Below are 114381 nucleotides of genomic sequence, written 5' to 3'. Positions count from 1 at the left end.
CCTCCTTTTTGGATCAGCGGCGGTTCCTTCTTTTCCGTGTGCCTTTCCGCGCACGTCCCGGAATCGCCGTCCGCTCGGAAGTTGTGACGTCAGCCGGTATAGAAGGGGCGTCGGCCCGCAGTCAAGGCACGCCCGCGAGGGCCTCGGCGATCGAATAGGCGTTTCCGCTGCATATCAAGGTACTTTGTATCAAGTAACTTGATACATACGCGCGAAACTTACATCCTGAAGATCGCACGGTATGGTCGTCCGGTGACCGCCCGCCGCACCCGTCCCAGCGCCCAGCCCGCCGCGCCCGCGGCACGCCTGAGCTACCTGGTGTTCCGCCTGGAACGCCGCATCCGCGCCCGCCTGGACGACGCGCTCGCCAGGCACGGCGTCACCACGACCGAATACATGGCGCTCAGCGAACTGCGCACACGCGACGGGGCGTCGTCGGCGGAGCTGGCCCGCATCGCCTTCGTCACGCCGCAGGCGATGAACCTCGTCATCCGCGACCTGGAACGGCGCGGCCTGATCCGCCGCGATCCGCACCCGGGCGGCGGCCGCACGCTGTGCGCCCGCCTCACTCCCGAGGGGGTGGCCGTGCTGCGGCGCTGCGACAGCTCGCTGGACGACATCGAAGCGGTCATGCTGGAGAAGGTCGACAACACCACGCGTGAGACCCTCAGAGACGGCCTCACCGTGTGCGCCCGGGCCCTTCGCTCCGACGCGTACTGACGACGTCGTCAGAGCGGCCTGGTCATGAACACGCTGTTCGGATCGGGCCGATAGTCGGCGAAGGGCTCGCAGCGCACGAACCCGAACTTCTCGTACAGCCGCCTGGCGGGCAGGAAGAAGTCGGCAGAGCCGGTCTCCAGGCTCAGCCGGATGAAGCCCATCCGCCGGGCCTCGGCGATGATGTGCTCCAGCAGCAGGGACGCGACCCCGCCGCGCTTGCGCGACGCCGCCGTACGCATCGACTTCAGCTCGGCGTGCGCCGGGTCGAGCCTCTTGATCGCCCCGCAGCCCACGACGGTGTCACCGTCCATCACCGACCAGAACGTGACCTCGGGCGTGCGCAGGGCGTCGAGATCGAGGGCGTGCTTGCTCTCCAGCGGCGTGATGGACCGCATCTCCCCGACGTGTTCCCGCAGGAACTCGGCGATCTGCGGGCCGGACAGGTCGTCCTCGACGATTCTCATCGCGCTCGTTCATCCCGGGATGCTCGTGACGTCGGTGGTCGGTGCCGGTGCTCGGTGCCGGTGGTCGGGGAACCACAGGCCGACGCCACTCTAGCCGCCGGGTCAGGCGAATCCGAAGCCGGGCGGCAGCGGCTCCCGCCGGAACAGGTGGGCCGGCACGGCGTCGGCGAGGGCCTGGTATCCCGCCGGGTTCAGGTGCAGGTGGTCGCCCACGTCGTACGCCGCGAGCAGACGGCGGGGCTCGGCCGGGTCACGGGCGGCGCGGTCGAAGTCGATCACCGCGTCGAACCGGCCGGCGGCGCGGATCCACTGGTTGACCGCCTGCCGGGCTCCCTCCCTGCAGCCCTGCGGGTCGTCGTAGGAGTCGTTGCCGCCGAACGGCGTCAGCGTCGCGCCGTACACGCGGATGCCCCGTGCGTGCGCCCGCGTGACGATCTGGTCGTAGGCGAAGATCAGGTCGTCGGCCACCTGCTTCTGCGCGGCCGGGCTCGCCTCGGCGGTGCCGATGTCGTTGACCCCCTCGAACAGGACCAGCCACGCCACGCCGCTGTGGGCGAGCACGTCGCGGTCCAGCCGGGCCAGCGCGTTGGGGCCAAGGCCGTCGTTGAGCACCCGGTTGCCGCCGGCCGCCTGGTTGAGCACCGCGACGCCGTCCATGCCGTGCCGGGACCGCAGGCGGTCGAGCAGCCGGTCGGGCCAGCGGTCGTTGCCGTTGGTGGTCGAGCCCCGGCCGTCGGACAGCGAGTCGCCCACCACCGCCACCGCGGCGACCGAGGGCCCGGCCCACACCTCCATCCCGCCGAGGAAGTACCAGTGGTCCACCGCGGTCGCGCCGGGCAGGTCGGCGGCGTCGGCGTGGTCGCCGGCCAGCAGATGGGAGGTGGTCCGCGACCCCGGATGCGAGGTGATGCTCAGCGAGCGCTGGCCCTCGGCCAGATAGACCGTCACGGTGAGGTTCGACCGGGGCGGCACCTCGACCTCCAGCGGGTCGGAGACGGCCTGCGCCCCGGCGGGGATCGTCACCGACGCGCGGCCGTGGAAGGTCACCGGCCGCACCGTCCCCGCCTGGACCGCGCTCACCCCCGCCCGCCCACCGGCCGGCAGCGCCAGGGTCGCCTTCGTGACGGGCAGCGCCGCACCGCCGAAGGCGTTCGTCACCCGCACCCGCAGCCGCCGCCCGCCCACCGAGACCTGGACCGTCTGCCGCACGGTGGTGTCGCAAAGAACAGCGGCGTCGCCGAGAACGGGATCGTCCCGGATGAACGGTGGAGGCGGCATGTTGTCCGGCTCGGTCAGCTGCGGCATCGCCGTCCAGGTGGGGACCCAGTGCCCGTCCGGCCGGGAAACAGGCGCCGTCATGGGATGCACCTCCCGTGCGCGTCGGGGACGCCCGACTTGCGGAAGAAGTAGGCGTTGATCTGGTCGCGCCACTCCTCCGCGCAGCGGACCTGCTCGTCGAGGAGGGCTTTCACCCGGTCGTGCAGGGACGGGTCGAACAGCCCGGCGGCCTCCTGCCATCGCCGCCTGGCCTCGGTCACCTGCTCGGCGCCCGCGAAGTGCGTGTCGTAGATGTGCTGGATGACGGTCGACCCGCTGCGCAGCACGTGCCCGTACGGGACGTGGTGGAAGAACAGCAGCAGTTCGTCGGGACAGTCGGCGAGCGACTCGTACACCTCCGACCACGGCGGCGGATACTGGCCGGTGAAGCCGGTGCCGGTGGCCCGGGTGCGGTCCACGCCGACGCCGTCCCGGTCGGCGAAGTGATAGGTGCCCCACGGCGTGTACTCGTATCCGTCCACGTCGGGCCCGTAGTGGTGGCCGGGACGGACCATGAACCCGACGCCCAGCGGAGCCGTGTACCGCTCGTAGGTGCGCCAGGAGTCGTCCATGATCTCGTGCAGGGTGCGCCGCAACCGCCCGGTTCCTCCGCTCGCCGCAGGCTCCGCGTCCCCCGTCGCCGCCGGCAGGAAGGTGAGGTCGATCCACTCGTCGAGGATCGCCGCCGGGTCCAGCCGCGGCTCCCAGGCCAGGCGGCCGAAGGCGTACAGATTGGCCTGGGCGAGCGGGTGACCGGTCCAGTAGGGGTCGTCCCCCACGTTGGAGACCCCCACCAGATCGCCGCCGCCGACGAGCTCCGCCACGTCGGCCCCGCCGTCTCCCCAGGGACGGAAGCCGAGCACCTCTCGCCACATCGGGGCGAGGTAGCAGACGTGCCGCTGCTGGCCGGTGTACTCCTGCGTCACCTGCAGTTCCACGGCCAGGCGGGTGGCGGGCATGGCCGCGACGACCGGCGACACCGGCTCGCGCGCCTGGAAGTCGATCGGGCCGTGCTTCACCTGGAGGATCACGTTGTCGCGGAACCGCCCGTCGAGCGGCGCGAAGTGGTCGTACGCGGCGCGGGCCCGGTCGGTGGACCGGTCGCGCCAGTCCTGCCGGTGGTTGTAGACGAAGGCCCGCCAGTGCACGACCCCACCGTACGGCGCCAGCGCCTCGGCCAGGAGGTTCGCGCCGTCGGCGTGGTCGCGCCCGTACGCGAACGGGCCGGGCTGCCCCTCCGAGTCGGCCTTCACCACATAGCCACCGAAGTCGGGAATCGTCTCGTAGACCCGTTCGGTGACGTCCGCCCACCACGTGCGCACGTCCTCGTCCAGCGGGTCGGCGGTTGGCCGCCCCCCGAGGACGACGGGCGAGGCGAAGTTCACCGACAGGTGGACCCTGATCCCGTACGGCCGGAACACGTCCGCGAGCGCGGCGACGTCGCCGAGCCGGTCCGTCAGTAGGCGGGCCTCGGTGGCGTGCACGTTGACGTTGTTCACGGAGATCGCGTTCACGCCGCAGGCAGCCAGCAGCCGCGCGTAGGCCCGCACCCGGGCCAGGTCGCCGCGGGGGGCTCCGTCGCGCCAGAAGACGGACCCGCCCGCGTAGCCGCGTTCGACCTGGCCCATCACGGGATGCACGTCGACGTTGTCCCAGTGGTCGAGCATGCGCCGCCGCGTCGCCGGCCGGTGGTGCTCGGCCGGTCGCTCCGCGGCGAACGCCCGCTCACCGAGCCGTACGACGTGGAACAGGCCGTAGAGCAGCCCGGCGGGCTCGTCGGCGAGCACGACCGTGGCGCCGTCCCTGCGGGCGAGCACGTACCCCTCGTCGCCGAGCGCGGAATCGGGGCGGACCTCGCCCGCGACGCCCGGGGGGACCTCGGCGGTGGTGAGCGCGAGCACGAGGTCGTACGGCTCGCTGCCGGCGTCGCGACGCACGCGTCCGCCGTATCGGGCGCAGGCCTGCGCCACCTCGTCGTGCACGGTCCCGGCGAGGAGCCCGTCGCCGAGCACGAGCGTGCGGCGCGCGCCGATCGCCCGGAACGCCTCCGACGGCAGCCACGCGGGGTGGACGGGATCGGGAATCGTCACGAGGTCGCCTCCGGGGAAACGCCCCGCGCGGCTTCGGCGTGCGCGGCATCGCCCTGCGCGGCGCCGCCTTGCAGGGTGAACTTCTCCGTGACCTCGGCGATCAGCGGCCGGCTGTTCAGCAGCAGCGCCGACGCGAACACCGAGCCGAGCAGCGTCAGCGCGGCCTCGGTGGCGACCAGCGTGACGCCGCCCGCGACGACGACGAGGCAGGCGTTGCCGAGCGCGACGCGGGGCGTGGAGAACAGGAAGTAGGCGGCCAGGCGGGCGACGTCCCTGGCGCGGAACGCGAACAGCGATGTGATCACGAGCGCGTTCGCGCCCCAGAGGGCCGACGCGAGCGCGACGACGACGAGCAGGGCCGCCCACCAGCCCGGCACCCCGGCGGCGCCGAAGTTGGCCAGCGTCGTCCCGAGGACGGTCAGCCACGCCAGCCACGGCACGTAGAGCGTGAGCACGCCCCGCACGTTCATCCGGTAGCCACGCCAGAACGCGGACGCCGGGTGGAGGTCGGTCAGGTCCAAACTGCGGCGGTGCAGCGCGTACAGCGCGGCCGACAGCGCCGGACCGGCCGGAAGCGCGCAGACCGCGGCCAGCGGGACGTTCGCGGCGTCGCGGTCGAGCAGGACGAGCCCGACGAGGCCGGGCAGAGTGGTGGCCAGGACCAGGAGCTCGACCACGAGCAGGGTGTAGACCAGCGCGGAGGCGCGCGAGAGCGGCCCCTGGCCGAACCGCCGGATCGTCGTCTCGGTCATGACGCGCCCTCCCCATCCGAGGCGAGCGCGTCCAGGCCGAGCAGGTGGCGCTCGTCCTGCCCATGCTCCCAGGGCGGGGTCTCGTCGGCCACGGGCGTGATCTCCAGCAGCGTGACCTCGTGGCGGTCGAGGGTGATGTCCAGGCGGACGCGCCCGTCCTCGATCGGCAGGCTGCGGTGGGCGCGGACCGGCTCGGCCGCCTCCCTGAGCGCGTCGAGCTGCCGGGGCCGGGGCGAGGCCGGCCGGCCCATCTCGCACCACGCCCTCCAGGCGTTGCCCTTCTCCTCGCTCACCGACGAGCGCAGCAGGAAGGCCCGGCCGGACGGGGAGCCGACCGGGATCGACAGCCGCAGGCTGTGCGCGTCGGCCGGCGCGCCCCCAGTGACGTCCACCGGCGCCCAGGCCAGCGCGGTGACCCGGCCGGTGTCGTCCCGGGTGACCAGGTGGTCCGGTCCGCGCGCCAGGATCTCCTCGCCCATGCGGGCCATGAAGGCGTACAGGTGATAGGTCGGCTTCTTGATCTGGCGGTGGGTCAGCAGGCCGAAGCCGCCGTGGAACAACGAGGGCGGCACTCCCACCTCCTCGAACATGTCGCTGAAGGTCCAGTAGGAGAAGGAGTCCGCCAGGTCTCCCCCGGCGGCCAGCACCGGCGCGAGGTACGCGGCGTGGAAGGCCGTGTCGTGGATCGGGTTGTCGGGCCGGTAGGAGGAGTTGAACTCGGTGATGTGCACGGGCAGGTCCGCGAGCGGGCCGCCCCGCAGCTGCCGCCGGGGCAAGGCGAACTGCTCCAGCAGCCGCGACGGCGGGGCCAGCGTCTGGCGCACGCCGAACGGCACGTGCCGGGCCGGGCCGGAGGTGTAGGCGTGCCTGCTGACGAAGTCGATCGGCAGGGACCGTTCGGCGACGAAGTCGGCGAAGCGCACCAGCCAGTCGTCGGAGCCGGGAGAGATGGCCGGCCCGCCCACCTGCAGCGAGGCGTCGACGTCCTTGATCGTGTTCGCGGTCACCTCGTAGAGCCGCTGGTAGGCGCCCTCGTCGGCGTCGAGCCAGAACTCCTTGAGGTTGGGCTCGTTCCACACCTCGATCGGCCAGGTGCGCACCTGGTCGAGCCCGTACCGGTCGACCAGGTGGGTCACCGTGGCCCGCACCAGCGCGGCCCACTCGTGCCAGTCGCGGGGCGGGGTGATGTTGCCCCGCCACCAGAACACGGTCTGGTCGCCGGACGCGAGCCCGGAGGGCATGAAACCCAGCTCGACGAACGGCGCGATCCCGAGGTCGAGGTAGGCGTCGATCACCTGGTCCACGTAGGTGAACACGTGCCGCACGTGCCGTCTCCCCCCGTGGTCGTACGGCCGGTGGACGCCCACCCCGTCGCTCAGCAGCCCGTGCCCCCGGATGTGCCGGAAGCCGATCTCCCGCTGCACCAGCGCCAGCGACTCCTGGTAGTCCCGGCGCAGGGCCAGGTCGAACCGGCCGGTGCCGACGCAGAACCGCCAGGCGTCCGTCAGCCTGCTCGGGCTCTCGTCCGGGACACCGGGGACAAGGTCGCGCATCATCGTCCTTCGCTCGCCGTTCGGAACAGCACGCGCCGGCCGTGGGTCGGGCACGGCCGGCACGGGCCGGTCAGCCGTGCTCCTTCTTGTAGCGCTCGTACGCGCCGTTGACGAGGTTGACGTAGGACGTCATGTTCTTCGCCTCGAGTTCCTTGACGTAGGCGTCCCACTCGTCGAAGCTCCGCTTGCCGAGGATGAACTCGAGCGTGTTCTGGGTGGCGTGGTCCTTCAGCGGGGTCTGCCACAGCGCGGCCTGCTCGCGCTCCTCGTCGCTGAGCGGGCTCGGCGGCTTCGGCGGCAGGGCCTGCCTGGCGTTCATCGTCTTCTGCCATTCGATCTCCTCCTCGGAGAAGGTCGACTGGAGCAGTTCGGTGCTGCCGCCGTAGGCGAACACGCCGTTGGAGAAGCCGAAGTCCTTCTGCAGATGCTTGGGCGCGCCGGCGTTGAGACCGACGAAGTCGACGTCCTTCGCCAGCTGATACTTGCCGGAGGCGTCCTTGGTGTAGGTGGTCCCCTCGACGCCCCACTTGGCGAACACCTGGCCCTCGTCGGAATACCAGAGCCAGTCGATGAACTGCATCATCGCGACGAAGTTCTTGCTGTCGCGGGCCTTCTTGGAGATCATGATGCCGTTCTCCAGCCGGCTGTCGTTGGCGTCGGCCTTGACCGGCCCCTGGGGCCCGATGGGCACCGGGATCTTGATGAGCTTCGCCTTCGGGTTGGCCTTCTCCAGCGGCGGGCGATACTCGTTCACCAGCGTCTGGGCGTTGCCGCTGATCACGAAGGACTTGCCGGACGCCAGCTTCTGGATCGCCTGGTCGTCCTGCTGCGTGAAGCTCTCCGGGTCGAGCAGCTTCTCCTCGACCAGCGTGTGGAGGAACTGCAGCATCTGCTTGTACTGGTCCATGGCGCCGGTGAAGGCGAACTTCTGCGCGTTGGGATCCCACGTGATGCCGGTCGTGAAGCCCCAGCCGCCGCGTGCGCCGCTGCCCAGGCCGAAGACCTGGTTCAGCATGGCGCCGCCCGGCGTGGGGATGCCCCATCGGTCGGAGTAGGGATAGGAGTCGGGATACTCCTTCTTCATCGCCTTGAGCATGTTGTGCACGTCGTCCCAGGTCTGCGGGATCTCCAGCCCGAGCTTGTCGAGGATGTCGCTGCGCACCACGAGCGTGTAGTCCGTCCAGTAGTCCTCGTGGAGGCCGGGGAGCAGGTAGAAGCGGCCGTCCGCCTGCCGGAGCGTGTCAAGGTCCGGCTGCAGGTTCCACTTGGCGATCTTCTCCTTGAAGTTCGGCATCAGGTCGAGATAGTCGCTGACCGGCAGGACGCTGCCCGAGGCGACGAAGGGGGTCTCCTGGCCGGGGTAGGTCTTCGGAATGATCATCGGGGCGTCGCCCGCGCCGATCATCAGGCTGCGCTTGTTCTCGTAGTCGCTCAGCGGCACCACGTTCGGCTGCAGCGTCACGTTGGTCCGCTTGGTCAGCTCGGACCAGAACAGCCAGTCGTTCTTGATCGGATAGAACGGGTGGTTGTTGTAGAGGATGCTGAACGTGAGCGGAGCGGCGGCCTTGAACGGCTTGCCGACGCCGTAGTCGGCCATCGCGCCGTCCCGGTTCGCCGCGAAGTCGTCACCGCTCTTCTTGGCGCCGGAGTCGCCGTCGGTGCTGCACGCGGCGAGCGCGAGGAAGGCTCCAACGGCGACCATCGCCTGACGCCGGTTGATCTCATGCATGAAAGGGGGGTCCTTTCCCTGGTGAAATGAGCTGGGGAAACGGGCTGAGCGAATGCGTAATGAGAGGTCCGGCGTGTTATCCCTTCACCGCGCCGAGCATGACGCCCTTGACGAAGTACCGCTGGACGAAGGGGTAGACCACCAGGATCGGGATGACCGTGAGCACCATCGTCACGGACTTGATGTTGGTGGCCACGGTCATGTCGGTGGCGTCGGCGCCGACGGACGTGCCCGTGGTGGCGCCGGCGATGAGGTTGCGCAGGTAGACGGTCACCGGGAACAGGTCGTTCTGGCTCATGTAGAGGAAGGCTGCGAACCACGAGTTCCAGAACGACACGGCGTAGAACAGCACCATCGTCGCGAGGACCGCCTTCGACAGCGGCAGCACGATCCGGAACAGGATGCCGTAGGTGTTCATGCCGTCGATCGCCGCGGCCTCCTCCAGCTCGACCGGAAGGCCTTCGAAGAACGCCTTCATCACCAGGAGGTTGAAGACGCTGATCGCGTTCGGCAGCACGATGGCCCAGATGCTGTCCTTCAGCCCGAGGCTGGAGATGAGGATGTAGTTGGGGATGAGCCCGCCGGTGAAGAACATCGTGAAGACCGCGATCCCGATGAGGAACGTCCGGCCCTTCAGGTGCTTCTTCGACAGCACGTACGCGTAGCACGTGGTCATGACCATCGCGATGGCCGTGGCGACGACCGTGTAGACCACCGTGTTGCGATAGTTGGTCCAGAACGTCGGGTCGGAGGCCACGAACTCGTACGTATGGAAGGTGAACCCGACGGGGACGAGGTTGACCTTGCCGGCGCGGATGGCGAACTCGTCGCTGAGCGACCGGGCGACGATGTTGACGAAGGGGTACAGGGTCACGACCACGACGGCGGTCAGGATGATCGTGTTGACGACCCGGAACACCCGGTAGCCCCGGGTCCTGTCGACGGTCACCACAGGCTCGTCCCCACCGTGCGCCGGGAGATCAGGTTCGCCGACATGACCAGGGCCAGCCCGATCACGGCCTCGAACAGGCCGATCGCCGCGGCGTAGCTGAAGCTGTTGGAGACGATGCCCATCCGGTAGAGGTACGTGGAGATCACGTCGGCGGTGGGATACGTCAGCGGGTTGTAGAGCAGCAGGATCTTCTCGAAGCCCACGGCCATGAACGTGCCGATGTTGAGGATCAGCAGCGTCATCGCGGTCGGCCGGATGCCGGGGAGGGTCACGTGCCAGATCTGCCGCCAGCGGCTCGCGCCGTCGATCCTGGCCGCCTCGTACAACTGCTCGTCGATGGTCGTGAGCGCGGCGAGGTAGATGATCGTCCCCCAGCCGACCGTCTGCCACATCTCGGAGGAGACGTAGATCGTCCGGAACCATCCCGCCTCCTGCATGAACGCGACGGGCTCGTTGCCGGCCGCGCGCAGGAGCTGGTTGACCGGTCCGTCCACCGACAGCATCTCCATGACCAGCCCGGCCACGATCACCATCGACAGGAAGTGCGGCAGGTAGGACACCGACTGGACGAACCGCTTGATCTTCCGGCCGCGCAGCTCGTTGATCAGCAGGGCGAGCACGATCGGCGTCGGGAAGCAGAACAGCAGGGTCAGCGCGCCGATGACCACGGTGTTGGTGAACACCTGCCAGAACGACGGGTCGTTCAGGAACATCTTCACGTAGCGCAGGCCGACCCATTCCTCGCCGAGCACGCTGCCGCCGGGCTGGAACTTCCGGAAGGCGATGACGTTCCCGATCATCGGCAGATACCGGAAGATCACGAAGAACAGCAGCGGAAGGATCGCCAGCGAGTAGAGCTGCCAATCACGGCGCAGCGCCTGGCGCCAGGTGCGGCGCGGCGGGCGCTGCGCCCGGGCGGGATCGGGCCTCGCCCGCCGGGGATCCCCGGTGTCCGGCGACGCGTCGATCGCCCTGGTGGTACTCATCCCGTGCCTCCGGTGCCATCGGAACGGATCCATGGCGGCGCGTGCGGCCGCCGATAGGGGCGGCTTCGCGCACTCCGTCCCGAAAAGTGGCACGGCAGCGCGAACCGAAAGTTTCGAAAGTTCTCGTTAATATTGCGGAAATATAGGACCCGGACATGGGTGCGTCAAGAGGGCAGTCAATCATTGACATTCTCCCCGAACACACCCCAATACCGCCAGGATCTCGGTGTATCTCTGCGCTTTCCGGTGGTAGAGTTTCGCGAAACTTTCGGAGAAACGACGAGCGGACAGATGACCAGCGCCTCCCCCGCCCGCGATCCACGCCCTGCCACGATCGCGTCCATCGCCGAAGAGCTCGGCGTCTCGGTGACCACGGTCTCCAAGGTCCTCAACGGACGGCCCGACGTCGCGCCCGACACACGGGAACGCGTCGAGGCCGGCCTCGCGCGGCACCAGTACCGCCGCCGTTCCAAGCGGCGCACGCTCAAGGGGCAGATCGACCTCGTCTTCCACGAGTTGAACTCCATGTGGTCGATGGAGATCATCCGGGGCGTCGACGCCGTCGCCGCCGCCGCGCGGATCGAGGTCGTCCTGTCCCAGCTGAACGGGGCGCACCTGCCACCGGATGAGTGGCTGGACGGCGTGCTCGACCATCGGCCACTCGGCGTGCTGTTCGTCATGTCCAGGCCGTCTCAGTCGCAGCAGCAGAAGCTGCGGCGGGCGCAGGTCCCGTTCGTCGTCGTCGACACCGACGGTGAGATCGCCGAGTCCGTGCCCGTGGTCGGCTCGAACAACTGGGACGGCGGCCTGCTCGCCACCCGTCATCTCCTGGAGCTGGGCCACCGCCGCATCGCGGTCGTCTCCGGCCCCAAGGACGTGATGTGCAGCAGGGCACGGGTCGCCGGCTTCCGGGTCGCCCACGACGAGGCGGGGCTCGCCGTCGACCCCGACCTCGTCAGGTACGGCAACTTCTACGTCGACGCCGGATACGAGCACTCGATGGACCTGCTGTCGCGCCCGGACCGGCCGACCGCGATCTTCGCCGGGTCGGACCTGCAGGCGCTCGGCGTCCTGCGCGCGGCCCGGCGGCTCGGCCTCGACGTCCCCGGGGACCTGTCGGTGGTCGGCTACGACAACGTGCCCGTCGCCGGCTGGGTCGAGCCCGCTCTGACCACGGTGGGCCAGCCGCTGCGCGACATGGCGACGGTCGCGACCCAGATGCTGCTCGACCTGGCCCGCGGCGTGGAGCCTGCCACGAGCCGGATCGACCTCGCGAACGAGCTCGTGGTCCGCGAGAGCACCGCGCCGCCGGGGAGCCGGGCCGCGGTCACGCCTGCCGCGTCCGGCGCACGACCGCGGCTCCGAGGGGAGGCACGGTGACCTCCCCCGACGCCGGGAGGCCGGTGAGAAGGTCCGTGCCGTCGCCCTCCACGGGTACGGCGACGGACGCCTCCGCGTCGTGGTTGAGGAGGAAGAGGTATTCGTGCCGCTCGTCCTCGCGGACCGTGCACTCCAGGTGGGCGGGGAGGCCGTCGAAGCGGTTCTCCACGCCCGCCGCCCTCAGCTCGCCGATCAGCACCCGGTCGAAGGCGTCCTGTTCCAGAAGGGTGGCGAAGTAGACGACCCGGCCGGCGCCGAATTCGTTGGCGACGACCGCGGCGCGTCCCTTGAGCAGGCCGTCCGCGTAGGTCGCCAGCGCCGTCCCGGTTTCGAGGTGGATGTCCTCGCGCCACCAGTCCGCCGTCGCCGTGTGCCCGTCGGCGAAATCGACGGTGAACCGCTCGCCGGGACGCGCCGGCCAGTATTCGTCGATCTTCGCGCCGATGAGGCGGCGGAACGCGCCCGGGTAACCGTCCGGGCGGACGCGGTTGCACGCGTCGACCACGCCTGAGAAGAAGGACATGACGACGGTCCCGCCGCCGCGGGCGAACTCGGTGACGGCGGCGGCGCCCTCGTCGTCGACGAGATACGCGTTGGGCACGACCAGCACCTTGTACGGCGACAGGTCGCTCCTGGTGGACACGACGTCGACCGCGTAATGGTGCTCCCACAGCGGCCGGTAGTGCCGCATGACGGTGTCCACGTAGCTGAAGTCGTTGCGGGGCAGGCCCCACAGCTCCTCCAGCCCCCACCAGTTGTTCCAGTCGAACAGGACCGCGACCTCGGCCCGCGTGGTCGTCCCCGCCACCGGCGCGAGCAACCCGGTTTCGCGGCCGAGCGCGGCGACCTCGCGGAAGGTGCGCGACCGCGGGCCGGAGTGCGGCAGCATCGCCGAGTGGAAGCGTTCGTGACCGCCGCGGCCGGCCCGCCACTGGAAGAACATGACGGAGTCGGCCCCGCGGGAGACCGCCTGGAGCGAGCCGAGCCGCATCCGGCCGGGCTCCTTGACCACGTTGAGCCTCCACTGGCTGACCGCGCTCGCCGCCTGCTCCATCAGCAGCCACGGCCGCCCGCCCTTGAGCGACCGGAACAAATCGAACTGGAAGGCCGACGACACGTGCGCGTCCGGGTCGGCGGGGTCGGGGTAGATGTCCAGGGCCGCCGCGTCCTCCTCCGGGGCCCAGCGCCAGTAGTCGGCGTGCCGGTAGAAGCGCATGAAGTTGGTGACGATCGGGATGTCGTCGCGGAAGGAGCGGACGATGTCGCGCTCGGCCACGAAACACTCCAGCAGGGCGTCCGAGGTGAAGCGCTTGAAGTCCAGGATGCGGCTGGGGTTCATCCAGGTACGCGGCACGGCCGGCGCCTCGACCTGGTCCCAGTCGGTGTAGACCTGCCCCCAGAAGCGGGTGGTCCACGCCTCGTTGAGGGTCTCCAGGTCGCCGTACCTGCGCCGGAGCCAGCGGCGGAAACCGGCCGAGGCGGCCTCGTTGTAGGCGGTCGGGCCGTACTCGTTGCTGATGTGCCACATCGCCAGGGCGGGGTGGAAGGAGTAGCGCTCCGCCAGTCGCCTGGTGATGTTCGCCGCGTGCTCCCGGTAGATCGGGGACGAGGGGTCGTAGTGCAGGCGGTTGCCGAAGCCGAACCGCTCGCCGTCGGCCATGACGGGGAGGACCTCGGGGTGGCGGTGGGTCAGCCACGCGGGCGGCGCGGCGGTGGGGGTGGCCAGGTTGACCGCGATGCCGTTCTCGTGGAGCAGGTCCATGACCTCGTCAAGCCAGCCGAACTCGTATTCTCCGGGCTCCGGTTCGAGCGACGCCCACGCGAAGACGCCGAGCGACACGAGGTTCACCCCCGCCTCGCGCATGAGCCGGACGTCCTCCCGCCACACGCCCGGGTCCCACTGCTCGGGGTTGTAGTCCCCGCCGTACGCCAGGCCGCCGAGGCGGTCCCGGAGGGCGCGCATGCGAGCGTCTGTCATCCGTCACTCCCGGGCTGAGAGGTCGTCGCGTCCCCGTCCGTTCCGTACGCCGTCGCGAGCCGCCACCAGAGCTAATCGGACGTACAGGGATGAGTCAATCGACGACCGGCGCACGAGCATACGCCGACGGCTTGCCCCGGATTATCCGGGGTCTTTCCGGTGGCCGCGACTGCCGTACAGAGCGGCCTATCCGGTTTTAGCCTGAAATCACCGCCGAGGCTGGTGGTACCGGGGATCTGTCGGGGGAGGACAGCGAAGGAGCCACGACATGGCGAACCCGCCCAGCGACCACGGCGACGGTATGCGGCTCTTCCTCGATTACCTGGTGGGGGCGCGGGCGGCGGCCTGGAACCCCTCGGCGCAGTGGCTGTCCCGCCACTCCGGTATCCCGAAGACCACGGTCGAGTCGCTCATCCACGGCACGCGTAAGCGGCTGCCGAGCTGGAGCGAACAGGTCGAGCGCCTGCTGGAGGCCTACCGCAAGAAGGTGACAGAGGACAAGCGCGGGGATCCCGACGCGGTGCTGGGCGACATGGCGGCGTGGAAGCAGGCCTATGACGACGCGCAGAACGGACGGCCGCCGGCCTGCCCTCTCCCGACAGCCGCCTTCCCCACCCCGCCCCCGGCCGCGGCGGAACCAGGCCGGCCGATCGGACAGTTCCGGCCGCTGGACCTGGAGGTCCATCCGGCGATTCGCGTGGACACCGCCGGTCAGGAGCTGGAGGAGTTGCCCGCCTACGTCCCTCGGGCGCATGACGAAGCCCTCGCACAGATGGTCCGCCAGGTACAGACAGGGGCGTCCCGGCTGGTCGTGCTGGTCGGCGACTCGTCGACGGGCAAGACCCGCACTTTGTGGGAAGCGGTCCGGACCCTGCCCGAACCGTGGCGGCTGTGGCACCCGATCGAGCCGAGCCGTCCGGCGGCGGTCCTCACCGAGCTGAGGTCGATCGGCCCGCACACCGTGGTGTGGCTGAACGAGACCCAGCACTATCTGCTCACCGCCGATCCAGCCGTCGGGGAGCGGATCGCCGGCGGGCTCCGGGAGTTGCTGCGTGCTCGGGAGCGAGGGCCGGTGCTGGTGCTGGGCACCCTGTGGCCCGCCTACTGGAAGACCCTCACCGCGATCCCGCACACCGGTCAGCCCGATCCGTACGCTCAGGCCCGCGAGCTGATCAAAAGCGCCAGCATCCGCCTTCCCGAGTCCTTTGCCGGCGCCGATCTCGATGCCGCAGGCCGGCAGGCGGCGAACACCGGCGATCTCCGTCTGGCCGAGGCGTTGCGCCGGGCCCCGGAGGGGCGGTTGACCCAGTATCTGGCGGGTGGTCCGGCTCTGCTGGAGCTCTACGACAACGCAGAACCCGGTGCCCGCGCCGTCCTGGACGCCGCGATCGACGCCCGCCGGCTCGATCACGGCCCAGCCCTGCCCCGTCTCCTGCTCGTGGAAGCCGCCCCCGGCTATCTCAGTGACGAGCAATGGCATCTGCTCGACGACGACTGGCTCGAACGCGCCTTCGCCTACCTGACCGATCACCGCCCGTGCCGGGGAGCCCGCCCACCGCTGGCCCTGATCAAACCCCGTCCCGGCACCGGTCACGCTCCCGCCGCACACAGTGGAGGCGAGCCGGCCTATCGCCTCGCCGACTATCTCGAACAACACGGCAGCCGCACACGCCGCTTCCTCTGTCCCCCCGCCACCTTCTGGAACGCCGCCACCCACCACGCCGCCTCCGTGAGCGACCACCGCGCTTTCGCTCGGGCCGCCCGCGACCGCGGGCGCCACCGTCACGCCTTCGCGCTGTACCGAGCAGTCGCCGACGCGGGCGACACCACCGCGCTGCGGGAGCTGACGCGGATCCGGGAGCAGGCCGGCGACCACGAAGGCGCAGAACGCCTCGCCCGGGCCGCCGCCGACGCGGGCGACACCATTGCGCTGTGGGACCTGGCGCGGACGTGGGAGGAGGCCGGCGACCACGAAGGCGCAGAACACCTCGCCCGGGCCTTGAACGACGCCGGCCGTACTTCCGCGCTCTACAGCCTGACCGAGATGCGGAAGCAGACCGGCGACCACGAAGGCGCAGAACGCCTCGCCCGGGCCGCCGCCGACGCCGGTGACGTCCTCACGCTCTACAACCTGGCACGGACACGCGATCAGGCCGGCGACCTCGAACGCGCCGAACGCCTGTACCAGGCAGCCGCAGACGCCGGCTTCACCAGCGCGCTGATCGATGCGTTCTACATGCGCGAGCTGGCCGGCGACCATGAAAGCGCCGAACGCCTCGCCCGAGCCGCCGCCGACGCCGGTCACACCACCGCGCTGCGGCACCTGGCGGAGCTGCGGCAGCAGGCCGGCGACCACGAAGGCGCAGAACGCGTCGCCCAGATGGCCGCCGACGCCGGCCACCCCTTATCACTGAGGTATCTGACCAGGCTGCGCGAGCTGGCCGGCGACCACGAAGGCGCAGAACGCGCCGCTCGGATGGCCGCCGACGCCGGCGACACCGACGCTCTCCTGGTTCTCGCGCATCTCCGGCGGCAGGCCGGCGACTACGGAGGCGCCGAACGCCTGTACCAGGCCGCCGCCGACGCCGGCGATACCAACAGGCTGCACGAGCAGGCGTGGATGCGCGAGCGGGCCGGCGACCACAAGGGCGCCGAACGCATGTTCCAGGCGCTCGCCGACTCCGGCGACACCCTCGCGCTGCGGGAGCTGGCGCGGCTGCGCGAGCTGGCAGGCGACCACGAAGGCGCCGAATGCCTCGCCCGGGCCGGCGACACCACCGCGCTCCCGATTCTGGCGCGGATGCGGCAGCAGGCCGGCGACCACGAAGGCGCAGAACGCGCCGCTCGGATGGCCGCCGACGCCGGCGCCCGCGACGCCGCCGCTCTGCTCCAGAACCTGGCCGAGATGCGGCAGCGGGCCGGCGACCACGAAGGCGCAGAACGCCTCGCCCGGGCCGCCGCCGACGCCGGCCACACCACCGCGCTGCAGCACCTGGCCGTGATGTGGGAGCAGGCCGGCGACTACGAAGGGGCAGAACGCATGTTCCAGGCCGCCGCCGACACCGGCCAGATCGACGCGGTTTACGGCCTGGCACGAATACGGGAGAAGGCCGGCGACCACGAAGGCGCCGAACGCTTCACCTGGGCCGCCGCCGACGCCGGCCTCACCGCCGCGCTGCACGCCCTGGCGCGGATGCGGCACGAGGCCGGCGACCACGAAGGCGCAGAACGCATGTACCAGGCCGCCGCCGACACCGGCGACACCGCCGCGATGTCCGCCCTGGCGGAGCTGCGGCAGCAGGCTGGCGACCACGAGGGCGCAGAACGCCTCGCCCGCGCCGCCGCCGACGCCGGCCACACCTTCCCGCTGCAAGAGCTGGTGCGGAGGCGGTACCGGGCCGGCGACCACGAAGGCGCCGAACGCCTCGCCCGCGCCGCCGCCGACGCGGGCGACACCACCGCGATGCGCAATCTGGTTCAGATGCGGGAGCAGGCCGGCGACCACGAAGGCGCCGAACGCCTCGCCCGGACCGCCGCCGATGCCGGCGGCACCACCGCACTGTACGACCTAGCCAAGCGGCGAGTGCAGGAGGGAAAGGGGGACCGGTGGGCAGACCTGGTGCGGTTCGGGCTGGAGGCGGACGGGTCGGCTGCCCGGCCATGGTGAGGCGATAAGCCGGCGCCCGGTCACGACTGCGGGCGGCCCTTTCCGGACTCCCGGGCCGCGACGGACTCGCGGGCCGCGACGGGAGAACGGTGCGACCCGCCGTCGCGCAGCGGGTAGAGAAGGAAGCAGCCGAATGCCAGCGCCAGCACCACCAGGGGCACCACGCCCATCATCAGCCGGACGCCGGTCACGACGGAGTCCGGCTGCACCGCGGCCCCGTTGTGGTAGCCCGATCGGGACAGCACGACCGTGATGATCACGGCCTGGAGGGACACCGCCCACCGGACGATGAACCCGTTCATGCCGAAGTACATCCCCTCACGACGGGTGCCCGTCCTGCGCTCGTCGTCGTCGATGACCTCGGCGAGCAGGATCTCCAGGAGCACGAGCATGCCCGCGATCCCCACGCCGATCGCGGCCCCGGTCACCGCCGCGAGCAGGAGGCTCCCGACGAGCAGGAACGGCACGAGCGCCACGCCGTACACGACGATCGCGACGAGGACGGCGCGGCGCGGGCCGATCCGCGTGGTGACCCGGCTCCACACGTAGACCATCGGGATCGCGACGACGAACACCGCGCCCAGGACGACGGTGTTGGCGGAGTCGGCCTCGCCCAGGGCGTACTTGGTGAAGAACGGGATCCCCGCCTGCAGCAGGGCGAAGGTGAGCTGCAGCAGGAAGCTGCCCGTGACGTACGTGACGAAGGCGCGGTTGGCGAGCGTGTAGCGGAGCGCGGCGAGGAACCCGAAGCTCTCGCGCTCCGCGTGCACCCGCTCGGCCGAGCCGCGCAGCGACAGCGCGAAGAAGGCCAGCGCCACGACGCCGAAGGACACGCCCATGGCGGCCCATCCGATGGCGCCGTACAGCAGGGGCGCCGCGGCGACGCCGACGATCATGCCGACGATGGCGAACATCTGCCGCCACGACGCGGCGCGGGCCCGCTCGGCGATGGTGGTGAACATCTCGGGGAACAGCGCCACGTAGTTCAGGACCACGACGACGAACAGGACGTCGTAGACGAGGACAACGACCAGGAAGTACCAGAACCTCGCGGTCGCGCCGTCCACGAGCGGGATCCAGATCATGGTGAAGGCCGCGGCCAGCGGCGCCATGCCGATCGCGATGTACGGCACCCGCCTGCCCCAGCGCGTCCGGGTCCGGTCGGAGACATGCCCCACGAGCGGGTTGAGCACCGCGTTGACGATGCCGTGGATCACCATGGCGACGCCGATGAGCGACGGGTCGACGCCCAGGTGGTCGACGTAGTAGAAGGTGGCGAAGGTCGCGAACGCCTGGCTGAGCAGGTTGACCGACAGGTTGCCCGATCCGTAGGCCAGCATCTGCCCGCGCCGCACTGGACCCTCCGAGCCGCGCGTCACCAAGCCCTCCGGGCCGCGCAGCATCTGGCCCTCCGGGCCGCGCGTCACCGGGCCCTCTGGGCCGCGCTTCATCGGGCCCTCTGGGCGGTGCGGAGATCCGACCAGCCGATGAGGCGGACGCCCTCCTCCGCGATGGCGCGGCGGACCTCCGGATCGGTGAACAGCCGCAGCTCCATGCCGCGCTTGGCGTGATGCGGCATGATCTGCCGGAGTTCGCCGTCGTCCTCGAACGGGTGGATGTAGATCTCGGTCACGCCGGGGCGCAGCGTCCGGATCAGCCCGATCATGTCGCTTCTGACGCTCTCGTACGTCTCCCCCTCGGCCAGTTCGAAGGGCAGCGTCCACAGCCGGTCGAGGATCACCACGCCCGCCGCGTCCGCGGCCTCGGCCCTGGCCTGCGCGAACGGCTCCAGCTCCTCCGGCAGGCCCATGCCGTCGAGGGTCCTGGGCAGCCGGAACGGCAGGCCTTGCTCCGCGCACGCCTTGAAGACGACGTCGAGGAAGTCACGGCCGGTCGCCAGGCCGTACAGACTGCCCATGTGGTTGTCGGCGTGCGACGGGTCGAGGCCGAGTGCGACGGCCCTGCGGATCTGCGCGTCGATCTCCGCCCGCACCTCCTCGGGGTCGGCCCGCTCCTCGACCGTCCGGCTGTCGGCGGGGAAGTAGCCGGCCTCGTCCACGAGCGAGGACACCGCACGGTCGCGGGTCACCGGTCCCCACCGGTATCCCTCCCACTCGCTGGTGAACGTCAGGTGGACGCCCACGTCGTAACCGCCCGCGACGGCCGTACGGACCGCGTCGGGGGCCCACGGGCACGGCGTCATGACGGTCGCCGAGCTGATCGCGCGGGCGGCGAGCAGCGAGGTGATGCCGCTGTTGGCCGCCCGGCACATGCCGTAGTCGTCGGCGTTCACTATCAGCAGCCGGTCGTCCGGCCGGGCTCCGAGCCGTCGCGCGAGGTTCACGTGATGTCCCCTTTCCCTGCCCCGGCGAGGTCCGTGCCGTACGGTCCGCCGGTCGCGATGTCGTACGGTCCCCCGGCTGCCGTCTCATGTGGCCGGCCGCCCACGGCGGCGGCGAAGGCGCGTTCCCGCGCACGATGGCGGGCGAGCCACGACGCGCCCCGCAGCACCGGATCCCCGGGAACGCCGCTCGCGACGATCCTGATCGGGAGCGGCGCGGCGTCCCTCGCCAGGTGGCGGCGGATGCGGCCCAGCAGCAGATCGGCGCTGGCGCCGAACGCGCCGCCGAGCACGAACAGCTCCGGCTCGATCACGAGGGCGACCGACGCCGCGACGTGGGCGATCCTGCGGGCGGTCGCGTCGACCACGGCGAGTGCCCTCTCGTCACCGGCCCTGGCGCTGTCGAAGATCTCCCGCGTGGACGGGCTGCCCTCGATGCCGGCCTGCCTGGCCTGTTCGGCGATGCGGCGGGCGCCGAGCACCTCGGTGCCGAGCTCGGTCGCGGGGTGGGGCAGGAATGCGACCTCGCCCGCTCCCCCGGCGAAGCCCCGGTGGAGCCGGCCGCCCAGCACGATCCCGGCGCCGAGGCCGACCCCGACGCCGAGCAGGACGAAGTCGGCGACGCCGGCGCACGCGCCGAACCGCTGCTCGGCGACGGCGGCGAGGTTGACGTCGTTCTCCAGCAGCAGGGGCACGGGCAGGTCGCGCTCGATCGCCTCTGCCAGGCCGCGGCCCCCCTGCGGCAGCCCGTAGGCCCGCCTGACGGTGCGGCCGTCGCGCGCCACGACCGCCGGGACGCCGACGACGGCCTGACCGACGGCGCCCGGCTCGGTCCCGGCGCGTGCGGCGCACTCGGCGGCGAGTGCGGCCACCGCCGCCGCCGTGTCGGCCACCCTGCGGCGCGGCGCCCGGGTCTCCGCCTGGGCGAGCGTCTCCCCCACCGCGTCGACGAGTACGGCGCGGATGCGCAGGTGGCCGATGTCGACGCCGAGCGCGAGCGCGCAGCGGGGGGCGATCCGGTAGAGGGTCGCGGCGGGCCCGCGACGAGTGGTGTCGGCGCCCGCCTCCTCCACGGCCCCGCGTGCGACGAGCTCGCGCAGCGCCTGGGCGACGGTGGTCTTGGACAGGCCGGTGGCCCTGGTGATCTCCGGCCGGCCGAGCGGCCCCTCACGGTCGATGACGTCGAGCACCGCGCGGGCGTTGATCGACCAGAGCAGGCCCTGCGGCCCGGCCAGGTAGTTCGCGCTCACGCTCACCTCGCGTCCCGGCCCGAGTAGGTCGGAAACTTTCCTACTCGGAGTGAGCCGTTTCTATCCGATCGGCGGCCCCGCGGCAAGACCGCTACGGTTCATAAAAGGCAGAGAGGGGATCATCGTGAGCAATGCCGCAACGGGCGACGTTCCATTCGGGGCACGGGTACGCGGCTGCCTGCTCGGCGGGGCCGTCGGCGACGCCCTCGGCGCACCCGTGGAGTTCGACTCGATCGCCGCCATCCGCCGCGACCACGGCGAGGCGGGCCTGACCGACCTCGCGCCCGACTGGCGCGGCGAGACCGGCCTGGTCACCGACGACACGCAGATGACGCTGTTCACCGTCGAAGGGCTGATCCGTGCCGACGTGCGCGTCAGAGAGAGGGGCATCGGCGGGGGTGAGGTGCAGGTGGTGCGCCACGCCTACCTGCGCTGGCTCGACACCCAGGAGCACCGCGTGCCGCCGCCCGCCGACGGCCTCGTCCGCACCGGCCGGCTCCGCGAGCAGACCTGGCTCTACTCCCGCCGCGCCCCCGGCAACGCCTGCGTGTCCGGGCTGCGCGCCGACCTCGGTTCGCTCGCCGCCCCCGGCCTGCCCGGGCCGGTCAACCCCGGCTCGAAGGGCTGCGGCACCGTCATGCGCTCCGCGCCGTTCGGGCTGGCCGTCCGCGACCCGCAGGCCGCCTTCACGCTCGCGGCCGGCTGCGCCCAGATCACGCACGGTCATCCCACCGGTTATCTCGCGGCCGGCGCCTTCGCCGCGCTGATCTGCCTCCTGGCCCAGGGCGCGCCGCTCCCGGCGGCCGTACGGGACACTCTCGGCCTGCTCGCCGAGCGGCCCGCGCACGAGGAGACCACCGCCGCGATCGAGGCGGCGGTCGCCCTGGCCGGTACGGCGGAGCCGACGCCCGAGACGGTGGAGACGCTCGGCGGCGGGTGGGTGGCCGAGGAGGCCCTCGCCATCGCGGCCTACTGCGCGCTGGTGAGCGGCGACGACATCGAGCGGGCCCTGCTGCTGGCGGTCAACCACTCCGGCGACAGCGACTCCACCGGCTCCCTCTGCGGCAACCTCCTCGGCACGGTGCACGGCGACGCGGCCCTTCCCGGGCGCTGGGTGTCCCGGCTGGAGGGCAGGGACACCCTCATCGAACTCGCCGACGACTTCACCGCCCAGTTCACCGGCGGCCGTCTCGACCGCGACAAGTACCCCGGCTGCTGACCGCCACCGTCCGGTGTTCAGCGCAGTACCGCACCCCGCGCTCCACACTGCGGGAGCTCGCTCTGGCCGCCGGACGGTGCGCGTTGCGCCGGGTGACCTGGCGGTGGGGTGGCAAGCACACCGCGGGCAACCCGGGCGCGAAGATGACCTCCCGGTTCCTGGTACTGCGGGTGCGCCCGGCCAACCTCCGCGGCGCGTCCGATGGTCTTGGCCGACCTGAGTGTCGGCACCCGGCCCGTCCACGTCGGGACTGCCGCCGGGGCGGGGAGCTGAACTGCGGCGCGACCAGCACCGCCGCGTCATGTCTCACCTATGCGGTGAGCCTCACGATGACATTGCCGCGGTGTACGCCGGCGAGGAGCTCGTCCTGCGCGGTGATGACGCGCTGGAGGGTGCCTTCGAGGAGAGTGTGTGCGAACCTGATCCGGCCTTCGTCGTACCACTGGGCATAGTGGGTGTTCCAGGCCTGGACCTGGTCGGGGGTGTGCCTGGTGGTGAAGGGGCGGATCTGCACCTCGTGGACCAGCGCGGTCATGATGTCGAAGCGGGGGTGCCCGCCGTCGCCGCCGCCGACCTGCCCGGCGAGGGTGCCGCACAGCGCGAAGCGGGCGCCGAACGCCGTGTGCCGGAGTGCTGCTTCGAACTGCGAGCCGCCGATGGTGTCGAAGAAGGCGTTGATCCCGTCGGGGGCGAGCTCGGTGAGCCGGTCGTCGAGGTCGTCGTTGCGATAGTCGATGGCGGCATCGAGGCCGAGCTCTTCGACGAGGTAGCGGGTCTTCTCGGGCCCGCCGGCAATGCCGATGACGTACGCGGCGCCACGTGCCTTGGCGATCTGCGCGGCCATCGACCCGACGCCGCCGGCGGCTCCGCTGACGAGGACGACGTCACCGTCGCCGACGGCGGCGATGTCGACGATGCCGTGGTAGGCGGGCACGCCCTGGTTGAGCAGGTACTCGGGACCGGGGAAGACGCTGTCGGGCACGGAGAACGCCTCGTCCTGCCCCAGGATGCTCTCCTCGCGCCAGCCCGACATGTGCAGCACGACGGTTCCCACCGGCAGGCCGTCGGCCCGTGACTCGACGACCGTGCCGATCGCGGTGCCGTAGAGCGGCTCGCCGACCCGGAAGGTGGGCACCGGGATTTGAGTGGTCTCGAACATCAGGTCGCCGGTCGCCGCGATCACCTGCTGGTACAGGTTCCGCACCCGGACCTGGCCGGCGGCCAGTTCCTGCGGAGGGAGCGCGACCACCTCAAGCAGTGAGCTGGGTGGCTGAGCCAGATCCCTGCGATGCTCGCGCAGGACGACGGCGTGTGGTCCATGGACTGTCATGATGGAAGTCTTTCGATCGGTCAGGGCCGGGCCTGAGCCCATGGCAGAGCGGCAGGGCGAGCTCAGAGCTGCGTTTCACCGCCGTCCACGGCCAGCTCGATACCGGTGGTGTACGTGGCGTCGAAGGCGAGGAATGCGGCCGCCTTGGCGAACTCCTCGACGGTGCCGTAACGCCCCATGGGGTTGCTCGCGATCCGCTCCGCCCTGAACCGGCCGGCGGCCTCCTTGGACATCATCGTTTCCAGAATCCCCGAGTCGATGGGACCCGGGCTGATCGCATTGACACGAATTCCCCGCGGAAGCAGCTCGCGGGAGAAGGTGCGGGCCATCGAGCGCAGCGCCGCTTTGCCGGCCGCATAGACGCTGGTGTCCACCATGCCGATGACGTTCGCGATCGAGGTGGTGAGGACGACGCCGGCGTTCGCGCTCAACAGCGGGGCGAGCTTCTGCACAGTGAAAAAGGCGCCCTTGACGTTGATCGCGAACAGTTCGTCGTACACCTCCTCGGTCGTCGACTCAAGGGGCGTGAGGGGTGCGATGCCGGCGTTGACGAACAGCGCCTCGATTGAGCCGAGCTCGCTCTTCACCCGGCCGGCGAGCGTGTCCAGGTCGGACAGTGAGGCCACATCGCCCCGGACGGCCACGGCATTCTCACCGAGCCGCTTCCGCGCCGCGTCGAGCGTGGCCTGAGAACGGCCGGTAATCACCACGCGGGCTCCGCCTTGCACCAGCAGCTCCGCTACCGCAAGCCCCATGCCGCTGCTGCCACCCGTGATCACCACATTCTTGTCGCTGTACTGACCCATGCCGAGGTTGCTCCGCTCCATCATCAAAACGTGGCGATATGTCTTGATATTGCCCTTCATGAACTGAATCAGCTGCGGGTTTCGATCTTCATGTCGCCTGTGGTGACCGCGCGGATGTGGTCGCCGGCGAGCAGGCCGTGCGGAATGCCGAGGTCGATGGCGCTGACCTCGCCGAGGCGGGCCAGATGGGAGGGAGTGAGGTCGACCTGCAGGGCGCCCAGGTTGTCTTCCAGCTGCGCGATGGTGCGGGCGCCGATGATGGGTGCCGTCACGCCCGGGGCGTTCAGGGTCCAGGCCAGTGCGACCTGGGCGGGTGTGTGGCCCAGTTCCGAGGCCACCTCCTTCACCACATCAGCGATGGCAAGGGTGCGCTCGGTCACCATTCCCAGGGCGGCGTTGAGGCTCTTGCGGCTGCCGGCGGTTTCGCCGGCAACGAGGCCTGTCGGCTTCAGGTCCTCACGGCTGTACTTGCCGGTGAGTACCCCGCCGCCCAGCGGGGAGAAGGAGACCACTCCCAGTCCCATCTCGCGTGCCATGGGGATCAGGTCACGCTCCCCGGTACGCTCGATCAGGCTGTACTCGATCTCCAGTGCGACCAGTGGCGACCAGCCGCGCAGGTCGGCGATCGTCTGCATGCGCGACACCTGCCAGGCCGGGGCGCTGGAGATCGCTACGTACAGAACCTTGCCCTGCCTCACCAGGTCGTCCAGGCCGCGCAGGATCTCCTCCACCGGCGTCCTGAAGTCCCATACGTTCAGATAGAGCAGATCGATGTAGTCCGTGTTCAGCTGCCGCAGACTGGATTCCACCGACGCCAGCATGCTCTTGCGGTGCGTACCCCCGGAATTGGGGTCAGCGGGCCGGCGCAGCGTCGAATACTTCGTCGCCAGCACCAGTCCGTCGCGGTTGGTGCGGGTGAACTCGCCCAAAAGCCGCTCGGAACTGCCATTGGTGTAGGTGCTGGCGGTGTCGAAGAAGTTGCCGCCGAGCTCGGTGTAACGGTCGAACAGCTTGCGCGCCTCCTCGCGCTCGGCGCCCCAGCCCCACTCGGTGCCGAAGGTCGCCGCGCCCAGCGCCAGCGGTGAGACCCGCAGCCCGGAGCGGCCCAGCAGCCGGTAGGTGTCGAGGGTCAGCGACATCGTGTTCTCCTGTGCTCGTGATCCAAGGTCGGCCACCAGCCTGCGCCCGCCGGCAGCGAGGGGTAAGGGAAGACGCTTCCTGGGAACACCGCTCCTACCCAGCCTGTTGGACGGGGCATGACGACCCGCACCGTGGACCCGGCCCAGGAACTGGCTGCGTTCCTGCGCACCCGACGCGAGCGCCTCGACCCTCGTGACGTCGGCCTGCCCGTGCGCCGGCAGGCCCGGCGCACCCCCGGACTGCGCCGCGAAGAGGTCGCCGAACTGGCCGGAATCAGCATCGACTACCTTGTGCGGCTGGAACAGGCCCGCCCGCTGCGGCCCTCAGCAGACGTAGTCGAAGCGCTGGCCGGCGCCCTGCGCCTGGCCCCCGACGAACGCACCTACCTCTACGACCTCACCCGGCAACGCCCCCGCACCTCCGCCAAGCCCACCACTACGGCGGCACCGCCGCTGGCCCGGCTGGTCACCGACCTGTCCCCGCTGCCGGCCATGGTGCTGAACCACCGCTACGACATCCTGGCCTGGAATCCCGAAATGGGGAGGCTGCTCATCGATTTCGACACCCTGCCGCCCCAGCAGCGCAACTCGATGTGGCTATGTCTGATCCATCCGGAAACACGCGAGTACTACGTCGACCGCGAACGCGTCGTGCGGGAGGCAACCGCCTACCTGCGCGCCGCCTGGGCCGCATATCCGGAGGACCACGTTCTGAACGACCTCATCTCCCGGTGCATCACTCACAACGAGCAGTTCGCACGCTTGTGGGCCCAGCGCGACGTCAAAATCAACGGCCGCGGACACAAGGTGATACGGCATCCCGAGGCCGGAGAAATCGCAGTCCACTTCGAAGTGCTCATGCCACTTCAAGACCCCGACCAGCGGCTGATGATCTGCCGCGCCGCGGACGACGACAGCCAAGCAGCAATGGACCGGCTGCGCACAGGGTGATAACGGGGAGTGTCTACTTGACGGCTGATCCTGGTTGTTGAAGTGTTCGGAGGTCGGCAGGGGTTGAGGCGGGCTTCGAAGGCGATCTGGAAGGCGTTCAAGAGTGCCTTCCCAGCGCATGGTCCACCCCTTGCGGCCCTGCCCGGTGGGACTGCACACGCTTGCTCCGCTTGGCGCCAGCGCGCTTCGGAGGAGGTCATGTCGTAGTGGGCGTGGTGGTCGAAGGGATGATGGCTCCTGCCAGGAACGCACAGTGTCCCGATGGTCGTCAGGGCCCGCGGGGCGGTCAGGGGGAGGCCATCATGGGACACATGATCGAGGAGCGACGTCTTCCCGGCGGGAACACGAATGGGGCGGTCCGGGTCGGCGACACGGTCCGGCGTGTCCCCGGGCCCTGGACGCCTGCCGTGCACGCGCTGCTCCGGCATCTGGAGGAGGCCGGTTTCGACGGGGCCCCGCGGGCCCGAGGCTTCGACGACCAGGGCCGGGAGGTCCTCTCGTATCTTGCGGGAGAGGTGGTCGGAACCGCGCGGCCGTGGCCCGCCTGGGTGCATGGTGACGACGCACTTCGTCAGGTGGCCGGCTGGCTGCGTGACTTCCACGCCGCGGTGGCGGACTTCGTCCCCCCGCCTGACGCGGTCTGGCGTGAGGGAGGGACCTGGCGGCCCGGCCTGGTCGTCGGCCACAACGACGCGGCGCCGTACAACGCGGCGTGGGCCGACGGGCGTCTCATCGGCTTCTTCGACTGGGACTTCGCCGGTCCGGTCACCCCCGAGTGGGACCTCGCCTTCACCGCCTTCTCCTGGGTGCCGCTCCACGCCCGCCATGTCGTGGCGGCGGACGGGTTCACCGCGTTCGCCGAGCGGCCGCGGAGGCTGCGGCTGTTCCTCGACGCCTACGGCTGGGACGGCCCGGCCGAGCGGTTCCTCGGGATCGTCCGCCAGCGGGTCAATGCCTCCGCCGACGGCATCCGGCGTCTCGCGGCGGCCGGCGACCCGGCGTACCGGAAGTTGGTCGACCACGGCGTCGACAGGTCATTGGACATCGCGGTCGAGGAACTGGCCGGCTTCGCCGCCGAGTGAGACAGACGCCTGCGAATCGACTGGTCAGGGACGGGGCCAGGGCCGTCCGGCGAGGCGTTCGATGTCGGTGTTGAAGCGTCTCAGGTAGGCGAGGAAACCCACGACGTCCTCGGCGGTCCAGTCGGCGAGCACCTTCTCCAGGCCGAGGATGTTCTTCTCGCGCTGCTCGCCGAGCCACCGCTCGCCTTTCCCGGTCAGGCGGAACTTGCGGGCGATGCCGCCGTCGGGGTCGGGGATGCGTTCGACCAGTCCGGCGCGCAGCAGGGCCGAGGTGTGCCGGTTGAGGGTGGACACGTCCAGCCCGAAGGCGTCGCTGAGCTGGCCGATCGTCATAGGGCCGGTGATGTGGATGCGGCTGAGCAGCAGGTAGGCGCTGCGATCGACGTGCCGGTGCCGCCCGAGGAGCATGGTCTCGAACTCGATGAGATGCGTGGGCTTGTCCATGCCGGTTTCCTTCTCATACAGATATGTGCACCCTACACGAATTGTGCATGTAACACATGGTGTGTATGGTGCACATCGTTTTGACCATCGACCCGAGGGAGAACCCCCGTGGGAGGCTCCACGTCCGCCGCTCGCCCCGGCGGCATCGTCAGCGTGATGGCGGTGGCCGGCATCGTCGCCTCGCTGATGCAGACCCTGGTGGTGCCGCTGATCGGCGAGCTGCCGAATCTGCTGCGCACCACCGCGTCGAACGCCTCATGGGTGATCACCGTCACCCTGCTCGCGGGAGCGGTCACGACCCCGGTCACCGGCCGGCTCGGCGACCTGTACGGCAAGCGCCGCATGATGCTGGTCTGCTCGGTGCCGTTGATCGCGGGGTGTGTCGTCTGTGCGTTGGCGGGCTCCCTCATCCCGATGATCGTCGGTAGGGGTCTGCAGGGCATGGGCATGGGCTTGATCCCGCTGGGCATCAGCGCCCTGCGCGACCTGCTGCCGCCCGAGCGGCTCGGTCCCTCCATCGCGCTGCTGAGCTCGTCGATGGGAATCGGCGGCGCGCTCGGCCTGCCGATCGCGGCGGCGGTCGCCGAGTACGCGAGCTGGCGGATGCTGTTCTGGGGCTCCGCGGGGCTGAGCGTGCTGGTCGCGGTGCTGATCTGGCTCCTGGTGCCGGCCACGCCCGCGCGGGCTTCCGGCCGGATCGACGTCGCCGGTGTGCTCGGTCTGAGCACGGGGCTGGTGTGCCTGCTGCTGGGCGTCTCCAAGGGCGCCGACTGGGGCTGGACGAGCGGCGCCACACTTGGCCTGCTCGCCGCCGCGCTGGTCGTGCTGCTGCTGTGGGGCTGGTGGGAGCTGCGTGTCAGTGACCCGCTGGTCGATCTGCGCGTCACCGCGCGGCGGCAGGTGCTGCTGACCAACCTGGCCTCGATCGTGGTCGGCATCTCGATGTACGCCCAGGCGCTGATCGTCATGCAGATCCTGCAGCTCCCCGCGGCCACCGGCTACGGCCTGGGCCAGTCGATGCTGGCGGCCGGGCTGTGGATGGCCCCTTCCGGACTGGTGATGATGGCCGTCTCTCCGCTGGGCGCCCGCCTGTCGGCCGCCCGCGGCCCCAAGGTCACGCTGATCGCCGGCAGCCTGGTCATGGCGCTCGGGTACGGCTCGTCGACGGCCCTGCTGGGCTCCACCTGGGGGCTGCTGGTCGTCACCTGCGTGTGCAGCATGGGCGTCGGCCTGGCCTACGGGGCGATGCCCGCGCTGATCATGGGCGCGGTCCCCCGTTCCGAGACCGCCGCCGCCAACAGCTTCAACACGCTGATGCGCTCCATCGGCACCACGGTCTCGGCCGCGGTCATCGGCGTCGTCCTGTCACAGATGACCATCCGGCTGGGCGGGCACGTCCTGCCGTCGGAGGGCGGTTTCCGCGCCGGGATGCTGATCGGCTGCGCCGCCGCCCTCGTCGCCGCCGCCGTGACCACGGCGCTCCCCGCACGACCGGCGGGCCGTACGTCCGGACACGACGTCCCCGCCGAGCCCGTCACCGCCGCGAAGCCCTGACCCGTCACCGATCGGCCGCGCCGGGCGTATCGCCGAAACGGCGAGTGGCCACGAGCGCGGCCAGGTCCGGCGCGAGCCGGATCTCCGCCGCGTCCAGCCCCGGGTGGCCGAGCCAGTGCACCCGGGCCTGGTCGACGGCGCCGTCGAACCGGGGCGGCCAGTGCCGGGCCGGGGTCAGGTCGTCGATGACCAGCGTCCCTCCCGGCTTCAGCAGTCGGTGCGGATCAGCAGGCTGCTCACCGCTTTTGCCCTGGCCGCCGCCGTCGAGCACGAGCAGGTCGTACGGCCCGTCCCGATGGATCTCCCGCCAGTCGCCGCGGATCACCGAGACCTGCGGGTGATCGAGGAAGACCTGAGCGGCCAGGGACGCTCGGCGTGCGTCGCGTTCGACGCTGACCAGCCGTGCCCCGGGCCGGGCGCCCGAGGCCAGCCACGCCAGGCCCACCCCGCATCCCGTGCCGGTCTCCCCGATCGTCTCGGCCCCGCCCGCCAAGGCGTACAGCAGGCGCCCCTGTTCCGGCCGGCAGGAGGGCGCGAAGCCCGCCTGCCGGGCCGCCAGGACCGCACGCATGACCAGCGGAGGCAATCCCGTGACGCCGGCGTACGCCGCCGTGCCGTCGATCGACATCGCCCCAGGCTAGGCCGACCGTGGACGCCCAGGCCAGGCCTCGACGGCATGGACTATGCTCGTTGTGTTCGCAAGATGAACCGGCGTTCGCATAGCGAACAAGAAGGGAACGTCATGGGCTCGGCCTTCGTCTACGCCGCGGCGCGCACGCCGTTCGGCAGGTTCAACGGCGCGCTCGCGGACGTCCGCCCGGACGACCTGGCGGCCACAGCATTGCGCGGCGTCCTGGCAAAGCTTCCCCGGCTGGATCCGGCGGAGATCGGCGACGTGGTGTGGGGCAACGCCAACGGCGCGGGTGAGGACAACCGCAACGTGGGCCGGATGGCCGTGCTGCTGGCCGGGCTTCCGGTGACCGTGCCGGCCACCACGGTGAACCGGCTGTGCGGGTCGAGCCTGGACGCCGCCATGATCGGCTCACGGGCCGTCGAGAGCGGCGACGCCGACGTCGTCGTCATCGGTGGCGTGGAGTCGATGACCCGGGCGCCGTGGGTGCTGCCCAAGCCCTCCCGGGCCTTCCCCGCCGGTGACGTGACCGCGGTCTCCACCACGCTCGGCTGGCGGCTGGTGAACCCGCGCATGCCGAAGGAGTGGACGGTCTCCCTCGGCGAGGCCAACGAGCAGCTCGGCGAGAGGTTCGGCGTCTCGCGCGAACGGCAGGACGCCTTCGCCGCGCGGTCCCACGTGCTGGCCGACGCGGCCTGGAACGATGGCTTTTACGACGACCTGGTCGTCCCGGTCGAGGGCGCCGGCCTGACGCGGGACGAGGGGATCAGGCCCGGCACGACGCCGGAGATCCTGGCCGGGCTGAAGCCGGCCTTCCGCCCCGACGGCGCCATCACGGCCGGCAACGCCTCCCCGCTGAACGACGGCGCCTCAGCGGTCGTGCTCGGCTCGCAGGCCGCCGCGGACCGGATCGGCGCCGGCCCGATCGCCCGCGTCGCCGGCCGCGGGGCCTGCGCGCTCGAACCCCAGATGTTCGGGTACGCGCCGGTCGAAGCCGCCAACCAGGCGCTGCGCCGGGCCGGCATCGGCTGGGACGACGTCGGCGCCGTCGAGCTGAACGAGGCGTTCGCCGTGCAATCGCTCGTGTGCCTCGACGCCTGGAAGGTCGATCCCTCGATCGTCAACACCAGGGGCGGCGCCATCGCCATCGGTCATCCCCTGGGCGCATCCGGCGGCCGCGTCCTCGGCACGCTCGCCCAGGTGCTGCGCGAACGGCGCGAGCGGTGGGGTGTGGCCGCGATCTGCATCGGCGTCGGCCAGGGCCTGGCCGTCGTGCTCGAGAACGTGAGCGCGTCATGACCGCCGTGCTCACCGACCCCGAAGAGGCGGTCGCGGGCATCGCGGACGGCTCCACCGTCCTGATCGGCGGCTTCGGGATGGCCGGGATGCCCGTCCAGCTCATCGATGCGCTGATCCGGCAGGGCGCGACGGACCTGACCGTGGTCAGCAACAACGCGGGCAACGGCGACACCGGCCTCGCGGCGCTGCTCGCCGCCGGGCGGGTACGCAAGATGATCTGCTCGTTCCCGCGCCAGAGCGACTCGTGGGTCTTCGACGGCCTCTACCGCGCCGGGAAGATCGAGCTGGAGGTCGTCCCGCAGGGCACCCTGGCCGAGCGCATGCGCGCGGCCGGGGCCGGCATCGGCGCGTTCTACTGCCCCACCGGGGTCGGCACGCCGCTGGCCGAGGGCAAGGAGACGCGCACCATCGACGGCCGCGACTACGTGCTGGAGTATCCGATCAAGGGCGACGTCGCCCTCGTCGGCGCCCACGCCGGCGACCGGATGGGCAACCTCGTCTACCGCAAGACCGCGCGCAACTTCGGGCCCGTCATGGCGACCGCCGCGACGCTGACGATCGCGCAGGTGCACCACGTCGTCGAGACCGGCGAGCTGGACCCCGAGGCCGTGGTCACCCCCTCCATCTATGTCGACCGGATCCTGGACCTGAGCGCGACGGAGGCGACGTCGTGAAAACCACCGTGAAAACCACCGCGAAGACCGTCGAACACCTCGGCCGCGGCCCGCTCGGCCGCGACGAACTCGCCGCCCTCGTCGCACGCGACATCCCGCCCGGGTCCTTCGTGAACCTCGGCATCGGCCAGCCGACGACGGTCGCCGACCACCTCCCGGCCGGCTCCGGGGTCGTCCTGCACACCGAGAACGGCATGCTCGGCATGGGGCCCGCCGCCCGCGGCGACGACATCGACCCCGATCTGACCAACGCCGGCAAGGTGCCCGTCACCGAGCTGCCGGGCGCCTCCTACTTCCACCACGCCGACTCCTTCGCGATGATGCGCGGCGGTCACCTCGACGTGTGCGTGCTCGGCGCCTTCCAGGTCTCCGAACGCGGCGACCTGGCCAACTGGCACACCGGCGCCCCCGACGCCATCCCCGCCGTCGGCGGCGCGATGGATCTGGCGACCGGCGCCAAGCAGGTGTTCGTCATGATGACGCTGTTCACCAAGGAGGGCACGCCCAAGCTCGTCCCCGAGTGCACCTATCCGCTCACCGGGCTGGCCTGCGTGAGCCGCGTCTACACCGACCTCGGCGTCTTCCACATCGGCCCCCAAGGCGTCACCGTGGTCGAGACGTACGGCACCAGCGTGGCCGATCTCGCCTCCCGGCTGGAGGTGGCCGTACGCCCCCTGGGCCAGGAGGGATGACCGGACGAAAGGGACGATAGTCTCCCCCTGTGAGTGAGCGAGCAGTCCTTGTCACCGGTGCCTCTCGCGGGATCGGACGGGCGATCGCGCTGGCCTTCGCCGCCGCCGGCGACCGCGTCGCGATCCATCACCGCGGCTCCCCCGACCTGGCCGAACGGCTCCGTGCCGAGCTGCCGGGGCAGGGCCACGCCATCGTCCAGGCGGACGTCGCCGATCCCGCCGACGCGCGGCGCATGGTCGAGGAGGCGGCGGCCGCCCTCGGGGGCATCGACGTCCTGGTCAACAACGCCGGGATCTTCCTGCACCACCCGATCACGGAGACCTCCTACGAGGAGTGGCAGACGGTGTGGCGCGAGACGCTGGCCGTCAACCTTGTCGGACCGGCCAACGTCATCTGGAACGCCGTACGGCACATGACTCCGGGCGGCAGGATCGTCAACGTCTCGTCGCGCGGCGCCTTCCGCGGGGAACCGAACAGCCCCGCCTACGGAGCCGGCAAGGCGGGCCTGAACGCCCTGGGCCAGTCGCTCGCCATCGCCCTGGCGCCTCTCGGCATCGCCGTGGCGACGGTGGCGCCCGGCTTCGTCGAGACCGACATGACCAACGAGCACCTCAAGGCGCCGCGGGGCGACGAGATCCGCGCCCAGAGCCCGTTCGGGAGAGTGGCGAGGCCCGAGGAGATCGCGGCCGCCGTCCTGTATCTGGCGTCGCCGGAGGCCGAGTGGGCCAGCGGCACGATCGTCGACCTGAACGGCGCCTCCTACCTGCGCAGCTGAGCCGCGGTGGTCACTTCGGCGCCGAGTATTTGACCAGGACCTTCTCCAGCCTGCTCACGACCGGTTGCCAGGTCGGAGGCAGGGTGTAGCGGGTGGCCCGGTGTCCCTTGTAGGCCAGCCGGTAGGCGATGAAGTCGGCCCCCGGCGGCCGGGACTGCGAGCGCCCGAGCCGCAGGTGCTTGAGCGAGCCGCGCAGGCCGCGCCATTCCGCCGCGGTCAGACATCTGCGGACCGTGGGACCGGTGCGGCGGCTCAGCACGGTGCAGCCGTCCGTGTAGACGGCCACCCGGTTGCGCAGCCCGGCGAACCCGCCCTCCTCCCGCAACTCCACGAGCAGCTTCCTGTGTGCCGTGGCCGCCTCGGCGGGAGCGGTCACGGCCAGCACGGACAGGGCCGCCAGCGGCGGCAGCACGACACGCGAAATCCTCATGCCCTCTATGACGGATCACGACGCCCTTCGGCTCACCGGCAGCGTCCGGATGTAGGGCAGCCGACGCCGGGCAGGCGGCTCGGAGTCTTCGAGCCGAAAGGTGGCGACCGTGTCCGATGCAACCGAACAGGACGTCATCGACGTGCTGCCGGCGCAGCACAACCCGATCAAGGCCATGTTCGCGGAGGTCGCCGCCGCACGAGGCGAGCGCAAGCGCGCCCCACCCCGGCGCCGGCGAGTCCGCGACCGCCAACATGCTGGCCGGCCCGTCGGTGGCCGTGTTCGACAAGATCCGAGACACCGTGCTGGACTGGCGGCAGTCGAACAACGACTGACCCGCGTCGCTCGATCGAGGGTGAGCGCCTGCCGTCTCCCCTCTATACGCGTTCGAGGCGGCGGACTCCCTGCCCGGGGCGCCAGAGGTCCATGACCATGGCGGATCCCTCGATCCGCGTCAGCACGACCCCGCGAATGTCGGCGATGAAGAAGTGGGACTCGCTGAAAGCATCGGGACCGAAGCCGCGCGCGGCCAGCATCGGCGTGATCCGGTCGCGATCGGTGACCTCGACCGCGTATCCGGACAGCTTCGTGTCACCCCCCGATGAACCGGCGGAACCGGCGGAACCAGCGGAATCGGCGGAATCGGCGGAATCGGCGGCGCCGAGGAGAACCGGAGGGCCGTGCAGCGCGAAGCGCGGATCACGCCGCAGGTCCCGGGCCTTCAGCGCGCCGGGCATCGACCCGAACCACAGTTCGTCGCCGACGACGTAGGCCTCGATGCCGCTGACCCGCGGCGAACCGTCCTTGCGCAGTGTCGCGATGGTCTTGTGCTTGTGCGACTCGAACGACTCCCGGACCCGGGTGGCGAACTCCGGTGCGGATTCGGCGACTTCACGCCAGCTGGCCATGTGGTGCGGAACCTCCGTACGACCGTGGATGAGCGGTCAGCCTGCCAGACGGGACCGACAAAACAGCCATGCCGAACCGCGGTGCGGGGGCTCAGCCGCCGGGGTTCTCGCGCTGGCAGGAACCCCTGCGGTGCCGCCGGACGCGCCACACGACCAGAGCGGTCACGACGAGCGTGGCGAGAACGGCCGCGACCACACCGCCGACGGCCGACTGCACCTGCTTGTACGCCGCTCCGGCGAAGAAGCCCAGGAAGGTGTAACCGGCTCCCCAGAGCACCCCGCCCAGGACGTTGAACAGGAAGAACCGCCGATAGCTCATGCGCGAGACCCCGGCCAGGGTCGGCATCATGGCGCGGAGGAACGCGGCGAACCGCGCGAAGAACACCGCCTGAGGGCCCCACCGGCGCATCAGCGCCCGCGCCCTGTCCACGCGGTCGCGGCGGCGGCGCAGAACCCGTACGCCGAGGACGCCGGGGCCGAGGCGGCGGCCGATGAAGTAGCCCGCGCTGTCGCCGGCTATCGCGGCCAGCGTCACCACGAGCGCCAGCCAGTACACCGACAGCCTGCCCTGGCCGGCGAGCACGCCGCCCAGCACTGCGGCCGTCTCCCCCGGCACGACGAACCCCACGAACAGCGCGTCCTCGGCGAAGACCAGCGCCGCCACGACCGCGTAGAGCACCGTGCCCGGCAGGCTCCAGAGCCAGTTGATGATCGAGTCCACCCGTCCTCCATGCGCCTCCCCGTTGTCGTGTCCCCGGGGACGCGCACTTACGCGCGCGGCGCACGGCCGAGCCTGGTTCGCCCGGAGTTCTCGCCGCCCCGCCCGCCCGAGACGCCCACCCGAGACGCCCGCCCCAGACCCTCGGGACTTTGCCTGCAGACGGGCATCGGCACGACCGGTCTTCATGCTTGCCCGGGCATACGTGATGGGCGCCGTCCTTGCGGCCAGCCGTCCTTCCGGCGGCCGACCATCGATAAGAGGAGATTCCGGATGAGTGTCAACGAGCAGGCCCTGAGCTACCCGATTCCCAACGACGCGGCGCTGGACCCGCCCGCGGAGTGGGCCGAGCTGCGCACCCGATGCCCGGTGGCCCACGTCACGCTGCCCAGCGGCGACCGGGCGACGCTGCTGACCCGCTACGAGGACGTCAAGCAGGTGCTGGCCGACCCGCGCTTCACCCGGCAGCTCACCGCGCCCGACGCGGCCCGGCTGTCGGCGGACGGCAGCGGGGTGTTCAGCAGCGAGATGGCGACGATCATCCCCGACAGCGGCGAGGAGCACCAGCACTGGCGGCGCCTGGTCGGCAGGTGGTTCACCGCCAAGCGCATGAACGCCATGCGGCCCGCCATGATCCGGATCGCCGACGATCTCATCGACGACATGGCCAAGCGCGGCGCGCCGAGCGACCTCAGGGCGAGCCTCGGCTTCCCGCTGCCGGTGTACGTGATCTGCGACATGCTCGGCGTGCCTGCCGCCGACCGGGACCGGTTCTCCTACTGGTCCGACACGCTGCTCAGCCTGACCCGGTACGGCAAGGCCGAGATCGAGGTCGCCCAGGGTGAGTTCTTCCAGTACATGTCCGACCTCGTCGCCGCCAAGCGCGCCGAGCCCGGCGACGACCTGCTGAGCGAGATGATCACGGCCGGCGGTCCGGAAGACGGCGGGCTGTCCGACATCCAGATCCTGGTCACCGGCATGGCGCTGCTGGTCGCCGGGCACGAGACCACCGCCAACATGATCGGCAAGATGGTCTCCATGCTGCTGGCCGACCGCACCCGGTGGGAGCGGCTGCTGGCCGACCCGGCGCTGATCCGCACCGCGGTGGAGGAGTCGCTGCGTCTCGACGCCAACTCCGGCTTCGGCCTGCCCCGCTATCTCAACGCGGAGACCGAGGTCAGCGGCACGGTCCTGCCCCGCGGCACGACCGTGGTGTGCAGCATGGCCGCCGCCAACCGCGACGAGACCGCGTTCGAGAACGCCGGCGAGATGGACCTGACCCGCAGCCCGAACCCCCACCTGGCCTTCGGCTCCGGCGCGCACTCCTGCCTGGGGCAGGCGCTGGCCCGCACCGAGCTGCAGGTCGTCCTGGAGGTGCTGCTGCGCAGGCTGCCGACGCTGGAACTGGCCGTGCCGGTGGAGGAGCTGGAACGCGTGGAGGGGCTGGCCGTCGGCGGCCTGCGCGAGGTCCCGGTCCGCTGGTGACCTCCGGCCACGAATCCCGATCGGCAAGGAGGACATGGACATGAAGGTCATCGTCGACGAGGCGAAGTGCTGCGGCGCCGGGCAGTGCGTGCTGATCGCGCCGGAGGTGTTCGACCAGCGCGACGAGGACGGCATCGTCGTCCTGCTGGAGCCCGAACCCGCCGGGGACCGGCACACCGCGGTCCGCGAGGCCGCCGCCGTCTGCCCCGCCGCCGCCATCCAGTTGGACGAGGACGCCTGAGTCCCCGCGGACGTCGCCCGTGGACGGGGAGGGGCTGCCAGGGCCGGTCTCGCGATAAGCAGTGGCGGCCCCTCCCTCGTGGCGTGAGATCCTGCAGCACCCGCCCCACCCCCCGGAACGGCCAAGCGGCGGGAGGTTGAGGAGAGACCGGCATGAGCGACAGGACCGCGCTCAGCTACCGCATGAAGGCGTACGAGAACGTCACCAGAAGTGTGCTGCCGCGCCGGGCGTGCCATGTTCGACGCCGGAGCGAAGCGTGGCCGTGTCGTCGTCCGGGACCGTCGTTCGAAGGAGTCGCTGTGAACGCTGACCGGCACCGTTGGGTGCGCTGGCCGTCCGACCCCGGACGGGCCCGCCTGGGGTTCGGGGCGGACTACAACCCCGAGCAGTGGCCCCGTGAGGTCTGGGACGAGGACATGCGCGCGATGGGGGCGGCCGGGGTCAACATCGTCTCCTTGGCGATCTTCTCGTGGGCGCGGATCCAGCCGAGCGAGGACGTCTGGGACTTCGACTGGCTCGACGAGGCGATGGACCTGCTGCACGCCCACGGCATCGCGGTCGACCTGGCCACGGCGACGGCCTCGCCGCCGCCGTGGCTGAGCGCGAAGCACCCGGAGATCCTCCCCATGGACCGGAACGGCCACACGGTGTGGCCGGGGGCGCGGCAGCACTGGCGGCCGACCTCGCCGGTCTTCCGGGAGCACGCGCTGCGGCTGGCCCGAGCCCTCGCCGAGCGCTACCGCGGCCACCCCGCCCTCGCCGCCTGGCACATCTCCAACGAACTCGGCTGCCACAACGTCTACGACTTCTCCGACGACGCCGCGGCCGCCTTCCGCGCGTGGCTGCGGGCACGGTACGGCACGCTCGACGAGCTGAACCGCGCCTGGGCGACCTCGTTCTGGTCCCAGCGCTACAGCGACTGGTCGCAGATCCTGCCGCCGCGCACGGCGGCCTCCTACCCCAATCCCACCCAGCAACTGGACTTCAAGCGGTTCTCCTCCGACGCGCTGAAGGACCACCTGCGCGCGGAACGGGACGTCCTGCGCGCGCTGACGCCGGACGTCCCCGTGACCACGAACTTCATGGTCATGGGTGAGACCAAGGGCATGGACTACGCCGACTGGGCGGGCGAGGTCGACTTCGTCTCCAACGACCACTACCTGCTGACCGGCCCGCAGGCGCAGGACGAGCTGTCCTTCTCGGCCAACCTCACCGGCTCGCTCGCCGGCGGCCGGCCCTGGTACCTGATGGAGCACTCCACCAGCGCGGTCAACTGGCAGCCGGTCAATCTGGCGAAGAGGCCCGGCGGCATGGCCCGCGACTCGCTCACCCACGTCGGGTACGGCGCCGACGCGGTCTGCTTCTTCCAGTGGCGGCAGTCGGCGGGCGGGGCCGAGAAGTACCACTCGGCGATGGTCCCCCACGCCGGCGTCGACAGCGACGTGTTCCGGTCGGTCGCCGGCCTGGGCGCCACGCTGGCCGCCCTCGCGCCGGTCGCGGGCACCCGGCGGCTGCGCGCCCCCGTGGCGATCGCGTTCGACTGGGACTCATGGTGGGCCGGCGAGCTGGACTCCCACCCCACCTCGCTGCTGCGCTACCGCCAGGAGGCCCTCGACTGGTACACCGCGTTCCTCGACGCGGGCGTCCGTGCGGACGTGGTCGACGTGGACGACGACCTCAGCGGCTACCAGTTGCTCGTGGCCCCGATCCTGCACGTCGTGCCGGCCGCTCTGGCCCGGCGGCTGGAGGGCTACGTCGCCTCCGGCGGGCACCTCGTCACCACCTACTTCTCGGGCATCGTCGACGAGGACGACCACGTGTGGCTCGGCGGCTACCCCGGGGCCCTGCGGGACCTGCTCGGCATCCGCATCGAGGAGTTCGGCCCCCTGCCGGACGGCGAGGCCGTCGACCTCGACCTCGGCGTGACCGGCACGCTGTGGACCGACCGGATCGACGTCACCGACCCGGCGACCGAGGTCGTGGCGACGTACAAGACCGGCGACCACGCGGGCCGCCCCGCCGTCACGACGCGCCGTACGGGAACGGGCTCGGCATCGTACGTCTCCACCCGCCTCGGCCCGGAGGGTCTGGGGGCCGTCCTTCCTCACCTGCTGGACGTCGCGGAGGTCTCCTCGGAGCTGCCGCCCGAAGCCCGCGGGCTCGTGGACGTCGCCGTCCGCACCGACGGAACGGACGACTACTGGTTCCTGATCAACCGCACCGACCTGCGCGTCGACCTGTCCGCGATCCCCGGCGATCCCCTTCACGGCCCCGCCCTGGCCGCGGACACGACCCTGGCCGCACGGCAGGTCCGCGTCCTGCGGCGGCCCCGCGCATAACGGGGTCCTCACCGGCTGGCGCCGCCCCCTCCGCCGGGAGAGGATGACGGGGCGACGAGGGTCGGGCGCTGCACGCGCGGTCCACCGTCCTCGCACCGAAGATCGCGGTCAGCGGATCGTTCTCGGGAGAGGCGCATGGGAGAGGTCGTCATCGTCGGAGGCGGCCCCACCGGGCTGTGGCTCGCGGCGGAGTTACGTCTCGCGGGGGTCGAGGTCACGGTCCTGGAGAGGCGGGCGGAACGTGACCCGCACTCCAAGGGCTTCACCGTTCACCCCCGCACGATGGAGCTGTGGGCGTCGCGCGGCGTCGGCGAGTCGTTCGTCGCGCAGGGCACGCGGGTGCCGGACTCGCATTTCGGTCTCCTCGACCACCGGATGGACTACGGGACGCTCGACACCCCCTTCCCGTACGTCCTCCTGCTCGCGCAGCCGAAGGTCGAGGAACTGATGGAGGACCACGCCCGCGACCTGGGGGCGGACGTCCGGCGGGGGATCGCCTTCACCGCGTTGACCCAGGAGAAGGACCGGGTCGTGGTGCGGGCCGAGGGCCCCGCCGGGCCCTCCACCATGGAGACGGCGTTCCTGGTCGGCTGCGACGGAGCGGGCAGCGCGGTCCGCCCGGCCGCCGGGATCGGCTTCCCGGGAACCGCCTCCACGGCGTACGCCTGGGTCGCCGACGTGACGCTCGACGACCCTCCGGCGGTGCCGTACTTCCAGAAGACCAACGCGGCCGGGCAGGTGCTGGTCGTGCCCATCGGGCCCGGCCTCCATCGGGTGGCCGGCGTCGACGGCACCGGCGTTCTCGGCGACGAGGACCGGCCGGCGGAGAAGGAACTGCGCGCCTGGCTCGTGGCCGTCGCCGGCACCGACTTCGGCCTGCACGACCCCGTCTGGGTGTCCGGCACCGGATCCGCCTCGTGCCTCGCCGACCGATACCGCAGCGACCGCGTCCTCCTGGCCGGAGACGCCGCGCACCGACTGTACCCGGCCGGGGGTATGGGCCTGAACGCCGGCGTGCAGGACGCGTGGAACCTCGGCTGGAAGCTCGCCGCCACCGTGCGGGGATGGGCTCCCGACGGGCTGCTCGACAGCTACCACGCGGAACGGCACCCGGTCGGCGCGGCCACGCTGCGCCTGACCCGCGGGCAGACCGCACTCATGACGACGTTCGCGCCCGAGACCCTCGCCCTGCGGTCGGTCCTGGACGACGCCATCGCGCGGGTGCCGGAGTTCTCCCGCTTCCTGGCGGAGCAGGTGTCCGGCATCGGCGTGTCGTACGGAAGGGACGCGGGTGATCATCCGCTCGTGGGGACACGGGCCCCGGACCTGCCGCTGTCCGGCGGGCCGGGGTTGTTCGCGCTGCTCACCCCCGGGCGCTACGTGCTGCTCGACTTCACAGGAGCGGGCCGCGCCCTCCCCGGCCGGGTGGCCGCGTCCCCCGCGCCTCCCCTGCCGCCGGGAGCGCCCGTGCTCCCGGAACCGCCCCTGCCGCCGGGTCTCGTCGTGTGCGCGGGCGCACCGGTCGAGTCCAGGACCGAGTGGCGGCGGGTGCGTGCCGCGCTGATCCGTCCGGACGGGCACGTCGCCTGGGCCTCGGAGGAGAGCGACGAGACGGCCCTGCGGTCCGCGGCGGCCACGGCGCTGGCCGCCACGACCCGCGTCAGAACGCCGGGCTCCTGACGGCCTCCCCCAGCGGCGGTCGGTGGTCACGACGGCGACGACACCGCCGCGGGCGGGGGCGTCACCCGACGGGAGGACGGCTCATCGGAGATCCGGTCAGCGGGGCGCGTCCGTGACGACGACGTACACGCCGCGGACCTCGGTTTCGTCGGGCAGCCGCCAACCGGCCGTGACATGCCCCCGGGTCCCCGCGACGTCCGTCTCGCCGGGCCGCAGGACGCGGGTGACGCGCAGTGTCAGCTGTCCGCTCCCGGCGCCGTCCGCTGAACCGTCCAGGGCGTCCACGACGACGTCGGTGGCGTGCGGCGCCTCGGCCACTGCGGTCAGCCGGATCGGGCCCGGCACCGCGGCTCCCGTGAAGCTCGCGACGACCGTGGGGTCGGGAGTGTCGCTCACGCTCTGGGCCTGCGGCTCGGCGTCGCCCTGGATCAGGGCGTGGAGTTGTGCGACGAGAACCGGATCGTGGGTGCCGTCATAGACCCACCGCTGTCCCAGGACGCCGTGCTCCGGCGTCCCGATGAGGGCGTGATCGGCTTCCTCCAGCGGCGCCCCCCGGTAGGTGAGCGGCACGTGATAGGAGACCGGCCGGTCGCCGGACACGTCGGTGACCACCATGAAGTCGATCCCGACCTCGCCCCGCGGGTCGTCGAGCCGGAAGCCCCCGGCCCTCGTCAGCTCCGGCCGCCCCTCGCCTTCGTACCAGGGCTGGGTGGGAAGCCACGCGGTGAGCAGCTCCAGTTTGCTGGGCGTCAGCGTGGTGCGATGGATGACAGCCATACCGTGAAGCCCCTTCGTCGGCGTCCCGTCACCGTTCTCCCCGGCGCGACCGCGCGGGGCGGATCATCGTCTCATACGGCCCGCGGCGGCTGTTCGCCCGCTCCCCCGCGTGGGGGAGGCGGATGGTTCCCCCGGGGGAGGCGGACGCCGGCGCCCGCCGGAAGCATCTCGACCGTGAACACGGATGAGACACGAACGGTGGGGGGCACCGCGACACCGGTCGAGACGGACCAGGTCGGTGCCGGATGGACTGCGGCGCGCGTGGTGGCCGGCTACGGCGCCGCACTGTCGCTGTCGCTCTATCTCGCGGTGAAGGTCGTCTGGGTGGTGGCGGCGCTGCTCGGCCACGCGCCATCCAGCTTCACCGACGGCGACTGGGGCCTGTTGAACGGGGTCACCGTCGCCATGTCGGTCGTCGGCATCGCTTTGGGGCTGGTCCTCGCGCAACGACGGGGCCGCCGCGTCCCGGCGCCGCCGCTGGTCTTCTTCGCCTGGATGGGGGCAGGATTCCTCGTACCGATGATCCCCTACATGCTGCTCAGCGCCGTCCTCGGAGGCGGCGCGGGAGGCGGCGACTCCGGCGGCGGCGATGCCGCCCCATCGTGGGAGATGGTGTTCATCGGCATCGGATTCGCGGGCATGGCCCTGGGACTGGCCATAGCGCTCCCCATCTACATGCGGGAACGGTGGCCGGCCGCGTTCCTCGGACGCGTCGGTGACCGCCCTCCCCTGCCCCTCGGCCGATCCGGTCTGCGAGCTCTGTACATCCTGGTCGCGGCACTGGTCCTCCTATGGACGTACTGGACGGCGGGCGGAACGCTCGGCATCACCCCCGCGCACCGGGACCTGATGGACGTCAACGGACGGCTGCTCACCGGCAACTCCGCGCTCTGGGCCGTCATCGGCGCCGCTGCGATCCGCGTGATCGTCACGGGGCGGCCGAGGATGCCCCTGTGGATCCCTATGGCGTTGGCCTTCACATCGTCGGGTTCGCTGTTCGCGTGGGCGTCGTGGAAGCTCCTGTGGGCCCTCCTCCGGCCGGGTGGCTACGCGGCCGCCGAGTATCCGGCCGTTTCCGTCGTCCAGCACGGGCTGGGCATCACGGCAGGAATCGTGATGCTGGCCGCGCTGCTCAAGGCCGCGCGAACGCGCCGGGGCGGGGTCGGGTGACCCACGCCCCGGCGGCCCGCCGTGGAAGTGCTACCCCGTGAAGTCCGCGACGTGGTCGCGGACCCAGGTGGCGAAGGTGCGGGGAGCGTGGCCGGTGACCTGTTCGACGGTGCCGGTCAGGGGCACGGGGCGGCCGTCATTGGCCCGCCAGTAGTCGAGCAGGGCGTCCGCGTAAGGACCGGGGATGTAGCCGGCCGTCTCCTGTTTCCATTCCTCCGGGGTGACGTGGCCGACGGTGATCGCCCGGCCGGTGATCTCGGCGAGCAGGCCGATCTGTTCGCTGAACGTGAGGCTCTGCGGGCCGGTCAGGTGGAGGCGCCGGCCCTGGTGGGACGGGTCGGTGAGCACGGTGAAGGCCACTTCGGCGAGGTCGCGTTCGTGGATGGGGTCGGTGTGGGAGCCCGGGTAGGGCAGACTCACCGGGCGTCCGGCCTTGATGGGCCAGGCCCAGGCGCCGGCGTTGCCGGCGAAGGAACCGGGGCGCAGGATCGTGGTAGTGAGCGGTGCGGCGAGCAGCGCGGTCTCGACGTCGAGATGGGACTTGGCCAGCGAATCGCCGGCCGCGCCGGGACCCAGCACGGCGGCGGACGACAGCAGGACGACGTGCTCGACCCCCGCGGTGACGGCGGCGTCGGCGAACTCGGCGACGTGCGAAGCCTCGGCGTACAGGAAGACCTCGCTGACTCCGGCGAGAGCGGCCGGGAAGGTGCCGGGATCCCGCAGGTTGCAGGTGACGGCCGTGACGCCGTCCGGCACTCGCAGCCGCCCGGGGTCGCTGGACGCCACGCGTACGGGGCGACCGGCCTGAAGCAGCAGGGTCAGCAGCTGGCTGGCGACCGCGCCGCGGCCTCCGGTGACGAGAATCATGGAAATACTCCGGTTACGGGTACGAATGTGCGGATGCCTTCCGGAAGCGCGGAAGGCTCAGTGAGCGAGTGCTCCCCGGCGCGGACGCAGCGGGATGCCCGTCAGGCACGCCGCGGTGACGGCCAGGGCGAGGCGCAGGGTGAGGAGCAGCGCGAGAAGCAGGCAGGGCAGGACGCCGCTGGACGGCCCGCTCGGCGTGACGGTGTCCAGGCCTGCCACGAAGCCCGGGTTGCCGATCGGCGGCCGTTCCGGCAGCGGCCGGCCGGCGCGTGCCTGCTGTGTCGCGCACGCACGTGGAGACAAGGATGAGGACATGGCGAGGCAAGCTCTCTGCTGAGAGATCCAGACAGCCTTACCTGAGGCTGTCGTGCCGGCCGGATGTCCCGACACGCTCGTGAACGAGCGCTGCACCTTACGATCGAGAAGCTAGCACGAAACTCACTCGCCCGGAGAACCCGCCCGGATCTGGAACACCCGCTGCCCGGCCTCCGTGTCTCGCCCGGGCGCGACGCCGGCACCGGCTTCACCCTGGTCTCCGAGCCCGCGTCTTCCGTTCACGGGTGCGAGCGCCCCTGGGGTGAATCCGTGCTTCTCGCTGTCAGCGACCGCGGTTGGCGGCGCAGCTCCCGGGAGGTGGCGCGGGCAAAGCGATCGGCTGCTGCTGCCGGTACTGTTCCAGGTCGATGAGGTCCCCGTTGATCGCGTTGCGCCTCTGGAGTTCCGCCCAGTACACCGGGTCGAGGAAGATCGCGGGGTTCCACAGCGACTGCGTCAGGTCCGTCAGTTGGCCCAGGTAGAGCACAGCGTCGGCCAGCTTTCCCAAGGGGACGCCGCACAGCCGCGGCGCGTCCATGAACTGTCCCGCGTCGGTGGATTCCAGCCAGGTGCCTGAGCACGGGATCACGGTGCGCCGTGGACAGGTCACCAGGCGGGGATGGCTACCGGCCACGATCACGTAGACGTGCTGGCCGGTCTGTTCCTCGATAAGCGGGACTCCGTGGTCGGCGTTCTGTCCTGGCGCCGGCGAGTGCATCACGTGCCCGCTGCCGTAGCAGATCAGTGCCCGGCGTTTCTTGGCGAGCACTTCCCGTTTCACCACTGATGCCATGTGGGCGTCACGTTGGGCGAGAAAGGCATCCACTTGGTCTTGGGTGGTGATGTGGGACCAGTCGATCGGCGGATCCCCGAGCAGCACTCGGATCCTTCGCTCCGCAGGCAGCGTCCAGTTGACGGCGCGGACCGTCCGGAAGAACTGTTCACGGATCGGCTGGTCGCCGGTGGCCCCGGGCGACTGCGTGGTGTTCCGCCAGACCTGCCGCAACACTTGGTCGTCGACAGCCGCCCCGGCGACGAACCGGTCGACGATCGGCTGGTACAACGCGTTGCCGAACTCGACGACGATGTCGTCGACCACCTGCGGCAACCGCGGATCCGTGAGCAGCATCTGCTGCGCGTCACCGTGTTCCTGCTGACCGTGTGACTCACCGATCGCAACGAGCCGGTGGCGCTCGAAGGCCGCGAGCACCGCCTGGTTGAGGTCCCGTGTGGCCGCGTCGGCCCTGCCCGCCGAACTGGTCGTCAGCTGCCCGCCGGCGCTGCCCGCCGAACTGGTCGTCAGCAGTCCGCCGGCTGCCGTACCGGCACCGGTGACGGCGAGGAACCTGCGCCGCGTCAACCGTGGATCTCTCACGTCTGGTCCTTTCCGAACGGCGATTCCGCTCGTGTGACGGGCACCGTGCTCACGGGTCGTGTCTCTCGTGGACGCCTTTCCGGGATGGTTGTACGGCACGGCCGGTGTCGGCCGGGTGTCAGCGGCTGACACCCGGCCGACACCGGATCCCTGACATCGTGAGCAGTGCGGTCGCGGCCTGCCGAACGCGGCACCACCAACGAGAAGGAGGACGGTCGTGCGAGTTCTGGTCGTCGAAGACTTCGAGGTTCTGGCGAGGGCGATCGGGACCGGATTGCGCCGCGAGGGCATGGCGGTGGACGTCGTTCTCGACGGCGACGACGCTCTGGCCCACCTGGCCGGCACCCGATACGACGTGGTGGTGCTGGACCGCGACCTGCCCGGCACACCCGGCGACGACGTGTGCCGTGACATCGCCGCCGGTGGCGCCGGGTCGCGGGTGCTGATGCTCACCGCCGCAGGCACCGTGCGAGACAGGGTCGAGGGCCTGGGTTTGGGCGCCGACGACTACCTGCCCAAGCCGTTCGACTTCACCGAACTCGTGGCCCGCGTGCGCGCGCTGGGGCGCCGCTCGGCGCCCGCCGTGCCTCCGGTCCTCCAGGCAGAAGATCTGACCCTGGACCCGAGCCGGCGGGTGGCCTTTCGTGGCGGACGGCGTTTGGAGCTCACCCCGAAGGAGTTCGCCCTGCTGGAATGCCTGCTCGCTGCCGGTGACCGGGTTGTGTCCTCGGAGGAGTTGCTGGAACGGGTCTGGGACGAGGCCGCCAACCCGTTCACCACGGCCGTGAAGACGACGGTGCGCCGGTTGCGGGCCAAACTCGGCGATCCGCCGGTGATCGAAACCGTCCGTGAGGGCGGCTACCGGATCGGAGTCCCGCGATGAATTCCGCATTGGACCCAACGGTGACCGGCCGTGCCGGCCGCGCCCGGCACCACCTGCGCCGGCCGTCCCTGCGCGCGCAGCTCACGACGCTTTACGCCGGCCTGGTTCTGGCCGTCGTCGTCCCGATGGTGCTGCTCGCCGGCTTCCTCTTCGGGAGAGACCGGATCCGCGTCCGGGCCGGGGACGCCGTCCCTCCGCCCGGCACGGCCACCCAGCAGGTCGATGCCGCGCTCGCGATCACCGCGATCACCGTCGTGGTCCTCACCGTGCCGATCGCGTGGTGGCTGGCCGGGCGCTTCCTCCGCCCGCTGCGCGCCATGACCGTGACCGCCCAGGAGATTTCAGCCACCAACCTCAACCGGCGGCTCGGCCTGCGCGGCCCGGACGACGAGCTGACCAAGCTGGGGCGCACCCTCGACGACCTGTTCGAGCGGTTGGACTCCTCGTTCGCGGCGCAGCGCCACTTCGTGGCCAACGCCTCGCATGAGCTGCGCACCCCGCTGGCCGGGCAGCGCACCGTACTCCAGGTCGCGCTCGCCGACCCCGACGCGAGCGAGGCCAGCCTGCGAGCCGCGTGCGAGGAAGCACTCGGTCTCGGCGAACGGCAGGAACGGTTGATCGACGCCCTGCTCACGCTGGCGGAAGGACAGAAGGGCATCGAGCACTGGGAAGTGGTCGACTTGGCTGATGTCACCAAGGGGCTGCTGCTGTCGCGCCGTGCGGAGGCTGTCCGGCGAACCATCACGGTCCAGGCATCGCTGGACCCAGTACCGATCAGCGGTGACCCCGACCTGCTCGCCAGCATGATCGGCAACCTGGTCGACAACGCACTCCACCACAACGTTCCCGACGGACACGTCACCATCGCCACCGAACTCACGAATGGTTGCGCCCGCCTATGGGTCGGCAACACCGGCCCGACGATCCGATCGCAGGACCTACGACGGCTTTTCCAACCGTTCCAGCGACTCGGTACCCAGCGAACCCACAACGCCGACGGCCACGGACTGGGCCTGGTCATCGTGCAGGCCGTCGCCGAAGCACATGGCGCGCAGCTGACGGCCCACCCCCGCCCCGGGGGCGGCTTGGACGTGACAATACTGTTCGGCTGATTCCACCCGGCCGGCGCCTCCTGCCCCTCACCGCCGGGGACGACGCGCTGCGCAGGGCATCAAACGGTCGCTCGAGCCACGCCCGGTGGTCATCCGGCGAACCGACCGGCTCAGTCGCCGTCGCGGACCTTGTCGTACAGCAGGCACAGCGCCCCGCTCGCGGCCTGCGCGACCGAGACGGGCCGCCAGCCGGTGGCGGGAAGGCCGTCGGCGAACAGGCGGGGCCCGTCGCCGACCAGCTCGGGCGCGAGCGTGATGCTCAGCCGGTCGAGCTCTCCGGCCCGCAGCAGGGCCTGGATGACGCTGGTGCTGGCCAGCACGATGATGTCGCCGCCGTCCTGCTGCCGCAGCTCCTTCACGACCTCGGCGGGACCGGCGGCGACGATGCGGGAGTTCTGCCACGCGATCTCGGTGAGCGTGGTGGAGAAGACGACCTTCTCCACGGTGTTCAGCCACTGGGCGAAGGCCCGGTCACGGGGGTCGGCCGACTCGTCCTCGGCCACCGCGGGCCAGAAGCCACCGAAGCCCTGGTAGTTCTTGCGGCCTAGCAGGGCGGTGGTGGCCCCGGAGGTGACCTTCACCATGTGGTCGCGGGCGCCGTCGCTGACGGCGTGGGGGACGATCCAGCCCATGTCGTACTCGCCGCCGGGGCCGTGGATCCGGCCGTCGAGGGAGAGGGTGATGTTGCCGATAACGGTGCGGTTCGTTGTCATGAGGCGAGTCTTGCCGGGGCGGCAGTGGCTAACATCGGCCAGATGGCCGATATGCCAGATGCGGGCCTGGCCGACAACGGCGCCCCGCCGCCGGAGCTGACCTCGTTCGTCGGCCGCCGGGCCGAGTTGCACATGATCGGGCAGGCCCTGGGCGAGGCCCGGCTGGTCACCCTGACCGGCGCGGGAGGCTGCGGCAAGACCCGGCTGGCGGCCCGGCTCGCCGTGCGGCCGGCGCGTCCGCCGCGCGACGGCGTGTGGTGGGTGGATCTCGCGCAGGAGACCGACCCGGCGGCGGTGCCGCGCCTCGTCGCGACGGTCCTGCGGGTGCTCCTGGCCGGCGACTCGGACGAGACCGCCGCCCTGTCCAGGCAGCTGCGCGAGCGCGAGCTGCTCCTGGTGCTGGACAACTGCGAGCACCTGCTGGACGGCGTCGCCGGCGTGGTCGCGGGCCTGCTGCGCCACTGCCCGCACGTCACCGTCCTGGCGACCAGCCGGGAACCGCTCGGCCTGCCCGGCGAAATGGTCTGGCGGGTCCCGCCCCTGGACGCGAACGACGCGGTCGCCCTCTTCCTCGACCGGGGCCACGACGTGCCGCGCACCGAGGAGGCGCTGACCGCGGTGCGCGACATCTGTGCCCGGCTCGACGGCATCCCTCTCGCGCTGGAGCTGGCCGCCGCCTGGACCGGCACGCTGACGCCTCAGGAGATCGGCGCCGAGCTGGACGACCGGTTCTCGATCCTGGTCGCCGGCCACCAGGGGGCTCCGCCGCGGCACCGTACGCTGGCGGCGTCCATGGCCTGGAGCCACGACCTGCTTCAGGAGCGCGACCAGGTGCTGTTCCGCCGGCTGGGCGTGTTCGAGCCGGGCTTCACCCTCGCCGTCGCCGAGGGCGTGCTGGAAGGCCATGGCCGTGTGGAGTTGCTCACGGGCCTGCGCCGGCTGATCGACAAGTCGCTGCTGCTGGCCGAGACCCGCATGGGCGTCACCCGCTACCGGATGCTGTCCTCCGTCAGGCGGTACGCGTGGGAGCGGCTCGCCGAGGCGGGTGAGCTGGCCGCCACACGCGACCGCCACCTGGCCGTCTTCCTGGCCCTGGTCCGGGAGGCCGCCCCGCTGCTGGACAGCGACAAGGACACCTGGCGGGCCACGATGCGCGAGGAGTATCCCAACCTGCGCGCGGCGCTCGAATGGGGTCTGTCCGGCGACCGCCCGGACCAGGCTCGCCGCCTGGCGGCCGGGCTGGCCTGGCTGTGGCACCTGGAAGGCCGGCTCGGGGAGGGCCTGGGACTGCTCCGGCTGGCGGCCGAGCGGGGCGCCGACGAGCACAGCGCGCTGCAGGCCCGGGTCCTCACCGGTCTCGCGCTCGTCGCCGACACCACGCACCCGGCCGGGCTGGAGTTCGACGCGGCCGACTCCGCCCGTGCCATGGCGCTCGACCACGGCGATCTGCGCACCGCTTGCCTGGCAGGGTCGCTCAGCGCCATCGGCATGCTGCTCACCTCTCCTGACGAGGCGCGGGTGCGGGCCGCCGCCGTCCGCGAGGAGGCCGTCGCGGCCGGCGACGCCTTCGTCGCCGACGCCGCGCAGGTCCTGGTCGGCCTGGTCCACCACATGAGGGAGGAGCATCGCCAGGCGCTGGCGGAGCTGGAGACGCCGGTCCGCGGCCTGCTGCGGCGGGGCGACCGCGGCGTGGCGGCGCTGGCGCTCGGCCTGATGGCCCTCGGCAACGCCTGTCTCGGCGAGCTGCACCGGGCCAGAGCGCTGGCGGAGCAGGCGGTCGAGGTCGCCGCCCCTCTCGCCGACTACCACCGTGCCGGCACGGCGCGCGCCGTCCTCGCCGGTGTGTGCCATCTGCAAGGCGACGACAAGGCCGCCGAGCTCGCCCTCGACCCGGTCATCCGGCTGGTGGACCAGGCGCCCTCGGCTCCCTTCGTGCCGAGGCTCGCGTTGACGATCGGGCGGCTCTGCCTGAGCAGGCGCGAACCGGTGCGGGCGGCCGAATGGTTCAGGAGCGAGACGGCCTGGCGCGGCGGCGAGCAGCCGGACGAGCTGCTGACCCCGGAGACCCGCATCGCCCTGGCGGCGGCGCTGCGGCAGGCCGGCGACCCGGAGGGCGCGGCCCGCGCCTGCGCGGCCGGCCTCGATGCCGCCGAGGCTCTGGGGATGCCGCGCCTGATCGCCGAAGCTCTGGAACAGCAGGCGTTCCTCGACGAGGCGCGCGCCGTCGCTCTGCATCTGGAGGCACTGCGCCTGCGCGCCGCCAACGGCCTCCGCCTGGCCTGCGTGGACAGTCTCGAGGCCCTGGCAGCGCTGGCCGACGCCACCACCGGCGCCCGGATCATGGGCGCGTGCGATCGGGCCAGGGAGGAGCTCGGCTACCCCCGGCCGCATCGGCCGAGCGTCCCGTCCGATCCGGAGGGCCGCCGGATGGAGCTGGAGGAGGCCATCGCCTTCACCCGCCGCGCGCACGGCGGACGCCGCCGTCCCGCCTCCGGCTGGGCCAGCCTCACCCCCGCGGAGCAGGAGGTCGTACGGCTGGCCGTGGCGGGCCTGTCCAACCCCGAAATCGGTGACCGGCTGTTCATGAGCCGCAGCACGGTCAAGACGCATCTCGCGCACGTGTACGCGAAGCTCGGCGTGGCCAACCGCACCGAGCTGGCGGCGCTGCGCCGCGAGCACGACCACTGAGACACCCGTCGGCGGCCCGCGACGCGGACACGCGGGCCGGCCGGGTCGCCGCTCCCCCGTCACTCATCGTGAGTGCCTGCTCTCCATAGCACGACATCCATCGCGGAGGTCTGGCACACCGACGCACATCGCGTGCTTCGCAGTGTCACCTTGTCTGACTTACCGACCTCATATCACTTATTTTCCCTTTATGTGGAGAACATGACTTAACTCCTCAATGGGCGAAAAGATTTCATTGACAGGGGGTTACGGTAAACGTTTAATGTGGGCGATCTTGCGGATTTCGTACGGGAGATAACCCATGTTTAGGCTTCCCGGACTGCGGAGTTGGCGTGCGCTCACTGCCGTGGTCGTGGCGGGTGTACTGGTGGGAACCGGGGCACCCCCGGCCGCGATGGCGGCACAGGAAGGTCGGACGGGATCCGACACGGGCCTGCTGGACGGCTGGCAGCAGGCACTGAAGCGCGCGGCCGAGATCCGGGAACCGGTCGAGGTGACCGACGCTCGGACCGAGTTCACCACCACATATGCCAATCCGGACGGCGAGTCGTTCCGGCTTGAGCAGTCCACCGCCCCCGTCCGGGTCAAGGGAGCGGACGGGGCGTGGGTGTCACCCGACGCGACGCTGGAGCGGCGCGCCGACGGAAGCGTGGGGCCGGTCGCGGCCGCCGTGGGCGTCTCCTTCTCCGGAGGCGGCGACGGCGGGAACCTCGTCACCATGAACCGCGACGGCCGGACCCTCGCGCTGGGCTGGCCGGGAACCCTGCCGGAGCCGGTGCTGGACGGCCCGAACGCCACCTACCCGGACGTGCTGCCGGACGTCGACCTCAGGATGACCGCGACGACCGAGGGCTTCCGGCAGGTTCTGATCGTCAAGACTCCGCAGGCCGCGGACAACCCCGCGCTCGCGAAGATCCGGTACGCCGTGAAGTCGTCCGGGCTCAAGGTGGAGCAGACCGCGGACGGCGGCATGTCCGCGACCGACGGCAACGCCACCGAGGTCTTCACCTCGCCCCCCGCCGCGATGTGGGACTCCACCGGGGACCCCGCGGCAGGGCAAACCGGAACAGGGCAAACCGGAACGGCCGGCGCCTCCGCCGCGCCGTCCTCCCCTGCCACGTCCTCCCCGGCCCCGTCGGCCGCCTCCACCCCGGCAGCGAAGGGCGGCGCTCCCCAGGGCGCGCCCGCGGACGGCTCGCCGGAGCCTGCGTCACCCCCCTCGGAAGGTTCTCCGGCCGAGGGCCAGGCCGCCGACGGTCCCGCTCCCGGGGCGGGGCACGCCGAGCTGCCGATCGAGGTCGGCAAGGACACGCTCACCCTCGTGCCCGACGCCGGCCTGCTGCGCCAGAAGGACGAGTCGGCCTATCCCGTCTACATCGACCCCACCGTGACCTGGGGGGAGACCGACCGGACGCTGCTGCGCTCGGACGGCTACAAGTCGTACAACTGGGGCAACGGCAGCAACAACCAGGGCGAGGGCGTCGGCCACTGCGGCACCTGGAACGGCTACTACTGCGGGCCCGGCTACACCCAGCGGCTGTACTTCCAGTTCTCCCCCGCGAGCCTCAAGGGCAAGCAGGTGCTGAGCGCGGCGTTCCGCGTCACCGAGCCCTGGGCGTTCCAGTGCAGCCCCCGCTGGGTGGACCTCGAGCGGACCAACAACTTCACCTCGTCCACCACCTGGTCGGGCCGGCCCAAGGAACTCGACCTGATGGTGGACCGGAACGTGTCGGCGGGCCGCGGCTCGGCCTGCGACCCCGACCAGCCGGCCGCGCCCATCGAGTTCAAGGACAACGCGGAGGAGACCAACGAGAACCTGACCCCGACCGTGAAGGACTTCGCGGCGGGCAAGTTCTCCAAGCTAACGCTGGAGCTGCGGGCGCATGACGAGGGCGACACCTCCGCCTGGAAGCGCTTCAGGAACGACGCCGTGCTCGTCGTCGACTACGTCGGCATGCCGGGGGTGCCGACCGGGGTCGGCCTCGTCACCGGCTCGGGCACCGTCTGTGAGACCAAGGAGTCGGCGCCCGCGGTCGTCTCCGACCCCACCCCCACCATGGCGAACACGCCGCAGACCCTCGCGGGCGGCGAGTCCGGCGCGATGCTGCGGGGCGCGTTCTACGTGCAGAAGAAGAACGCCGACGGCACCTGGACGCAGGCCTTCGCCACCATCGAGCGACCGACGAGCGGGCATGTCGGCGACAACGTCAAGGTGACCGCCGACGCCCCGACGCTGTCGGAGGGCGTGCTCTACCGCTACGACTCGTGGACGCGGTCCTACTACAGCAACTACACCAAGTGGCTGGCCGGGACCAGCAGCTACCTGAGCGCGGGCTGGTGCTACTTCAAGGTCGACCCGACCGCGCCCAAGGCGCCCGTGGTCACCCTCGGCGCGCCGTACACCGCCTGCACCACCACGAGCTGCGCGCCGGCCGGCGGGCCCGGGCAGAGCACCACCGTCACCTTCGGCCCCGCGTCCGGCGACGCCAACAACGTCGCGTACCAGTACCGCGCGTCCAGCAGCTCGAGCTGGTCGTCCGACATCGCGGGGGCCACGGCCAAGACCGTGATCACCCCGTCGGCCGCCGGGACGTACAGCCTGTACGTGCGGGCCAAGGACAACGTCGGCAGATACGGCGCGACCACGGTCGTCGACTTCCTGGTCGCCGCGGGCGCGGGCCCGGTCGGCAGGTGGCACTTCGACGAGGGCTCCGGCGTCGCCGTCGACCGGGGCAGCGGGCATCACGACGCCACGCTCTCCGGCGGCGCCGTACGGGACGCCCGGGGACGCCGCGGCGAGGTCTGGTACGACGACGCCGGCACTGCACTGGACACCCCGAAGGTCGACCAGGGGTTGGGCCTGAACGGCACGACGGCGTACGCCGCGACGTCCGGGCCCGTCCTGGAGACCCGGTCGGCCTACACGGTCTCCGCCTGGGTGCGGCTGGACAAGGTGAGCGACGACGGCATCGTGCTGTCGCAGGACGGCTCGGGCGGCTACAGCCCCTTCCTGCTCTGGCACGAGAAGGACTACGGCGCCTTCTGCTTCGGTGTGAAGGAGAAGGACGAGGCGACGGGCAAGGCCTACTTCGGGGTCTGCGGCAAGAACGGCACGTCCAGGGCGAACGTCTGGACCCACCTGGCCGGCACCTACGACCCGGCGACGCAGAAGCTGAGCTTCTACGTCAACGGCGTGCCGCAGGGCACCGCGACCGTCTCCGGCCTGTGGTCGGCCACCGGGCCGTTCGAGATCGGCCGCTACAAGTGGGCCAACGTCTTCCAGTTCTACTTCCCCGGCTCGATCGACGAGGTCGCCGCCTGGCAGCGGGTCCTGACCCCTGAGGAGGTCGCGACGGAGGCGCGGTCGGAGTCGCCGGCGTCCGGCCGCAACGACGTGGAGCTGGTGGCCGACTGGGACCCTGCGGGCGTCGCGGGGACGCAGGTGCCCGACTCGCTGTCGGGGTACGGCCGGGCGCTGGCGCTGGCCGGCGGCGCGTCGCTGGACGGCGAGGGCCTGGTGCTCGACGGCGTGGACGACGCCGCCACCACCGCGGGCCCGGTCGTGGACGACCTGGGCTCGTTCACGGTCACCGCGAAGGTCGAGCTCGACCGGGACAAGATCCTGGAGAAGCCGATCGGGACCGTCGGCCAGGTGGCCGGGCAGCGCACCGCCGACGGGTCGTCGTGGGGCCTGTGGTTCGAGCTGACCGGCAAGGAGACGCAGCTCGACGACGACGGCAACGAGGTCAGCGTCCCGGTCGGCTTCTGGCGCTTCGGCCGGATCGGCACGGACGGCACGAAGACCTGGGTGAGCTCCGACACGCCTGCCAGCCTGGACAGCCCGGTCCGCCTGACCGGCGTGTACGACGCCCTGGCGGCGAACGGGCGCGTGGTGCGGCTCTACGTGGGCCACGAGCAGAACGACCTCGACATGGCCTACACCGCCGTGCCCGGGTCGGGCGACTTCGCGGCCGGCAAGGGGTTCAGCGTGACCTCCTGGGGTCACTTCCTCCCCGCGAGGATCACCGATCTGCGGCTGTGGGCGGGCGCCATGGCCGATTCCGACCAGATGGACGCCGTCATCGGCGACTGACGGAGTCCGGGGACCGGCGAGCCGCCGGTCCCCGCGGCTCCCCCGCATCTTCCCCCGGCTGGTCCGCGGGTTCTCTCGTTTCCTCTCGAGGAGGTTGGGTCATGCGACGGCCCGGAATACGTGCTGCCCTGGTGGCCGCGCTGGCGGTGGTGATCTCGTTACCCGTCGGGGTGACGGCGGCCTCGGCCGCCGCTGTCTCCGCGGAACAGGGCCCGCCCGGCGCCCCTCCCGTGCAGAAGCAACGGTCCAGCAAGGTCAGGGCCATGGACGCGAGCGGGGCGAAGGAGGCCAGGGAGCGGGTCGCCGCGTCCAGGGCACGCAACGACGCCGCCGCCGACCGGGCCGCCAAGGAGCGCGAGGCCGCCCGGTGGCCGAGCGCCGCCGAGGCCGACGTGCCGATCGGCGGCGCGCGGAGCGTCAGCGTGGGCGGGCTCCCGGTGAGCCTGGACAGCGCCGCCTCTGACAGTGCGGCGCCGGCCGACGCCCAGACCACGGCTCCCGGCACGCCCGGCACCGCGGACTCCCTGCGCGCGCAGGCCGCCGGTTCGCGGACGGCCCGCGTGCGGGTGCTCGACCGCGCCGCCGCCGAGGCGGCCGGCGTGGACGGCGTGCTGCTGACCGCGTCGGCGCAGGCCCCCGGCACCGCGACGCTCAGCGTCGGCTACGCCGCCTTCGCCTCCGCGTACGGCGGCGGGTGGAGCGGCCGGCTGCGCCTGGTCCGGCTGCCCGCCTGCGCCGCGACCACCCCCGAACGGGAGGAGTGCCGCACGCGGACCCCGCTGGACACCGGCAACTCGGCCGCAGCGCAGACGCTCTCGGCGCCGGTCACGTTCGACGCCGCGCCGGCCGTGCTGGCCCTGACCGCAGACACCCCCGGTGAGGGAGGCGAGGCGGCCGACGGCAGCGGCAACTACGCCGCCACCCCGCTCGCCGCGTCGTCCACGTGGCAGGCGGGCGGGAACTCCGGCTCCTTCACCTGGTCCTACCCGATCGCCCCGGTGGAGCCGGCGGCGGGACCGGCGCCCGCGCTCGACCTGTCGTACGACTCGGGCAGCGTGGACGGGCGCACCTCCACCACCAACAACCAGGGCACCTCGATCGGCGAGGGCTTCGACACCGCCGCCACCTCCTACATCGACCGCCAGTTCGGCAACTGCGACGAGGACGGCCACGACAAGCAGTACGACCTGTGCTGGAAGTACGACAACGCCTCGCTCGTCCTCAACGGCAAGTCCACCGAGCTGGTCAAGGACGACACCAGCGGCAAGTGGCGGCTGAAGAACGACGACGCCTCCACGGTCACCCACTCCACGGGCGCCGACAACGGCGACGACGACGGCGAGTACTGGACCGTCGTCACCGGCGACGGCACCAAGTACGTCTTCGGCCTGAACAAGCTGAGCGGCGCGGGCAGCCAGCGAACCAACTCGGTGTTCACGGTCCCCGTCTACGGCGACGACTCCGGTGAGCCCGGTTACAGCAAGGGCGACGCCTTCGCCGACCGCTCCGTCACCCAGGCGTGGCGGTGGAACCTCGACTACGCCGAGGACACCCACGGCAACGCCATGACGTACTGGTACACGGCGGAGACCAACTACTACCGGAAGAACAAGTCGGCGACCGCGACCACCTCCTACGTCCGCGGCGGCTACCTCGACAAGATCCTCTACGGGCAGCGGTCCGACACGCTGTTCACCGTGGACGCGCCCTACAAGGTCGCCTTCTCCTACGCCGAGCGCTGCACGGCTTCCGACTGCGGCAGCCTCACCAAGGACACGGCGGAGAACTGGCCCGACGTCCCCTTCGACGCCATCTGCAAGAAGGACGCCGACAAGGACGACTGCCACGCCGAGAGCCCGGCCTTCTTCAGCCGCAAGCGCCTGGTGAAAATCGAGACGAGCGTCCTGTCCGGCACCGCGTACAAGCCGGTCGACTCCTGGGCGTTCACGCAGAAGTACCTGGACGGCGGCGACATCGGCAGCTCCGCCGACCAGACGCTGTCGCTGATGTCGATCGTGCGGACGGGCTCCGCCGCCGACACGCCGATGACGCTCGACCCCGTCTCGTTCACCTACGCCATGCGGCCCAACCGCGTCGCCGGCGGCACCCAGCCGGGCGGCGGCAACATCCTGCCTTTGACCAGGCCGCGCATCGAGACGGTCACCTCGGAGACCGGCGCGATCACCACGGTCAGCTACAACGAGCCCGAATGCGTGCGCGGCTCGACCATGCCGAAGGGCGAGGACGACAACGCGCTGTCCTGCTATCCGCAGTTCTGGCACATCAACGGCGCCACCGACGCCTCGATCGACTGGTTCAACAAATACCGCGTGCTCGCGGTGAACATCGCCGACCCGGCGGGGTACAACCCGCTCGTCGAGTACGCCTACGAGTACTCCTCGCCCGGCTGGCGCTACAACGACAGCCCGTTCACCCCCTCCGACGAGCGCACCTGGTCGCTGTGGCGGGGCTATCAGAAGGTCACGACGTACGTCGGCGACGCCGACGGCACCCGCACCAAGACGGTGTCGGTCTACCTGCAGGGCATGAACGGCGACCGGCTGCTCAAGTCCACCAGCCCGAGGACGGTCGACCCCGACAAGCGGCGCGCCGCAACCGTGCCGGGCCTCGACGTCGCCGGTCTCGACGTGCCCGACCTCACCGACTCCGAGCAGTACGCCGGCTTCACCCGCGAGGAGGTCACCTACGACGGGTCGAACCCGGTCGACGTGACCGTCAACGACCCCTGGTCGGCGAAGACCGCCACCCAGCACAAGTCGTACGCCGACACCGAGGCCTACTACGTGCGCATGGGCAAGACGTCGGAGCACACCTACCTGACCGTCCCCAAGACCTGGCGCACCGTCACCACCTCCACGACGTACGACTCGTACGGCATGGCGGTCAGTCAGGACAGCACGGGCGACACCGCGAAGAGCGGCGACGAGACCTGCACCCGCACCTGGTACGCCCGCGACGACGCCAAGGGCCTGCACTCGCTGGTCTCCCGCACCCGCGTGGTCGGCCGCGCCTGCTCGGTGAAGGAGGCCGACCTGTCGCTGCCCGCCGACTCCGCCACCCCTGGCGACGTGCTGTCCGACACGGCCACCGTGTACGACAACACCGCCGCGACCGGGTGGTCGGCGAGCCAGAAGCCGGTGAAGGGCGACGCCACGTGGGTGGGACGGGCCACCGGCTATCCGTCGGCCGTCACCGGCGACGACCGCCCGCCGACCGGCTGGCAGCGCACCGGGTCGACCACCTACGACACGCTGGGCCGGCCGCTGACCGTGACCGACGCGGGCGGCAACCCCACCACCACGGCGTACACGCCGACCGGCGCCGGGGTGCTCACGAAGACGGTGGAGACCAACGCCAAGCAGCAGAAGGCGACGACGTTCCTCGACGGGACGCGCGGCCTTCCGGTGCGCACCTACGATCCGAACAACGGCAAGACCGAGCAGACCTACGACGCCCTCGGCAGGCTGACCGGCGTGTGGCTGCCCGACCGCAGCAAGGACGGCGGGCAGACCCCCACCTACGCCTACTCCTACGTGTACGAGCGGGGCAAGGCGCCCGCGATCGGCACCTCGACCGTCAAGTCGTCCACCACGGCCAGCTGGTCGTACGAGATCTTCGACTCGCTGCTGCGGCCCATGCAGACGCAGAAGCCGACCCCGAACGGCGGGCGGCTGCTGACCGACACCCGTTACGACTCGCGCGGCCTCGCCTACGAGACCTACGGCGACATCTTCGACTCCAAGCAGACGCCGAACGCCACCTACACCCGGGAGGAGTACGGCGAGGCGCCCAAGCAGGCGAACCTCGTCTTCGACGGCGCCGGCCGGCAGATCCGCAGCACGTTCCTGTCGTACGGGGTGGAGAAGTGGACGACCACCACCGCCTACACCGGTGACTCCACCGCCGTCAGCGCGCCGACCGGCGGCACGGCGACCCGGACCATCACCGACGCGCTCGACCGCACGGTCGAACGGCGCGAGTACAACTCACCCTCCCCCGCCGACACCCAGTACGGCGCGCTGACCTCCAGCGGGTACACCTCCACGTCCTTCACCTACCGCGCCGACGACAAGGAACTGACCGTCACCGCTCCCGACGGCGCGAAGTGGTCCTACGCCTACGACCTGTTCGCCAGGCAGACCGGCATCGGCGACCCCGACAAGGGCGCGAGCACCGTCCGCTACACCGCGCTCGACCAGACCGACACCGTCACCGGCGCGAACGGCACGGTCCTGCTGTACGGCTACGACGAGCTCGGCCGCAAGACCGGGCTCTGGTCGGGGTCGCGCACCGACGCGAACAAGCTGGCCGCCTGGACGTACGACACCGTGGCCAAGGGCCAGCTCACCTCGTCCACCAGTTACGACGGCGGCGTCTCTGGCAAGGCGTACACGAAGAAGGTCCTGGCGTACGACGGCCAGTATCGCGCCACCAGCACCGAGATCGACATCGACCCGAACGACCCGATGGTCCTGTCCGGAGCGGCGAAGACCAGCTACACCTTCGGCAGCGACTACAACCTCGACGGCACGCTGAAGAGCTCCACCGAGCCCGCGGCCGGGGCTCTGGCCGAGGAGAGGATCAGCCTCACCTACACGCCGACCGGGCAGGTGACCGGGCTGACCGGCACCACCGACTACCTGCAGAAGGCCGACTACAACGCGCTCGGCCAGCCCCTGCAGTTCACCCTCGGCCTGTCGGGGGCCACGGAGGCCAAGAAGACCTTCCTCAACAACACCTACGAGGAGGGGACCGACCGGCTGAAGCGGTCCTTCGTCACCACCCAGTCCACGCCGGTGAAGCCGCAGGATCTGGCCTACCACTACGACGACGCGGGCAACGTCACCGAGATCGCCGACACCCCCACACAGGACGGCGCGGGACAGAACGACATCCAGTGCTTCGCCTATGACGGGCAGCGGCGGCTGACCGAGGCGTGGACGCCGGCCACCGACGACTGCACCGGCAAAACGCTGGGCGGCGCCGCGCCGTACCGGACGGCCTACACCTACAACGCCTCGGGCCTGCGGGCGACGGAGACGCGCTATAGCGGCTCCACCGCCACCACCTCGACGTACTGCTACGGCGACACCGCCAAGCGGCACGCCCTCACCGCGATCGTGACGGGCTCCTGCACGGGCGCGTCTGCCACCTACTCCTACGACAAGTCCGGCAACACGACCGGGCGCAACGGCCAGGTGCTGACCTGGGACGCGCAGGGCCGCATCGCGACCCTCACCCAGGGCACGCAGAAGACCGCCTACCTGTACGACGCCGACGGCGGGCTGCTGATCCGCCGGGCGGTGGGCGACGGGGAGAGCGTGCTCTACCTCGGCGCAACCGAGATCCACTCGAAGAAGACCGGCAGCGCGGTCACGAACTGGGCCAGCCGCTTCTACGCCTCGGACACGCAGGTGATCGCGGTGCGCACCACTCAGGGCGGGAAGAACGCGGTCTCCTTCCTCGCCGGCGACCAGCACGGCACCTCCTCGCTGTCGGTCGACGCGGCCGGTCAGGCGATCAGCAAGCGCTTCACGACCCCGTTCGGCGCGCCGCGCGGGGACACGGTCGGCGGCGCGTGGCCCGACGACAAGGGGTTCCTCGGCAAGCCCGCCGACACCGCCACCGGGCTCACCTACGTCGGAGCCCGCATGTACGACCCGGTCGCCGGCAGGTTCCTGAGCGTGGACCCGGTGCTGTCTACCGGCCAGGCCCAGTCGCTCAACGGCTACTCGTACGGGAACAACAGCCCCGTCACGTTCAGCGACCCGACGGGCGAGGAGGTCGGCTCGCGGCCCAACTCCTGCCAGTACGACCTCAAGTACTGCGACAAGGAGACGCAGGCGGACGTCGGGTACGACCCGAAGACAGGCAAGGTCGACCCCAACAAGGGCGCCGAGCATCGGAAGAACAAGAAGAAGAAGAGCCGGCCGGTGCCGAGCCCGTCCCCGGGCCCGGCACCGAAGGCGCCGCCCGGCGGATGCTTCTGCCACTCGAACGGGATCAACCTGTTCAAGGCCCTGCTCATCCACCCGTTCCACTGGGGCAACAACACGAACGGCGCCAACGAGCTGGCCCTGAGCTACCACACGATGTTCAGCGACGGATCCTGTGAGCGCCGCGCCCTGCAGTACGTCTGCTACAACGGCTCCCCCGGAGGCGACCAGCCGATGACGGTCGGGGACGTCCACTTCTACCCGTACTCGAAGAAGGACTTCGAGAACCGGCTGCGGGACGAGAAGCAGCGCCGGGACGACATCGCGCGGGTCGCCGGGCGGGAGACGGCCGACAAGTATGGGCCCAACCTCGAAAAGCACGAGGCGGTCCACTCGGAGCAGTGGGCGAGCTACAGCACCGCCACCGCCTACATCGCGGCGTACGGCTACCAGTCCTTCAAATCCCAGCGGGAGACCGGAAGTCCCGCGGCGACCAATTCCTTCGAGGTGGGGGCCAACCTGTGGTGGGGCAGCTACACGAACTGGCGGCCGCTCGAGTACCGCCTGCCGGGGACCTAGGCTCGGAGGCAGCCGAAGGGAGAGGGAGACGATGACGCGTGGAAGAAGGCCGGGGCGCGGGCGCACCGCCGTCGCGCTGGCCGCTCTGGCCTTCTTCGGCGCGGCGTGCGACTCCACCGCGCCCGCGCCCAAGGGCGTCCTCGCCGTCGAGCGCGCCGAGGACGGCGGGGTCAGGCTGCTGCTCGGCGGCTGCCCCGGCTACGTCGCCAGCGACTTCTCGGTGCTTGAGGACACCGACGACGACGGCGAGCTCGTCACCTGGAGCGTGCACAACGGCGGCTGGACCGGGTCGGTGAACGAGATTCGGCTCTTCCAGCCGCCGCCCGAAGGCTGGCGGTCCGCCGACGACAGCCTCACCGCGCTGCAGGAGGGCGTCCCCTACATCGCCACCGTCAACGGCACCGCCGGCGACCTGAGCCTGCGGAGCAGGGTGCCGTTCACCACGGCCGACCTGGCGGGTCTCGGCCGCGGGCAGGTGCTGGCGTGGGCGGGAGGCGAGGAGACCGTGAAGACGAGCAGGGACGCCTTCCTGCGCGCCGACCCGGACCGCTGCCGCCCGTGACCCGTCACGTCAGGCGCTGCTCGCCACGTTCTGGATGGCACGGGCGAGGCGGGCGAGATCGACGCCCTCGAGGTGGTCGAGGAAGTGCCGGCGCACGCTGGCCAGGTTGCTCGGCCACGCCTGTTCCAGGCGGGCGAGACCGGCGTCGGTGAGGACCGCGTTGAACCCGCGGGCGTCGTCGTCGCACCTGACCCGGTCGACCAGGCCCTGCCGCTCCAGGACGGAGACGATGCGCGTCATCCCGCTCAGGGAGAGCTCGCAGGCGACCGCGAGCTCCCCCATCCTCATCCGCCGCTGCGGCGCCTCCGACAGCCGCATCAGGGCGATCCACTCGATGAGCGGCATCTGGTGTTCACGCACCATGTCCGCGTCGATAGCGCGGGGCAGCGCGTAGATCAGGCGAGGCAGCGCGCGGATCAACGCCTCCTCCTCGGAGGTCAGCGGCTGCGCCGGCGGCACCGGCTGCGATGTGGTCATGGCCACATTCTACTTGCTTGCTTCACAAACGAAGTACCTCATATGGTTTCTTCGCGAAGCAATCATTTCTCGCGGAAGTGGAGATCGTCATGACCAGAATCGGGATCATCCTCGGCAGCACCCGCCCCGGACGCAACGGGGAGGCCGTCGCCCGCTGGGTGCACCAGGTCGCCGGGCAGCGGACCGACGCGGAGTTCGAGCTTGTGGACCTGCTCGACTACAAGCTCCCGCACCTCGATGAGGCGCTGCCGCCGTCGTTGGGCCAGTACAGCCAGCCGCACACCATGGCGTGGGCCGACAAGATCGCGTCGTTCGACGGGTTCGTCATGGTGACGCCCGAATACAACCACTCGACGTCGGGCGCACTGAAGAACGCCATCGACTTCCTGTACGGCGAGTGGAACAACAAGGCCGTCGGCTTCGTCAGCTACGGCTCGGTCGGCGGCACCCGGGCGGTGGAACACCTGCGCCTGATCGCCGGCGAGCTCCAGATGGCCGACGTGCGGGCTCAGGTGGCGCTGTCGCTCTTCACCGACTTCAAGGACTTCAGCGTGTTCACGCCCAACGAATTCCAGCGTGACTCGCTCACCGCGATGTTGGACCAGGTCGTGGCGTGGAGCACGGCGCTCGCGCCGCTGCGCGCCCGCTGAGTTCGCGCCGACTCGGGGATCAGGAGGAACTCCGTGGGAATGCTTGACGGCAAGGTGGTGCTGATCACCGGCACCGCCGGAGGTCAGGGCCGGGTCGCATCGCTGACCTTCGCGCGGGAGGGCGCGAAGGTCGTCGGGTGCGACATCCAGGTCGACGCCAACAACGAGACGGTGGAACTCGTCCGCCGCGCCGGCGGTGACATGACGGGCATCGCGCCCGTCGACCTCACCGATCCGGAGCAGGCGCGGCAGCTGGTCGAGGACGCCGTGGCGGCCTACGGCGGGCTCGACGTCGTCTACAACAACGCGGCCAGGCCGCGCTTCGGGCCGGTGCCGGACTTCTCGGTGGAGGACTGGCGGATGACCATCGCCAGCGAACTCGACAATCCCTTCTTCGTGTCGAAGTTCGCATGGCCGCACCTGGTCCGGCGGGGCGGCGGCGTCATCATCAACGTCGCGTCCATGGCCGGCATGATCGCCGGTGAGGTCCCGCCGATGGTCGCGCACAGCGCGGCGAACGCCGGGGTCATCGGCATGACCCGGCAGTTCGCGCTCGAAGGCGCGCGCCACGGGATCCGCGCGGTGGCGATCAGCCCCGGGCCGGTCCTCACCCCGGCCAGCGACCGCGACCTCGGCAACAACAAGGCGGCCAGGGACGCGATAACCCGCAAGACGCTCCTCAAACGTTTCGGCCGGCCAGAGGAGATCGTCGAGCTGGCGGCCTTCCTCGCCTCCGACCGGGCGGCCTACATCACGGGCGCCAACTACGCGGTCGACGGCGGCGCGACCGCCTGGTAGCGCCGCTCGACCCCCCTGACGCCCGGCCGCCCGGCGTCAGGGTATGGGCGGCGCCTCACCAAGAACAGGTAATCTGCCGACGACCTCGCGCCTCTGACGAGCCGAGGAATCCGGCTTCGGGAGTGGGTGCATGAGGCGCTCGGTGATTTCCGCGGGTGTGGTTACGGCGTTCCTGGTCTCCTGGCCGGCCGGTCCGGCCGAGGCGCGGACGGCCGATCCCCTGGCGGCGTTCACAGCGCAGGTGGCGGCCAGGCGTTGGGTGAAGGTGAGCGAGGTGCACCGGGTTCACATACGGAAGGAACTCTTCGAGACGTCCGATATTCGTGGTGCCGTGCGGCTCGGCGGGGCGGGGTTGACCGCGTACGACCTCACCGTCAAGACCAAACAGCTCGGGGGGCAGCTGCGGTTGCTCGCCGCGGGTGGGTACACGTACCAGTCGGGAAGGCCGATCCAGAAAATGTTGCCGGACGGGAAGACCTGGTGGAAGGAGCGGTTCACGGCCAGTGACCGCAACCCGTTCTCCTCGGTCCTGCCGGTTTTCGAGCCGGCTACGTACAAGGCGCTGCTGGCCACCACGGCCAAGCGGACCGGCGGGGTTTATCAGGGCGCCATCACCGTGGGCACGCTGTACAAGGCCTCGCCGTCCCTGCGCGCGCAGCCTGACATGAAGCCCACCCGGCGAGAGGCCGCGCTGAAGGTCCACTGGCGGTTGTGGACGGACCGGAAGGGCCTGCCGACCCGGCTCTACACAACCTTCGCCGATCCGGACTACCCGACGGGAGCGATGATCGCCCGCACCGACATGCGTCTCTCGTCCTGGGGGACCAAGGTCCGGCTCACCCTTCCCGACACGAAGGTCACCTACCAGCGGAGCTGATATGCGCTGGTAGCGGCATCGGCCGGGACGGGGCCGGGACCGCGGAGAAGGCCGGGGCGAGCGCCGCCGGGGTGGCCGGTCCTGCCCGGCTCGCGGGGCCGGAGGCGCCGGCGGGGCATGCACACGCGGGGGCGTGGGTGCTCGTCACGTCGTCGCCCTCCTTTCCAATGCCGCGGTCACCTGCGCGGCGACGCGATCCGTCCAGTCGGCGAGGACCCGGTCGAGGTCGGGGATCTCGGCCTCCAGCAGGGCCAGGCCGGGAGTGGGCACGAGCGCGCCCAGCTCGACCAGCACGGGACGCAGGTGCAGCTCGACGGCCAGGGCGTGCCGGGGGGATCCCATGACCAGCAGCGGCAGCGCCACCGTCCTGGTCAGCGCGCCGCCGGGGAGGCGGTCGAGGAACGCCTTGAGCAGACCCGTGTAGGTGGCCTTGTAGGTGGGGCTGGCCACCAGGAGCACCTGCGCTCCGGCGACCAGTTCCAGCGCCACCTCCACGGTCGGCGAGGGCCCGGGGGTGAACAGGTGCGGCCCGATCGCGGACAGGTCCACGACCTCGGGCGGCGCCTCGTGCCCGATCCGGCGCCCCACCGCCTCGGCCGCCGCCACGGCCGCGAGGTGGGTCCGGGAGCCGCCGCGCGGATTGCCGACAAGCACCACGAGAGAGCTCACGAGGCCACCGCCTCGTGCGGCTCGGCCTGTCCGGTGTCCGCGCCGGAAAGCGTGCGAATGGTCAACAGATGGTCCTCCAGATCGGAACGGGCGTTCGTGCGAAGCGGGGGCGGGATCACGGGTGGGCGATGAACCGGCCGAAGCGGCCCTGGTGGTACAGGAGCGGACGCCCCGGCCCGCGCACCTCGGCCTGGGTGACCAGCCCCACGACGAGGACGTGGTCGCCCACGCCGACCCGCTCGTACGGCAGGCAGATCAGATGCGCGGACACGTCCTCGATCAGGGGCGCCCCGAGCGGCCCCGGACGCCATCGGGTGGGCTCGGCGAACCGGTCGATGCCCTTGCGGGCGAACCGGGCGGCGAGATCGGCCTGGTCGCTGGCCAGGACGTTGACGGCGAAGTGGTCCGCCGCGCGCAGCGACGGCCAAGTGGTGGACGACTGGTCCACGTAGAAGGAGACGAGGGGCGGGTCCAGGCTGACCGAGGAGAACGAGGTCGCGGTCAACCCCACCGGCACTCCCCCGCTCCGCGCGGTGACCACGACGACTCCCGCCGCGTGCACCGCCAGCGCGCGCCTGTAGGCGTCGGCGTCCAGCCCGCGCTTGTGGTCGTCGGCGTCGAGGCCGGGGCCGAGCAGAGTCTCCGTCATGGCAATCCTCCGGAAGGTCGCAAGCTGCTCTGGAAGTCGATCCCGCCCGCCGGGGGCAGTACGGCACGCGGGATCAGGGATTCGGATGGAGGCGGGACCGTACGTGACGTGGTCGCGCACGGCTCGCGAGGAGAGCGGCCGCGTGCCGCGGCCGGCCTCTCATCGGCACGAAGACGACGGAAGATCGACGATCAACAACACTGCGCGCTGGCGACGTGGCCGTAGTCCACGCTCGAACGCCGGGTCAGACGAACGCCCTGGCTCATACCACCGAACGTACGATCACCCGAGAGCAAAGTCAATATTTCCTACTAGCTTTACAGGAAAATCTCGCGATCAGGGCTCCACTGGACAACCAGCAGAAAGACAAGAGCCCGCCGTACCTGGACGTGAGCCCGGCTGGTTCAAGCGCTTTCGCGGCGCCGCCAGCGTGCCAGGATGCGCTGGTCCTGCTCGGCCTCGTCCCCATGCCACAGCTCGGCTTCCCGTTGGGCGTAGGGCAGCCAGTGCGGGTATTCCGGGTCGTCCGGGCGAATCTCGCGGGTGCCGTCGACTTTGGTGCCGTCGGGCAGGGTGGTCGCGGCCGGCACGCGGAGCACACCGCCGGGAAGCATTATCACGCTCATCGCCGCGCCTCTCCGTTCAACAGCCGAGACCGCAAGGGCGTGGGGCACCGCGGCCAGTGTCATCACGGCGAGGAGCAGCTCGGCGTCGGGAAAGGTGTCCGGGCCCCAGCACCGTGTCAGCCGCTTCTCCAGGGGTCCGACGTGAATCCACCCGGGGCGTCCCCGATTTTGGCCGGCCAACCGCGAACCCTTCGCCTTCCGCTGAAAGATCAGAGGCAAACTCTAGCCAGGGTCCGGGCGACGGGGGACGGCTTCACCATGATGGCCGGGCCGGGACCGCGGGGGCACGGGGTTCTGTGCGGCTACACATTCCCAAGGCGGGGCCAGGCAGCCCGACCGATAGATCCGGGGTAGAGGATCGCGGTCATGCCGTGGTTCCCGCCGCCCGGCGTGATGACCGTGTCAGCGGCTGCTGAGCCCGGTCTCGTCCGGCAGGGCGCCGACAGTGACGACTAACTCGTCCGCCAGGTTGAGGACGCGCACCCGGCCGTGATCGAACTCCAGCAGAAGCCCGATATCCGCATCGAGGTGTCGATCCACGATGTACCTCACCGCTTGGATCGATTGGCCGAGGAAACCGCTCATCGGGAAGGCCGGCGGGGCGGGAGCGACGACGACCCGGCCGCACTCGTCCATGTCGTAGTCACCGTGTGGTCGATGAAGGGCCAGCTCGATCGAGTCGTCCGGCGCTGTATGGAAGCGGACGGGGCCCAGGTTGCTCACGTGAAGCCACATGTGCACCAGCGAGGGCTCGTCATCGCTTGGGTGCTCGTGCAACGACAGCGTCACCTTTTCAAGCCGCCGGCCGACGAGCTCGTCAGCGGAGATCACCCCGTCATGGTGCCATGGCCGTCCAGGCGGACGTTCCCCGTTCCTGCGACCGCTGGGAGGATCGGCCAGACACCGCGACCGGGTCAGGTGACGACGACGGGGTGGCGCACCACCGCGTCGAAGCGGTAGCCGAGCAGGTTGTACGCCGCGCGGCCGGGCTGCACGGCGCCCGTCTCGTCGGCGGCCCGGGCGAGCAGCCGGAGGTTGCCCGCCTCGCGCGGGGTCCAGGGAAAGGTCCAGCGGACCCAGCCGCGCGGGTGGCGGTCGTCGCTCAGGAGGGCCGGCCGCCACGACACGCCCTCGTCGTCGCTGACCTCCACCCGGACCACGCGCCCGTGGCCCGACCACGAACGGCCGCGCAGCAGATGCTCGCGCCCCGCCTCGAAGCGGGCCGGCCAGGGCAGTTCGAAGGCGCTCTTGACCCCCATCCGGGTCAGCGGCGGGCCGCCCCCGGGCGGGTGGCCGGGGCCGTGCATGCGGTACAGCCGCGTGCTCCACGGCGACTCCAGCGGCTCCGCCGACACCTCGATGTCCCCCAGCCACTTGATCGAGGCGGCGCCCACCCAGCCCGGCACCACCAGCCGGGCCGGGTGGCCGTGGTCGGGCGGCAGCGGCCGCCCGTTCATCTCGTAGGCCACCAGCACGTCGTCCAGCGCCTTGGCCACGGGAAGCGGGCGTCGCACCCTCCCCAGGTTCTCCCCCGCTTCGACGTAGTCGGCGTCGAGCCCGCGCGGCATGAGCGCGACGGCCCTGCCGCTCATCCCCGCCCGATCCAGGAGCGTCGCGAGCCGCACGCCGCGCCAGCGCGCCACCCCCACCGCGCCCAGCCGCCAGGGAGTGCCCGGCACCTCCTGGTTCTGCTGCTCGCCGTACAGGCGGCGCCCGTTGCCCGCGCACTCGATGAACGCGGTCAGGGTCTCGGCCGGCATGCCGAGGAGGTCCCGGTAGGTGAACGCGACCGGCCCGCCGCGCAGCGCGTCGCCCCACAGCGTGAGCCGCCAGGTGGCCGCGTCGATCAGCGGCGTCGCCGTGTGGTTGCGGACGAAGAACAGGTCGTACGGCGTCAGGTAGTCCTCGCCGCGCAGCGCCTCCCAGCGGGTCTCCGCGTTCGTGCCGTGCACGGCGAACAGGCGGGGCGGCAGGGGCTTGCGGATGCCGGGCGGGGGTGCCGCCTCCGGCGCCGTACGCCGTGCGCCGCGCCTTACTCCAGGGCCGTCCTCGATGGAAGTCATGCGCCTCCTCACCTGCCGCGGTCAGCCGGCCGGCCTCCGCAGGGCGACGGCCGGCATGGGAATGGGCGGGAAGGGGTTGTCGGGCAGCAGGATCACGCGGCGCGGCCGGTCCGCCTGTCCCGCCGCGTCCAGGTGCAGCAGGGCCGCCCCTATTCCCGCCGCCCCGGTCAGGTAGCCGGTGTCGGCCGTCACCTCGCCGGGGCGCTGCCGCCGGTACGCCTGATACCAGCGGTATCCCCGGTCGTCGTAGCCGGTCGCCCTGCCGATCAGGTGGTCGGCGAGCCTGCGGGCGAACTCCAGGTGCTCCTGCTCCCCCGTCGCCGCCCACAGCCCCACGTACAGCTCGATCAGCCCGGCGGTGCCGCAGCACTGGCAGGCGACGTTCCACAGGCCCGCGGTCTGCCGGAAGGGCGCGCCGGACTCCCTGACGCCCCTGGCCAGCCGCCTCACCCACTCCAGGTCGGCGCCGTCGCCGCTCACCCGATACAGCTCGTAGAACATGCGCGCGATCCCGGCGGAGCCGGAGCAGTAGCCCAGGTGATCGGTGACGGTCGCGCTCTCCCCTGTCAGGACCGCGGCGGTCCGGACGAGCCCCGCACCGCGGCGTGCCGCGTCGAGGAACGCCTCCTCTCCCGTCGCGCCGTACAGGCGGGCGAGCAGGAAGGCCGTCCCCGCCGTGCCGGCCAGGAAGCCGGGCGGGGCCGCCTCCGCTGACACGGCCGGGCACGCCGTCGGCCGGTCCCGGGGCGCGGTCAGCCGCGCGATCCGCCGTCCCGCCTCGACGGCCATCTCCTCGTAGGCCGGCACGCCGAGCGCCGCCGCGGCGCGCAGCAGCCCCAGCACGACACCGCCGTCACCGCGCAGCGTGACATCTCCCGACCAGCCGATGCCGCCGTCGTCGAACGCGCGGGCGCTCCTGACGATCCTGTCGGCCGCCGCGACCGCCGCGCTCTCGAAACGCTCCTCGCCGAGCGCCCAGCCGGCCTCGGTCAGCGCGAGGACGACACCGGCGAGGCCGTGATGGAGCGACACGTCGGCCTGCCGCCGCCAGGCCGACGCGAGGTAGCGGGCCCCCGTGCGGGCGTCCTCCAGGTAGGCCTCGTGCCCGGTCCCCGCGGCGAGCTCCAGGAAGAACAGCACGATCCCGGCCGCGCCGGAGTGGAGGGAGGCGGGCTCCCCGGGCATCGCCCGACGGCCGTGTGGGTCGGGGTTGGCCCGCCATCGCCTGCCACCCTCGTCGTCGACCGCGGCCGTACGGATCCACCGCCCTGCCATGATGGCGGCCGTCAGCGGAGTCTCTGCGCGCTCACCGGATGAGCGGATCGGGTCCGGGCCCATGGACCCCACTATCCCACAAACCTGGTAGGTAATAGCAACTATCTACTCCCGCCCTTTCCTGTATTTCCTATTGACTTACTAGGTATGAGCGTCTCACAGTCGAGCCGAGCACTCGCACTCCCGAGAAAGGCGTCCGGCGTGAGCAACGAACACCCCCCGACCATCGCCGAACACACCCGTGCCGCGTTCAACGAGGACTGGGCCGCCACCATCGTCGGCCTCGTCCTCCTCGTGCTGGTCATCACCGGCGTGATCCCGACGGGGCTGGTGCCGTGATGAGCAGCGAAGCCGCCGCCCCCACCGCGACGAGGGCCACGGCGTGGCAGTGGCCCGCCCTGGGCGTCCTCACCGTCCTCGTCCTCGCCGCCGGCACCAGAGCCCTGGAGAAGGGCGTGCCCGAGTGGTTCGCGGGATCCGACCTGGCCAAGGCGATCGAGTATCCCTTCTACGCGATCGTCCTCGGCCTGCTCGGCAACGCGGTGCTCACCGCGACCGGGCTGCGCGACCGCCTGGCCGCCGGCTTCCGCACCGAGTTCTTCATCAAGACCGGCCTCGTGCTCCTCGGGGCGTCGATCAACCTGAAGGTGATCGTCACGGCGGCCGGTCCCGCGATCGTCCAGGGCATCGTGCTGATCAGCGCGGTGTTCCTGTTCACCTGGTGGCTCGGCGGCCGCCTCGGCCTGGACGACAAACTCCGGGCGCTGCTGTCGGCCGCGGTGTCCATCTGCGGCGTCAGCGCCGCCATCGCGGCGGCGGGAGCCGTACAGGCCAGGCGCGAGCAGCTCGCCTACAGCGCGAGCCTGGTGATCGCATTCGCCCTGCCGTCCATCTTCGTCCTTCCGGCGCTGGCCTCGGCCCTGGGACTGAGCCCGGAGGTGGCCGGCGCCTGGATCGGCGGCAACATCGACACCACGGCCGCGGTGACCGCGGCCGGCGCCCTCGCCGGAGAGAACGCGCTGGCCGTCGCCACCATCGTGAAGGTCACCCAGAACGCCCTGATCGGCGTCGTGGTCGTCTTGCTGACCGCCTGGTTCGCCTTCAGGATCGAGCGCCGTCCCGGCGCCGAGCGGCCGGGCGCGGGCGAGCTGTGGCGGCGGTTCCCGAAGTTCGTGCTCGGCTTCGTGGCGGCCTCTGTGGTGACCACGTGGTATCTCACCACGGTCGGCGCGGCCGAGGGCAAGGCGGTCGTCGGCGTCGCCAACGACCTGCGCACCTGGTTCCTCATCCTGGCCTTCGTCAGCATCGGTCTGGAGTTCCGAGTGGCCTCGCTCCGGGAGGCGGGGTGGCGTCCGATCGCCGTCTTCGCCGCCGCCACCGTGGCCAACGTGCTGCTGGCACTGGGGCTCGCCACGGTCCTGTTCAGCGGCTTCACCGTCACCTGAGCCACCGGCCCAACCATCCGAGCACGCCGCCCTCGCCCTCCTCCGGCGCCGCGTCGTCGTCCGGCAGGTCGTACCAGTGCGTGTCCCCAGGAAAGAGGTCCGGCGGCGTGCCGGGCTCGCGAATCGCACTGTCCTCATCGTTTCGCTCGCTGCGCTCGCTCATGCCACCCCCTCGCCTCGCGGCTCGGGGTCGCATTCGCGAATCGCACTGTCCTCATCGATTCGCTCGCTGCGCTCGCTCATGACGCCGCTCCTGCCGGGATCGCGCTGGAACCTTCCGCCGCCGCGGTCCGGGCGGCGTCCAGCGCCCTGCGGGCGTAGGCCCGGACGTCGGCGTCGGAGTCGCCGAGAGCGGAGTGCAGGGCCGCGGCGACCTCGGGCCGGGCCGCCCACCCGGACAGCGAGAGGACCGCGGCCTTGCGCACGTCGAGGTGCGGATCGGCCAGCGCCGCCACCAGGGGCCCCACCGCCTGGGCCGGGTCGGCGGCGGCCAGTCCCCGCACCGCCCCGACCCTCACCTGCCAGGCCGGGTCCGCCAAAGCCCGTACGGCCGTCTCCGCGAGGCCCGGCTCCCCGCGAAGAGCCTGGCCGAGCCCGGAGAACGCCTCCAGGGCCGCCGCCCGGACGAGCGGGTCGGAGTCCGCGGCGAGCCGCGCGACGGCGGGGGCGCCGTCCGGCAGGCCGATGACGCCCAGCCCTCTGGCCACCCAGACGCGTACCTCCCGGTCCCGGTCATCGGCGGCGAGCGCCACCCGCTCCGCGTCGTCGAGCGCGACCAGCCCCCTGACCGCCTCGATCCGCACCCGGGTGTCGGCGTCGGCGAGCGCCGCCTCGAACAACGCGGCGTCACCGAGGCGCAGCGCCCGCAGGACGTCGAGAACCGCCGCCCGGACGACCGGGTCCGCCGCTCCGCCCTGCCCTTCTCCGGTGTAGGCGACGAGCGCGCGCAGCGACGCCCCGAACTCGGCGGTCGCGGGCAGCACCTCGACGAGCTCGCGCAGCCCGGTGGCGGCCGCGCGCCGCACCGTGCCGTGCGGGTCGGCGAGGGCCCGGATGAGCGCGGACTCCACCCCAAGGGGCGCGGTCTCGGTCAGCGTCGCGACCGCCGCCCTGCGGACCTTGGGATCGACGTCCTCCAGGTAGGGGGTGATCTGGTTCAGCGCCGGCTCACCGTCGGCGAGCCGCAGGAGTTCGAGGATGCGCGGCGAACGCCCGATCGCCTCCACCGCGAGCCGGCCGCCCGCCCTGCGCCGCGCCGGCCCCGCCGTGCCGTACGCGCCGAGCAGGACGGGCTCGGCCTGGCGGGGTACGAAGCCCTCGACGGGCACGAGGTAGGGCTCGACCGGACGCTTGACGAACTCCATCGCCCCGGCGGGGTTCTTGCGCAGGTTGAGGTGGTAGAACCACTCGTCGTCGTCTCTGCGAGGCAGGTCGGCGCGGTCGTGGTAGAGGCCCCACCTGCTCTCGGTGCGCAGCAGCGAGGACCTGGCGGCCATCTCGGCGCAGTCCCTGATGAACGTCACCTCGGCGCAGCGCATCAGCTCGTGCGGGGTCCTGGCGCCCATCGCCGCGATCTCGTCGCGCATCCGCTCGAACGTCTCCAGCGCGATGTCCAGCTTCCTCGCGGTCTTCGGCGGGGCGACGTAGTCGTTGACGAACCGGCGCAGCTTGTATTCGACCTGCTGCTGCGGCGGGCCGTCGGGGTGGCGCAGCGGGCGGTAGATCAGCTCGTGCGCGTCGGCGATCTGGTCCTCCGGCAGGCCGTCCGGCGTGCGGTGGTGCTCGGCGGCGTGGGCTCCCGCGAGGTCGCCGAACACGAACGCCCCGATCATGTAGTTGTGCGGCACGCAGGCCAGGTCGCCCGCGGCGTACAGGCCGGGGACCGTGGTGGCGCCGTTCTCGTCCACCCAGACGCCCGAGGCCGAGTGACCGCCGCACAGGCCGATCTCGGAGATGTGCATCTCGACATCGTGGGTGCGGTAGTCGTGCCCGCGTCCCGCGTGGAAGGTGCCCCGGGTGGGGCGCTCGGTCGTGTGCAGGATGTTCTCCAGCGCGGTGAGCGTCTCGTCCGGCAGGTGGCTCGTCTTGAGGTAGATCGGGCCGCGGGCCGAGGCGATCTCCCCTGCGACCTCGGCCATCATCTGGCCCGACCAGTAGTCGCAGTCGACGAACCGCTCCCCCTCGGCGTTGACCTGGTAGCCGCCGAAGGGGTTGGCGACGTACGCGCAGGCCGGGCCGTTGTAGTCCTTGATCAGCGGGTTGATCTGGAAGCACTCGATGCCGCTGAGCTCCGCGCCCGCGTGGTAGGCCATCGCGTACCCGTCCCCGGCGTTGGTCGGGTTCTCGTAGGTGCCGTAGAGGTAGCCGCTGGCGGGCAGGCCGAGCCGCCCGCAGGCGCCGGTGGCGAGGATCACCGCCCCGGCGGCGACCGTGACGAAGGCGCCCGATCGGGTGTCGAACCCGGCGACGCCGACCGCGCGGCCCTCACTGGTCAGCACGCGGACCGGCATCACCCGGTTCTCGATGCGCACCTTCTCGCGGATGTCGCGACGGCGCAGCACGCGGTAGAGCACCTTCTTGACATCTTTGCCCTCCGGCATGGGCAGGACGTAGCTGCCCGAGCGGTGGACCCGGCGCACCGCGTACTCACCGTGCTCGTTCTTCTCGAACTTCACGCCGTAGCGCTCCAGCCTGCGGACCATGTCGTAGCCGCGGGTGGCCGTCTGGTAGACCGTGCGCTGGTTGACCACCCCGTCGTTGGCCCTGGTGATCTCGGCGACGTAGTCCTCGGGGGTGGCCTTGCCGGGGATGACCGCGTTGTTCACGCCGTCCATGCCCATCGCCAGCGCCCCGCTGTGCCGTACGTGCGCCTTCTCCAGCAGGATGACGTCGGCGCCGCGCTCGGCGGCGGTGATCGCGGCCATGGTCCCGGCGGTGCCGCCGCCGACCACCAGGACCTCGCATTCCAGATGTGTGCGGTCCGCCGGGGCAGGGATGTCCATTCAGAGCTCCTCGATGATGCGGGCGCGCAGCCCGGTGCGGTCGATGTCGGGGGTGCGCGGGTCCGGCACGCGCAGGACAGTGCCGATGCCGCCGTGTCCGCCGCGCTGTCCGCCGGGCTGCCGGCCGCGATGTCCGCCGCGTTGCCCGAGCACGACGACCCGGTCGGCGAGCAGCAGCGCCTCGTCCACGTCGTGGGTGACGAAGACGACCGTGGCGAGGGTGTCGCGGAGCACGTCCAGCAGCAGGCGCTGCATCCCGGCCCGGGTCTGCGCGTCCAGCGCGCCGAACGGCTCGTCCATGAGCACCGCGCGCGGCGCGCCCGCCAGCGACCTGGCGAGCTGCACCCGCTGCCGCATGCCGCCGGACAGTTCCCGGGGCAGCCGGTCCTCCCAGCCGGCGAGGCCGACGCGGGCGATCCAGCTCTCGGCGGCCGTCCTGCGCTCCCGCTTCGGCACGCCGCGGATGCGCAGCGGCAGCTCGACGTTACGCAGGACCGTGCGCCAGGGCAGCAGCGCGTCGTCCTGGAAGACCATGGCGCGGTCGGGCGATGGCCCTGTGACCGGCACGCCCTCGGCCAGGACCCGGCCGGCGTGCGGCGCCAGCAGTCCGGCGATCGCCCGCAGGACGGTGGACTTGCCCGATCCGGACGGGCCGACGATCACCAGGACCTCGCCGGGGGCGATGTCGAGACGCAGGTCCTCCAGCACGGCGTGCCGCCCGTAACCGAGGGACACACCCTCCAGCCGGACGGCGAGCCCGGCGTCCACCCGCGGGGCCGCTGCGACGGAAGCGCTCATCGGACGTTCCCTCCCGCACCCCGGTCACCACGGGGCAGCCACCGGGTCAGGCGCCGGCCGAGCAGTTCGATCGAGGCCGACGCGACCCAGCCGAGCACGCCGATCGACGCCATGCCGACGAGCACCGCCGGATAGTCGACCACCGTGTAGGCGTGCCAGGTGCGGTAGCCGACGCCGAACTCCCCGGAGATCATCTCGGCGGAGATCACGCAGATCCAGGCGACGCCCATGCCGACGGACAGCCCGCCGAAGACGCCCGGCATTGTGCCCGGGAGCACGACGTTCCACAGCACGTGCGCGCGCCCGCCGCCCATCGTGCGGACCGCGTCCTCCCACAGCGTCGGCAGGGCCCGTACGGCGTGCCGCGTGCTCACCATGATCGGGAAGAACGCCGCGGCGAACGTGATGAACACGATGCCCTGCTCGTCGGTGGGGAACACCAGGATCGCGATCGGGACGAGGGCGATCGCCGGGATCGGCCGGACGACCTCGACGGGCGGCAGCAGCACGTCGCCGGCCCACCGCGACCGCGCGACCAGGACGCCCAGGGCGATGCCGGCCACGGCCGCCAGCGCGAACCCGGTGAAAATGCGGATCAGGCTCTGGGCCAGGTCGAGGTAGTAGATCCGGGTGCCGAGCTGCCGGCCGAACTCCGCCGCGACCTCGGCGGGCGAGGGCAGGCGGTCGAACCGCAGCCCGACGCGGGCGTCCGCGGTCGTCAGCCACTGCCACACCGCGACGACGGCCGCCAGGGAGGCCAGCCTGACCGCCCACCTGCGCAGGCCTGCCGCCGTTCTCGTCCGGCCCGTCGCCGTGCCGGCGTCCGCCCTCTCGACTGCGGGGGCACCGGGGCCGATCGTCGCGTCCAACGCTGGAGAGCTCATCGCGACGCACCTCCCGCTGCCGCCTTCGGCTCCCCCACTGCGGCCTTCAGCGCCTCGTCGTAGCCGACGACTCGCGCCCGGGGGTGCTCCTTCACGTAGGCCTGCGCGCCGTCCCGGGTGGTGAAGGGCGTGAACCGCTCGTCGTCGTCCGCCGAGGGGTCGCGCACCCAGACGGATTTGTCCGCGAACCAGTGCGTCCCGGTGGCCGCGTCGGGCACGTAGGCGGCCCGTACGGCCCTGCCGCCCGCGGTGGCGGCGGCGATCTGACGCAGCAGGCAGGTGGGGGTGGCCGCAGGGCGCAGCCGGTCCTCTCCGGCGAGCCAGAGCTCGCCCGCCTTCGCCGGGTCGCTGACGGCGGTCCCGCAGGCCTCGTCGGTCCCGGTGATCCTCGCCGCGTTGACGGTGCTCGCGGTGCCGGCGTCGTATGAGGCGCCGTACGCCTTCCTGATGAAGGAGTCGTTCGCGAACGTCGTCACGTCGACGTCGGTGAAGTCGGCGCCGATGATCTTCAGGTACTTCTCGTCGTGCCGCAGGGCGGCCAGCAGTTGCGGCTTCACGGTCACGTCGAACGAGGCGATGCCGTCGCGGCCGTTGTAGAGGTAGACCACCTCGGGCGGCAGTCCGGTGGCCTCGGCGACCGCCTCGGCCGCCTCCACCGGATGCTCGTGGAGGTAGTTCGTCGCGTCGATCTGGGCCTGGAGGAACGCCTGGAGCACGTCGGGGTGCTCCTTGGCGTACGCCTGCCGTACGACCACGCCGTGGAACGTCGGCACGCCGAGCGCGGAGCCGTCGTAGACGAGCCGGGCCTGGTCCTTGAAGACGAGCAGTCCCGGCCAGGCCACGAACTGGGCGTATCCCTGCACGTTGCCCGACTGCAGCGCGGACGCGCCGACCGGCGGCTGCTGGTTCACGACCTCCACGTCGGTCGCGGGGTCGAGCCCGGCCCGCTCCAGGGCCTGGACGAGCGTGCCGTGCCCGGCAGAGCCCGAGCTGGCCGAGACCTTCTTCCCCTTCAGGCCGGCCAGTGTCTCCACGTCCGACGACGGGGGCACGACGACCGCGTTCAGCCCGCCGCGCAGGTTGTAGCCGGTCACCGAGACGAGCTCGGTCCGCGCGGAGGGCACGCCCTGGGTGCGGGAGGCGTTGATGAGGAGCGGGTAGTCACCCATCGACCCGATGTCGATCTTCCCGGCCACCATCTTGGCGGTGATCGGGGCGCCGGTGTCGTAGTCCTGCCACTCGACCCGGTATCTGCCGCCGAGGCGCTTTTCGAGGTAGCCGAGGTCGCGCAGCAGGGTCCCGGCCGTGACCGTGTTGATGGTCTTCGACTGGTATCCGACGACGACCGTCTGCCTGCCGTCGTCGGCGCCGGCGGACACGGAGCACCCGGCCGCGGCCAGCAGCGCCACGGCGGCGAAGAGCTTACGCATGGGGGGTGTCCTTCTATCGGAGCAGGTAGGGGATGTTCACCGTGACCGCGTCCGCGGGGCATCGGTCGGCGCAGGGGCCGCAGTACCAGCACTCGTCCACGTGCATGTACGCCTTGCCGCTGACCTCGTGGATGGCCAGCGAGTCGAGCGGGCACACGTCCACGCACAAGGTGCACCCCTCGATGCACAGCGACTCGTCGATCGTGACGGGCACGTCGGCGCGGCTATTGACCAGGGTCATCGGTGTTCCTCCAGAGGTGGCCACGCATGGTGAGGCGGTCGCCGCGGAACCGGACGAACTCCAGGTCCACCGGGCGGCCGTCGGACAGGTGGGTGAGGCGCTCGACCATCAGCAGCGCCGCGCCGGACGGCGCGTCGAGAACGGCCGCGGTGTGGGCGTCGGCGTTCACGGCCTCGATCGTCAGCTCCGCCACGCCGAGCGGCTGGCCGGCGACATCTTCCAGCAGCACGAACACGTCGTTGTGCACGAGGTCGGCGTCGAAGAGCGGCTCCCCCATCTCGCGGACGAGATAGGTCAGGTCGAGCGAGAGCGGCAGCCCGTTGAGCCTGCGCAGCCGCTCCACGTAGACGACGGACTCGCCGGGCGGCAGGCCGAGCCGCCCCCGTACGGCGGCCGGAGGCGGGATGAGCCCCATGGCCCGGACCTCGTTGGTGACCTCTCCGTGCTCACGGAGGGTCTCGGCGAGGCCGAGCAGCCGGTGCAGGCCGTGCGGGTACTTCTCCGCGGCCACCGTGGTGCCGACTCCCGGGCACCGCTCGATGAGGCCCTCGTCACGCAGCAGGTCCAGGGCGTCCCTGATCGTGTTGCGCGAGGTCCCGAACTCCTGCGCGAGGGCGGACTCCAGCGGCAGGTGACCACCGCCGAATCCGCCGTGCACGACCTCCCGCCGCAGCAGGTCGGCGACCTGGCGGGCCCTGTCCGCCCGGCGCCGTCTCGCGTCCGCCAACTCCATGAAGCAAAAGGCTACTCTTCCGGTAGGAATAGCGGAATAACGGCGCGATTACGCCACTCGGCACGGTCGTCGAACGCGCTCGACCTGCGGCTTCCTGCCGACACCGCCGACAACCGCCACCCTCGCGTACGCGCCGGCGACCCCCCGTGAAGGTCAGGCCGCGACGATTCAGGCAGCGACGATTCAGGCGGCGAAGGTCAGGCGGCGAAGAAGCGGTCGGCGAAGGCCTCCCACTGGGCGAGGAAGTCGATGCCGTCGTCGCGCAGCCAGTTGAGCTGCAGGCCGTCGAGAAAGGCGAGCAGGTCCACGGCGGCCGCACCCGGATGGGGATGCCAGGCCAGCAGGTAGCGCTCCAGCATGGCCCGGCCCTCGCGGAGCCGCGTACGGAAATAGGCGTGCGCGGGATGCGCGGGGTCCAGCGCCTCGGCCGACAGCACGGTGTACAGCTGCACGAGCGAGCGCTGCGCGAGGTTGCGGCGGACGAATCCCGACATGACGGCTCGGGCGGTGGCCGCGTCGGGCGCCGGTTCCAGCGTGCCGACCACGCTCGTGAGGTCGAGCGTGTCCCGGCGTTCGAGAACCGCGATGAGCAGCTCCTCGCGGGAGCGGAAGTGATGCAGCAGCCCCGCCTTGGTCATGCCGCAGGCCGCCGCGAACGCCTCAAGGGTGACGCCCTTGAACCCGGAGGCGGCGATCAGCTCGGTGGCCGCCTGGAGGATCTCCTCCCGGCGCTCGGCGAGCGGCAGCCGGCGCCGTCCCGGTGCGGGGGTCATGCCGTCCTGGCTCCTGCGAGACGGGGGGTTGATTCGATCACGATAGCAGCCTAAGTTATCTACCGTTTGGTAGATAGCGCTGTCGCGCCTGTTCAGAGAGTTGTGTGCGCATGTCGACGCCCTCTTCTCCGACCCCCTTCTCCGACGCCGTCGCCGCAGTGCGTGCCGGGCGGCCCCTGGACGAGGCGGTCGACGAGCTGTTGTCGCAGCTGACCCGGGAAGAACGCCTGTGGCTGCTGGACGGTGACCTGCCGTTCTGGCAGGGCATGGCCGACATGATGACCAACGGGTACAACCTCACCCCCTACCCGATGGGCCGCGTCGAACGGCTGGGCATCCCCGGCCTGTTGTTCTCCGACGGCCCCCGCGGCGTGGTGATGGGTGAGTCGACCGCGTTCCCCGTCTCGATGGCCCGCGGCGCCACCTGGGACGTCGAACTCGAAGAGCGTGTGGGCACCGCCATCGGGCGCGAACTGCGCGCCCAGGGCGCCAACTTCTTCGGCGGCGTGTGCGTCAACCTTCCCCGTCACCCCGCCTGGGGGCGGGGCCAGGAGACATACGGCGAGGACCCGATCCTGCTCGGCGAGTTCGGCGCGGCGCTCACCCGCGGCGTGCAGCGCAACGCCATGGCCGTCGTCAAGCACTACGCGCTCAACAGCATGGAGAACGCCCGCTTCTCGGTCGACGTCACCGCCGACGAGGCGGCCCTGCACGAGGTCTACCTGGCGCACTTCCGCAGGATCGTCGAAGAGGGCGTGTCGGGCGTCATGACCGCCTACAACTCTGTCAACGGCGAGTGGGCCGGGCAGAACGAGCACCTGATGGAAGGCGTGCTCCGCGGCATGTGGGGCTTCGAGGGCGTCACCGTCTCCGACTTCATCTGGGGCCTGCGCGACGCCGCCGCCTCGCTGCGCGCCGGGCTCGACGTGGAGGAACCCTTCCGCCAGCAGCGCGCCGAGCACCTGCCCGCCGACCTGGAGTCGGGCCGGGCGAGCTGGGACGACGTCGACCGGGCGGCCCGCCGCATCCTCGCCACCCAGCTGCGTCACTACGCCGCCCTCACCGAGCCCGAGCCCCCGCTCGACGTGGTGTTCAGCTCCGAGCACCGCGCGCTGGCGCGCGAGGTCGCCGCCCGCGCCATGGTGCTGCTCAAGAACGACCCGGTCGGCGAGGCGCCCCTGCTCCCCCTGCAGCGGGACGCCCTCACCTCCCTGGCGGTCGTCGGACGCCTCGCGGACGTGGCCAACACCGGAGACAACGGCTCCTCCGACGTACGCGCCCCGGAGGTGATCACCGCGCTGCGCGGCCTGACCGAGGCGCTCCCGCAGGCCCGGATCACCCACGTGGCCGACGACGACCCGGCCGCTGCCGCCGCCGCGGCCGCTCAGGCCGACGTCGCGGTCGTCGTCGCGGGCTACACCGCCGCCGACGAGGGCGAGTGGATCGGCGGGGACGTGCTGACCGATCCCGAACTGCTGGCGCTGTTCCCGCCTCCCGGCGACGACCCCGCGGGACAGTCGTTCGCGGCCTTCATGGCCCAGCCCGGCGCGGTGGACTCCATCAGCGGGGGAAGCGCCGGCGGCGACCGCGCGAGCCTGCGGCTCCGGCCCGTCGACGCCGAGATCATCCGGGCCGTGGCGGCGGCCAACCCGCGCACCGTCGTGGTGATCGTCACCGCCGGGGCCGTCATCACCGAGGAGTGGCGCGACGCCGTACCGGCCGTGCTGGTCTCCTGGTACTCCGGCTGCGAGGGAGGCCGGGCCCTGACCGACGTGCTGCTCGGCGAAGTCGACGCCGCCGGACGCCTGCCGTACTCGATCCCGGTCGCCGAGGAGCACCTGCCGCACTTCGACCGCGACGCCACCGCCATCACCTACGACAAGTGGTTCGGCCAGCGGCTGCTGGACCGGGACGGCCACACGCCGGCCTTCCCGCTCGGGTTCGGGCTGTCCTACACCGGCTTCGCCCTCACCGACCTTTCCGTCAGCGCTCCCGACGGCGACGCCTTCACGGGCGTCGTGACCGTGACCAACACCGGCTCGCGCGCGGGCCGCCACGTCGTGCAGCTCTACGGACGGCCCACTGGGATCGACGCGGCCGCCGACGACTTCCCCACCCGGGTCCTGCTCGGCTTCGCCACCGTCGACCTCCCGGCCGGGGCGTCGGCCCGGGTCACCGTGCCCGCATCGACCAGGCCCCTGCTGAGGTGGACGCCCACCGGCTTCGTCCCCGCCGCCCCGGCGGCCGAGATCGAAGCCGCCTCCTACGCGGGCGATCCCGCCGCCGCCGTTTCGATGCTCACGCTGTGACGGCGGCGGCCGGCGCCGCCGCGACCGACGGGTGCGGCCGGACCGGCCGCACCGGTCATGCCGAGGCGACCGGCCTGCCGCCTCCGCGCACGCCAGGTGACCGCGGGCGCGCCGTCAGCGCTTCTTCAGCAGAAGCTCGGCGTTGCGGTCACCGGGCAGGCCCGCCAGTCCGCTCCGGAGACCGGGTGAGTTGAACGAGAGCTCCCGGTAGAGCGCGGCCAGACCGCTCTGCGACAGGTCGGTGAAGTCGGTGCGGTGCGGCGCGGCCGACTCCACCAGCGTGGTGAACAGGGACAGCGTCCCATCGTGGTTGTCGGCCAGCTCGACGACCCTCGCCAGCTGCGGGTAGTCGACGTGGGAGGCGGTGGAGATCTCCCAGAAGCCGTCATGCGGGACGATCCTGTTGAGGTGGGAGTGACCGTTGATCCACGCGGCCACGTTGCGGTGCTTCCTCAGCACCGCCAGCAGCTCCTGCCCGCCGTGCCGCTTCTCGTGCGGGCGGGCGGGATCGGGGGCGAGGTTGGTCATGGCCCAGCTCGGGTGGTGACTGAAGATCAGCGCGATGTCGTCGGCGTGCGTCTTCAGGGTCCGCTCCAGCCAGGCCAGCTGCCGGGTGCCGACCGATCCGCGGTAGTCGCCGCCGCGGTCGGTGGTGTCCAGGCTGATGCCGACGACCCCGTCGGCGATCCGGAAGGAGTAGTCCAGGCGGCCGCTGTCGAGGTTGTCCCGGGTGTAGCCGTGGCCGACCGGTCCCGAGCCGGTGTACGCCGGGTCGAGATGAGCGGCGACGTAGGCGTGCGGGCTCACGGGGGCGCGGCGCTCGTCGGGGGTGACCGTGCGGGTCTTGCTCCTGTGGTGCTTCCAGGCGGCACGCAGACCTGCACCCGTGGGGTCGCCCCGGCGCAGTGCCCGGTAGACGGCGCCGGCCTCGGAGGCGGGCAGGGCGAACAGCTTGCGCGAGCCGGTGGCGAGGTCGGCGAAGAAGCCGCCGGCGGCGGAATAGGCGCCGCCGAACAGCTGGTCGTGGTTGCCGATGGTGGAATACCACGGCACGGCCAGGCCGGGGCTGCTCACCTCGCGGATGGCCGCCTCAAGGAAGCCCTCCAGGTGAGGGAACCCCACCCGCTTGTCGACGTCGCGCACGCCGGACTCCGGCTGCCAGTAGAGGCCCAGGCCGGAGCCCTGCACGCCCTCGTACGCGCCCGGGTCGCCGGTGTTGGGGGTGAAGCGCCCGCCGGTCATGGCGGTGAGGAACCACTCCAGCTCGATCCGGGAGTTGTTGTCGGTGTTGTCGCCGGTGGTCATGACGAAGCCGATCGGCGCCCGGGTGGCCGGGCCGTACCGCAGGCTGTTGACCTGCTCGATCAGCGAGACGGCTCCGACGGCGGTCAGCGCCTCCTGCGGGCGCCAGGAGCCCATGTCCGCGGCGCGCAGGAACTCGTAACGCTGCGGGTTCTGCACGTCGGTGATGTGCAGGTCGGTGAACTGGACGAAGCAGGCCAGCGCCGTGCGGCGTCCGGCCCTGTCCTTCTTGGCCCCGGCCAGTTCTGTGCGTGTCACCCGCCCCCAGCCGGGGCCGTCGGACAGCCGGCGGTATCCGCCGGCGCCGTGCGGTCTCGCGACGGTGTGGACCGTCGTCATCAGCGTGGCGGCCGACGGTGTCACGGTCGAGGAGGCGGCCTGAGTGGAGGACAGTGCGAAGTCCAGCGCGACCCCGGTGGCGGTCGTTCCGGAGGCGAGGAGGAAGGCGCGGCGGCTGAGGGCGGGATCCATGATGCTCCCCGGTGGCGGCGAGGCGAACGTCCACCGGGAATGTTTGACAGCGGGAATGACCGCCGCCCTAACACGGCTGAAACGCTGTCCGGCCATATGTGGCCGAGAAACAGCCGTATGGGAGTTGGACGCCTGGTGGCAGCGGGCCGGTAGCCTGCCGCTTTCCCGCCGTTCGAGTTTCCCGCCGTTCGAGAAGAGCGCGGTCCCGGGTTCACGACGCCGCGGCCCGGCCGAGGAGCGTGATCCGGAGGCGAACAGCTGACAACCGATCTTGCTCGTGCCACGTCTCCTGTAGGTCCCTACGTCACATCAGGAGTCGGCGTTGCGTATCCCTGCCGTGGTCTCGGTCGTCTTCGCGGGTTGCCTGGCGCTGGCGAGCCAGCCGGCCCACGCCGCCCCGCTCAGCATGGAGCGGAGCCTGCGCGTGGTCGCCGAGGTCGTGGAGTACGAGTGCACCACCGATGAGAATGCGGCGGAGACGCAGGACGTCAAGATCAACGTTGAGCTGACCATGCCGGACGACGCCACCGCGGGACAGCAGATGTCCATCGCCTGGCGCGGAACGTACGCCACGGGCAGTGAACTGCGGGCACCCACCGACGGACTCAGCGACGTCAAGGTGTACGCCTACGCGGCATTCACCGGGATCGAGAACCTGACATCCGCCACCGGTGTGAGCGAGCTCGTGAGCGTCGCCGCCGGGCAGATCATTCCACTGCCGCAGACCGGACTCACCTTGAAGACGACCTCGCCCAACGCGGGCACGGCGACGGTGCGTCCGGCCGCCGTCAACATCGGGCCCTCGCCCACCGCGCCGGTGATCCAGTGCGAGGTGCGGGATGCCACGACCCTGACCACCTACACCCTGGACGTGGCCCAGGACGCCCAGACGAGCCCCACTCCCTCTCCCGACGGCACCGTCGCCGGCCCCAAGCCGACCCGCACCGTCACGGCCACCGTGACGGCCTCCGTGTCGGACGCCGTGTCGGACGCCGGATCGGACGCCGGATCGGACGAAGACGGCCTTGAGCAGGATGCGGGGGCGGCCCAGGAGGTGGACACGACCCCGGTGGGCGGGGCCGCGACCGGAGGCGGTGGCGAGGCCGGGCCGGACGGGCGGATGTACGTGCTCACCGGCCTTGCGATCACCCTCGCCGCCTGCGCCGGACTCCTGCTGCGCCGTCGTCTCCGGTCACGGTGAGCGGGCCGGCTCCCACGACGCGTACGTCCCGCCAGGTCAGGCCGGCCGCCACCGGGCCGGGCGGCAGCCGCCGGCGTACGGTCGCCACATCCAGCAGGCGGCGCGGGGGTGGTCAGCCCTTGCTGTGCCCCGGGTTCCGGCGCGCGACGTACAGGCGGTCGCCCTGGGGGCCGGTCCACTCCAGCCGTACGACGCCGGGCACGGCGGCCTCGCCGATGCGCGACGGGTCGGCCCAGTAGCCGACGTTGGGGTTGCGGAAGAACGTCGCCCACAACTGGCCGCTGCGATCCACGAAGATGTTGTTGTGGCCGGCGCCGACGCCCAGGGTCCACCGCTTGGAGTAGGGCCCCTCGAACCTGTCCGCGACGGCGATGATCGCGTCGTACTGGTACTGCACGCGGCCGGCGGCGGCCGTGTCGTAGGCATAGCGGGTGCTGCCGTCGGACTGGACCGACGACCGGTCCCACGCCGCGTGGACGAGGTAGTACTTGCCGCCGTACTTGAACACGTACGCGCCTTCGAGATACGGCTCGGGCGCGTAGGGCGTCTGCTGGAACTGCGGCAGGTTCGTCGTCGGGACGATGTCCTCCATGTCATCCCGGAACTTCGCGTACAGGTTGTTGTGCAGCACGAGCCACGCCTCGTCGCCCTCGCTGAACAGGCCGCCGTCGATGTGGTGGTAGGCGCCGGGCTTGATGAAGGCGGGCCCGCCGATGAAGGAGTCGCCGAAGGGCTTGTCGTGGTTGCCCTCGATCAGCCGGTAGGGGCCCTCCACCCCGCCCTCGCTCACGAGCATGAACGAGCCGACCTTCTGGGAGTGGTCGCCCATGCACGCGACGATGTACCACTTCCCGCGGAAGTAGTGCACCTCGGGCGCCCACGCGTTGCCGCGCTTGCCGAACTGGTCGTCGTACCAGTACTCCTGCCAGGGAGCCACCACCGTGCGCCCGGGCCGGTTCTCGCCGACGAACTCGGGCGACCACACCTTGCCCTTCTCGGCGTCCGGCCGGATGCCGGTGGTGTCGGCCAGCTTCCACGGCCCGTGCAGGGATGTGGCCGTCCACACGAAGATGCCGTCGTTCCACGGGCCTGCCGCCGCGAGCCCGGGCACCCGGGTGGTGCCGGTGGCGACGTAGATCGGACGACCGCCGACGTCGAAGCAGTTGACGTAGGTGTCCCGCATCCAGACCCGGCCGAGCTCCTCGTCGCGGGGGCGCAGCTCCAGCGGGAGGATGAAGGAGTTGTCGTCACGCGGCCACAGGTCCTCGCGCGTGTCCGCCAGGCCGTAGGGCGCGGGCTCGGGCCAGTTCGACGGGTATCGCCCCTTCGGCGCGCCCCCGTTCGGCAACTCCTTCGGGTCCGCGTGCGCGGCGGTCGCGGGCAGCGCCGCCGCTCCCAGCAAGCCCGCGACACCGGCCAGCACGGACCGCCGGCCCACGTACAACCCGTTATCGGCACCGGTCATCAGTAGCGTCCTCCTTTTCACGCAGTCCACGCAGTCGACGCAGTCCACACGGTCCACACAGGACGTGGGCGCCCTGCCGGGAGGACACGGTAGTAAGACTCATTCCGACAGTGAACAGACGACAGAAAGGTTCTCGACGAGCCGGATCGGGCCCGGGTCCGCCGGGCATTCTCCCTGCCTCGCACCGGCACTTCCTGCCGCCGTGGACGCGAAGTCGAGAAGGCGCCGCGTCCGCGACCCCGGCGATACTCCGCCCGATATCGAAATTCGCTTTTCCATCCCGGAACGCGGAACACAAAAGCGAAAAAGCCGCCGCGCGACAACCGAAGAATCGCCCTCCACGCCGGTTCTCCTTTTTCCCGGCGCCGCCTGCCGTACGGCGCGATCAGCCGTCGCGGGGGCCTGAAAACCGGTTGCGGGGCAGGAGCGAAACGCGGAACCCTCACCGGCGTGAAGATGCATGCCGACCAGCTGACGGTGTCACCGGAGACCGTGCGCGCCCTGGTGGACGAGCAGTTCCCGCAGTGGCGGGGCCTGCCCGTCACCGGCGTCGCCTCCCATGGGACGGTCAACGCCATCTTCCGCCTCGGCGACCGCCTCACGGCCCGGTTCCCCCTGCAGCCGGGGCCGGTCGACGTGACGCGGCGCTGGCTGGAGTCCGAAGCGGAGGCGGCCCGCGAGCTGGCGGCCGGCACCCGCTTTCCCACGCCCGAGCCGGTCGCGCTCGGCGAGCCCGGAGCGGGATATCCGCTTCCGTGGTCGGTGCAGACGTGGCTGCCCGGCACCGTGGCGATTGACGAGGACCCGGGCGAGTCGGCCGCGTTCGCCCACGACCTCGCCGATCTCATCGCCGACCTGCGCGCGGCCGGCACGCGTGGCCGTACGTTCTCCGGCAAGGGCCGGGGAGGCGACCTCAGGTCCCACGACGCGTGGATGGAGACCTGCTTCGGGCGCAGCGAAGGACTGCTGGACGTTCCCCGGCTGCGCCGGATGTGGGGGACGTTCCGGAGTCTGCCGCGCGAAGCGGCCGACGTGATGACCCACGGTGATCTCATTCCCGGCAACGTGCTCGTGTCCGACGGCCGGCTGGCCGGGATTCTCGACGGCGGCGGGTTCGGGCCGGCCGATCCCGCCCTCGATCTCGTGAGCGCCTGGCATCTGCTGGAGGCGGGGCCGCGCCAGGTGCTCCGTCTCGACCTGGGATGCGACGACCTCGAGTGGGAGCGGGGCAAGGCCTGGGCCTTCGCGCAGGCGATGGGGGTCGTGTGGTACTACCTGGAGACCAACCCGGTCATGAGCCGCATGGGCCGGCGCACCCTGGAGCGCATCCTCGCGGACGACGGACCCGCCTGAGCCCGCGCCCCGCGCCCTGCCTTGCTACCGGACGCCGCGATCGGAGCCAGGGCTCAGCCGCGGGTGACGCTGACGCCGCCGAAGACGCTGTAGTTGCGGACGCGGACGACACGGCCGGAGGCGCCCGGCGTTCCCGGCTCCACGGTGCGGCCGCCGAACAGGCTGACGCCCTCGACCTCCACCATGACGTCGGCGGGCACCCGCAGCCGCACGCCGCCCACGATCGACACCTTCGTCACCGAGGTGACCTCCACGATCCGCGCGTCGCTCAGGTCGAGGTCGGCTCCCCCGACGGAAGTGACGACGACCGTGTCCGCGGGCATGCTCCCCGGTCCCCTGCGCTTCAGGCCGCCGATGAGGGAGATGTGCCAGTCCGTACGCTGCGATGATGTCGTGTTCGTCATGACCTTCACGGTACGGATCGGCGGATGCGGCGATAAGTGCCGCGCGTCGCGTCTTGACCCGTGACACCTGTCATATCCGCAGCTCAGCCGTCAGCAGACCGGGAAGAAGCCGGGAAGGTCCTCCAAGCCTCCCGGCCACGAGCCGCCGCGACCTCCGCCTCCGGCCCCACAGGAACCATCAGCGGAGACGACACGCTCCCCTGGCCACCAGGAGCGAGCAATTCGCGGGGCAGACGCGGTTACTCGCCGTGGGTGGGTACACGTGGGGAATGACCTGGTGGAAGGCGTGGTCATGGCCGGTGACCGCAATGGGGCCGCGCCGATGAACGACGACATCGCGCACGGAGTCGCCCACGGTGAGCCGTCGATCCTGGTGTTCGACGTCAACGAGACGTTGATCGACTTCGAGTCGATGAACCCGCTCTTCCAGCGCGTCTTCGGCGACGCCCGGGTGATGCGCGAATGGCTCGGCCACCTTTTCATGTATTCGATGACAATCACCGCGGCGGGCCTCTACGAGCAGTTCTTCACCCTGGGGCAGGGGCTGCTCAGAATGCTCGGCGACATCCATGGCGTGAAGGTCACCGACTCCGACACCGAACAGATCAGGCGGGGCATGCTGACCATGCCGGCCCATCCCGACGTGGAGGCCGGCCTGACCCGGCTCGCGGACGCCGGTTTTCGCCTGGTGACGCTCACGAACTCGCCTCTCGACCCCGACGGCCGGAGCCCGGTGGAGCACGCCGGCCTCGCGCACTTCTTCGAGCGGCAGTTCAGCGTCGACGCGGTTCGCGCCTACAAACCGGCTCCCCGGGCCTATCACCTGGTCACGCAGTCCCTTCGGGTTCCCCCGGCCTCGTGCTTCATGATCGCCGCGCATCTGTGGGACACGATGGGCGCGCAGAGCTGTGGCTACACCGCCGGCCTGATCACCCGGCCGGGGAACGCCCTGCTGCCCGTCGAGTCCCTGCCGAGGCCGAACCTGGTCGCGTCGGACCTGCCTGGCCTGGCCGATCAGCTCATCCGGTTTCGGCGGTGACGGCGAGCCCCACATGGCGCCTTCACCTCGATGACCACGTGGCCCGCCGCGGGCTCGGGCTCCGGCGACTCCCGGCACACCAGACACTCCGGCCGGCCGAATCTCTCGATCACGATGGCACGCATGGCGGCCCCAGACGTCGCAGGTCGAGCACCGGGCCGGCCGCCTCAGTGAGGGTGCGTGTGATCTGAGACCGGCGGCGGACGTCCGCCGGTCCTTCGCGTTCCGGTGGACGGACGGCCGGGAAAGGACCGGCCCGATATCGCGTTTGTAACCTTGACGTTACCTGTGGCCGGTGCCATAGTGTGGACAGTTGATCAAGATCAACCCCGCTCCCGACTCCCCTCCGCCATCCACGACCCCGCTGACGCGATTGTTGTTGTTAGCGCTAACAATTCGCGGCCAGTGGATGCCTGCCGAGTGCCGGCCGCGACGTCCGGCGCGGGATCGTCCATGCCCGCGTGACGGTGTCCGCGGTCGCGTCACCGAACGCATCGGCAGGCCACGCCCCCGCACGTTCGACTCAGTCGAGCACAACGCATGGAGGAGTTCATCCAACATGTTCAGACCCCCCAACGGACGCGGACGCCTCGGAACCCTGGCCGCTCGTACGGCGACCGCACTGGCGCTGATCGGCGGCGCGCTCGCGGTGACGCCGCAGGCGCAGGCGGCGCCGCCCGCCGCCCCTGACCGGCCGCAGGGCCCCTGTGACATCTACGCCGCCGGCGGCACGCCCTGCGTGGCCGCCCACAGCACCACGCGCGCGCTGTACTCGTCCTACAACGGCCCGCTCTACCAGGTCATGCGCACCTCGGACAACGCGACAAGGGACATCGGCGTCGTCCGCTCCGCCGCCCACCCCTCCCCGGACTCCGGCGGATACGCCGACGCGGCGGCGCAGGACGCGTTCTGTGACCACGTGGTCTGCGTGATCACCAAGATCTACGACCAGTCCGGCACGGGCAACGACCTCTATCAGGCTCCGCCCGGCACGTTCCGGGGCCCGGCCGTCGGCGGCTACGACACCCTCGCGATCGCGGACATGGCGCCGATCACGATCGGCGGCCACAAGGCCTACGGCGTGTACATCATGCCGGGCATGGGGTACCGCAACAACAACGCCACCGGCCTCGCGAAGGGCGACGAGCCGGAGGGCATCTACTACGTCATCGACGGCACCCACTACGACAGCGGCTGCTGCTTCGACTACGGCAACTCCTCGACGAACAGCCGCGCCGTGGGCACCGGCACCATGGAGACCACGTACTTCGGCACCGCCACCGCCTGGGGCAGCGGCAGCGGCCCCGGCCCGTGGATCATGGCCGACATGGAGGCGGGCCTGTTCTCCGGGTACAACGCGAAGCAGAACCCGGCCGATCCGACCGTCGACTCCTGGCGGTTCGTCACCGCGGTCGTCGACGGCGGCGGCGGGAACCAGTGGGATCTGCGAGGCGGCAACGCCCAGGACGGCCCTCTGACGACCTTCTACAGCGGAATCCGTCCCGGCTCGCTGACCAACAGCAGCTACTACCCCATGCACAAGAAGGGCGCGGTCCTCCTCGGCACCGGCGGCGACAACGGCAACGGCTCATCGGGCACCTTCTACGAGGGGGTGATGACGAAGGGCTACCCGTCGGAGGCCACCACGGACGCGGTGCAGGCCAACATCGTGGCCGCCAAGTATGACGTGACGCGTCTGTCGCTGTCGCGGGCCACCACGTTCACCCCGCGCTCCGCGCAGGACGTCACCGAGACGTTCACGAACACCACGGGCTCGGCCGCGGTGGGCGTCAAGCTGAGCCTGTCCACTCCCGTGGGATGGACCGCCTCGGTCAAGGACACCAGCGACAAGTCGGCGACGTTCCCGTCGGTCGCACCGGGTGAGAGCGTGAGCGCGACCTTCACGGTCACCTCCGCGGACAGGACCGACGCCGGCTACCTGACCGGCAGAGCCGAGTGGACGAACCCCTCCGGCCCGGTGAAGGGCCGCCAGTCCGCGCAAAGCGCGCAAGCCGTACGCAACGTCCTGCCTATCAAGATCAACGAGGTCCGGTTCCGCACGAGCGCCAACTCGACCGACCAGTTCGTGGAGCTCTACAACCCCTCCGCCGACGAGGTCGACATCTCCGGCTGGACCCTGACCACCACCCCGAGCGGCTCGCCCGGCACCACGCTGGCCAAGATCCCGGCCGGGACGCGGCTCGCGAGCGGCGCCTACTACCTGCTGGGCCTCGCCGGCTCCGGGCTGGCGGCTCCCACCGGCCCCACGGACGCCACGGTCAACGTCAGGAGCACGACCGGCTTCGCGGCCGGCCAGCAGATCGACATCGACACCGGCCGCGAGCGGGAGACCCGCACGATCCAGTCGGTCGGGACGGCGGCCAGCCCGGCGACGACGCTGTTCGTTCCCGTGTCCACCGGGCCGTGGATCACGGTCCCCGCCCACTCGACCAACCTGCCCGTCACGAACGCGACCGGTTTCACCGTCGGCGACAGGATCGGCATCGATTCGGGCGACGACTACGAGCTGGCCACGGTCACCGCGGTCGGCAAGGCGGCCACGCAGACGACCCTGTCGGCCGACGCGGCCGCGGGCGCGACCAACATCAAGGTCGCCGCCGACGCCAACATGACCGTCGGCGACACCCTGACAGTGGACACCGGTGAGAACAAGGAGACCGTCACGGTCGCGAACGTCGGCACCACCGGCGCGGGCGGCACGGGCGTCGACCTGACCGCGCCGTTGCGGCTCGCCCACGCGTCGGGCGTCGACGTGTCCGACCCCGGCACGGGGATCAGCTTCTCGCCGCCGACCCGTCACCCGCACATGAGCGGCGTGCCGGTGCAGGCGCTGGGCGGCGGCCTCACGCTCGACAAGCCGGTCAAGGCCCACCCGGTCGGCGCGGCCGTGGTCAACCCCCTGGTCACGACGGCGGGCTACCAGGGAACGCCGGCGCCCGACCAGTGGTTCGGGAGCGCCCTGTCCACCAGCGCCGGTTCCATCGCGCTGCTCGACGAACGAGGCGGCGTGGTCGTCGACGCCGTCGTCTACGGCTCCCAGCAGAGCAGTTCGAGCGGCAACGGAACCATCGCCACTCCTGAACTCGCCGTCATGGAGGCCGACCAGGGCAAGGGCGGCTGCATCACCGTTGTGGCCGGCGCGGCCGCGGGCGCGGGCCGGAGCAACGCCCGCTGGCCCGACGGCACCGACGCCGACAGCCTCTGCCACGACTTCGTCACGACCACCGTGCCCACGCCGGGCGGGCCCAACACCAAGTAGCCCGATCGGTCCCTGAGCACCTGCGGTGCCCGCGGCTCACCCGCGGGCACCGCGTCCCGAGTCCGGCACGGAGGGCGTGTCCTCTCGACCGGTACGACCGGCGCCCGATAGGAGTAGGGATCTCTCCCCTTCCTGATCGAGATCGGTGATCGATGGTGCCAGGGGCGGGGACGCGCAGAGAGCTTCTGGTCTCCAGGCGCTGGATTCAGGCTGCGGCACTGGTGGCGGTGTTCGGGTTCTTCGTCATGGGCTTGCTCGCCTACCGTACGTACACGGTGGAGCCGCCCGTGCCACGGCTCGTGGTGGGCGAATCCGGGCAGCGGTTGTACGCCGGCCGCGACGTCGCCGACGGGCAGAAGGTCTTCCTGGCCAACGGGCTGATGCAGTACGGATCGGTGCTCGGGCACGGGGGCTATCTCGGGCCGGACTACACGGCCGACTACCTGCGCCGTGCCGCCACCGCCGCCCTCCGGGCCCGCGGCGGCGGCGACCGGGCCCGTGAACAGGTCAGGCAGGAGTTCCGCGCCAATCGCTACGACCCCCGCTCGGGGGTGCTGACCTACACGAGGGCGCAGGCGGACGCCTTCACCGCTCTCGTCGATCACTACCGCGACTACTTCGCCGACCCCCGCACGGACAAGGGACTGCGTCCGTACGCGATCACCGACCCGCGGCAGATCCACCAGCTGACCGCGTTCCTGTCCTGGACGGCCTGGATCGCCTCGGCGGAACGCCCCGGCGCGGCCTACTCCTACACCAACAACTGGCCCGCCGAGCCGCTGGTCGGCAACGCGCCCACCGCCGACACCGTGCTGTGGAGCGTGGTGTCGCTGATCGCCCTGCTGGTCGGCATCGGGGCGCTGTTCGGCGCGGTCGGCCGATGGGGCGGTCATCTGGGCTGGCGAGGCCGTCAGGCGGAGGCCATCGAGTTCCGCTCTCCCGACCAGGTGGCGCTCACGCCCGCGCAGCGGGTCACCGCGTACTTCTTCCTCGTCGTCGCACTGCTCTTCCTCGCCCAGGTGTTGCTGGGCGGTGCGACGGAGCATTACCGAGCCGATCTCACGAGCTTCTTCGGCCTCAACCTGGCCGAGCTGCTGCCCTTCAACCTGGCCCGCACCTGGCATCTGCAGCTGTCGCTGTTCTGGGTGGTGGCCGCCTTCCTCGCGGCCGGCATCTTCCTGGCTCCGCTCATGGCCGGAGCCGAGCCGCGCGGGCAGGGAAAGCTCGCCTGGACGCTCCTGGCGGCCCTGGCCGTCGTGGCGTCCGGCTCGCTGATCGCGGAGGGGCTCAGCATCCACGGGCTCGTCCGGCCGGGCGACTTCTGGGGCAGCCAGCAGTTCGAATGGCTCGACCTCCCCCGCGTCTGGCAGATCCTGCTGGCCTCCGGGATGGCGCTGTGGGCGGTCATGATGTGGCGGGTGCTGCGCACGACCCTGGCGAGGGACAGCCGCGGCAACCTGCCCTGGCTGTTCTTCCTGTCGGGCCTGGCGATCCCCGGCGTCTACGCCGTCGGGCTGCTGGCCCGCCCGGGCGACACCTTCACCGTCACCGACTTCTGGCGGTTCTGGGTGGTGCACCTGTGGGTGGAGGACTTCCTCGAACTGTTCACCACCGTCATGGTCGCCTACATGTTCGTCCAGCTGGGCGTGGTGCGGGAGCGGGTCGCCCTCGTGGTGATCTATCTCGACATCATCCTGTACTCGGCGGGCGGCGTGATCGGCACCATGCACCACCTGTATTTCAGCGGCACGCCCGTGGAGCACCTCGCGCTGGGCGCGTTCTTCTCCGCGATGGAGGTCGTTCCCCTGACCTTCCTGACCGTGGAGGCGTGGTCGTTCGTGCAGCTGGGGGCGCGCCAGCACCTGGAGTCGCGCACCCCGTTCCCGCACCGCTGGGCCGTGATGTTCCTGGTCGCCGTCGGCTTCTGGAACTTCCTCGGCGCGGGTGTCTTCGGCTTCCTGATCAACCTCCCGATCGTCTCCTACTACGAGATCGGCACCGGTCTGACGGCCAACCACGCGCATGGCTCGATGATGGGCGTCTACGGCATGCTCGCCATCGCCCTGGGGCTGTTCGCGCTGCGCTACCTGATCCCCGCCGGCCGATGGCCGGAGAAGTGGGCCAGGGTCTCCTTCTGGTCCCTCAACATCGGCCTGGCCTGGATGTGCTTCGCCACCCTGCTGCCGCTCGGGCTCCTGCAACTGCACGAGTCGGTGTCCTCCGGATATTTCGAGGCGCGCTCGCTCGGCTACCTCACCGGTCGCGCCAACACGCTGCTGGAGTGGCTGCGACTGCCCGGCGACGCGCTGTTCATCGTCGGCGGCGTGCTGCCCTTCTGCTGGATCGCCTGGCTTGGCGTACGCCACCGGGCCCGCCGGGCCGGGACCGACCCGGCCACCGGGCTCACCCCGGCGCCCCGGCTGTCGGACGTCCGGGAGCGGGTGGACACCGCATGATCGGTCCCTTCACCACGGAGGCGGTCCTGGCGTACGGCTACGCGGCCGCGCTGCTCGCGGCCGCCGCCGGGCTGGACCGCCTGGCCCGCCACGTCGCCGGGCGATCCGAACGCCACCGCACCGGGGGCTTCACCTATCAGCCCGAACGCGACGCCTGGGTGTGCCCGGCCGACCAGATGCTCTGGCCCGTCGGTCAGGACCGGCACCACCGCTTCTACCGGGCCAGGCCCTCGGTCTGCAACGCCTGCCCCCGCAAGCCCGACTGCACCCCATCGCGTCACGGGCGGGAGATCGTGCGGGCGCTGCGGCCCTGGCCGCACTCCGAGGCGGGCCGCTTCCACCGCGGGCTCGCCCTCGTGCTGGTCGTCCTGGCCGCCTCGCTGACGCTCATCGAGGCGGTGCGTCACCCCGCCTGGCCCGACCTCGCCCTGGCCGCCGCCGCGCTCGCGGCCACCGCCATCACAGGATGGTGGCTGACCGGCCACCTGCGCGGCACCCCCGCGGCCTTCCCCGAGCCCGGGCAGGGGCCGCCGAGCCGCGACCGATACACCACCGTCTGGAGGTCGGAGTGATGATCTGGGTTGCCGTCGTGTCCGCCCTTCTCCTGGCGGGCGCCCTGACAGGACTTCGGGTGCTGCGCGAGTACGAACGGGCGGTCGTCTTCCGGCTCGGCCGGGTGCTGCCCCTGCGAGGGCCCGGGCTCGTGGTCCTGATCCCGCTGGCCGACCGGATGGTCCGCGTCGACCTGCGGACCATCGCCCTCACCATCCCGCCACAGGAGGCGATCACCAGGGACAACGTGCCCGTCCGCGTCAACGCGGTCGCCTACTTCAAGGTTGTGGACCCGGTCCGGTCGGTCAACGAGGTGGAGAACCACGCAGTCGCGACCTCCCAGCTCGCCCAGACCAGCCTGCGCTCCGTGCTCGGCCGCCACGACCTCGACGCCCTGCTCGCCGAGCGCGACCGGCTGGGTGAGAGCCTGCAGAAGGTCCTCGACGACCAGACCGAGCCCTGGGGCGTGAAGGTCGACCTGGTCGAGATCAAGGACGTCGAGATCCCCGAGGCGATGCAGCGCGCCATCGCCCGTCAGGCCGAGGCCGAACGCGAGCGCCGCGCCAAAGTGATCAACGCGGAGGGCGAGGTCCAGGCCGCGCGGAATCTGCGCGAGGCCGCGCGTACCCTGTCGGCCGACCCGGCCGCCATCCAGTTGCGCTACCTCCAGACCCTGCTGGAACTGGGCGGCGAGGGCCGATCGACCATCGTCTATCCGGTGCCGGTCGACCTGCCCGCCCCCTCGCCGGGGGCCTCACCCATGCTTCCCGCCGCTCTCGCCGCCGCCGCTACTGCGCACGGCTGCGCCTGCGGGCGGGAGCGACGGCCTTCCTGAGCCCGGTCTGCCGCCGGCGACCTCTCGACGCCTCAGCCGGACAGGGCGAAAACGGGTGGGAGACACATACCGAGTTGCACGTATACCTGCAGCTGGTCGTAGTAGAAGCGCTGACTCGCGATCAGATCGTCGACCACGTTCCAGAAGCAGGAGCAGCGCGCACTGATGGAACGGCCCGTCGCCTCCAGCACCTCACCTCCGATGAGGAGATACGGCCCCGTTTGCGCGCCGCAGGCCACCATCTCGGTCGCAATCGCATCCTCGCATGCGGTCTTCTCCCAGCGGGTGAAGCGGAGGTCGGGAAACGCCTCCCACATCTGCGTGCAGTAGGAGCCGATCTCCTGAGGGTTGCCCGCCTCCATGTCCGGCCATGTCGCGACCGCATCCGGCCGATAGCAGCGCATCACCGCGTCCACATCATGGTTGTTCAGCGCGGTGATCAGCCGGTCTACCACATCGGCCATCGAAGGACCCCCTTCCGCCAGACTACGGAGACAGGGGCAATGAGAAGCCAAAAAGGACCTCCCCCAGACCGCGTCCTCGGAGCGGTGGAATAACGCGACGAGGGAAGCGCCGTGAGTGGATCTCAGGCGGCCTCGGCCACGGGCGCCAAGGCGGGTCATCGGCCGGATGGAGCCGGGCGGCGGATGTGCGCGACCGCCTCATGCGCCGGGGATGAGGACTTTCGGCCGTTCCCGCGCGGGGGCGGCGGCCCGGACGGTTGAGTCATGACGATCCTGAGCACGCACCCCCGTCCGATCCTCCGGCGCCGGGAGGACGAACAGGAAGACGAAGACGACCGCGACCGGGCCACGGGTCCGCTCGTGCGGCTCGCGGTGCGGGAGGCCCTGCTGGAGGCGTTCGCCGACCTCGTGGACGACGTCCGCCTGGCGGAGGTGGACGGCATGGCGCACGTCTACGTGTCCGTCCGCCTCACCGCCTCCACGTGCCCGGAACGCATCCGGGCCATCGCCCGTGAGGCGTACCGGACCGTCGGCGGCGAACCGGTGGTGGCCCACGTCTCCACGGCCTGCCCCGCTCGTGGACGCCGGTGACGTCCACGACGCGCTCCCGGAGCGGAAGGACTCACGCCGCCGAGCGGCGCAACGCCTGCTCGGGGGCACCGTGACCGGCGGCCGGCGGCTCCGGGAGCGAGACGGGGGTCAGGCGCTCTTCGAGGTGCGGTGCAGACGCAGGGCGGAGATGAGGAAGAAGACGCCGCCGGCGGTTGCGTAGCCGGCGAGGTTCGTCAGCGATGCGGTCGGCGTACCGGCCTGGAGGATGAACGTCGTCCCGGCGATCGTGGAGATCGCTCCGCTGAGGATCATCGCCCATTGGCCGCCGAGCCCGCGTCGGCTGACGGCGACGATGAGCTGCACGATTCCGGCGGTGATCGCCCAAGCGCCCCAGACGCGCAGCACCGCGGGCACGCCCGAACCGGCTGTGACGGCCAGGCCGACGGCGGTGAGCAGGCTCAGGGCCAGGTTGACGTACAGGGCGGCGGTGGGGCGCGCGGTTGTCGAGGAGCGCAGATCGACGATCGCCGCGGCGACGTCGAACAGCGGGTAGATCACGAGCAGCGCCGTGCTCACCGGACCGGAAGCCCCGGCCAGGAACAGCAGGACCGCCCAGATGAGGGCGAATCCGAATCGCACCACATAGAGGTTCCGCAACGCCACAGCGGTGCGGCCGGCGTTTGTGACAGCGACGGTGGTCATCGTCTCCCTTTCGGCAGGACAGCGAGGTAGAATGACTAGTAACTCTACCTCGCCGACAGTAGCTCGGCTGTGAGGTCGGGTGCAAGTGGCGAGAAGGAGGGACGCGTATGATCTCGAGCATGAACAGCCCCATGCGTGAGCGCCTCATCGAGGCGGCCACCGAGCTGTTCTACGCGCAGGGGCTTCGCGCGGTGAGCGTCGACAAGGTCATCGACCTCGCCAGTACGACGAAGGTCACCTTCTACCGGCACTTCAAGAGCAAGGACGACCTCGTCGTCGCCTACCTCGAACGCCGCGCCGCGCTGGAGCGGGACGGCATCGGTGAGGCGATCAAGCAGGGCGGCGGTGACGTCGATGTCACCCTGCGGGCGATCTCGGGGGCGATCGGGATCATCGCCTGCGCGCCCGGCTTCCGCGGCTGTCCCTTCATCAACGCCGCCGCCGAATACCCCGACGCGGACAGCCCGATCCGCAAGGCCGTCGACGCGCATCGCCGCTGGAACAAGACGACGTTCGAACAGCTCATCGCCCCGCTCGGTATCACGGACGCCGCAGAGGTCGCCGACGACCTGATGCTGATCCGTGACGGCGCCATGGTCGCCGGATACCTCGACCAGCCGGCGAACGTCGCCGCCTCGTTCCTCCGCAGCAGCCGGGCCGTCATCGGCACCGGCGACTCGACCCGGAGATGAGCGGGCGCACGCGGAGAGTGCCTTCACCGGGCCGGGCTCGGCCGCCGGCCGTTCCGTCACCGATCTTGTGGACGGATATTCTGGCAAGATCACTACATGGTGAGGTTAGCCGGGACGCTTCTGGCGACGGTGCTGCTTCTCAGCGGTAGCGCCGGCCTGAGGGGACGGCCCACGTTCGGGGAGAACGCCGCACGGGCCGTCTCCACCTGGCGGACGAGCGGGGCCGCGACGATCTGGCGTACGGGTTTCGTCCCGTTCGAGGACCTGAGCACGATGTCGCGGAAGACGCGCGAGCGGGTCAACACCGAATATGGCTGGGTCGTGGCCGGTTCGCTCCCCGTCGCGCCGGCCGACGCGCGGATCCTATGGGACGACGGATCCACCATGCGGGTCCCCGTGATCGGACCGCGAGAGGCACTCATGGCGTTGTCTCCCTGGCCGGAGGAGTACACCTTCCCCGATGACGAGGAGTACAAGCTGACCGGCGCCGCCTTCACGACGATGCGGCTGAAGACCTCACGCGGTATGGCGACCGTGCCCGCCTGGCGGCTGCGCTTCTCGAACCTTCCCGGCCCGATAGACCGTGTCGCGGTCGATCAGAAGGCGGTCGGCACGATCGAGGACGCCGTGGGCGACTACCCGCTGGTCGACGAGCAGATCACCGGCGTCGAGGCCCTCGACGAGCGCACGCTGCTGGTGAGTTACGACTACGGCTCGTGCGGCCTTGAGCCGCCCCCCGTCAGCCTGCGAGTGCGGGAGGATCCGGACGTGGTGGTCCTGGGGATCGACGTCCCCTATGAGGCCCCCGGCCCGTGCGCAGGCGTCGGCGCGTTCGGCAGGGGCGTCATAAGGCTCGACGAGCCGCTGGGCGACCGCGTGGTTCTGGACGCGATAACCGCACTGCCTGTCCTGTGCCGTCGTGCGCAGAACACCTGCCACGCCGGGCACGGGTGACACCGTTCTGTTCGCCCCGTGACGCGGGAGCAGCGGCGGCGTAACCAGCGCGCCGCCGTCCTGGCCGCCGGCGAGGAGCCGTCCGGGACACGGGCGGACGGCCGGTGGTCGAAGCACGCACACCCGGCGCGAACGCCCCGTCTGACGGACTCGGACCGAAAGTCCCACGATCACGGGACTTCGAGCCGACCGCGGGGTGCCGTACGGCTCCTGCGGCACGGCCGGTGATCGCGGTTTCCTTGAGATGTCGAAAAGAGAGAAAAGACGTTGAAAGGGGCCGGTCATGGCCACCATCGAAGGGCGTAACCAGAGGAATCACCGCCTCCACGCCGGCGCTCCCACCGTCCCCGCCCCCCGCACGAACGGCGAGACGATCCCCGCCGCCACCACGGGCGCCGGCCCGGTCCGGTACGTGTGGGCCGCCGCCCGCATCGCCGTCGGCTGGGTGTTCCTGTGGGCCTTCCTGGACAAGCTGTTCGGCTGGGGTTTCGCCACCCCCGCCGCCAAGTCCTGGATCAACGGCGGAAGCCCGACCACCGGCTTCCTCAAAGGCACCGCCGACCACACCTTCGGCGGCCTGTTCACCACCCTCGCCGGCCAGCCCTGGGTCGACTGGCTGTTCATGACCGGCCTCGCCGGCGCCGGCATCGCCCTCACCCTCGGCATCGGAATGCGCATCGCCGCCGCCGCGGGCGGCCTGCTCCTGCTCATGATGTGGGCCGCCGAACTCCCGCTGACCACCAACCCCTTCATGGACGAGCACATCGTCTACGCCATCGTCCTGACAGGCCTCGCCCTCACCGGCGCCGGCACCACCCTCGGACTCGGCACCCAGTGGGCCGCCACCCCCCTCGTCCGCCGCTTCCCGATCCTCAAGTAGACCCACCCGCACGCAGCAGGCTCCGGCGCCCACCCCCGGCCCCCTGGGGGTGGGCGCCGGCTTCACTGCGCCGGCTTCACTGGGCCGGCTTCACTGGGCCGTCCAGCTCGCTTCGCGCGCGACGACAGCGAGCCCTCCTGACGACAAGTGAGCCCCCGCACAGACTTTCCTGAAGAAGGTGCGCCGTGATATCTCCCTTCGCCACAGAACGCGGTTTCCACCGGCTGCTCACCGCCGCCGGGCAGGCGCCCTCGGTGCTCAACACGCAGCCCTGGCGGCTCGAAGCGGTCCGGGGAGAGGTCGCCGAGCTGCTGGCCGACCCCGACCGGCGCCTCCGGGTCAGCGACCCCCGCGGGCGCTCGCTGCACGTCAGCTGTGGCGCCGCCCTGTTCAACCTCCGGCTCGCCGTACGGACAGCCGGTCACCGGCCGCTGGTCTGGCTGCTGCCCAACACCGTGGAGGAACCACTGCTCCTGGCCGCCGTCCGCGTGTCGCCGTTCCATCCGGCTCCCGCGCGAGCCCGCGAACTGTACGACCGCATCGGGCTGCGCCGGACCAACCGGGAGCCGTTCAGCGAACGGCGGGTTCCCGAGCATGTGCTCGCCGACCTGCGCCGCGCGGCAGCCCGCGAGGGGGCCGGCCTGGCCGTGCTCGACCGGCCCGTCGCGGCCGACCTGCTGGAACACGTCGCGATCGCCGACGACGAGCTCGCCAGGGACGGCGGCTACCAGGCCGAGCTGCGGGCGTGGACGATGAGCGGGAACCGCCGCGACGGCCTGCCGTCCTACGTGCGGGGGCCGCGCTGCGCCGACGATCCGGCGCCGGTCCGGGACTTCGGGGCACACAGTGAGCGCGAGCCGGTCCACTTCGAGTCCCGCCCTCAGCTGGCGGTGCTCACCACCGCGGGCGACGGCCCTCTCGACTGGCTACGCGCCGGACAGGCGCTGCAACGCCTCCTGCTGACCGCGACCGTCCACGGGATCTCGGCCTCGTTCCTCAACCAGCCGCTCGACCTTCGCGACCTGCGCCGCCGCAGCGATCCCCACCACCGGCGCGGGCACGTCCAGATGATCATCCGGCTGGGGTACGGCCCGGTGGTCCCTCGCGCGCCCCGCCGCCCCGCCACCGAACTGGTGGCGACCGCTCCGGCCCGGATCCGTGAAGACTGCGCGGTGTGAGCCGGCGCCGAGGTGCCCCTACTGCTCGCGGGGCAGGCCGGGCGGGTTGACCAGGGATTCGGGGACGGCCTCGTTGGACAGCCCCCAGCGGGCGAGGACCTTGGGGTAGGTGCCGTCCTTGATGAGGGCGTTGACGGCGTCGGCGATCGGCTTGGCCAGGCCGTCGCCCTTCCGCGTCATCGCGGCGATGAGCCCCTGGAGTGTGGGACCGGCACCGGAGTAGGTGCCGACGACCTTCGTGTCGCCGCTCACCGCGGCGTGGTAGGCGGAGGTGGGGTTGGGCGCGAAGTACGCCTGGATCCGGCCGGACCTGAGCGCCAGGTAGGTGTCGGCCGCCTGCTTGTAGTACTGGATCCGGGCGGGCTTCAGCCCGGCGGCCCGGTTCTGCCTGTCCCAGCCCAGCAGGATCTTCTCCTGATTGGTGCCGGAGCCCACGGCCACACCGAGCCCCGCGACGTCGGCCGGCTTGGCGATCGACGTGATCGTGCTGTTCTTCGGCACCTCCCAGGCCAGCTGGTCCAGGCGGTAGGTGGCGAAGTCGTAGATGTCCTTGCGCTCCTCGGTGACGGTGATGTTGGAGAATCCGGCCGCGTACTTGCCGGACCGCACCGCGAGGAACAGGTTCTCCCACGACGTGGCCTCGATGCGCAGCTTGAGGCCGAGCACGTCGGCGACGAGGGAGGCGATGTCCTCCTCCACCCCGATCGGGGTGACGTTGTCGTCGGCGACGAACGACAGCGGCGGCTCGAAGGTGGAGGTGCCGATAAGGAACTCGCCCTTGGCCCGGATCGCGGCGGGCACCTCGGCGGCGATCGTCTCCACCTTCGCGGCCCGGATCCGGCCCTGCTCCGGACTCGTGTTGATCGTCAAGACGCCGGGCGGGGCCTCTGCGGCAGCGGCGGCGCCCGCCGCGTCCTCGTCGGGAACCGCGCCACAGGCGGCGAGCAGCAGCAGGGCGGACGTGCCGAGCACGGACAACCGGGATACGGATGACATGCGATTCCTTGAGGTCAGAGCACCTTGCTGAGGAAGGCGCGCGTACGGTCGTGCCCCGGCCGGTCGAGCACCTGCCCGGGCGGGCCGTGCTCGACGATCTGACCGGCGTCCATGAAGACCACGGTGTCGGCGACCTCGCGGGCGAAACCGATCTCGTGGGTAACGACGATCATGGTGGTGCCGCCGCGGGCGAGCGCCTTCATCACTTCCAGCACCTCGCCCACCAGTTCGGGGTCGAGTGCCGAGGTGGGCTCGTCGAACAGCACGACCTTGGGCCGCAGCGCCAGGGCGCGGGCGATCGCGACGCGTTGCTGCTGCCCCCCGGACAGCTGCCGCGGATAGGCGTCGGCCTTGCCGGACAGGCCCACCTGCTCCAGCAGCTCGGTCGTCAGCGCCTCGACCTCGTCGCGCGGGCGGCCCTGGGCCGAGACGGGGGCCTCGGTCACGTTCTCTCTGACGGTGAGGTGAGGGAACAGGTGGAAGTTCTGGAAGACGAAGCCGATCTGGGTGCGCCGGCGCAGGATGTCGCGTTCCCGCAGTTCGTAGAGCCGGTCTCCGGACCGCCGATAGCCGACGAACTCGCCGTCGATGGCGACGTACCCGCGGTCGATCTTCTCCAGGTGGTTGATGCTGCGCAGCAGCGTGGACTTGCCCGACCCGGAAGGACCGATGATCACCGTCACCTCGCCGGGCTGGACCTTCAGGTCCACCCCGCGCAGGACCTCCAGCGAGCCGTAGGTCTTGTGCACCCCGTGTACGTCGACCATGGGGGTGCTCATCGCCGCTCGCCTCCGCCCCAGGCCGGGCGCTGCCGCCGGGCGGCCCGCCGTACGGAGAGGATCCGGCGCACCCGCTGCGCGGGCGTGGGCGACAACGCCCGCGCGAGGCCCCGGCCGAACCTGCGTTCCACGTAGTGCTGCACGCCCGACAGCACCGTGGTGAGGACGAGATACCAGATCGCGGCCACCAGCAGCATCGCTATCACCCGGCCGTTGCGGTTGTAGATCACCTGAACCTGGTAGAAGAGCTCGGGCAGCGCCATGATGTAGACGACCGAGGTGCCCTTGACCAGGCCGATGATCTCGTTTCCCGCCGCCGGGACGATCGACCGCATGGCCTGCGGAAGCTGGATCCGGAAGATCTGCCTGGCCCTCGGGATGCCGAGCGCGGCGGCCGCCTCAAGCTGACCGGGGTCGACCGAGAGGAAGCCTCCTCGCACGATCTCCGCGGCGTACGCCGCCTGGTGCAGCGCCAGGCCGAGCGCGGCGGCCGTCACCGGTCCGATCAGGTCCATCGAGTCGACGGAGAAGAACGCGGGTCCGAACGGCACCCCGAACGAGATCTGCTTGTACAGGGCGGCGAGGTTGTACCAGAACAGCAGTTGCAGGATGAGCGGCACCGAGCGGAACAGCCACACGTAGCCCCAGGCCGCCGACGCGAGCAGCGGGACGCGGGACAGCCGCATCAGCGCGAGCACGGTGCCCAGCAGGAATCCGAGCACGATGCCGAGCGCGGTCAGCTCCACGGTGAACAGCACCGCGTGCAGCACCGAGGGATGGAACAGGTACGCGCCGACGACCGGCCAGTCCCAGGCCGGATTGGTGACCAGCGCGTTGACCGCCATCGCCAGCAGCACCGCCACCACGACGCCGGCGATCCAGCGTCCCGGATGACGCGCCTTGACGACGGTCAGGGAGCCGGCGGACTCCGCCGCCGTCTCCTCCAGCACGGCGGGCGCGCTCATCGCGCCTCCGTGGCATCGGATAAGTGGACGTGATCGAGCGCGAGGGGCTCGGCAGTCATGGATCAACCCTCCCGGCGGCCGCGCTGATCGCGGCCGTCCGACATGCCTCCATCTTCAGCACGGACGAGCAATACCGTCAAGACCTACTTGTTTAGTAGGTTTTTGCATAGGATGCGTCCGCATGAGGACGAGCGACAGGAGGTCCGATGCCGAAGGACTGCGTGTTCCCCCCCGCGCGGTGGCGCCGGCGGCGGCGATCGCGACGAGACGGCCATGGAGGTGGGCGCGTGAGCACCGGCCACGACGACACGTCCCGAGGAGGGCCGCGATGAGCGACCAGCGCCTTTTGGACAATCCCGCGTGGGCGTCGCTGACCGGTCCGCACGCGCGCTTCGCCGAACGGTACGGCGGCGCGGTGCGCTACCCGGACGACGTGTCCCCGTTCTTCGCGCTGCCCGACGACCCCGGGCCCGCGGACTGGAACGACCTCGCCGTGCTCGCGGGGCCCGGAGCGACGGTCGCGGTCACCGGAGACGCCGCCGCGGCGCCGGTCGGGTGGGAGGTGGTCGCCCACGGCGGGGGCGTGCAACTGGTCGGCGACGACGTGGTCCCCGCACGCGACGACGAGGCGGTCCGTCTGCGGGCGGCGGACGTGCCGGAGATGCTGGACCTCGTCGCGCGCACGCAGCCGGGCCCGTTCCGGCCGCGCACCATCGAGATGGGCGCCTATCTGGGTATCCGCCGCGGCGGCAGGCTGGTCGCGATGGCCGGGGAGCGGCTGCACCCGCCCGGCTGGACGGAGATCAGCGCGGTCTGCACCGATCCGGCCTTCCGCCGACAGGGCCTGGCGTCACGCCTGGTACCGGCCGTCGCCGCCGGCATCCGCGCCCGCGGCGAGACCCCGTTCCTGCACGCCGCCGCGAGCAACACCACGGCAATCCGGATGTACGAGGCGCTCGGCTTCCGTCTCCGGAGGCGGACGACGTTCGCCACCCTCCGCGTGCCCGCCGACGTACCGGTCGCCTGAGTGAGGAGTCCCCGTGACCAAGCAGATCCATCTCGCCGCGCACTTCCCCGGCGTGAACAACACCACGGTCTGGTCCGACCCCGCGTCGGGCAGTCAGATCGACTTCGACTCGTTCCGCCACCTGGGCCAGACGGCCGAACGCGGGAAGTTCGACTTCTTCTTCCTGGCGGAAGGACTGCGACTGCGCGAGGCGAAGGGACGCATCCACGACCTGGACGTCGTGGGACGCCCGGAGTCGCTCACGGTCCTTTCCGCCCTGGCCGCCGTCACCACCCACCTGGGGCTCGCCGCGACCGTGAACTCCACCTTCAACGAGCCGTACGAGGTGGCGCGACGGCTGGCCACGCTCGACCACCTGAGCGGCGGCCGGGCCGCGTGGAACGTGGTGACCAGCTTCGACGCCTTCACCGGGGAGAACTTCCGCCGGGGCGGCTTCCTGGCCGAGGCCGACCGGTACACCCGGGCGAAGGAGTTCCTGCAGACCGCCAGGGAGCTGTGGGACTCGTGGGCGACGGACGGGGTGGCCGCCGATCCGGAGTCAGGGCGGTTCCTGCGGCCCGGCGGCGTCGCGCCCTTCCGGCACCAGGGCCGGCACTTCGACATCTCCGGGCTGTTCAACGTGCCGCGGGGCCCGCAGGGCCACCCGGTGATCATCCAGGCCGGCGACTCGGACGAGGGCCGCGAGTTCGCCGCGTCCTCGGCCGACGTGATCTTCAGCAGGCACAGCAAGCTGGAGGAGGGCCGCGCCTTCTACCGTGACGTCAAGCGCAGGCTCGCCGCCTACGGACGGCGGCCGGAGGAGCTGAAAATCCTCCCCGCCGTGACGTACGTGCTCGGCGACACCGAGGCCGAGGCCGCCGAGCGGGCCGCCGAGATCCGCCGTGCGCAGGTCGGCCCGCAGACGGCGCTCTATTTCCTGGAGGCCGTGTGGGGCCGCGACCTGTCGGGATACGACCCGGACGGCCCGCTGCCCGACGTCGAGCCGAACCTGGACGAGGGCGTGTCCAGGGGCCATGCGGCATTCCGCCGCGACCGCGGCGAGCTGGTGGCCAAGTGGCGCACCCTCGCCGAGGAGAAGAACCTGTCGATCCGCGAGCTCGCCATCGAGGTCTCCGCGCCGCAGACCTTCATCGGCACGCCGCGGTCGGTCGCCGACGAGATCGACCACTTCGTGCAGGCCGACGCGGCCGACGGCTTCATCTTCGTCCCTCACCTGACGCCGGGCGGGCTGGACGACCTGGTCGACAAGGTCGTCCCCCTGTTGCAGGAGAAGGGCGTGTTCCGGGCCGACTACGCCGGGCCCACCCTCCGCGACCACCTCGGCCTCGCCCCCCGCACTCAGAACCGCACCGAGGAGACCTCATGACCCTGCATCTCGCCGTCGCGCTCGACGGGGCCGGCTGGCACCCGGCCGCGTGGCGGGCCGAAGGCGCGCGACCGGACCTGCTGTTCACCCCCGGATACTGGGCCGAGCTCGTCGCGGAGGCGGAGCGCGGCCTGCTCGACTTCGTCACCTTCGAAGACGCGCTCGGCCTGCAGTCCTCCCACCTCGACGAGCCCGACGGGCGCCTCGACCAGGTGCGCGGACGCCTCGACGCGGTGCTGATCGCCTCGCGGGTGGCTCCGCTGTCCTCGCGGATCGGCCTCGTGCCGACCACGAGCACGACCCACACCGAGCCGTTCCACGTCGCGATCGGCATCGCCTCGCTCGACCACGTCAGCCACGGCAGGGCCGGCTGGCGACCCCAGATCTCCGGCCGTCCCGACCACGTGGCGCACTTCGGCCGCCGCCCTCCGTTCCCGCCGCAGGACTACTCCCGCGACCGGCGTCCCGTCTTCGGCGACCACGTGCAGGGCCTGTTCGCCGAGGCCGCCGACGCGGTCGAGGTGGTCCGCCGCCTGTGGGACAGCTGGGAGGACGACGCCGAGATCCGCGACGTCGCGACCGGCCGCTTCGTCGACCGCGACAAGCTCCACTACATCGACTTCCGTGGCGAGTTCTTCAGCGTGAAGGGCCCCTCGATCACGCCGCGCTCCCCGCAGGGCCAGCCGCTGGTCACCTCGCTGGCCCACGACAGGCTGCCGTACGAGTTCGCGGCCCGATCCTCCGACGTCGTGTACGTCACGCCGCGCGACCGGGAGGACGCGACGGCGATCGTCGAGAGCGTCCGGGCGGCGGAAGCGACGGTGGGACGCACCGAGCCGCCGTTGCGGATCTTCGCGGATCTGGTGGTCTTCCTCGACGCCCGCGACGCGGCCGGGCGGAAGGCCAGGCTGGACGACCTCGACGGCGCCGAACACAACTGGGACGCCCATGTCTTCACCGGCACCCCCGAGGAGCTCGCCGGGCTGCTGCTGGAGTGGCGGGAGGCGGGGCTGGAGGGATTCCGGCTCCGGCCGGGCGTGCTGCCGCACGACCTCGTGGCGATCACCCGTGGTCTGGTGCCCGCCCTGCAGAACGCGGGCGCGTTCCGGACGGCGTACGACACGGTGGACCTGCGCGGGCGGCTCGGCTTGGCCCGTCCCGTCAGCCGCTACGCGGCATGACTCCGCGTGGGGGCGAGCCGGCGCGGACCGCTCGCCCCTCACGCGGGATCATCCGGACGGCCCCCGTCAGCCCCGTGCCGCGAGGCGATACCAAAGGGCGGCCATGACGAGCAGGGCGGCGACCAGCGCGCCGCACGCCCAGGCGAACACCGACGAGATGCCCTCGGCGAGACCGTCCGTGCCGAGCGGGATCAGCATGGCGGCCAGGCCGAGCGAACCCCCGATGGTGAGCGCGGTCTGCAGCAGCCCGGCGGCGACACCCGCGTACTCGGCGGGTGCGGTGGTCAGGACGATCATGTTGAGAGGGATGATCGCCATACCGACGCCCAGTCCCATGACGACGAGGGCCGGAAGCACGTCGGCGGCGTAGGCGCTGCCGCCGTCGAGACGGGTCAGCCAGGCCGTTCCGGCGAGTACCACCGACAGGCCGAGCAGCGCACGGGTTTTGAGACCGACCGCGGCGATGCGGGCGGTGAGGATCTGCGTGCTGACGAGCAGCGCCAGGCCGAACGGCAGGATCGCCAGGCCGCTGCGCAGCGCGTCGAAGTGGAGCACCCCCTGGAGATACTGCACCAGGTAGATCAGGAAGCCGGTGAGGACCGCCGCGAGCAGCAGCAGTCCGGCGAAGGCGCCGGCCCGCTCCCGGCCCGCCAGGACGGCGAGGGGCAGCAGCGGCTCGGCGGCGCGCCGGTCCACCAGGAGCAGCACCCCGGCCAGCACGACCGCGGCGCCGAGTGCGGCCGCCGTCCAGGGGTCGCCCCAGCCCTTCTCGGCGGCGCGCACGAGGCCGTACACGGCGGCGGTGACGGCGGCGGCGCTCAGCAGCGCGCTGCGCATGCCAGGAACACGGGGCAGGCCGAGGGCGCGCGATCGGGTCGCCTCGTCGCGCACGGTGAGCTCCCCGACGGTGAGCGCCCGGACGGCGAGCGCGATGACGGCCAGCCCGATCGGCACGTTGACCAGCAGGCTCCAGCGCCAGTCCCCCGCCCAGGTCAGCACGCCGCCCAGCACCATGCCGGCGGAGGCGCCGAGACCGGTCACGGTGGAGTAGAGCCCGAAGGCCCGCTGCCGCCGCTCGCCCCGGAAGACGATCGCGAGCAGCGCCAGGCCGGTGGGGCCGGCGACGGCGGCGCCGGCGCCCTGCAGGACCCGGCCCGCGAGCAGCGCCTGCACGTTCGGCGCGAGCCCGGCGACCAGCGACGCCACCACGATCAGCCCGACCCCGGCGAGGAACACCCTCCGGTGCCCGAGGGCGTCGCCGAGGCGGCCGGCGAACAGCAGGAGCCCGCCGAAGGCGAGGAGGAATCCGTTCGGCACCCACGATCCCCCGGTCACGGACAGGCCGAGGTCGGACTGCAGCGCCGGGAGCGCGACGTTCACGATCGTGCCGTCGAGCTGGAGCATGAACTCGGCGCCGACGATCGCCGCGAGCGCGAGGGCCCACGCGCGGTCACGGCCTTCTCCCGGCGAGCCGGCCGAGACGTCGCCGGTCGCGGTGGTGCTGTCTGTGCTCATGGAACCTCCACGGTCCGTTCGAGAGAGCCAAGACGAGGAACCCTCAGGTTAAGCGGCGGAATTATCCTGAGGCAGCCTCAGTTTGATGGTCAAGATTCAAGATGAGGTAACCTCAGGATGTCAAGCGGGAGGTACCGGTGGACGGCAAGCCCTACATCGCCCAGCGCCCGAAGCGCGCGGACGGCCGGCGCAACTACGACGCCATCCTCGCCGCCGCGCGGAAGGCGTTCGAGACCTCGGGCGCGGACGCCTCGCTGGAGGACATCGCGAGCCAGGCGGGTGTCGCCATCGGCACCCTGTATCGGCACTTCCCCACGCGCGCCTCGCTGGTGGAGGCCGCCACCCGCGACGGCCTGGAGAACCTCGTCGCCCACGCGCAACGGCTGGCCGCAGGGCCGGATCCCCTCGACGCGCTGACCGAGTGGATGCGCGAGGCCGTCGTGCACTTCAGCACCTTCCGGGGCCTGGTCGGCATCCTCACCCGGAGCATGTACGACGAGGGCACCCCCTCCCACGCCATGTGCGCCGCGATGCACCGAAGCGGCGCCGACCTGCTGCGCGCCGCCCAGGCGGCGGGCAGGGTGCGGCCCGACCTCACGACCGAGGAGCTGTTCGACCTCCTCAGCGGCGCGGCGTGGGTGCGCGAGCAGGCCGCCTCCGGCGGAGACAGCAGCCCACGATTCCTGCAACTGGTGCTGGAGGGCATCACCACCCGCGAAGACTGATCCTTCCGCCGCACCGCCCGTCCGGCGGGTGCCCGGCACCGCCGGCCGTTCACCCGGGGAGCGGGGGCACGGCCGCCAGCAACTCCCTCGTGTACGCGTGCCGGGGGTGATGGAAGACCTCGCCGGCGTCCCCCTCCTCCACGACACGGCCGTCCTTCATCACCAGGACCCGGTCGCTCAGGTGGCGGACGACGCTCAGGTCGTGGGAGATGAACAGCAGCGCCGTTCCGTCCTCGGCCTGGATCTCGGCCAGCAGGCCGAGCACCTGGGCCTGGATGGACACGTCGAGCGCGGAGACGGGCTCGTCGCAGATCAGCACCTCGGGCCGGGACGCGAGCGCGCGGGCGATGGCCACGCGCTGCCGCTGGCCGCCCGACAGCTCGCGCGGACGCCGGCCGAGTAGTTCGGGCGGCAGCCCGACCCGGCCCAGCAGTTCGACCGCGCGCTCCCTGCGCCGCCTCCTCGGCAGCGCGGAGAGCGGGTCGGCGACCAGGCGGCCCACCGTGTGGCGCGGGTCGAAGGAGTCCAGCGGGTTCTGCGCGATCACCTGGACGGCCGGGCGGAGGGGGCGCCTCCGCCTCTCGGGCAGGCCGCTCCACGGGCCTCCGCGCAGGCTCACCTCGCCCGCGTCCGGCGTGAGCAGGCCGAGGGCCAGCCGCGCGAGGGTCGTCTTGCCCGACCCCGACTCGCCGACGACGCCGAGCGTCTCCCCCGCGTACAGGCGGAAGGAGACGCCGTCCACGGCCCTGCGCGAGCCGTACGCGACCGACAGCCCTGTGGCGGCGAGCACGGGACCACGCGGAGCCGGAGGGTCGTCCGGCCGGCGCGGCACGGCGGACACGGAGGACACCGAGGACACCGAGGACACCGAGGACACCGAGGACACGGAAGACGTGGAAGACGTGGAAGACGTGGAAGACGTGGAAGACGTGGAAGGCCGAGGGGCGGAGGGCACGGCGGCCAGCAGGGCACGGGTGTAGTCGTGCCGCGGCGTCGTCAGCACCTCCCGTGCCGGGCCCTCCTCGACCAGCAGGCCGTCCTTCATGACCAGGACGCGGTCGGCGACCGCGGCCACCACGGCGAGGTCATGACTGATCATCAGCAGCGCCGTCCCTGCCGCCTTCCGCTCCGCGAGCAGCCGCAGGATCTGGGCCTGCACGGTCACGTCGAGGGCGGTCGTGGGCTCGTCAGCGATGATCAACTCGGGCTCCGCGGCGATCGCGGAGGCGATCAGGGCCCGCTGCCGCAGCCCGCCGGAGAGCTGGTGCGGGTGCTGCCGCACGCGCGTCTCCGGGTCCGGGACGCCCACGGCCTCCAGCAGTGCCCGTACGCGCTCCGGGCGGGCCCGGCGGGGCACCACGTCATGCTCGGCCAGCACTTCGGCGATCTCGGCCCCCACGGTGCGCAGCGGGTCGAGCGAGACCAGGGCGTCCTGCAGGACCAGCCCGGCGAACCGGCCGCGCACGCGGCGCCACTCGCGCGGGCCGAAGGTCAGCGCGTCCCCGCCGCCGACGCGGAAGACCGACGCCCGCACCTTCGCGCCCGGGCCCGCCAGGCCGATGAGCGCGCGGGCCGTGACGCTCTTGCCCGACCCCGACTCCCCGACCAGGGCGACGCACTCCCCCGGCGCGATCGACAGCGACACCCCGCGTACGGCCTCGACACCGGACGCGGGAAAGGAGACCCGCAGGTCCTCCACCGCGACGAGCGGCGGAGCGGCAGAGGGACCGGGTGCGGCGGCGGGGCCGGGTGCGGCGCCGGCCCGGGTGATCGCGAGCTCCGTCATGGTGTCCTTCCCTCGAAACGCCGCTGAAAGTGCCGCCCGGCCACCGTCAGGCACACGACCGACAGGGTGAGGGCCACTCCCGGAGAGAAGGCCACCCACGAAGCCACACGCAGGTAGTCGCGCGACTCGGCCAGCATGGTGCCCCACTCAGGGGCGGGCGGCTGGGGACCCATGCCGAGGAAGCTGAGGCCGGATGTGGCGATGACGGCCTGGCCGAGCCCCATCGTGGCCAGCACAGGGACGGGCCCGACGACGTTGGGCAGCACGTGCCGGGCCACGATGCGGGCCCGCGAGTGCCCGAAGGTCACCGCCTGCTCGACGTAGCCGGAGCGGCGCACGACGAACGCCTGCGCCCGGACGACCCGCGCGTACGTGGGGATCTGGGCGATCCCGATGGCGGCGACGACGTTCCACGTGCCGGGGCCCGTGATCGCGATCACGAGGAGCGCGAGCAGCAGCTCGGGAAAGGTCGACAGCACGTCGAACAGGCGGGCCAGCGCCTCACCGGCCAGGCGGGTCGCCAGCCCGGCGGCCAGGCCGAGCAGCGAGCCCGCGCCCACCGCGAGCGCGGTGGCGAGGACCCCGATGCCGAGCGAGTGGCGGGCGCCGTACACGACACGGGCGAACACGTCCCTGCCGAGATGGTCGGTGCCGAGCGGATGTCCCGCGCCGGGCGGGGCCAGCGCCCGCAGCGGGTCGGCCGCCAGCGGGTCGACCCGGGTGACCAGGCCGGGCGCCGCCACGGCGACGACCAGGACGGCCAGGACGAGCAGGGCGAGGACGAGACCGGGACGCGTCCGGACGCCCGGCCTCGGGACGGGTGCGGCGACGGCCATCACGCGCTCCTGAGCCGGGGGTCGATGAGCCGGTAGGCGAGGTCGAGCAGGGCGCTGATCGTCACGTACACCGCCGCCGACAGGATGACGACGGCCATCACGACCGGCATGTCCTTGGCGCTGACGGCCTGCATGGTCACCCGGCCGAGCCCGGGCCGGCCGAAGAGTGTCTCGGTGATGACGGCCCCGCCGAGCAGGACGCCGGTGAACCAGCCGGTGAGGGTGACGGCGGGAAGGAGGGCGTGCCGCAGCGCGTGCCGGGCCACCACGGCGCGCTCGCCGAGGCCGCGCGCGCGTGCCGTCACCGCGAACGGCTGCTCGAGCGCGCGTTCCAGGCCCTCCCTGAGCACCTGTCCGAGCACGCCGGCGACGGGCAGGCCGAGCGCCAGCGCGGGCAGGACGAGCGCCTGCGGGTCGGCCGCGCCCGAGACGGGGAACCAGCCGAGCGAGAAGGAGAACACGAACAGCAGCACGATGCCGATCACGAACTGGGGCACCGACACCGCCACCAGCTCGGCCACGGAGACGATCCGGCGCGGCCAGACCGACCTGCCCGCCGTCGCCACCGCCAGGACGAGCGCCAGCACCACGCCGACCGCGGCGGCCGTCAGGGTCAGCCGCACCGTCGGGCCCACCTGCCCGGCCAGCACCTCGGCGACGTCGCGCTGCAACTGGTAGGAACGGCCGAGGTCGCCGTGCAGCAGGCGGCCGAGATAGCTCAGGTAACGCACGGCATCGGGCCGGTCCAGCCCCCACTCGGCCACGATCTGCGCGCGGATCTCCGGCGTGTCGGCGCCGTCGCCGACGAGGATGTCGACGGTGTCCCCGGGCGCCAGCAGCAGGGCCGCGTACGCGGTCGTGGCGGCAGCCCACAGCACGGCCACGGCCGAGACGAGCCTGCGCACCGGCGTGCCCAGCCAGGCAGGCGCGCGCAGCCCCGGAAGTCGCCGCCGCGCCGGAGGCCGGGTCGCGGGCGGCTCGGCGGGCGTCGCCGTCGTGGGCCGCCGGGCCGGCAGCGCCGCCGTCATGCGGCGATCCGCACGTCGTAGAGGCCGCGC

97 protein-coding genes (1 of these 97 cut by a window edge) are annotated in these 114381 nt (G+C 71.3%); 44 read left to right on the top strand and 53 right to left on the bottom strand.

Features of this window, described 5'->3' with window-relative positions; genetic code table 11:
* Positions 1 to 252: 252 nt before the first annotated feature.
* Positions 253 to 720 (top strand): MarR family winged helix-turn-helix transcriptional regulator, encoded by a 468-nt coding sequence (locus tag ACIBK1_RS36380; protein ID WP_030510192.1) that lies wholly within the window; start codon positions 253 to 255, stop codon positions 718 to 720.
* Positions 721 to 728: 8 nt separating this feature from the next.
* On the opposite strand, the gene ACIBK1_RS36375 is transcribed toward ACIBK1_RS36380, so the two are convergent.
* The 8 genes from ACIBK1_RS36375 to ACIBK1_RS36340 form a co-directional block, all read right to left on the bottom strand.
* Positions 729 to 1184, bottom strand: a complete 456-nt coding sequence (locus tag ACIBK1_RS36375) for a GNAT family N-acetyltransferase (RefSeq protein ID WP_030510193.1) — start codon at positions 1182 to 1184, stop codon at positions 729 to 731.
* Between the two features lie 102 nt (positions 1185 to 1286).
* Entirely contained in the window at positions 1287 to 2543 is a 1257-nt protein-coding gene (locus ACIBK1_RS36370; RefSeq protein WP_396740187.1) for an SGNH/GDSL hydrolase family protein, read from the bottom strand.
* Positions 2540 to 4591 carry an alpha-glucuronidase family glycosyl hydrolase gene (locus ACIBK1_RS36365; protein ID WP_396740186.1) on the bottom strand — a complete coding sequence of 684 codons (2052 nt, stop codon included), beginning with the start codon at positions 4589 to 4591 and terminating at the stop codon, positions 2540 to 2542. Before ACIBK1_RS36365 ends, ACIBK1_RS36370 begins: the two co-directional genes overlap by 4 nt.
* Complete coding sequence (locus tag ACIBK1_RS36360) at positions 4588 to 5343, bottom strand: hypothetical protein (protein ID WP_396740184.1); 756 nt, start codon at positions 5341 to 5343, stop codon at positions 4588 to 4590. Before ACIBK1_RS36360 ends, ACIBK1_RS36365 begins: the two co-directional genes overlap by 4 nt.
* A complete protein-coding gene (locus ACIBK1_RS36355; protein ID WP_396740182.1) occupies positions 5340 to 6896 on the bottom strand; it encodes a GH39 family glycosyl hydrolase in 1557 nt (518 codons plus the stop codon). Before ACIBK1_RS36355 ends, ACIBK1_RS36360 begins: the two co-directional genes overlap by 4 nt.
* A gap of 70 nt (positions 6897 to 6966) precedes the next feature.
* A complete protein-coding gene (locus ACIBK1_RS36350) occupies positions 6967 to 8625 on the bottom strand; it encodes an ABC transporter substrate-binding protein (protein ID WP_030510198.1) in 1659 nt (552 codons plus the stop codon).
* 76 nt (positions 8626 to 8701) lie between these two features.
* Complete coding sequence (locus ACIBK1_RS36345) at positions 8702 to 9574, bottom strand: carbohydrate ABC transporter permease (RefSeq protein ID WP_231514053.1); 873 nt, start codon at positions 9572 to 9574, stop codon at positions 8702 to 8704.
* Complete coding sequence (locus ACIBK1_RS36340) at positions 9571 to 10563, bottom strand: ABC transporter permease (protein ID WP_030510200.1); 993 nt, start codon at positions 10561 to 10563, stop codon at positions 9571 to 9573. The genes ACIBK1_RS36345 and ACIBK1_RS36340 overlap by 4 nt, the downstream gene beginning before the upstream one ends.
* Before the next feature lie 291 nt (positions 10564 to 10854).
* On the opposite strand from ACIBK1_RS36340, the gene ACIBK1_RS36335 reads away from it, so the two are divergent.
* Entirely contained in the window at positions 10855 to 11943 is a 1089-nt protein-coding gene (locus ACIBK1_RS36335; RefSeq protein WP_051762116.1) for a LacI family DNA-binding transcriptional regulator, read from the top strand.
* On the opposite strand, the gene ACIBK1_RS36330 is transcribed toward ACIBK1_RS36335, so the two are convergent.
* Positions 11891 to 13921, bottom strand: a complete 2031-nt coding sequence (locus ACIBK1_RS36330) for a beta-galactosidase (protein WP_036407994.1) — start codon at positions 13919 to 13921, stop codon at positions 11891 to 11893. The two genes, ACIBK1_RS36335 and ACIBK1_RS36330, sit on opposite strands and share 53 nt — an antisense overlap.
* 268 nt (positions 13922 to 14189) lie before the next feature.
* On the opposite strand from ACIBK1_RS36330, the gene ACIBK1_RS36325 reads away from it, so the two are divergent.
* The gene (locus tag ACIBK1_RS36325; RefSeq protein ID WP_051762117.1) at positions 14190 to 17588 is read left to right on the top strand and encodes a tetratricopeptide repeat protein; all 3399 of its coding nucleotides are present in this window, start codon (positions 14190 to 14192) and stop codon (positions 17586 to 17588) included.
* A 20-nt stretch (positions 17589 to 17608) separates the two neighbouring features.
* On the opposite strand, the gene ACIBK1_RS36320 is transcribed toward ACIBK1_RS36325, so the two are convergent.
* From ACIBK1_RS36320 to ACIBK1_RS36310, 3 genes are read right to left on the bottom strand one after another with little or no spacing between them, the layout of a single operon-like run.
* Entirely contained in the window at positions 17609 to 19039 is a 1431-nt protein-coding gene (locus ACIBK1_RS36320) for an MFS transporter (RefSeq protein WP_197042783.1), read from the bottom strand.
* On the bottom strand, positions 19036 to 19932 hold the full coding sequence (locus ACIBK1_RS36315; RefSeq protein ID WP_030510205.1) for a polysaccharide deacetylase family protein: 897 nt from the start codon (positions 19930 to 19932) through the stop codon (positions 19036 to 19038). The genes ACIBK1_RS36320 and ACIBK1_RS36315 overlap by 4 nt, the downstream gene beginning before the upstream one ends.
* The gene (locus ACIBK1_RS36310) at positions 19929 to 21179 is read right to left on the bottom strand and encodes an ROK family transcriptional regulator (protein ID WP_197042784.1); all 1251 of its coding nucleotides are present in this window, start codon (positions 21177 to 21179) and stop codon (positions 19929 to 19931) included. Before ACIBK1_RS36310 ends, ACIBK1_RS36315 begins: the two co-directional genes overlap by 4 nt.
* Positions 21180 to 21303: 124 nt before the next feature.
* Between ACIBK1_RS36310 and ACIBK1_RS36305 the strand changes: the two genes are divergently transcribed.
* Positions 21304 to 22398 carry an ADP-ribosylglycohydrolase family protein gene (locus ACIBK1_RS36305; RefSeq protein WP_030510207.1) on the top strand — a complete coding sequence of 365 codons (1095 nt, stop codon included), beginning with the start codon at positions 21304 to 21306 and terminating at the stop codon, positions 22396 to 22398.
* Positions 22399 to 22708: 310 nt separating this feature from the next.
* On the opposite strand, the gene ACIBK1_RS36300 is transcribed toward ACIBK1_RS36305, so the two are convergent.
* The 3 genes from ACIBK1_RS36300 to ACIBK1_RS36290 form a co-directional block, all read right to left on the bottom strand.
* Positions 22709 to 23728: a zinc-binding dehydrogenase gene (locus tag ACIBK1_RS36300; protein ID WP_396740178.1), complete on the bottom strand. Its 1020-nt coding sequence runs from the start codon at positions 23726 to 23728 to the stop codon at positions 22709 to 22711.
* Between the two features lie 62 nt (positions 23729 to 23790).
* Positions 23791 to 24594, bottom strand: coding sequence for an SDR family oxidoreductase (locus ACIBK1_RS36295; protein WP_396740176.1), 804 nt, complete (start codon positions 24592 to 24594; stop codon positions 23791 to 23793).
* A gap of 8 nt (positions 24595 to 24602) precedes the next feature.
* On the bottom strand, positions 24603 to 25673 hold the full coding sequence (locus ACIBK1_RS36290; protein WP_396740174.1) for an aldo/keto reductase: 1071 nt from the start codon (positions 25671 to 25673) through the stop codon (positions 24603 to 24605).
* 117 nt (positions 25674 to 25790) lie between these two features.
* Between ACIBK1_RS36290 and ACIBK1_RS36285 the strand changes: the two genes are divergently transcribed.
* Together ACIBK1_RS36285 and ACIBK1_RS36280 are read left to right on the top strand one after the other, a co-directional pair.
* Positions 25791 to 26624, top strand: coding sequence for a helix-turn-helix transcriptional regulator (locus ACIBK1_RS36285; RefSeq protein ID WP_030510211.1), 834 nt, complete (start codon positions 25791 to 25793; stop codon positions 26622 to 26624).
* A 302-nt stretch (positions 26625 to 26926) separates the two neighbouring features.
* Positions 26927 to 27706: a phosphotransferase gene (locus ACIBK1_RS36280; protein ID WP_396740172.1), complete on the top strand. Its 780-nt coding sequence runs from the start codon at positions 26927 to 26929 to the stop codon at positions 27704 to 27706.
* Between the two features lie 24 nt (positions 27707 to 27730).
* On the opposite strand, the gene ACIBK1_RS36275 is transcribed toward ACIBK1_RS36280, so the two are convergent.
* The gene (locus ACIBK1_RS36275) at positions 27731 to 28150 is read right to left on the bottom strand and encodes a MarR family winged helix-turn-helix transcriptional regulator (protein WP_396724716.1); all 420 of its coding nucleotides are present in this window, start codon (positions 28148 to 28150) and stop codon (positions 27731 to 27733) included.
* 108 nt (positions 28151 to 28258) lie between these two features.
* On the opposite strand from ACIBK1_RS36275, the gene ACIBK1_RS36270 reads away from it, so the two are divergent.
* Positions 28259 to 29704, top strand: a complete 1446-nt coding sequence (locus tag ACIBK1_RS36270) for an MFS transporter (RefSeq protein WP_396740170.1) — start codon at positions 28259 to 28261, stop codon at positions 29702 to 29704.
* A gap of 4 nt (positions 29705 to 29708) precedes the next feature.
* Here the strand turns inward: ACIBK1_RS36270 and ACIBK1_RS36265 are convergent, their stop codons facing one another.
* The gene (locus ACIBK1_RS36265) at positions 29709 to 30332 is read right to left on the bottom strand and encodes an O-methyltransferase (protein ID WP_396740168.1); all 624 of its coding nucleotides are present in this window, start codon (positions 30330 to 30332) and stop codon (positions 29709 to 29711) included.
* A gap of 114 nt (positions 30333 to 30446) precedes the next feature.
* Here ACIBK1_RS36265 and ACIBK1_RS36260 point away from each other — a divergent pair, with 114 nt between their 5' ends.
* The 4 genes from ACIBK1_RS36260 to ACIBK1_RS36245 are packed head-to-tail and all read left to right on the top strand — an operon-like array spanning position 30447 to position 33776.
* Positions 30447 to 31634, top strand: coding sequence for a thiolase family protein (locus ACIBK1_RS36260; protein WP_396740166.1), 1188 nt, complete (start codon positions 30447 to 30449; stop codon positions 31632 to 31634).
* A complete protein-coding gene (locus ACIBK1_RS36255) occupies positions 31631 to 32308 on the top strand; it encodes a 3-oxoacid CoA-transferase subunit A (protein WP_030510217.1) in 678 nt (225 codons plus the stop codon). Before ACIBK1_RS36260 ends, ACIBK1_RS36255 begins: the two co-directional genes overlap by 4 nt.
* The gene (locus tag ACIBK1_RS36250; RefSeq protein ID WP_449566895.1) at positions 32305 to 33000 is read left to right on the top strand and encodes a 3-oxoacid CoA-transferase subunit B; all 696 of its coding nucleotides are present in this window, start codon (positions 32305 to 32307) and stop codon (positions 32998 to 33000) included. Before ACIBK1_RS36255 ends, ACIBK1_RS36250 begins: the two co-directional genes overlap by 4 nt.
* Positions 33001 to 33029: 29 nt before the next feature.
* Complete coding sequence (locus ACIBK1_RS36245; protein WP_030510219.1) at positions 33030 to 33776, top strand: SDR family NAD(P)-dependent oxidoreductase; 747 nt, start codon at positions 33030 to 33032, stop codon at positions 33774 to 33776.
* Positions 33777 to 33786: 10 nt separating this feature from the next.
* Here the strand turns inward: ACIBK1_RS36245 and ACIBK1_RS36240 are convergent, their stop codons facing one another.
* The 3 genes from ACIBK1_RS36240 to ACIBK1_RS36230 form a co-directional block, all read right to left on the bottom strand.
* On the bottom strand, positions 33787 to 34206 hold the full coding sequence (locus ACIBK1_RS36240; protein WP_156081070.1) for a hypothetical protein: 420 nt from the start codon (positions 34204 to 34206) through the stop codon (positions 33787 to 33789).
* Positions 34207 to 34583: 377 nt separating this feature from the next.
* Entirely contained in the window at positions 34584 to 35114 is a 531-nt protein-coding gene (locus tag ACIBK1_RS36235; protein ID WP_396740163.1) for a pyridoxamine 5'-phosphate oxidase family protein, read from the bottom strand.
* Positions 35115 to 35205: 91 nt separating this feature from the next.
* Entirely contained in the window at positions 35206 to 35835 is a 630-nt protein-coding gene (locus ACIBK1_RS36230; RefSeq protein ID WP_076440799.1) for a DedA family protein, read from the bottom strand.
* A 270-nt stretch (positions 35836 to 36105) separates the two neighbouring features.
* Between ACIBK1_RS36230 and ACIBK1_RS36225 the strand changes: the two genes are divergently transcribed.
* The 4 genes from ACIBK1_RS36225 to ACIBK1_RS36210 all read left to right on the top strand — a co-directional run bounded on the left by ACIBK1_RS36225 (position 36106) and on the right by ACIBK1_RS36210 (position 41577).
* The gene (locus tag ACIBK1_RS36225; RefSeq protein ID WP_396740160.1) at positions 36106 to 37317 is read left to right on the top strand and encodes a cytochrome P450; all 1212 of its coding nucleotides are present in this window, start codon (positions 36106 to 36108) and stop codon (positions 37315 to 37317) included.
* A 40-nt stretch (positions 37318 to 37357) separates the two neighbouring features.
* Entirely contained in the window at positions 37358 to 37558 is a 201-nt protein-coding gene (locus ACIBK1_RS36220) for a ferredoxin (protein WP_030510224.1), read from the top strand.
* 299 nt (positions 37559 to 37857) lie between these two features.
* Positions 37858 to 39897: a beta-galactosidase gene (locus tag ACIBK1_RS36215; protein WP_396740158.1), complete on the top strand. Its 2040-nt coding sequence runs from the start codon at positions 37858 to 37860 to the stop codon at positions 39895 to 39897.
* Between the two features lie 15 nt (positions 39898 to 39912).
* Complete coding sequence (locus ACIBK1_RS36210; protein ID WP_396740216.1) at positions 39913 to 41577, top strand: FAD-dependent monooxygenase; 1665 nt, start codon at positions 39913 to 39915, stop codon at positions 41575 to 41577.
* Positions 41578 to 41673: 96 nt separating this feature from the next.
* On the opposite strand, the gene ACIBK1_RS36205 is transcribed toward ACIBK1_RS36210, so the two are convergent.
* Positions 41674 to 42354 (bottom strand): maltokinase N-terminal cap-like domain-containing protein, encoded by a 681-nt coding sequence (locus tag ACIBK1_RS36205; RefSeq protein ID WP_396740156.1) that lies wholly within the window; start codon positions 42352 to 42354, stop codon positions 41674 to 41676.
* A gap of 174 nt (positions 42355 to 42528) precedes the next feature.
* Here ACIBK1_RS36205 and ACIBK1_RS36200 point away from each other — a divergent pair, with 174 nt between their 5' ends.
* Positions 42529 to 43524: a hypothetical protein gene (locus tag ACIBK1_RS36200; protein WP_396740154.1), complete on the top strand. Its 996-nt coding sequence runs from the start codon at positions 42529 to 42531 to the stop codon at positions 43522 to 43524.
* Positions 43525 to 43554: 30 nt separating this feature from the next.
* On the opposite strand, the gene ACIBK1_RS36195 is transcribed toward ACIBK1_RS36200, so the two are convergent.
* The 3 genes from ACIBK1_RS36195 to ACIBK1_RS36185 all read right to left on the bottom strand — a co-directional run bounded on the left by ACIBK1_RS36195 (position 43555) and on the right by ACIBK1_RS36185 (position 46081).
* Entirely contained in the window at positions 43555 to 44391 is an 837-nt protein-coding gene (locus ACIBK1_RS36195) for an SDR family oxidoreductase (RefSeq protein ID WP_396740152.1), read from the bottom strand.
* Positions 44392 to 44448: 57 nt separating this feature from the next.
* Positions 44449 to 44706, bottom strand: a complete 258-nt coding sequence (locus ACIBK1_RS36190; RefSeq protein WP_396740150.1) for a hypothetical protein — start codon at positions 44704 to 44706, stop codon at positions 44449 to 44451.
* Between the two features lie 283 nt (positions 44707 to 44989).
* Complete coding sequence (locus ACIBK1_RS36185; RefSeq protein ID WP_396740148.1) at positions 44990 to 46081, bottom strand: hypothetical protein; 1092 nt, start codon at positions 46079 to 46081, stop codon at positions 44990 to 44992.
* Positions 46082 to 46298: 217 nt separating this feature from the next.
* Here ACIBK1_RS36185 and ACIBK1_RS36180 point away from each other — a divergent pair, with 217 nt between their 5' ends.
* Both ACIBK1_RS36180 and ACIBK1_RS36175 read left to right on the top strand, forming a co-directional pair.
* Positions 46299 to 46964, top strand: coding sequence for a response regulator transcription factor (locus ACIBK1_RS36180; RefSeq protein WP_030510232.1), 666 nt, complete (start codon positions 46299 to 46301; stop codon positions 46962 to 46964).
* A 20-nt stretch (positions 46965 to 46984) separates the two neighbouring features.
* The gene (locus ACIBK1_RS36175) at positions 46985 to 48076 is read left to right on the top strand and encodes a sensor histidine kinase (protein WP_396740145.1); all 1092 of its coding nucleotides are present in this window, start codon (positions 46985 to 46987) and stop codon (positions 48074 to 48076) included.
* A gap of 110 nt (positions 48077 to 48186) precedes the next feature.
* On the opposite strand, the gene ACIBK1_RS36170 is transcribed toward ACIBK1_RS36175, so the two are convergent.
* Positions 48187 to 48789 (bottom strand): dihydrofolate reductase family protein, encoded by a 603-nt coding sequence (locus ACIBK1_RS36170; protein WP_396740143.1) that lies wholly within the window; start codon positions 48787 to 48789, stop codon positions 48187 to 48189.
* Between the two features lie 42 nt (positions 48790 to 48831).
* Here ACIBK1_RS36170 and ACIBK1_RS36165 point away from each other — a divergent pair, with 42 nt between their 5' ends.
* The 4 genes from ACIBK1_RS36165 (at position 48832) to ACIBK1_RS36150 (ending at position 62668) form a co-directional block, all read left to right on the top strand.
* The gene (locus tag ACIBK1_RS36165; RefSeq protein ID WP_396740141.1) at positions 48832 to 51477 is read left to right on the top strand and encodes a helix-turn-helix transcriptional regulator; all 2646 of its coding nucleotides are present in this window, start codon (positions 48832 to 48834) and stop codon (positions 51475 to 51477) included.
* A gap of 367 nt (positions 51478 to 51844) precedes the next feature.
* A complete protein-coding gene (locus ACIBK1_RS36160) occupies positions 51845 to 55570 on the top strand; it encodes a LamG domain-containing protein (RefSeq protein WP_396740139.1) in 3726 nt (1241 codons plus the stop codon).
* 101 nt (positions 55571 to 55671) lie between these two features.
* Positions 55672 to 62106 (top strand): RHS repeat-associated core domain-containing protein, encoded by a 6435-nt coding sequence (locus ACIBK1_RS36155; RefSeq protein ID WP_396740137.1) that lies wholly within the window; start codon positions 55672 to 55674, stop codon positions 62104 to 62106.
* 31 nt (positions 62107 to 62137) lie between these two features.
* On the top strand, positions 62138 to 62668 hold the full coding sequence (locus tag ACIBK1_RS36150) for a hypothetical protein (protein ID WP_030510238.1): 531 nt from the start codon (positions 62138 to 62140) through the stop codon (positions 62666 to 62668).
* Between the two features lie 9 nt (positions 62669 to 62677).
* On the opposite strand, the gene ACIBK1_RS36145 is transcribed toward ACIBK1_RS36150, so the two are convergent.
* Positions 62678 to 63145, bottom strand: a complete 468-nt coding sequence (locus tag ACIBK1_RS36145; protein ID WP_030510239.1) for a MarR family winged helix-turn-helix transcriptional regulator — start codon at positions 63143 to 63145, stop codon at positions 62678 to 62680.
* Positions 63146 to 63234: 89 nt separating this feature from the next.
* On the opposite strand from ACIBK1_RS36145, the gene ACIBK1_RS36140 reads away from it, so the two are divergent.
* The 3 genes from ACIBK1_RS36140 to ACIBK1_RS36130 all read left to right on the top strand — a co-directional run bounded on the left by ACIBK1_RS36140 (position 63235) and on the right by ACIBK1_RS36130 (position 65470).
* Entirely contained in the window at positions 63235 to 63795 is a 561-nt protein-coding gene (locus ACIBK1_RS36140) for an NADPH-dependent FMN reductase (protein WP_030510240.1), read from the top strand.
* 39 nt (positions 63796 to 63834) lie between these two features.
* Entirely contained in the window at positions 63835 to 64593 is a 759-nt protein-coding gene (locus tag ACIBK1_RS36135; RefSeq protein ID WP_396740214.1) for an SDR family NAD(P)-dependent oxidoreductase, read from the top strand.
* A 130-nt stretch (positions 64594 to 64723) separates the two neighbouring features.
* The gene (locus ACIBK1_RS36130) at positions 64724 to 65470 is read left to right on the top strand and encodes a hypothetical protein (protein ID WP_156081074.1); all 747 of its coding nucleotides are present in this window, start codon (positions 64724 to 64726) and stop codon (positions 65468 to 65470) included.
* Positions 65471 to 65614: 144 nt separating this feature from the next.
* On the opposite strand, the gene ACIBK1_RS36125 is transcribed toward ACIBK1_RS36130, so the two are convergent.
* The 6 genes from ACIBK1_RS36125 to ACIBK1_RS36100 form a co-directional block, all read right to left on the bottom strand.
* Positions 65615 to 66139: an NADPH-dependent FMN reductase gene (locus ACIBK1_RS36125; protein ID WP_396724697.1), complete on the bottom strand. Its 525-nt coding sequence runs from the start codon at positions 66137 to 66139 to the stop codon at positions 65615 to 65617.
* Positions 66140 to 66254: 115 nt separating this feature from the next.
* Positions 66255 to 66788, bottom strand: a complete 534-nt coding sequence (locus ACIBK1_RS36120) for a flavin reductase family protein (protein ID WP_036407998.1) — start codon at positions 66786 to 66788, stop codon at positions 66255 to 66257.
* A 404-nt stretch (positions 66789 to 67192) separates the two neighbouring features.
* A complete protein-coding gene (locus ACIBK1_RS36115) occupies positions 67193 to 67414 on the bottom strand; it encodes a hypothetical protein (RefSeq protein ID WP_143734666.1) in 222 nt (73 codons plus the stop codon).
* Between the two features lie 402 nt (positions 67415 to 67816).
* Complete coding sequence (locus ACIBK1_RS36110; protein WP_396740134.1) at positions 67817 to 68245, bottom strand: hypothetical protein; 429 nt, start codon at positions 68243 to 68245, stop codon at positions 67817 to 67819.
* A gap of 83 nt (positions 68246 to 68328) precedes the next feature.
* Positions 68329 to 69477, bottom strand: coding sequence for a sulfite oxidase (locus ACIBK1_RS36105; protein WP_396740132.1), 1149 nt, complete (start codon positions 69475 to 69477; stop codon positions 68329 to 68331).
* Positions 69478 to 69498: 21 nt separating this feature from the next.
* A complete protein-coding gene (locus tag ACIBK1_RS36100; RefSeq protein ID WP_030510248.1) occupies positions 69499 to 70815 on the bottom strand; it encodes a lanthionine synthetase LanC family protein in 1317 nt (438 codons plus the stop codon).
* Between the two features lie 138 nt (positions 70816 to 70953).
* Between ACIBK1_RS36100 and ACIBK1_RS36095 the strand changes: the two genes are divergently transcribed.
* Together ACIBK1_RS36095 and ACIBK1_RS36090 are read left to right on the top strand one after the other, a co-directional pair.
* Positions 70954 to 71091 (top strand): hypothetical protein, encoded by a 138-nt coding sequence (locus ACIBK1_RS36095; protein ID WP_197042788.1) that lies wholly within the window; start codon positions 70954 to 70956, stop codon positions 71089 to 71091.
* Complete coding sequence (locus ACIBK1_RS36090; RefSeq protein WP_396740130.1) at positions 71091 to 72197, top strand: YeiH family protein; 1107 nt, start codon at positions 71091 to 71093, stop codon at positions 72195 to 72197. The genes ACIBK1_RS36095 and ACIBK1_RS36090 overlap by 1 nt, the downstream gene beginning before the upstream one ends.
* On the opposite strand, the gene ACIBK1_RS36085 is transcribed toward ACIBK1_RS36090, so the two are convergent.
* The 8 genes from ACIBK1_RS36085 to ACIBK1_RS36050 all read right to left on the bottom strand — a co-directional run bounded on the left by ACIBK1_RS36085 (position 72190) and on the right by ACIBK1_RS36050 (position 80058).
* On the bottom strand, positions 72190 to 72360 hold the full coding sequence (locus ACIBK1_RS36085; protein WP_396740128.1) for a hypothetical protein: 171 nt from the start codon (positions 72358 to 72360) through the stop codon (positions 72190 to 72192). The two genes, ACIBK1_RS36090 and ACIBK1_RS36085, sit on opposite strands and share 8 nt — an antisense overlap.
* A 76-nt stretch (positions 72361 to 72436) precedes the next feature.
* Entirely contained in the window at positions 72437 to 75199 is a 2763-nt protein-coding gene (locus tag ACIBK1_RS36080; RefSeq protein WP_396740126.1) for a fumarate reductase/succinate dehydrogenase flavoprotein subunit, read from the bottom strand.
* Positions 75200 to 75997, bottom strand: a complete 798-nt coding sequence (locus tag ACIBK1_RS36075) for an ABC transporter ATP-binding protein (RefSeq protein ID WP_051762130.1) — start codon at positions 75995 to 75997, stop codon at positions 75200 to 75202.
* Positions 75994 to 76881 carry an ABC transporter permease gene (locus ACIBK1_RS36070; protein WP_030510252.1) on the bottom strand — a complete coding sequence of 296 codons (888 nt, stop codon included), beginning with the start codon at positions 76879 to 76881 and terminating at the stop codon, positions 75994 to 75996. Before ACIBK1_RS36070 ends, ACIBK1_RS36075 begins: the two co-directional genes overlap by 4 nt.
* The gene (locus ACIBK1_RS36065; RefSeq protein WP_396740123.1) at positions 76878 to 78311 is read right to left on the bottom strand and encodes an ABC transporter substrate-binding protein; all 1434 of its coding nucleotides are present in this window, start codon (positions 78309 to 78311) and stop codon (positions 76878 to 76880) included. Before ACIBK1_RS36065 ends, ACIBK1_RS36070 begins: the two co-directional genes overlap by 4 nt.
* A gap of 13 nt (positions 78312 to 78324) precedes the next feature.
* Positions 78325 to 78552 carry an indolepyruvate ferredoxin oxidoreductase subunit alpha gene (locus tag ACIBK1_RS36060; protein ID WP_030510254.1) on the bottom strand — a complete coding sequence of 76 codons (228 nt, stop codon included), beginning with the start codon at positions 78550 to 78552 and terminating at the stop codon, positions 78325 to 78327.
* Positions 78536 to 79285 carry a GntR family transcriptional regulator gene (locus tag ACIBK1_RS36055; RefSeq protein ID WP_396740121.1) on the bottom strand — a complete coding sequence of 250 codons (750 nt, stop codon included), beginning with the start codon at positions 79283 to 79285 and terminating at the stop codon, positions 78536 to 78538. Before ACIBK1_RS36055 ends, ACIBK1_RS36060 begins: the two co-directional genes overlap by 17 nt.
* Positions 79286 to 79482: 197 nt before the next feature.
* Complete coding sequence (locus tag ACIBK1_RS36050) at positions 79483 to 80058, bottom strand: TetR/AcrR family transcriptional regulator (protein WP_030510256.1); 576 nt, start codon at positions 80056 to 80058, stop codon at positions 79483 to 79485.
* Positions 80059 to 80168: 110 nt separating this feature from the next.
* On the opposite strand from ACIBK1_RS36050, the gene ACIBK1_RS36045 reads away from it, so the two are divergent.
* Complete coding sequence (locus tag ACIBK1_RS36045) at positions 80169 to 82367, top strand: glycoside hydrolase family 3 protein (protein ID WP_396740119.1); 2199 nt, start codon at positions 80169 to 80171, stop codon at positions 82365 to 82367.
* Between the two features lie 114 nt (positions 82368 to 82481).
* Here ACIBK1_RS36045 and ACIBK1_RS36040 read toward each other — a convergent pair whose 3' ends face one another.
* On the bottom strand, positions 82482 to 84140 hold the full coding sequence (locus ACIBK1_RS36040) for a TIGR03767 family metallophosphoesterase (RefSeq protein ID WP_396740118.1): 1659 nt from the start codon (positions 84138 to 84140) through the stop codon (positions 82482 to 82484).
* A gap of 322 nt (positions 84141 to 84462) precedes the next feature.
* Between ACIBK1_RS36040 and ACIBK1_RS36035 the strand changes: the two genes are divergently transcribed.
* Positions 84463 to 85341, top strand: coding sequence for a hypothetical protein (locus ACIBK1_RS36035; protein ID WP_396740117.1), 879 nt, complete (start codon positions 84463 to 84465; stop codon positions 85339 to 85341).
* 112 nt (positions 85342 to 85453) lie between these two features.
* On the opposite strand, the gene ACIBK1_RS36030 is transcribed toward ACIBK1_RS36035, so the two are convergent.
* Positions 85454 to 86806 (bottom strand): family 43 glycosylhydrolase, encoded by a 1353-nt coding sequence (locus tag ACIBK1_RS36030; protein ID WP_396740116.1) that lies wholly within the window; start codon positions 86804 to 86806, stop codon positions 85454 to 85456.
* A gap of 456 nt (positions 86807 to 87262) precedes the next feature.
* On the opposite strand from ACIBK1_RS36030, the gene ACIBK1_RS36025 reads away from it, so the two are divergent.
* Positions 87263 to 88159, top strand: coding sequence for an aminoglycoside phosphotransferase family protein (locus tag ACIBK1_RS36025; RefSeq protein ID WP_396740212.1), 897 nt, complete (start codon positions 87263 to 87265; stop codon positions 88157 to 88159).
* A 53-nt stretch (positions 88160 to 88212) separates the two neighbouring features.
* Here the strand turns inward: ACIBK1_RS36025 and ACIBK1_RS36020 are convergent, their stop codons facing one another.
* On the bottom strand, positions 88213 to 88563 hold the full coding sequence (locus ACIBK1_RS36020) for a hypothetical protein (RefSeq protein WP_143734668.1): 351 nt from the start codon (positions 88561 to 88563) through the stop codon (positions 88213 to 88215).
* Positions 88564 to 88825: 262 nt separating this feature from the next.
* Between ACIBK1_RS36020 and ACIBK1_RS36015 the strand changes: the two genes are divergently transcribed.
* The 5 genes from ACIBK1_RS36015 (at position 88826) to ACIBK1_RS35995 (ending at position 96725) form a co-directional block, all read left to right on the top strand.
* A complete protein-coding gene (locus ACIBK1_RS36015) occupies positions 88826 to 89602 on the top strand; it encodes a haloacid dehalogenase type II (protein WP_197042789.1) in 777 nt (258 codons plus the stop codon).
* Positions 89603 to 90161: 559 nt separating this feature from the next.
* The gene (locus tag ACIBK1_RS36010) at positions 90162 to 92882 is read left to right on the top strand and encodes an arabinofuranosidase catalytic domain-containing protein (RefSeq protein ID WP_396740115.1); all 2721 of its coding nucleotides are present in this window, start codon (positions 90162 to 90164) and stop codon (positions 92880 to 92882) included.
* Between the two features lie 221 nt (positions 92883 to 93103).
* Positions 93104 to 95338, top strand: a complete 2235-nt coding sequence (locus ACIBK1_RS36005; RefSeq protein WP_396740114.1) for a nitric-oxide reductase large subunit — start codon at positions 93104 to 93106, stop codon at positions 95336 to 95338.
* Positions 95335 to 95910 (top strand): hypothetical protein, encoded by a 576-nt coding sequence (locus tag ACIBK1_RS36000; RefSeq protein WP_051762136.1) that lies wholly within the window; start codon positions 95335 to 95337, stop codon positions 95908 to 95910. The genes ACIBK1_RS36005 and ACIBK1_RS36000 overlap by 4 nt, the downstream gene beginning before the upstream one ends.
* A complete protein-coding gene (locus ACIBK1_RS35995; protein ID WP_396740113.1) occupies positions 95910 to 96725 on the top strand; it encodes a slipin family protein in 816 nt (271 codons plus the stop codon). The genes ACIBK1_RS36000 and ACIBK1_RS35995 overlap by 1 nt, the downstream gene beginning before the upstream one ends.
* Before the next feature lie 32 nt (positions 96726 to 96757).
* On the opposite strand, the gene ACIBK1_RS35990 is transcribed toward ACIBK1_RS35995, so the two are convergent.
* The gene (locus ACIBK1_RS35990; RefSeq protein WP_396740112.1) at positions 96758 to 97189 is read right to left on the bottom strand and encodes a nuclear transport factor 2 family protein; all 432 of its coding nucleotides are present in this window, start codon (positions 97187 to 97189) and stop codon (positions 96758 to 96760) included.
* A gap of 264 nt (positions 97190 to 97453) precedes the next feature.
* Between ACIBK1_RS35990 and ACIBK1_RS35985 the strand changes: the two genes are divergently transcribed.
* Entirely contained in the window at positions 97454 to 97780 is a 327-nt protein-coding gene (locus tag ACIBK1_RS35985) for a hypothetical protein (RefSeq protein ID WP_030510269.1), read from the top strand.
* Positions 97781 to 97888: 108 nt separating this feature from the next.
* Here ACIBK1_RS35985 and ACIBK1_RS35980 read toward each other — a convergent pair whose 3' ends face one another.
* The gene (locus tag ACIBK1_RS35980; RefSeq protein WP_357325337.1) at positions 97889 to 98443 is read right to left on the bottom strand and encodes a hypothetical protein; all 555 of its coding nucleotides are present in this window, start codon (positions 98441 to 98443) and stop codon (positions 97889 to 97891) included.
* Positions 98444 to 98562: 119 nt separating this feature from the next.
* On the opposite strand from ACIBK1_RS35980, the gene ACIBK1_RS35975 reads away from it, so the two are divergent.
* The 4 genes from ACIBK1_RS35975 (at position 98563) to ACIBK1_RS35960 (ending at position 102147) form a co-directional block, all read left to right on the top strand.
* Complete coding sequence (locus ACIBK1_RS35975) at positions 98563 to 99135, top strand: TetR/AcrR family transcriptional regulator (RefSeq protein ID WP_231514056.1); 573 nt, start codon at positions 98563 to 98565, stop codon at positions 99133 to 99135.
* Positions 99136 to 99231: 96 nt separating this feature from the next.
* Positions 99232 to 100089, top strand: a complete 858-nt coding sequence (locus ACIBK1_RS35970) for a hypothetical protein (RefSeq protein WP_396740111.1) — start codon at positions 99232 to 99234, stop codon at positions 100087 to 100089.
* Between the two features lie 283 nt (positions 100090 to 100372).
* Positions 100373 to 100969 (top strand): hypothetical protein, encoded by a 597-nt coding sequence (locus ACIBK1_RS35965; protein WP_396740110.1) that lies wholly within the window; start codon positions 100373 to 100375, stop codon positions 100967 to 100969.
* A gap of 185 nt (positions 100970 to 101154) precedes the next feature.
* Positions 101155 to 102147 carry an Acg family FMN-binding oxidoreductase gene (locus ACIBK1_RS35960; protein WP_396740109.1) on the top strand — a complete coding sequence of 331 codons (993 nt, stop codon included), beginning with the start codon at positions 101155 to 101157 and terminating at the stop codon, positions 102145 to 102147.
* An 18-nt stretch (positions 102148 to 102165) separates the two neighbouring features.
* On the opposite strand, the gene ACIBK1_RS35955 is transcribed toward ACIBK1_RS35960, so the two are convergent.
* From ACIBK1_RS35955 to ACIBK1_RS35945, 3 genes are read right to left on the bottom strand one after another with little or no spacing between them, the layout of a single operon-like run.
* The gene (locus tag ACIBK1_RS35955; protein ID WP_396740108.1) at positions 102166 to 103143 is read right to left on the bottom strand and encodes an ABC transporter substrate-binding protein; all 978 of its coding nucleotides are present in this window, start codon (positions 103141 to 103143) and stop codon (positions 102166 to 102168) included.
* A 14-nt stretch (positions 103144 to 103157) separates the two neighbouring features.
* Complete coding sequence (locus ACIBK1_RS35950; RefSeq protein WP_396740107.1) at positions 103158 to 103922, bottom strand: amino acid ABC transporter ATP-binding protein; 765 nt, start codon at positions 103920 to 103922, stop codon at positions 103158 to 103160.
* Positions 103919 to 104887, bottom strand: a complete 969-nt coding sequence (locus ACIBK1_RS35945) for an amino acid ABC transporter permease (protein WP_030511534.1) — start codon at positions 104885 to 104887, stop codon at positions 103919 to 103921. Before ACIBK1_RS35945 ends, ACIBK1_RS35950 begins: the two co-directional genes overlap by 4 nt.
* 328 nt (positions 104888 to 105215) lie before the next feature.
* On the opposite strand from ACIBK1_RS35945, the gene ACIBK1_RS35940 reads away from it, so the two are divergent.
* Genes ACIBK1_RS35940 through ACIBK1_RS35930 form a run of 3 tightly spaced genes read left to right on the top strand, consistent with a single transcriptional unit; the run spans position 105216 to position 108461 of the window.
* Entirely contained in the window at positions 105216 to 105914 is a 699-nt protein-coding gene (locus ACIBK1_RS35940) for a GNAT family N-acetyltransferase (RefSeq protein ID WP_396740106.1), read from the top strand.
* Positions 105915 to 105927: 13 nt separating this feature from the next.
* Positions 105928 to 107280, top strand: a complete 1353-nt coding sequence (locus tag ACIBK1_RS35935; protein ID WP_396740105.1) for an NtaA/DmoA family FMN-dependent monooxygenase — start codon at positions 105928 to 105930, stop codon at positions 107278 to 107280.
* Positions 107277 to 108461, top strand: a complete 1185-nt coding sequence (locus tag ACIBK1_RS35930) for an LLM class flavin-dependent oxidoreductase (RefSeq protein ID WP_030511531.1) — start codon at positions 107277 to 107279, stop codon at positions 108459 to 108461. The genes ACIBK1_RS35935 and ACIBK1_RS35930 overlap by 4 nt, the downstream gene beginning before the upstream one ends.
* Positions 108462 to 108527: 66 nt before the next feature.
* Here the strand turns inward: ACIBK1_RS35930 and ACIBK1_RS35925 are convergent, their stop codons facing one another.
* Positions 108528 to 109976, bottom strand: a complete 1449-nt coding sequence (locus tag ACIBK1_RS35925) for an MFS transporter (RefSeq protein WP_396740104.1) — start codon at positions 109974 to 109976, stop codon at positions 108528 to 108530.
* 137 nt (positions 109977 to 110113) lie between these two features.
* On the opposite strand from ACIBK1_RS35925, the gene ACIBK1_RS35920 reads away from it, so the two are divergent.
* Positions 110114 to 110701, top strand: a complete 588-nt coding sequence (locus ACIBK1_RS35920) for a TetR/AcrR family transcriptional regulator (RefSeq protein WP_396740103.1) — start codon at positions 110114 to 110116, stop codon at positions 110699 to 110701.
* A 49-nt stretch (positions 110702 to 110750) separates the two neighbouring features.
* On the opposite strand, the gene ACIBK1_RS35915 is transcribed toward ACIBK1_RS35920, so the two are convergent.
* The 4 genes in view from ACIBK1_RS35915 to ACIBK1_RS35900 are tightly spaced (each overlapping or abutting the next) and all read right to left on the bottom strand, a layout consistent with a single transcriptional unit that may run on beyond the window.
* Positions 110751 to 112487 carry a dipeptide ABC transporter ATP-binding protein gene (locus ACIBK1_RS35915; RefSeq protein ID WP_396740102.1) on the bottom strand — a complete coding sequence of 579 codons (1737 nt, stop codon included), beginning with the start codon at positions 112485 to 112487 and terminating at the stop codon, positions 110751 to 110753.
* Complete coding sequence (locus tag ACIBK1_RS35910) at positions 112484 to 113323, bottom strand: ABC transporter permease (RefSeq protein ID WP_396740101.1); 840 nt, start codon at positions 113321 to 113323, stop codon at positions 112484 to 112486. The genes ACIBK1_RS35915 and ACIBK1_RS35910 overlap by 4 nt, the downstream gene beginning before the upstream one ends.
* Positions 113323 to 114351 (bottom strand): ABC transporter permease, encoded by a 1029-nt coding sequence (locus ACIBK1_RS35905; protein WP_076442324.1) that lies wholly within the window; start codon positions 114349 to 114351, stop codon positions 113323 to 113325. The genes ACIBK1_RS35910 and ACIBK1_RS35905 overlap by 1 nt, the downstream gene beginning before the upstream one ends.
* On the bottom strand, positions 114348 to 114381 hold the 3' end of the coding sequence (locus ACIBK1_RS35900) for an ABC transporter substrate-binding protein (protein WP_036408688.1). 1577 nt of this gene lie beyond the right edge of the window; only the last 34 of its 1611 coding nucleotides appear in the window; the start codon falls outside the window, past its right edge; the stop codon is at positions 114348 to 114350. Before ACIBK1_RS35900 ends, ACIBK1_RS35905 begins: the two co-directional genes overlap by 4 nt.

It is taken from the genome of Microbispora rosea (genome assembly GCF_044460045.1).
GTDB lineage: Bacteria > Actinomycetota > Actinomycetes > Streptosporangiales > Streptosporangiaceae > Microbispora > Microbispora rosea.
This window is presented reverse-complemented; position numbering and strand designations above follow the sequence as displayed.

What these genes read in the sequence shown, in the direction of transcription:
- ACIBK1_RS36375 (WP_030510193.1), bottom strand. Translation starts at nt 1,184, where the DNA reads ATGAGAATCGTCGAGGACGACCTGTCCGGCCCGCAGATCGCCGAGTTC.
- ACIBK1_RS36370 (WP_396740187.1), bottom strand. Translation starts at nt 2,543, where the DNA reads ATGACGGCGCCTGTTTCCCGGCCGGACGGGCACTGGGTCCCCACCTGG.
- ACIBK1_RS36360 (WP_396740184.1), bottom strand. Translation starts at nt 5,343, where the DNA reads ATGACCGAGACGACGATCCGGCGGTTCGGCCAGGGGCCGCTCTCGCGC.
- ACIBK1_RS36355 (WP_396740182.1), bottom strand. Translation starts at nt 6,896, where the DNA reads ATGCGCGACCTTGTCCCCGGTGTCCCGGACGAGAGCCCGAGCAGGCTG.
- ACIBK1_RS36350 (WP_030510198.1), bottom strand. Translation starts at nt 8,625, where the DNA reads ATGCATGAGATCAACCGGCGTCAGGCGATGGTCGCCGTTGGAGCCTTC.
- ACIBK1_RS36340 (WP_030510200.1), bottom strand. Translation starts at nt 10,563, where the DNA reads ATGAGTACCACCAGGGCGATCGACGCGTCGCCGGACACCGGGGATCCC.
- ACIBK1_RS36335 (WP_051762116.1), top strand. Translation starts at nt 10,855, where the DNA reads ATGACCAGCGCCTCCCCCGCCCGCGATCCACGCCCTGCCACGATCGCG.
- ACIBK1_RS36330 (WP_036407994.1), bottom strand. Translation starts at nt 13,921, where the DNA reads ATGACAGACGCTCGCATGCGCGCCCTCCGGGACCGCCTCGGCGGCCTG.
- ACIBK1_RS36325 (WP_051762117.1), top strand. Translation starts at nt 14,190, where the DNA reads ATGGCGAACCCGCCCAGCGACCACGGCGACGGTATGCGGCTCTTCCTC.
- ACIBK1_RS36320 (WP_197042783.1), bottom strand. Translation starts at nt 19,039, where the DNA reads ATGAAGCGCGGCCCAGAGGGCCCGGTGACGCGCGGCCCGGAGGGCCAG.
- ACIBK1_RS36300 (WP_396740178.1), bottom strand. Translation starts at nt 23,728, where the DNA reads ATGACAGTCCATGGACCACACGCCGTCGTCCTGCGCGAGCATCGCAGG.
- ACIBK1_RS36295 (WP_396740176.1), bottom strand. Translation starts at nt 24,594, where the DNA reads ATGAAGGGCAATATCAAGACATATCGCCACGTTTTGATGATGGAGCGG.
- ACIBK1_RS36290 (WP_396740174.1), bottom strand. Translation starts at nt 25,673, where the DNA reads ATGTCGCTGACCCTCGACACCTACCGGCTGCTGGGCCGCTCCGGGCTG.
- ACIBK1_RS36285 (WP_030510211.1), top strand. Translation starts at nt 25,791, where the DNA reads ATGACGACCCGCACCGTGGACCCGGCCCAGGAACTGGCTGCGTTCCTG.
- ACIBK1_RS36280 (WP_396740172.1), top strand. Translation starts at nt 26,927, where the DNA reads ATGGGACACATGATCGAGGAGCGACGTCTTCCCGGCGGGAACACGAAT.
- ACIBK1_RS36275 (WP_396724716.1), bottom strand. Translation starts at nt 28,150, where the DNA reads ATGGACAAGCCCACGCATCTCATCGAGTTCGAGACCATGCTCCTCGGG.
- ACIBK1_RS36265 (WP_396740168.1), bottom strand. Translation starts at nt 30,332, where the DNA reads ATGTCGATCGACGGCACGGCGGCGTACGCCGGCGTCACGGGATTGCCT.
- ACIBK1_RS36260 (WP_396740166.1), top strand. Translation starts at nt 30,447, where the DNA reads ATGGGCTCGGCCTTCGTCTACGCCGCGGCGCGCACGCCGTTCGGCAGG.
- ACIBK1_RS36255 (WP_030510217.1), top strand. Translation starts at nt 31,631, where the DNA reads ATGACCGCCGTGCTCACCGACCCCGAAGAGGCGGTCGCGGGCATCGCG.
- ACIBK1_RS36240 (WP_156081070.1), bottom strand. Translation starts at nt 34,206, where the DNA reads ATGAGGATTTCGCGTGTCGTGCTGCCGCCGCTGGCGGCCCTGTCCGTG.
- ACIBK1_RS36235 (WP_396740163.1), bottom strand. Translation starts at nt 35,114, where the DNA reads ATGGCCAGCTGGCGTGAAGTCGCCGAATCCGCACCGGAGTTCGCCACC.
- ACIBK1_RS36225 (WP_396740160.1), top strand. Translation starts at nt 36,106, where the DNA reads ATGAGTGTCAACGAGCAGGCCCTGAGCTACCCGATTCCCAACGACGCG.
- ACIBK1_RS36220 (WP_030510224.1), top strand. Translation starts at nt 37,358, where the DNA reads ATGAAGGTCATCGTCGACGAGGCGAAGTGCTGCGGCGCCGGGCAGTGC.
- ACIBK1_RS36205 (WP_396740156.1), bottom strand. Translation starts at nt 42,354, where the DNA reads ATGGCTGTCATCCATCGCACCACGCTGACGCCCAGCAAACTGGAGCTG.
- ACIBK1_RS36195 (WP_396740152.1), bottom strand. Translation starts at nt 44,391, where the DNA reads ATGATTCTCGTCACCGGAGGCCGCGGCGCGGTCGCCAGCCAGCTGCTG.
- ACIBK1_RS36190 (WP_396740150.1), bottom strand. Translation starts at nt 44,706, where the DNA reads ATGTCCTCATCCTTGTCTCCACGTGCGTGCGCGACACAGCAGGCACGC.
- ACIBK1_RS36170 (WP_396740143.1), bottom strand. Translation starts at nt 48,789, where the DNA reads ATGACAACGAACCGCACCGTTATCGGCAACATCACCCTCTCCCTCGAC.
- ACIBK1_RS36165 (WP_396740141.1), top strand. Translation starts at nt 48,832, where the DNA reads ATGGCCGATATGCCAGATGCGGGCCTGGCCGACAACGGCGCCCCGCCG.
- ACIBK1_RS36155 (WP_396740137.1), top strand. Translation starts at nt 55,672, where the DNA reads ATGCGACGGCCCGGAATACGTGCTGCCCTGGTGGCCGCGCTGGCGGTG.
- ACIBK1_RS36150 (WP_030510238.1), top strand. Translation starts at nt 62,138, where the DNA reads ATGACGCGTGGAAGAAGGCCGGGGCGCGGGCGCACCGCCGTCGCGCTG.
- ACIBK1_RS36145 (WP_030510239.1), bottom strand. Translation starts at nt 63,145, where the DNA reads ATGACCACATCGCAGCCGGTGCCGCCGGCGCAGCCGCTGACCTCCGAG.
- ACIBK1_RS36140 (WP_030510240.1), top strand. Translation starts at nt 63,235, where the DNA reads ATGACCAGAATCGGGATCATCCTCGGCAGCACCCGCCCCGGACGCAAC.
- ACIBK1_RS36135 (WP_396740214.1), top strand. Translation starts at nt 63,835, where the DNA reads ATGCTTGACGGCAAGGTGGTGCTGATCACCGGCACCGCCGGAGGTCAG.
- ACIBK1_RS36130 (WP_156081074.1), top strand. Translation starts at nt 64,724, where the DNA reads ATGAGGCGCTCGGTGATTTCCGCGGGTGTGGTTACGGCGTTCCTGGTC.
- ACIBK1_RS36120 (WP_036407998.1), bottom strand. Translation starts at nt 66,788, where the DNA reads ATGACGGAGACTCTGCTCGGCCCCGGCCTCGACGCCGACGACCACAAG.
- ACIBK1_RS36115 (WP_143734666.1), bottom strand. Translation starts at nt 67,414, where the DNA reads ATGAGCGTGATAATGCTTCCCGGCGGTGTGCTCCGCGTGCCGGCCGCG.
- ACIBK1_RS36105 (WP_396740132.1), bottom strand. Translation starts at nt 69,477, where the DNA reads ATGACTTCCATCGAGGACGGCCCTGGAGTAAGGCGCGGCGCACGGCGT.
- ACIBK1_RS36100 (WP_030510248.1), bottom strand. Translation starts at nt 70,815, where the DNA reads ATGGGCCCGGACCCGATCCGCTCATCCGGTGAGCGCGCAGAGACTCCG.
- ACIBK1_RS36090 (WP_396740130.1), top strand. Translation starts at nt 71,091, where the DNA reads ATGAGCAGCGAAGCCGCCGCCCCCACCGCGACGAGGGCCACGGCGTGG.
- ACIBK1_RS36085 (WP_396740128.1), bottom strand. Translation starts at nt 72,360, where the DNA reads ATGAGCGAGCGCAGCGAGCGAAACGATGAGGACAGTGCGATTCGCGAG.
- ACIBK1_RS36080 (WP_396740126.1), bottom strand. Translation starts at nt 75,199, where the DNA reads ATGGACATCCCTGCCCCGGCGGACCGCACACATCTGGAATGCGAGGTC.
- ACIBK1_RS36075 (WP_051762130.1), bottom strand. Translation starts at nt 75,997, where the DNA reads ATGAGCGCTTCCGTCGCAGCGGCCCCGCGGGTGGACGCCGGGCTCGCC.
- ACIBK1_RS36070 (WP_030510252.1), bottom strand. Translation starts at nt 76,881, where the DNA reads ATGAGCTCTCCAGCGTTGGACGCGACGATCGGCCCCGGTGCCCCCGCA.
- ACIBK1_RS36065 (WP_396740123.1), bottom strand. Translation starts at nt 78,311, where the DNA reads ATGCGTAAGCTCTTCGCCGCCGTGGCGCTGCTGGCCGCGGCCGGGTGC.
- ACIBK1_RS36060 (WP_030510254.1), bottom strand. Translation starts at nt 78,552, where the DNA reads ATGACCCTGGTCAATAGCCGCGCCGACGTGCCCGTCACGATCGACGAG.
- ACIBK1_RS36055 (WP_396740121.1), bottom strand. Translation starts at nt 79,285, where the DNA reads ATGGAGTTGGCGGACGCGAGACGGCGCCGGGCGGACAGGGCCCGCCAG.
- ACIBK1_RS36050 (WP_030510256.1), bottom strand. Translation starts at nt 80,058, where the DNA reads ATGACCCCCGCACCGGGACGGCGCCGGCTGCCGCTCGCCGAGCGCCGG.
- ACIBK1_RS36045 (WP_396740119.1), top strand. Translation starts at nt 80,169, where the DNA reads ATGTCGACGCCCTCTTCTCCGACCCCCTTCTCCGACGCCGTCGCCGCA.
- ACIBK1_RS36040 (WP_396740118.1), bottom strand. Translation starts at nt 84,140, where the DNA reads ATGGATCCCGCCCTCAGCCGCCGCGCCTTCCTCCTCGCCTCCGGAACG.
- ACIBK1_RS36030 (WP_396740116.1), bottom strand. Translation starts at nt 86,806, where the DNA reads ATGACCGGTGCCGATAACGGGTTGTACGTGGGCCGGCGGTCCGTGCTG.
- ACIBK1_RS36025 (WP_396740212.1), top strand. Translation starts at nt 87,263, where the DNA reads ATGCATGCCGACCAGCTGACGGTGTCACCGGAGACCGTGCGCGCCCTG.
- ACIBK1_RS36020 (WP_143734668.1), bottom strand. Translation starts at nt 88,563, where the DNA reads ATGACGAACACGACATCATCGCAGCGTACGGACTGGCACATCTCCCTC.
- ACIBK1_RS36010 (WP_396740115.1), top strand. Translation starts at nt 90,162, where the DNA reads ATGTTCAGACCCCCCAACGGACGCGGACGCCTCGGAACCCTGGCCGCT.
- ACIBK1_RS36000 (WP_051762136.1), top strand. Translation starts at nt 95,335, where the DNA reads ATGATCGGTCCCTTCACCACGGAGGCGGTCCTGGCGTACGGCTACGCG.
- ACIBK1_RS35995 (WP_396740113.1), top strand. Translation starts at nt 95,910, where the DNA reads ATGATCTGGGTTGCCGTCGTGTCCGCCCTTCTCCTGGCGGGCGCCCTG.
- ACIBK1_RS35990 (WP_396740112.1), bottom strand. Translation starts at nt 97,189, where the DNA reads ATGGCCGATGTGGTAGACCGGCTGATCACCGCGCTGAACAACCATGAT.
- ACIBK1_RS35985 (WP_030510269.1), top strand. Translation starts at nt 97,454, where the DNA reads ATGACGATCCTGAGCACGCACCCCCGTCCGATCCTCCGGCGCCGGGAG.
- ACIBK1_RS35980 (WP_357325337.1), bottom strand. Translation starts at nt 98,443, where the DNA reads ATGACCACCGTCGCTGTCACAAACGCCGGCCGCACCGCTGTGGCGTTG.
- ACIBK1_RS35975 (WP_231514056.1), top strand. Translation starts at nt 98,563, where the DNA reads ATGAACAGCCCCATGCGTGAGCGCCTCATCGAGGCGGCCACCGAGCTG.
- ACIBK1_RS35970 (WP_396740111.1), top strand. Translation starts at nt 99,232, where the DNA reads ATGGTGAGGTTAGCCGGGACGCTTCTGGCGACGGTGCTGCTTCTCAGC.
- ACIBK1_RS35965 (WP_396740110.1), top strand. Translation starts at nt 100,373, where the DNA reads ATGGCCACCATCGAAGGGCGTAACCAGAGGAATCACCGCCTCCACGCC.
- ACIBK1_RS35955 (WP_396740108.1), bottom strand. Translation starts at nt 103,143, where the DNA reads ATGTCATCCGTATCCCGGTTGTCCGTGCTCGGCACGTCCGCCCTGCTG.
- ACIBK1_RS35950 (WP_396740107.1), bottom strand. Translation starts at nt 103,922, where the DNA reads ATGAGCACCCCCATGGTCGACGTACACGGGGTGCACAAGACCTACGGC.
- ACIBK1_RS35945 (WP_030511534.1), bottom strand. Translation starts at nt 104,887, where the DNA reads ATGAGCGCGCCCGCCGTGCTGGAGGAGACGGCGGCGGAGTCCGCCGGC.
- ACIBK1_RS35940 (WP_396740106.1), top strand. Translation starts at nt 105,216, where the DNA reads ATGAGCGACCAGCGCCTTTTGGACAATCCCGCGTGGGCGTCGCTGACC.
- ACIBK1_RS35930 (WP_030511531.1), top strand. Translation starts at nt 107,277, where the DNA reads ATGACCCTGCATCTCGCCGTCGCGCTCGACGGGGCCGGCTGGCACCCG.
- ACIBK1_RS35925 (WP_396740104.1), bottom strand. Translation starts at nt 109,976, where the DNA reads ATGAGCACAGACAGCACCACCGCGACCGGCGACGTCTCGGCCGGCTCG.
- ACIBK1_RS35915 (WP_396740102.1), bottom strand. Translation starts at nt 112,487, where the DNA reads ATGACGGAGCTCGCGATCACCCGGGCCGGCGCCGCACCCGGCCCCGCC.
- ACIBK1_RS35910 (WP_396740101.1), bottom strand. Translation starts at nt 113,323, where the DNA reads ATGGCCGTCGCCGCACCCGTCCCGAGGCCGGGCGTCCGGACGCGTCCC.
- ACIBK1_RS35905 (WP_076442324.1), bottom strand. Translation starts at nt 114,351, where the DNA reads ATGACGGCGGCGCTGCCGGCCCGGCGGCCCACGACGGCGACGCCCGCC.